The organism is Kovacikia sp. CALU 1929 (assembly GCF_056784235.1).
This window is the reverse complement of the sequence record NZ_JBXBCF010000073.1, coordinates 1-91,473: the sequence shown is the minus strand read 5'-3', so window position 1 is coordinate 91,473 and position 91,473 is coordinate 1. Positions and strand designations below refer to the sequence as shown.

78 protein-coding genes and 2 pseudogenes are annotated in these 91,473 nt (G+C 49.9%); 37 read left to right on the top strand and 43 right to left on the bottom strand.

What is annotated here, in order from left to right; translation table 11 throughout:
- Window positions 1-127: 127 nt before the first annotated feature.
- Complete coding sequence (locus AC1S52_RS18195) at window positions 128-448, bottom strand: hypothetical protein (protein WP_482030460.1); 321 nt, start codon at window positions 446-448, stop codon at window positions 128-130.
- 98 nt (window positions 449-546) lie between these two features.
- Between AC1S52_RS18195 and AC1S52_RS18190 the strand changes: the two genes are divergently transcribed.
- Entirely contained in the window at window positions 547-1,386 is an 840-nt protein-coding gene (locus AC1S52_RS18190) for a dienelactone hydrolase family protein (protein WP_482030459.1), read from the top strand.
- 158 nt (window positions 1,387-1,544) lie between these two features.
- On the opposite strand, the gene AC1S52_RS18185 is transcribed toward AC1S52_RS18190, so the two are convergent.
- From AC1S52_RS18185 to AC1S52_RS18165, 5 genes are all read right to left on the bottom strand, one after another.
- Window positions 1,545-3,011 (bottom strand): ATP-binding protein, encoded by a 1,467-nt coding sequence (locus AC1S52_RS18185; RefSeq protein WP_482030458.1) that lies wholly within the window; start codon window positions 3,009-3,011, stop codon window positions 1,545-1,547.
- A gap of 342 nt (window positions 3,012-3,353) precedes the next feature.
- Window positions 3,354-3,920, bottom strand: a complete 567-nt coding sequence (locus AC1S52_RS18180; protein WP_482030457.1) for a heme NO-binding domain-containing protein — start codon at window positions 3,918-3,920, stop codon at window positions 3,354-3,356.
- Window positions 3,921-3,962: 42 nt separating this feature from the next.
- Window positions 3,963-6,764, bottom strand: a complete 2,802-nt coding sequence (locus tag AC1S52_RS18175) for an EAL domain-containing protein (protein ID WP_482030456.1) — start codon at window positions 6,762-6,764, stop codon at window positions 3,963-3,965.
- A gap of 374 nt (window positions 6,765-7,138) precedes the next feature.
- The gene (locus AC1S52_RS18170; protein WP_482030455.1) at window positions 7,139-7,867 is read right to left on the bottom strand and encodes an iron-containing redox enzyme family protein; all 729 of its coding nucleotides are present in this window, start codon (window positions 7,865-7,867) and stop codon (window positions 7,139-7,141) included.
- Complete coding sequence (locus tag AC1S52_RS18165; RefSeq protein ID WP_482030454.1) at window positions 7,864-8,628, bottom strand: class I SAM-dependent methyltransferase; 765 nt, start codon at window positions 8,626-8,628, stop codon at window positions 7,864-7,866. The genes AC1S52_RS18170 and AC1S52_RS18165 overlap by 4 nt, the downstream gene beginning before the upstream one ends.
- Before the next feature lie 681 nt (window positions 8,629-9,309).
- Between AC1S52_RS18165 and AC1S52_RS18160 the strand changes: the two genes are divergently transcribed.
- The 4 genes from AC1S52_RS18160 to AC1S52_RS18145 all read left to right on the top strand — a co-directional run bounded on the left by AC1S52_RS18160 (window position 9,310) and on the right by AC1S52_RS18145 (window position 13,178).
- Window positions 9,310-10,305, top strand: a complete 996-nt coding sequence (locus AC1S52_RS18160) for a hypothetical protein (RefSeq protein ID WP_482030453.1) — start codon at window positions 9,310-9,312, stop codon at window positions 10,303-10,305.
- A 164-nt stretch (window positions 10,306-10,469) separates the two neighbouring features.
- Window positions 10,470-11,054, top strand: a complete 585-nt coding sequence (locus AC1S52_RS18155) for an endonuclease dU (RefSeq protein WP_482030452.1) — start codon at window positions 10,470-10,472, stop codon at window positions 11,052-11,054.
- A 96-nt stretch (window positions 11,055-11,150) separates the two neighbouring features.
- Complete coding sequence (locus tag AC1S52_RS18150) at window positions 11,151-12,182, top strand: HEAT repeat domain-containing protein (RefSeq protein ID WP_482030451.1); 1,032 nt, start codon at window positions 11,151-11,153, stop codon at window positions 12,180-12,182.
- A 294-nt stretch (window positions 12,183-12,476) separates the two neighbouring features.
- Window positions 12,477-13,178: a TVP38/TMEM64 family protein gene (locus AC1S52_RS18145; RefSeq protein WP_482030450.1), complete on the top strand. Its 702-nt coding sequence runs from the start codon at window positions 12,477-12,479 to the stop codon at window positions 13,176-13,178.
- 248 nt (window positions 13,179-13,426) lie between these two features.
- Here the strand turns inward: AC1S52_RS18145 and AC1S52_RS18140 are convergent, their stop codons facing one another.
- Entirely contained in the window at window positions 13,427-13,672 is a 246-nt protein-coding gene (locus tag AC1S52_RS18140) for a hypothetical protein (protein ID WP_482030449.1), read from the bottom strand.
- A gap of 611 nt (window positions 13,673-14,283) precedes the next feature.
- On the opposite strand from AC1S52_RS18140, the gene AC1S52_RS18135 reads away from it, so the two are divergent.
- Window positions 14,284-15,120 carry a M20/M25/M40 family metallo-hydrolase gene (locus tag AC1S52_RS18135; RefSeq protein ID WP_482030448.1) on the top strand — a complete coding sequence of 279 codons (837 nt, stop codon included), beginning with the start codon at window positions 14,284-14,286 and terminating at the stop codon, window positions 15,118-15,120.
- A gap of 57 nt (window positions 15,121-15,177) precedes the next feature.
- Here AC1S52_RS18135 and AC1S52_RS18130 read toward each other — a convergent pair whose 3' ends face one another.
- Entirely contained in the window at window positions 15,178-16,899 is a 1,722-nt protein-coding gene (locus AC1S52_RS18130) for a serine/threonine protein kinase (protein WP_482030447.1), read from the bottom strand.
- A gap of 279 nt (window positions 16,900-17,178) precedes the next feature.
- Here AC1S52_RS18130 and AC1S52_RS18125 point away from each other — a divergent pair, with 279 nt between their 5' ends.
- Both AC1S52_RS18125 and AC1S52_RS18120 read left to right on the top strand, forming a co-directional pair.
- Entirely contained in the window at window positions 17,179-18,222 is a 1,044-nt protein-coding gene (locus AC1S52_RS18125; RefSeq protein ID WP_482030446.1) for a hypothetical protein, read from the top strand.
- A 273-nt stretch (window positions 18,223-18,495) separates the two neighbouring features.
- On the top strand, window positions 18,496-19,998 hold the full coding sequence (locus AC1S52_RS18120; RefSeq protein ID WP_482030445.1) for a S10 family peptidase: 1,503 nt from the start codon (window positions 18,496-18,498) through the stop codon (window positions 19,996-19,998).
- 38 nt (window positions 19,999-20,036) lie between these two features.
- Here the strand turns inward: AC1S52_RS18120 and AC1S52_RS18115 are convergent, their stop codons facing one another.
- The 4 genes from AC1S52_RS18115 to AC1S52_RS18100 form a co-directional block, all read right to left on the bottom strand.
- Window positions 20,037-22,043: a monovalent cation:proton antiporter family protein gene (locus tag AC1S52_RS18115; protein WP_482030444.1), complete on the bottom strand. Its 2,007-nt coding sequence runs from the start codon at window positions 22,041-22,043 to the stop codon at window positions 20,037-20,039.
- Between the two features lie 21 nt (window positions 22,044-22,064).
- Window positions 22,065-24,164 (bottom strand): cation:proton antiporter domain-containing protein, encoded by a 2,100-nt coding sequence (locus tag AC1S52_RS18110; RefSeq protein ID WP_482030443.1) that lies wholly within the window; start codon window positions 24,162-24,164, stop codon window positions 22,065-22,067.
- A gap of 505 nt (window positions 24,165-24,669) precedes the next feature.
- Entirely contained in the window at window positions 24,670-25,107 is a 438-nt protein-coding gene (locus AC1S52_RS18105; protein WP_482030442.1) for a hypothetical protein, read from the bottom strand.
- Window positions 25,108-25,236: 129 nt separating this feature from the next.
- Window positions 25,237-25,530: a hypothetical protein gene (locus tag AC1S52_RS18100; protein WP_482030441.1), complete on the bottom strand. Its 294-nt coding sequence runs from the start codon at window positions 25,528-25,530 to the stop codon at window positions 25,237-25,239.
- A 352-nt stretch (window positions 25,531-25,882) separates the two neighbouring features.
- Between AC1S52_RS18100 and AC1S52_RS18095 the strand changes: the two genes are divergently transcribed.
- The 4 genes from AC1S52_RS18095 (at window position 25,883) to AC1S52_RS18080 (ending at window position 30,855) form a co-directional block, all read left to right on the top strand.
- On the top strand, window positions 25,883-26,989 hold the full coding sequence (locus AC1S52_RS18095) for a hypothetical protein (RefSeq protein ID WP_482030440.1): 1,107 nt from the start codon (window positions 25,883-25,885) through the stop codon (window positions 26,987-26,989).
- 246 nt (window positions 26,990-27,235) lie between these two features.
- Window positions 27,236-29,176, top strand: coding sequence for an ATP-dependent zinc metalloprotease FtsH (ftsH, locus tag AC1S52_RS18090; RefSeq protein ID WP_482030439.1), 1,941 nt, complete (start codon window positions 27,236-27,238; stop codon window positions 29,174-29,176).
- Between the two features lie 130 nt (window positions 29,177-29,306).
- Entirely contained in the window at window positions 29,307-29,666 is a 360-nt protein-coding gene (locus tag AC1S52_RS18085) for a hypothetical protein (RefSeq protein WP_482030438.1), read from the top strand.
- A 166-nt stretch (window positions 29,667-29,832) separates the two neighbouring features.
- Complete coding sequence (locus AC1S52_RS18080; protein WP_482030437.1) at window positions 29,833-30,855, top strand: TIGR04168 family protein; 1,023 nt, start codon at window positions 29,833-29,835, stop codon at window positions 30,853-30,855.
- Between the two features lie 102 nt (window positions 30,856-30,957).
- On the opposite strand, the gene AC1S52_RS18075 is transcribed toward AC1S52_RS18080, so the two are convergent.
- From AC1S52_RS18075 to ilvN, 4 genes are all read right to left on the bottom strand, one after another.
- Complete coding sequence (locus AC1S52_RS18075; protein WP_482030436.1) at window positions 30,958-32,574, bottom strand: ATP-binding protein; 1,617 nt, start codon at window positions 32,572-32,574, stop codon at window positions 30,958-30,960.
- Window positions 32,575-32,816: 242 nt separating this feature from the next.
- Window positions 32,817-33,908, bottom strand: a complete 1,092-nt coding sequence (locus AC1S52_RS18070) for a sensor histidine kinase (RefSeq protein ID WP_482030435.1) — start codon at window positions 33,906-33,908, stop codon at window positions 32,817-32,819.
- A gap of 3 nt (window positions 33,909-33,911) precedes the next feature.
- Window positions 33,912-34,619, bottom strand: coding sequence for a response regulator (locus AC1S52_RS18065; RefSeq protein ID WP_482030434.1), 708 nt, complete (start codon window positions 34,617-34,619; stop codon window positions 33,912-33,914).
- Between the two features lie 263 nt (window positions 34,620-34,882).
- Entirely contained in the window at window positions 34,883-35,404 is a 522-nt protein-coding gene (gene ilvN / locus AC1S52_RS18060) for an acetolactate synthase small subunit (RefSeq protein ID WP_482030433.1), read from the bottom strand.
- A gap of 288 nt (window positions 35,405-35,692) precedes the next feature.
- Between ilvN and AC1S52_RS18055 the strand changes: the two genes are divergently transcribed.
- The 7 genes from AC1S52_RS18055 (at window position 35,693) to AC1S52_RS18025 (ending at window position 42,702) form a co-directional block, all read left to right on the top strand.
- Entirely contained in the window at window positions 35,693-36,049 is a 357-nt protein-coding gene (locus AC1S52_RS18055) for a translation initiation factor (RefSeq protein ID WP_482030432.1), read from the top strand.
- A gap of 68 nt (window positions 36,050-36,117) precedes the next feature.
- Window positions 36,118-37,365 carry a glycoside hydrolase family 10-like protein gene (locus AC1S52_RS18050; RefSeq protein WP_482030431.1) on the top strand — a complete coding sequence of 416 codons (1,248 nt, stop codon included), beginning with the start codon at window positions 36,118-36,120 and terminating at the stop codon, window positions 37,363-37,365.
- Between the two features lie 191 nt (window positions 37,366-37,556).
- Window positions 37,557-39,134 carry an FAD-dependent oxidoreductase gene (locus tag AC1S52_RS18045; RefSeq protein WP_482030430.1) on the top strand — a complete coding sequence of 526 codons (1,578 nt, stop codon included), beginning with the start codon at window positions 37,557-37,559 and terminating at the stop codon, window positions 39,132-39,134.
- A 340-nt stretch (window positions 39,135-39,474) separates the two neighbouring features.
- Window positions 39,475-39,774, top strand: coding sequence for an HU family DNA-binding protein (locus tag AC1S52_RS18040; RefSeq protein WP_223046048.1), 300 nt, complete (start codon window positions 39,475-39,477; stop codon window positions 39,772-39,774).
- A 10-nt stretch (window positions 39,775-39,784) separates the two neighbouring features.
- On the top strand, window positions 39,785-40,879 hold the full coding sequence (cobD, locus tag AC1S52_RS18035) for a threonine-phosphate decarboxylase CobD (RefSeq protein ID WP_482030429.1): 1,095 nt from the start codon (window positions 39,785-39,787) through the stop codon (window positions 40,877-40,879).
- Window positions 40,880-41,128: 249 nt separating this feature from the next.
- Window positions 41,129-42,109, top strand: coding sequence for a CHAD domain-containing protein (locus tag AC1S52_RS18030; protein ID WP_482030428.1), 981 nt, complete (start codon window positions 41,129-41,131; stop codon window positions 42,107-42,109).
- A gap of 446 nt (window positions 42,110-42,555) precedes the next feature.
- The gene (locus AC1S52_RS18025) at window positions 42,556-42,702 is read left to right on the top strand and encodes a hypothetical protein (RefSeq protein WP_482030427.1); all 147 of its coding nucleotides are present in this window, start codon (window positions 42,556-42,558) and stop codon (window positions 42,700-42,702) included.
- Window positions 42,703-42,706: 4 nt separating this feature from the next.
- Here the strand turns inward: AC1S52_RS18025 and AC1S52_RS18020 are convergent, their stop codons facing one another.
- Entirely contained in the window at window positions 42,707-44,287 is a 1,581-nt protein-coding gene (locus AC1S52_RS18020) for an OmpA family protein (RefSeq protein ID WP_482030426.1), read from the bottom strand.
- A 256-nt stretch (window positions 44,288-44,543) separates the two neighbouring features.
- Between AC1S52_RS18020 and AC1S52_RS18015 the strand changes: the two genes are divergently transcribed.
- Both AC1S52_RS18015 and AC1S52_RS18010 read left to right on the top strand, forming a co-directional pair.
- Window positions 44,544-45,389 carry a FecR family protein gene (locus AC1S52_RS18015; protein ID WP_482030425.1) on the top strand — a complete coding sequence of 282 codons (846 nt, stop codon included), beginning with the start codon at window positions 44,544-44,546 and terminating at the stop codon, window positions 45,387-45,389.
- The gene (locus AC1S52_RS18010) at window positions 45,370-47,715 is read left to right on the top strand and encodes a CHASE2 domain-containing protein (RefSeq protein ID WP_482030424.1); all 2,346 of its coding nucleotides are present in this window, start codon (window positions 45,370-45,372) and stop codon (window positions 47,713-47,715) included. The genes AC1S52_RS18015 and AC1S52_RS18010 overlap by 20 nt, the downstream gene beginning before the upstream one ends.
- Here AC1S52_RS18010 and AC1S52_RS18005 read toward each other — a convergent pair.
- From AC1S52_RS18005 to AC1S52_RS17995, 3 genes are all read right to left on the bottom strand, one after another.
- Window positions 47,684-47,884 (bottom strand): hypothetical protein, encoded by a 201-nt coding sequence (locus AC1S52_RS18005; RefSeq protein WP_482030423.1) that lies wholly within the window; start codon window positions 47,882-47,884, stop codon window positions 47,684-47,686. The two genes, AC1S52_RS18010 and AC1S52_RS18005, sit on opposite strands and share 32 nt — an antisense overlap.
- Window positions 47,885-47,952: 68 nt before the next feature.
- Window positions 47,953-48,642: a Uma2 family endonuclease gene (locus tag AC1S52_RS18000; protein WP_482030422.1), complete on the bottom strand. Its 690-nt coding sequence runs from the start codon at window positions 48,640-48,642 to the stop codon at window positions 47,953-47,955.
- A 315-nt stretch (window positions 48,643-48,957) separates the two neighbouring features.
- Entirely contained in the window at window positions 48,958-49,500 is a 543-nt protein-coding gene (locus AC1S52_RS17995; RefSeq protein ID WP_482030421.1) for a hypothetical protein, read from the bottom strand.
- Window positions 49,501-49,554: 54 nt separating this feature from the next.
- Here AC1S52_RS17995 and AC1S52_RS17990 point away from each other — a divergent pair, with 54 nt between their 5' ends.
- The 3 genes from AC1S52_RS17990 to AC1S52_RS17980 all read left to right on the top strand — a co-directional run bounded on the left by AC1S52_RS17990 (window position 49,555) and on the right by AC1S52_RS17980 (window position 51,766).
- Complete coding sequence (locus AC1S52_RS17990; RefSeq protein ID WP_482030420.1) at window positions 49,555-49,791, top strand: DUF2811 domain-containing protein; 237 nt, start codon at window positions 49,555-49,557, stop codon at window positions 49,789-49,791.
- A 148-nt stretch (window positions 49,792-49,939) separates the two neighbouring features.
- On the top strand, window positions 49,940-50,731 hold the full coding sequence (locus AC1S52_RS17985) for a RecB family exonuclease (protein ID WP_482030419.1): 792 nt from the start codon (window positions 49,940-49,942) through the stop codon (window positions 50,729-50,731).
- Between the two features lie 75 nt (window positions 50,732-50,806).
- Entirely contained in the window at window positions 50,807-51,766 is a 960-nt protein-coding gene (locus AC1S52_RS17980; protein ID WP_482030418.1) for an aldo/keto reductase, read from the top strand.
- Here the strand turns inward: AC1S52_RS17980 and AC1S52_RS17975 are convergent.
- Window positions 51,730-52,317: a hypothetical protein gene (locus tag AC1S52_RS17975; protein WP_482030417.1), complete on the bottom strand. Its 588-nt coding sequence runs from the start codon at window positions 52,315-52,317 to the stop codon at window positions 51,730-51,732. The genes AC1S52_RS17980 and AC1S52_RS17975 overlap by 37 nt on opposite strands.
- Before the next feature lie 433 nt (window positions 52,318-52,750).
- Between AC1S52_RS17975 and AC1S52_RS17970 the strand changes: the two genes are divergently transcribed.
- Complete coding sequence (locus tag AC1S52_RS17970) at window positions 52,751-53,833, top strand: dipeptide epimerase (protein ID WP_482030416.1); 1,083 nt, start codon at window positions 52,751-52,753, stop codon at window positions 53,831-53,833.
- A gap of 54 nt (window positions 53,834-53,887) precedes the next feature.
- Here AC1S52_RS17970 and hetR read toward each other — a convergent pair whose 3' ends face one another.
- From hetR to AC1S52_RS17955, 3 genes are all read right to left on the bottom strand, one after another.
- Complete coding sequence (gene hetR, locus AC1S52_RS17965; RefSeq protein WP_482030415.1) at window positions 53,888-54,790, bottom strand: heterocyst differentiation master regulator HetR; 903 nt, start codon at window positions 54,788-54,790, stop codon at window positions 53,888-53,890.
- A gap of 589 nt (window positions 54,791-55,379) precedes the next feature.
- A complete protein-coding gene (locus tag AC1S52_RS17960; RefSeq protein ID WP_482030414.1) occupies window positions 55,380-56,228 on the bottom strand; it encodes an ABC transporter permease in 849 nt (282 codons plus the stop codon).
- A complete protein-coding gene (locus AC1S52_RS17955; protein ID WP_482030413.1) occupies window positions 56,229-57,272 on the bottom strand; it encodes an ABC transporter permease in 1,044 nt (347 codons plus the stop codon).
- A gap of 14 nt (window positions 57,273-57,286) precedes the next feature.
- Here AC1S52_RS17955 and AC1S52_RS17950 point away from each other — a divergent pair, with 14 nt between their 5' ends.
- The 3 genes and pseudogenes from AC1S52_RS17950 to AC1S52_RS17940 all read left to right on the top strand — a co-directional run.
- Entirely contained in the window at window positions 57,287-57,463 is a 177-nt protein-coding gene (locus AC1S52_RS17950; RefSeq protein WP_482030412.1) for a hypothetical protein, read from the top strand.
- A pseudogene (locus tag AC1S52_RS17945) lies at window positions 57,408-57,561 on the top strand (IS4 family transposase); the annotation flags it as partial. The gene AC1S52_RS17950 and the pseudogene AC1S52_RS17945, both read left to right, overlap by 56 nt.
- 95 nt (window positions 57,562-57,656) lie before the next feature.
- A pseudogene (locus AC1S52_RS17940) lies at window positions 57,657-57,756 on the top strand (IS4 family transposase); the annotation flags it as partial.
- Window positions 57,757-57,905: 149 nt separating this feature from the next.
- Here the strand turns inward: AC1S52_RS17940 and AC1S52_RS17935 are convergent.
- Window positions 57,906-59,876 (bottom strand): S9 family peptidase, encoded by a 1,971-nt coding sequence (locus AC1S52_RS17935; protein WP_482030411.1) that lies wholly within the window; start codon window positions 59,874-59,876, stop codon window positions 57,906-57,908.
- Between the two features lie 103 nt (window positions 59,877-59,979).
- Here AC1S52_RS17935 and AC1S52_RS17930 point away from each other — a divergent pair, with 103 nt between their 5' ends.
- The 3 genes from AC1S52_RS17930 to AC1S52_RS17920 are packed head-to-tail and all read left to right on the top strand — an operon-like array spanning window position 59,980 to window position 61,553.
- Complete coding sequence (locus AC1S52_RS17930) at window positions 59,980-60,276, top strand: hypothetical protein (protein WP_482030410.1); 297 nt, start codon at window positions 59,980-59,982, stop codon at window positions 60,274-60,276.
- Window positions 60,277-60,278: 2 nt separating this feature from the next.
- Complete coding sequence (locus AC1S52_RS17925) at window positions 60,279-60,905, top strand: alpha-ketoglutarate-dependent dioxygenase AlkB (protein WP_482030409.1); 627 nt, start codon at window positions 60,279-60,281, stop codon at window positions 60,903-60,905.
- A gap of 21 nt (window positions 60,906-60,926) precedes the next feature.
- Complete coding sequence (locus AC1S52_RS17920) at window positions 60,927-61,553, top strand: molybdenum cofactor guanylyltransferase (RefSeq protein WP_482030408.1); 627 nt, start codon at window positions 60,927-60,929, stop codon at window positions 61,551-61,553.
- 126 nt (window positions 61,554-61,679) lie between these two features.
- Here the strand turns inward: AC1S52_RS17920 and AC1S52_RS17915 are convergent, their stop codons facing one another.
- Entirely contained in the window at window positions 61,680-61,922 is a 243-nt protein-coding gene (locus AC1S52_RS17915; RefSeq protein ID WP_482030407.1) for a DUF6761 family protein, read from the bottom strand.
- 592 nt (window positions 61,923-62,514) lie between these two features.
- Between AC1S52_RS17915 and AC1S52_RS17910 the strand changes: the two genes are divergently transcribed.
- Complete coding sequence (locus AC1S52_RS17910; RefSeq protein ID WP_482030406.1) at window positions 62,515-63,309, top strand: response regulator transcription factor; 795 nt, start codon at window positions 62,515-62,517, stop codon at window positions 63,307-63,309.
- Here the strand turns inward: AC1S52_RS17910 and proB are convergent.
- The 9 genes from proB to mnmE all read right to left on the bottom strand — a co-directional run bounded on the left by proB (window position 63,306) and on the right by mnmE (window position 73,227).
- Window positions 63,306-64,418: a glutamate 5-kinase gene (proB, locus tag AC1S52_RS17905; RefSeq protein WP_482030405.1), complete on the bottom strand. Its 1,113-nt coding sequence runs from the start codon at window positions 64,416-64,418 to the stop codon at window positions 63,306-63,308. The two genes, AC1S52_RS17910 and proB, sit on opposite strands and share 4 nt — an antisense overlap.
- Window positions 64,419-64,841: 423 nt before the next feature.
- Window positions 64,842-65,363, bottom strand: a complete 522-nt coding sequence (locus AC1S52_RS17900; RefSeq protein WP_482030404.1) for a YqeG family HAD IIIA-type phosphatase — start codon at window positions 65,361-65,363, stop codon at window positions 64,842-64,844.
- Window positions 65,364-65,402: 39 nt separating this feature from the next.
- A complete protein-coding gene (gene mltG / locus AC1S52_RS17895) occupies window positions 65,403-66,494 on the bottom strand; it encodes an endolytic transglycosylase MltG (protein ID WP_482030403.1) in 1,092 nt (363 codons plus the stop codon).
- A gap of 201 nt (window positions 66,495-66,695) precedes the next feature.
- A complete protein-coding gene (locus AC1S52_RS17890) occupies window positions 66,696-67,256 on the bottom strand; it encodes a DUF3727 domain-containing protein (protein WP_482030402.1) in 561 nt (186 codons plus the stop codon).
- Between the two features lie 16 nt (window positions 67,257-67,272).
- Entirely contained in the window at window positions 67,273-67,755 is a 483-nt protein-coding gene (gene ruvX / locus AC1S52_RS17885; protein ID WP_482030401.1) for a Holliday junction resolvase RuvX, read from the bottom strand.
- Window positions 67,756-67,767: 12 nt separating this feature from the next.
- Window positions 67,768-69,135, bottom strand: coding sequence for an N-acetyltransferase (locus tag AC1S52_RS17880; protein ID WP_482030400.1), 1,368 nt, complete (start codon window positions 69,133-69,135; stop codon window positions 67,768-67,770).
- Window positions 69,136-69,251: 116 nt separating this feature from the next.
- Window positions 69,252-70,442: a F420-0:Gamma-glutamyl ligase gene (locus tag AC1S52_RS17875; RefSeq protein ID WP_482030399.1), complete on the bottom strand. Its 1,191-nt coding sequence runs from the start codon at window positions 70,440-70,442 to the stop codon at window positions 69,252-69,254.
- Between the two features lie 118 nt (window positions 70,443-70,560).
- Window positions 70,561-71,496, bottom strand: coding sequence for an NAD-dependent epimerase/dehydratase family protein (locus AC1S52_RS17870; protein ID WP_482030398.1), 936 nt, complete (start codon window positions 71,494-71,496; stop codon window positions 70,561-70,563).
- A gap of 279 nt (window positions 71,497-71,775) precedes the next feature.
- Window positions 71,776-73,227: a tRNA uridine-5-carboxymethylaminomethyl(34) synthesis GTPase MnmE gene (mnmE, locus tag AC1S52_RS17865; protein WP_482030397.1), complete on the bottom strand. Its 1,452-nt coding sequence runs from the start codon at window positions 73,225-73,227 to the stop codon at window positions 71,776-71,778.
- Window positions 73,228-73,388: 161 nt separating this feature from the next.
- Here mnmE and AC1S52_RS17860 point away from each other — a divergent pair, with 161 nt between their 5' ends.
- Window positions 73,389-74,111, top strand: coding sequence for an alpha-ketoglutarate-dependent dioxygenase AlkB family protein (locus AC1S52_RS17860; protein WP_482030396.1), 723 nt, complete (start codon window positions 73,389-73,391; stop codon window positions 74,109-74,111).
- Window positions 74,112-74,304: 193 nt separating this feature from the next.
- On the opposite strand, the gene AC1S52_RS17855 is transcribed toward AC1S52_RS17860, so the two are convergent.
- Together AC1S52_RS17855 and AC1S52_RS17850 are read right to left on the bottom strand one after the other, a co-directional pair.
- A complete protein-coding gene (locus tag AC1S52_RS17855) occupies window positions 74,305-75,594 on the bottom strand; it encodes a Glu/Leu/Phe/Val family dehydrogenase (RefSeq protein WP_482030395.1) in 1,290 nt (429 codons plus the stop codon).
- Window positions 75,595-75,926: 332 nt separating this feature from the next.
- Complete coding sequence (locus AC1S52_RS17850; protein WP_482030394.1) at window positions 75,927-76,259, bottom strand: hypothetical protein; 333 nt, start codon at window positions 76,257-76,259, stop codon at window positions 75,927-75,929.
- A gap of 200 nt (window positions 76,260-76,459) precedes the next feature.
- Here AC1S52_RS17850 and AC1S52_RS17845 point away from each other — a divergent pair, with 200 nt between their 5' ends.
- A complete protein-coding gene (locus AC1S52_RS17845; RefSeq protein WP_482030393.1) occupies window positions 76,460-78,685 on the top strand; it encodes a GAF domain-containing sensor histidine kinase in 2,226 nt (741 codons plus the stop codon).
- Here AC1S52_RS17845 and AC1S52_RS17840 read toward each other — a convergent pair.
- Window positions 78,618-80,120, bottom strand: a complete 1,503-nt coding sequence (locus AC1S52_RS17840; RefSeq protein ID WP_482030392.1) for a glycoside hydrolase family protein — start codon at window positions 80,118-80,120, stop codon at window positions 78,618-78,620. The genes AC1S52_RS17845 and AC1S52_RS17840 overlap by 68 nt on opposite strands.
- 682 nt (window positions 80,121-80,802) lie before the next feature.
- Here AC1S52_RS17840 and AC1S52_RS17835 point away from each other — a divergent pair.
- Entirely contained in the window at window positions 80,803-81,573 is a 771-nt protein-coding gene (locus tag AC1S52_RS17835; RefSeq protein WP_482030391.1) for a C39 family peptidase, read from the top strand.
- A 166-nt stretch (window positions 81,574-81,739) separates the two neighbouring features.
- Here the strand turns inward: AC1S52_RS17835 and AC1S52_RS17830 are convergent, their stop codons facing one another.
- The 3 genes from AC1S52_RS17830 to AC1S52_RS17820 form a co-directional block, all read right to left on the bottom strand.
- Window positions 81,740-82,594 carry a LysM peptidoglycan-binding domain-containing M23 family metallopeptidase gene (locus AC1S52_RS17830; protein WP_482030390.1) on the bottom strand — a complete coding sequence of 285 codons (855 nt, stop codon included), beginning with the start codon at window positions 82,592-82,594 and terminating at the stop codon, window positions 81,740-81,742.
- A 65-nt stretch (window positions 82,595-82,659) separates the two neighbouring features.
- Complete coding sequence (locus tag AC1S52_RS17825; protein WP_482030389.1) at window positions 82,660-82,800, bottom strand: hypothetical protein; 141 nt, start codon at window positions 82,798-82,800, stop codon at window positions 82,660-82,662.
- Window positions 82,801-82,899: 99 nt separating this feature from the next.
- Window positions 82,900-83,799, bottom strand: coding sequence for a tRNA (5-methylaminomethyl-2-thiouridine)(34)-methyltransferase MnmD (locus tag AC1S52_RS17820; protein WP_482030388.1), 900 nt, complete (start codon window positions 83,797-83,799; stop codon window positions 82,900-82,902).
- 88 nt (window positions 83,800-83,887) lie between these two features.
- On the opposite strand from AC1S52_RS17820, the gene AC1S52_RS17815 reads away from it, so the two are divergent.
- Window positions 83,888-85,393 (top strand): phenylacetate--CoA ligase family protein, encoded by a 1,506-nt coding sequence (locus AC1S52_RS17815; protein ID WP_482030387.1) that lies wholly within the window; start codon window positions 83,888-83,890, stop codon window positions 85,391-85,393.
- 229 nt (window positions 85,394-85,622) lie between these two features.
- On the opposite strand, the gene AC1S52_RS17810 is transcribed toward AC1S52_RS17815, so the two are convergent.
- Both AC1S52_RS17810 and AC1S52_RS17805 read right to left on the bottom strand, forming a co-directional pair.
- On the bottom strand, window positions 85,623-87,797 hold the full coding sequence (locus tag AC1S52_RS17810; protein WP_482030386.1) for a glutamine synthetase III family protein: 2,175 nt from the start codon (window positions 87,795-87,797) through the stop codon (window positions 85,623-85,625).
- 745 nt (window positions 87,798-88,542) lie between these two features.
- Window positions 88,543-89,502: an AraC family transcriptional regulator gene (locus tag AC1S52_RS17805; RefSeq protein ID WP_482027635.1), complete on the bottom strand. Its 960-nt coding sequence runs from the start codon at window positions 89,500-89,502 to the stop codon at window positions 88,543-88,545.
- A 525-nt stretch (window positions 89,503-90,027) separates the two neighbouring features.
- Between AC1S52_RS17805 and AC1S52_RS17800 the strand changes: the two genes are divergently transcribed.
- Window positions 90,028-91,173: an acyl-CoA dehydrogenase family protein gene (locus AC1S52_RS17800; RefSeq protein ID WP_482027634.1), complete on the top strand. Its 1,146-nt coding sequence runs from the start codon at window positions 90,028-90,030 to the stop codon at window positions 91,171-91,173.
- The last annotated feature ends 300 nt before the right edge of the window (window positions 91,174-91,473 follow it).

Genomic DNA, 91,473 nt, shown 5'->3' with positions numbered 1-91,473 from the left:
CCCGGTTGCATCCGCAAGACCTTGTGCTATTCCAAGTCCGTAGAAATGCTGAAGCACTCGATTCGCTTGCTACTACACTACCTCAAATTTGGTGATGTGCCCGTCCCGCAGTAAATCATATTTCTATTCAGCAACGCCGGAAATTGTTTACCCAGCTTTGTTGAGCTTTTCCACCCAGAAGATCATGGGATGGGATTGTGGCATCTAAAGTAAGCGAGTCTAAACTATAGATGAGCCGTCCATAGGTGCAATCCATCTGACTTAAAGCTTCTGCTATGCGCAAAAAGACGTAAGTCGTTGAAGCAGGAAGTGACTGCTCTGTACCAATCAGTGTCAGTCGGGTAGCGGGCAAAACGCTGGCTAACTGATCTGAAAGAGGAAAGTCTTTTAAGGAGATTAACCCAGCAATATTTGTTCTTAGAAATACAACCCCTTCCGCTTCCTCCAAATCTACCTTTAGAATGGTTTGTCTCTCCCAGATTTGACATAGGGTGAACCAGTATTTAAATTATGCAAATTGCTTATCGGATAGGTTTGATAGAAACAATGAAAGAGTTAACGCGCCGTCAATTTCTTGTCACTGCAACGCTGGCAACTGGCTTTGCGCTGGCGGTACGCCCTGTTTCTGCCGAAGTTGTGACTACCGATGCCACAGGATTAATAGCTGGTGCAGTCAAAATTCCAGTTCAGGATGGCGAAATTCCGGCGTACAGAGCGATGCCCGAATCAGGGAAAAACTTTCCGATTGTATTGGTGATTCAAGAAATTTTTGGCGTTCACGAACATATTCAAGATGTGTGTCGCCGTTTCGCCAAGCTGGGATATGTAGCGATCGCTCCCGAAATGTTTGCCCGTCAGGGAGATGTCTCCCAACTCAGCAACATTGACGAAATCCGCAAGATAGTAGCCCAGGTGCCCGATGCCCAGGTAATGTCAGACCTGGATGCCACCCTGAATTGGGCAGCAAAATCCTCCCTGGGAAACCTTGAGCGAGTTGGAATTACAGGTTTCTGTTGGGGTGGGCGAATTACCTGGTTGTATGCTGCTCACAATCCTCAGATTAAAGCAGGTGTCGCCTGGTATGGACGACTGGTAGGGGATGAGACTGAACAAACCCCCAAACACCCGGTTGATGTGGCATCTGAGCTAAAAGTTCCAGTGCTGGGGCTTTATGGCGGCAAGGATACGGGTATTCCCTTAGAGACTGTAGAGCAAATGCGCGAGCGCCTCCAGTCCAGCAATAGTGGCTCTGAAATAGTTGTCTATCCCGACGCACCCCATGCCTTTTTCGCCGACTACCGCCCCTCGTACCGTGAGGAAGATGCCAGAGATGGCTGGAAACGACTCCAGGCATGGTTTAACGAAAAGGGCATTGGACAAAGCTAGCACAAACCATTCGTAGTCTTATATCAATTCTCTTTGACGCTGCCTAGAAGAAAGTCTGTTAGATAAGGGGCTTAAGCCCCTTGGTAAGGGCAAACTTATATCGAATCGGTCTTAGCTATTCCCTCGGAACCAGGCAAAAAACTCAAACAGGCTGACTATTAATTTATAGAGGCAGAAATAGCTTTATCCAGGGATAGAGAGTAACTGGGTATCTGGCATTCAACAAAGATTGGAATTTCGATCCAGAACTCAGATCCATGGTCTGGCTGGGATTCGCACCAGATAGCTCCTCCATGTTTCTCCACCACAATTTGATAGCTAATCGATAGTCCCAGTCCTGTTCCCTTACCGATTGGTTTGGTGGTGAAAAACGGTTCAAACAAACGTTCTCGAACTGACTTTGGCATTCCTGGACCATTGTCCGCGATCCGGATCGTCACCCGATTCGGTTTCAAAACTTCCGTTGTAATCGTGATTTGGCTAGGGTTCGCTTTGAGAGCGGCAAGCGATCGCTGGCTGTTATAAGCGTCCAACGCATCAATCGCGTTGCTGATTAAATTCATAAACACCTGATTCATTGGACCAGCGGAACATTCAACCAGGGGCAAGTTCCCGTAGTTTTTCACTAATCTAATCTCAGGTTGTTCCCCTTTTGCCTTTAATCGGTGCTGCAAAATCAACAACGTGCTGTCAATTCCCTCATGAATATCAACCTGCTTCATTTCTGCTTCGTCTAAGCGCGAGAAATTGCGCAGAGACAGCACAATTTGACGGATTCGATCGCACCCCAACTTCATTGAAGCCAGGATTTTTGGAAAATCTTCCAAGAGAAACTCTAAATCAATTTCATTCATATGATCTTGAATTGCTGGAACTGGTTGAGCATAGTGCTGTTGATAAAGCCTCAGAAGTTTTAAAAGATCCTGAGCATACTCATCCACATGCTTCAAGTTACCGTGAATAAAGTTGACTGGATTGTTAATCTCATGGGCAATTCCCGCCACGAGTTGCCCCAGACTGGACATTTTCTCCGTTTGAATCAACTGAGTCTGAGTTTGCTGAAGTTCCTTAAGTGCTTGCTCCAGTTTTTGAGCCTGTGCTTCAGCAATATTGGCTAAGCTTTCTTTGAGTTGTAGTGCACTTCGTAGCTGCGCCCGCTGCTGAGTCAATTCGTCTGTCAATTTTTTGGCATCCGCCAGGGCTGTGTTTTTGGTTTGCAGAAGAAAAAGGAAATCGACGATGGGGTCATGAATCGCAAAATCCTTGAGCTTAATTCCATAAGTCCCCAGACTAGAAGTATCGGTGACCCAGGGAGAGCCTAGAAAGAAAATGGCATCCTGTTCTTCGACATACATCATTTGTCCTTTAAGCTGCATTCCATTGTGCAGAGACTCAAGCATAAATAGCGATCGCGTTTGTTTTTTAATCGCATCAAAATCTAAAGCAACACTTGGGCGAATGATCTGGAAATGATGCTCCAATACGCTGTGGATCAAAGTCTCAGGACTGATACGCTGCAAAGCATCACCCGCTTGAAGGATTTCCCGATCGCAATTAAACGCAAAATGAAATGGAAAAGCCTTCGCAAATAAATGGGGCGGCAGGCTAAGATTACTAGTAACCATAGTGAATACTCAAATGAAGCTCAGCAGGCAAATGCCACTAGTGTTCTGCCAATAATTTTTTTGAGGGTTTGAAAGCCCTCAAAAAATAACCCCTGCGCTCTCCTAACCATCAATTTGAAGTTGCCAGACTACTAGAAGAACATACCTGCTTTGTTAAGGGGGAATTACTAGCTCAATCAATTAATAAAGATGCGGCTACGAAACTAGATGAAGATGCCCTGGTGAATTCAAAACTTTTAAATACCAAACTCTTAAATAGACGTTGCTGATTCTGGGGATGGAAAAAGGTGCTGAACGCTTGAAAATTCGTTTCAATTCATCCCTCTTTTCAACAACGCCTTCTTAAGCAGACGTATTTCCGGTTGACTTGTATTTCACCAAAAAAGTGTCATGTTCTGCTCCCTCAGTCCGATTTTCAGTCTGAGCGATATCGACTTCCGTATTAAATCGATTCCCTAATCCTTTCACCAATCCAATCACCATCGGAGCAAGCCCTTCCCGCGTTGAGCGATAGTGTAGGCTGAGCGATTCGTCTTCCAGATCAGTACACTCAAATGAAGGTGGTTGGAGCTTAGGAAAACTCACCCCTACACGAGCATGGAGATTATCCAGGTTTTGCAGAAACTCTGGTAAGTTGTCTCCACTCATTTCCAACATCTCACCGTAACCTTCCTGAGCCGTGTATTGAACCCAGTATTCTCCAAATGCTTGCATGATTTCTGAGGAGGACAAACCTAGAACCTGGCTTGCTGCTTTAACTAGCCGATGCGTCACATCATCGGGATAGCCTTCCATGCTGATGAAAGTATCGTTTTCAATCCCAGCCAGTTCTTTGATTGTTTGCCAGGTTTTTTTACCGAAGTGGTTACAAACCATGTCTTCAATCGCCTTATTGACTAATCCGTACATAAGATCTCCTGACTCTTTAGAGGGCGTTAAAGGGCAATCGTACTAACTACTCATCAATTTGTTGACCAAAGCAGAAACGGACGTTTGAAACTCATTTAAAATCAAAACCTGGGCTGTTTTGCTATCCACTGGCTTAGAAAAGAAGAAGCCTTGAGCCGATGTACATTTCAAGTCTTTAAGTTGGGATACTTGCTCTAAGGTTTCGACTCCTTCAGCAATCACATCCATGCCCAGATTTTGAGCAAGGGATACCACTGTTTTTATAATCCCCAATTTTTTAGGATCGGCACCAATACTCTTGGTAAATGACCGATCAATTTTTAATGTATTCATAGGAAATCGATGAAGATAACTGAGGGATGAATAGCCCGTGCCAAAGTCATCCATTGATAGTTGAATACCTAAAGCTTTTAACTGTTGAAGCATCCGGATAGCTATATCTGCATTTGCCACTAATACACTTTCAGTAATCTCCAGTTTTAAGCGGCGAGCATCCAGACCTGTTTCTTGCAAGATTTGCTTGACCTGTTCAATCAAATTGGGTTGTGAAAACTGCTTGCCAGAAATATTGACGCTAATGGTAAAAGCGGCAGCCTGAGGAATTTGCATTTGCCAGCAGAGCATTTGGTTGCAGGCTTCTCGCAATACCCATAGATCGATGGGTATAATTAAGCCTGTTTCTTCGGCAATGGGAATAAAATCTGCGGGAGAAATGAGTCCTCGTTCTGGATGATGCCAGCGAATCAAGGCTTCAAAGCCTATCGTTTGATGGGTGTGCAGGCATACGATCGGTTGATAGTGCAACCGAAACTCCTGGCGCTCAATCGCACGTCGTAAATCCGTCTCTATTTGTAATAGAGTGACTGCGCGAGCGTGCATGGTTTTATCAAAAATTTGGTAACGGGATTTACCCAGGGACTTGGCGTGATACATCGCTGTATCGGCATCTCGCAAGAGATCCTGCGGGTGGTCATAGTGCAGGGTGCTGCTGGCAATGCCGATGCTAATACTGGCAAATATTTCCGTTCCATTTAAATCAAACGGCTTCACAAGTGCTTTTTGTAACCGTTCCGCAATTTGAATTGCATCCGCGTTGTCTTGCAGATTCTCAAGCAGAACTGCAAATTCGTCACCACCGAGTCGGGCTATGGTATCTTTGGGTCGCAGACAAGCTTCTAGTCTGCGGGCAATGTCAACCAGGAGTTGATCTCCGACAATATGCCCCAGGCTATCGTTAATGACCTTAAAGCGGTCCAGATCCAGAAACAAAACTGAGAATAGATAATCTGTCTGATGTTTGGTTAAGGCGATCGCCCGCTGCAACCGTTCCATAAACAGTGCCCGGTTTGCCAACCCAGTTAATCCGTCATGGTGGGCATCATGCAACAGTTGTTCTTCCACCTGTTTTCGTCCGGTAATATCCCGGCAAACAATTACCCCACCCTTTAAATTTCCATGTTGGTCTCTGAGCGGCCTACCCGTCACCGTAATCCAGAGTCCGTTTGGGGCTTTAGGGTGATGAATCAACATTTCTACGTCATTTACATCCTCTCCCCGAATCGATCGCTTAAGAGGAAAGTGATTCATATCACATGGAGTCGGACAATCTAATAAACAAAGCCCTAACTGCTGAAACCATTGCTGCAAATCGACTGCCCGACTTCCAAACATGCGTTCTGCGGCTGGATTAAAAACTAAAAACTTTTCGGTTTCATCCGCAACCAGCACCGCATCACCCATACTGTCAAGAATTGCTTTCAGTCCGGCAGAAATCTCGATTTGCTTTAGCAGTGCCTCCTCAATTTGTTTGCGCTGGACAAACTGGCCAATTTTAATCCCAATGTCAGCCATCATTTCTAACAGTCCGTTATCTGGTTGGCAAGTTTTGTGACTAAAAAACTCCAGCACTCCAATAACTTGATGACCATGCTTGATTGGTAGCCCAAACCCACCATGAATTCCATCGGCGATCGCAGAAGCACTCCGGGGTGAAGCATACTCTGTACTGAGATCTTCAACCCAAACGGCATCTCCAGATTGCCAAACCTGTCCTGGTAATCCGACTCCTGGGATGAATTGAACCCTGCGAGTTGTAAATGCAAATTCAACCGACTGCCCTGCTTGTGCCTGCCACACTTCCTGACATTTGAGCGAGTGCGTGGCTTGGTCTACCATCCACAGCACACCCACGCGCCAATCCAGAGCATGACCAATCGCCGCCAAGATTTTGACAATTGCCTGATTGAACGTTGAGGACTCTGCAAGAATATGAGTTACCGCATACTGGGCAGCTAGTTTTTGATTTGTCTTGCGTAGTTCTGCTCGTTGCTGAGTCAGTTGATCGTTCAACTTTTTGGCATCTGTTAACGCGGTGTTTTGTGCCTGAAGCAGAAACAGAAAATCAGCGATCGGATCATGAATCGCAAAATCCTTCAGGGACAATCCAAACGTCTTCAGAGATGCGATTTGAGTAATCCAGGGAGAACCTAAAAAAACGATAACCTCTGGCTCACTGATATGCACCATTTGCCCTTTCAGTTGCATCCCATTCTGCAACGATTCCAGCATAAATAACGAGCGAGTATGCTGTTGAATTAAATCAAAATCAATCTGGATTTTTGGGCGGTTAATCTGAAAATGCTGCTCCAGGTGTGTTCCTACGGATAGCTTGGGGTAAACCTGGCACAACCCATCACCCATTTGCAGGATCTCAAGCTTACGATTGAATACCATATGGAATGGAAACACCGCTGCAAATTGTTGAGGCGGCAGACTAAAGCCAGAACTGAAATTGGCTACATCTACTGGCATTAAGCCTGATTGAGAAACGGTTTTAGTAAACACCCTGGCTCCAATCGCTAATCGGCGAGCTAATCTGGCAGGTGAATGAGTTTAAACACAAAGTTTGTAGCGGTTACCATAGTAGTTAAGACATTCTTTAAGCGTTTAAACGTTTAAATTAATAAACTCAAGATGACTTAACAATAATGGTGATATAGCAATCCTATTTGGATTGAGAGAGAGAATTCCAAGGGAATCCTTTCTCTCAAAGCCTCTCAGTCTTACGACTGATCTAGGGCTGCTATAGCTATATCCTGAAATTTCTATTAACGCGATGAGGCACGATCGGATAGGCTTTAAACCCGCCCCAACATCAACGGAAGATTTTCAGCAAGACCATTCTGTGCGAACTTTTCAGCAAAAGGCCATGGTCAAGGTCATACGCTAGCAAGTAGTCGCGGCTCATTGAATGGCAAAGTTTCTGCAACCTGACGCTGGATGCCATCAAAAAACTGAACTCGGGCATCCATTGCTTCAAGAATTGCACGATTGACTTCAATCGCTTCTTCATTCGTCATGATCCGATGTTCAATAACTGCTGCTAACTTTGCTGCATGGCTATCATCGACATCAATGTGGACTTCAAAAAAGGCTAAAGCGTCTTTGGGTAAAGGTGTAGCACAAACAATCCCCTGGTAGAGTTGCCGGTAAAGTGAACTGACAATCCCTTCTGAAGCAAAACAAACAGCACCCAGGGCAGCCAGATAGCCATACTGATGGGGTAATTTCAAATACGTTTCAATCAGGGCATCTGTTTCAGGTAACGGAGGGATTGCTGCCAGCATTTCATCTTGGATCCCTAGGGAGCGGGTAAAACGGCGGAATAGCTCAGAGTGAGCACAGTTGGGGTCGCCCTGACCCATTTCATCGAACAAGTTATCCAGGATAACCAACTGGGCACTTTCATCTGGGCAACAGGATAGAATGCCTGCCAGGATACGGTTAAACTCTTTAGAGAACTTATACATCTGAACCGCAAGAACCTGAACTTCCGTTAAAGTAAGTTGCTCGGCGCGACACCGAGTCAGAAATGGATGATTCCAAAGAGGGTGAACACCTGTAAGTTCACGAAAGGACTTCATTACAGAAGAAGACAATGGGTTCATCGTGTTACCTGCATCGCTACATGAAGTGGATAATCAACCAACGGACCGAAAAAGGACTCATCCAGGGAAACATGCTCTGGTGTAACGCGGAGTTCACGTAGGCTTGGTAATGTGGCAAACCCAGCGCTGTTCAGGGCATCGAAATAGTCTTCAAACGTCTTGTGGACAAGCTGAACATCGAGCCATGACCCGTCTCGTTTCCAGATTTGACCAGCAAACTTTTGGTCACGGCTGCTGAAATAACCACCCCCCTCAACCTGAAAGTAGAACGGATACTTTGCTTCCCGCATATAGGGGAAGGATGGATGGGGAACACTAAACACGAACCGACCGCCGGGGCGGAGAATGCGGGCAACCTCTGCCATACATTCACGGGTTTGAGTTGTCGTCAGGTAATTGAAGAGAAAAACAGCAATGACCAGATCGAACTCGCGATCGCTAAATTGCTTTAGATCAGTTGCACATCCGCTTTCATAGCGAATCCCCAGCCCATCCTCTTTATCCTGTAAACAAGCTGCCTCAATCATCTTTTCAGACAGATCGATGCCAAAGACCTCTCTCGCTCCCCGCCGCCGCAATTCACGGCTGCAATAGCCTTCGCCACAACCCAAATCGAGTATCCGCAGGTCAGAAACTGGTTCACACATGCCCAGAACCACTGGACGGGCAGTGAAATCTGAGAGGGAAGTAGGCTCTCCTCGCACCCACCTGGAAGCGGTGCCATTGTACAAACTTTTTGTTGAGGTTTGGTTTTCTAACATTACCATTTCAGCTAATTGGTTGATATTGAAGTCAAAAAACAAATTTCCCAAGAATAAATGGCTAACGAATCAAGAAAATCCTAAAGAAAGGCAATCATTTGGCTAAGAGATAAATTACTTTTAGTGGCAATATGCCTGACGTAAAATCACTACTGTTTCCGTACCATTACTTGTATTGACAGGGAGATTAGCACTTACGTAACTTCTTTTTAACAGGTGTTTTTCTCCCGACGCAACTGTTGAATCCACTGATTTTACAGGCTACCCAGGGAAGTCTTAAAGTAGTATTTTATTTGCCTTAAACGACCGTGGTGCAAGGTTTTAGCCAGGTTAGGAAATGTGGGTAAATCCTCAAAGAGGTTTCCAGTGAGCTATTTCTTCAAAGAAAAACAGCCTGACTTCATTCAAAATTTACGTGTTTATCCGTAGATTACTGAAATGCATATCACCAGGATTGCTGATTCTAATTCGGCTATCTAGCCGAGTTCGTTCTGGGTAGATTTGTTAGCTTTGAACTGAGGAATCCGTTTTCTATTTTTTAATGATTCTGACTGTAAAAACTATTTTGCTTCTTTGTTGAGCAATTAGTTTTTTGAATCAACATCTATCTGAAAAAGCCAAACGTGAGTCCCTCAGTTATTAGAATTTATGATTTTGGAGCTATTGGTAGGAGGAAGAATTTTGGCAGGATTACTAACCAAACCGTTATCACCCGGTCAATTTAGCGTTGACGATGCAATGGCATTTTCCCGCTTAGGTGATCAGTTGTTTGATGAACTCGCTGAAAGAATCGCAACAGCGCACCAGTATCGGCTATTGTTTGAACACAAATTGAAGCCTGAACTATTTCAGCAGATTCAGGTCGCAGCAGCAGGCTATATCTCAGCTTGCCTGAATAGCCCAATCATTCTCTCGGAAGCTGAGATGCTGGTGCGACTGCTAGAAGCCCGACAAACTTTACCTAACTACACAGGTACTGGGCTGTTAATGCCCAAACGAGAACATGCTTTAGAATTTAATCTGTTGCAAAAAAGTGTTGCCACAGCCTTCTCCCAACTTGGTGCCAATGATCTGATTGATGCGGTTGATTTACCTGTCAACTTGCGTATGGTTTATGGCAAGACCGATCCAGACAAGTTACGTTTACCTTTTACCAGTTCAAAACTTCATAGCGATGTATGGGCAGGTGTTCCGGCAGATGCAACAGTTGTTGTGCTACCGCTGTTTGGGGATATTGACCATATCACAATTGAGGCAGGGGAAATGCCCCGTGAAATGGAACTTGGTGCCATGAGGGTGATGTCAGATTTTGATGAGGGGCGTGATATTCCGATGGTTGTTGCCTACCAGGAGGCAAAACTCCAGCACGGCACAATGTATTTTAATGATGCGCGAGGGCTTCACCAGACGGTTAGACGGAGATCTGAGGGAGTACGAATTTCGATTGACTTTCGATTTCGGAGAAAATTTAACGATCTCTACCGGGCAATGGTGCCTCCCACAATCGGTGGAGTTGAGGAAGATAACTGCATCCCTTATCAAGAGTGGCTGAAGGTAGGTTCAGAGAGATTAGTTGTGTTTGACGAAACGATGGAGGAAGCAAAGTCAAGGCGAAGTGCAGGAGGTCCGGTTCCTCTCTATACTCGTGGATATCGCGTTGTCAATATGTTTGATTGATTGTTCAAGTCCTGATGCCATAGCGGTTTTTAGTTGAGTGGCAGAAATAGCAAGCTTTAGATCCCCGGAATCTTCAAGATTTCGGGGATCTTGATTAGTGGCTGTGTGCTTAAATTATTGCCATTCTGCTATAGTTGATTCCCCAGTTAGTGCTAAATTCCAATATGGATTTAGAAACTCTTTTAGAACAACGGCGCACGATTCGGGCGATCGGTTTTGATGATGCTCCCTTTGTGCGTCGGTCAGAGCAACCTGTGAGTGTGGCAGGAGTCGTGTGTGCTGGAACACGATTTGAAGGCATGGTTTGGGGACAAGTGCAGCCCGATGGTTGGGACGCTACGGATGTTCTCTGCCAGATGCTAATTAGAAGTAAGTTTTTGCCTCAGATCCATATCATTTTGCTGGATGGCATTTCTTTGGCTGGCTTTAATGTGGTTGACCTGCCGTTACTGGCAGAAAAGGTGGAACGCCCCTGTGTTGCTGTCATGCGTCGCCATCCTGATCTAAACGCCGTTGAATTTGCTGTGCGCCGCCTGCCAGAACCAGAGCGACGCTTAGAATTATTTCGTCGGGCAGGTCCAATTTATCAATACCACCCTTTTTTCTTTCAGGTATGTGGTGTGAGTCCGGCTGTGACAGCGGGGGTGCTGGCTCGGTTGACTGATTGTGGGCATGTGCCAGAGGCACTACGTGTGGCTCATTTGATTACATCGGCAGTGGTTAAGGGTGAGAGTGGGAGGCAGGCGTAAGGTAAAAGGTAAGGGGGAGGGAATACAGGGTACGGGGTATCGAAAAGGGGGAAATCGGTAATTGGTAACTGGTAATGGGTAATCCTGGAAGAGGGTATGGCAAAGTCACGTAAATTAGAAGAAACTCTGGCATTGCTGAATCGGGTACGAGGGGAGCCAACCTCAGAGGAGGCGATCGCGACTCTGCGTCAGGTCATTAAAAGCCGTTATTCTATTGCTGTAGCCCAGGCAGCAAAGCTGGTGGGTGATACCGAAATATACCAACTCATGCCAGATTTAATAGCGGCATTTGAACGGTTTATGGTAAAACCCGTTGAGACAGATGCCAACTGTCAGGCAAAATTTAGAATTGCTGAAACCCTCTATCGCTTGAACTACAGCGAAGAAGCTCTTTTTCTTCAGGGCATTCGGCATGTGCAAATGGAGCCAGTGTGGGGTGGAAAACAGGATACAGCGGTAAGCCTGCGGGGGATTTGTGCCTTAGGGTTAGTAAGAATGCATTATTCAGAGGTTCTGGTTGAATTAGCCGATTTGCTGGCTGATCCAGAAGCACCGGCGCGGGTAGCCGCCGCAAGGGCAATCGCCTACAGCGAAAATTCCCAGGGGGTGCCCTTACTGCGCTTAAAGGTTCGCATGGGAGATCCAGAACCACAGGTTCTATCAGAATGCTTTGCAGCACTTTTAAAGCTGGCTCCAGTTCAATCCCTGTCTTTGATTTCAAGCTTTCTCAACTCACCTAAAGAGCAACTTCAGGAAATAGCAGCCTTGTCATTGGGTGAATCTCGTTTACGGGAAGCCTTTCCAATTCTGCAACGCTGGTGGAAAACAACGGTTTATGCTGAACTACGCAAAACAGGTTTGTTGGCGATCTCTCTGCTTCGTCAAGATGACGCTTTGGAATTTCTGCTGACGCTGATTGCTGAGGCAATGAGTCAGGATGCTAAAGACGCGATTGCCGCTCTCAGCATGTATCAATCGGATGAAATCTTGTGGCGGCGAGTATGTCAGACCGTCGAAATGAGGGATGATACTGGATTGCAACGGGCGCTCAAGGAAATTGCATTCGGACAGTCCTCTAGTAGCGATGGCTTTGCTTCTTCAAGCAAGAAGCGCCCAAAAGCCAATTAATGGGCTAGATCATATCTAAAGTTATCCACCGAGAGCGGCAATAGACAAAGTCGGCGGGGCAAGGGGGTGCGATCGCCCTATCAGAGCAACTATGCCATTGGAGCAGGTATCATCTCCCGGTAGATTCTTTGCTCAAAGTAGGAAGTATAGAATTAACCCTACTGGGTCTGCTTGAGCTTGGGTGTTCTTAAGCGGTTCCTGATGCTAATTTTTTGACTCACTAGAAATGCGGCTCAATTGATGACCCATTGCTAGACATTCCCAGCTATCTCTAAGCTGGTGGAGACTACAGACATGATCACGGGGTTGTTACGGGCTAAGAATTTTTGGATGTTTTTGCTGGCTGGCGTTCTACTGGCTGTAGTTGCCAGTAACCTACCCCTTAAAGACTGGATCGTTTCAGTTAAAGACTGGATTGTCACCCTTGGTTTTTGGGCAATTCCAGGTTTCGTTCTGGTTTATCTCTTAGCAACGATTCTTTGCTTGCCAAATGTACTGCTGATGCTCATTGGTGGAACGTTGTTTGGGCTGGTGAAGGGAATTATTACGGTGTCGATCGCCGATACAATGGGTGCGATTGTCTGCTTTTTTATCGGTCGAACGATCGCACGCAAGCGGGTTAAAAACTGGATGTGCAAAAATCCAAAATTTGCTCAAATTGACCACGCGGTTAATCAAAAAGGATGGAAAATTCTCCTGCTGACTCGCCTTTCCCCCCTTCTACCATCCAATCTTTTGAACTATGGATTTAGCTGTACTAAAGTCAACTTTTGGCAGTACTGCTTTTTTTCATGGCTAGGGATGCTGCCTGTGATCACCTTATATATCTACTTGGGATCCTTCGGAACATCCATATTTAGCAGTGAATTAACTCCTGAAAAGCTTGTGTGGCAGGGGATAGGACTATTGATCACGCTTGCAACCGCTGTTTACACAACTTACTTTGCGCGCAAAGCCCTTTCCCCAAATGCTTCATCTCAAAAAGCAAAGCTGTAACGCTTCTCACTCGAAGCCGCCTTGGCGACTATTCACAAAGCGTTCCCGTAGGGTAGGCGCGGCTATATAACTAAACCTGCCTCCGCAGATTACGGAAATTCCCGTTTGTCCGAGTCCGTGCAGGCAGACTTTGTTTATGTAGGCGCGATTTTAATCGCCAGATCCTTTTCAAAAACCCTTTAAGATCTAGTGATTGAGATCTGTCTCATCTGACTGAAAATTAACAGGAAGCGCTATGACTCTGACAACTAATCTGATGTGTAAGAAACAGATTTATCGTTAACTGATACAATTTTGTCCAGTCGAATTTCTGTTCCCTTTTTCAGCTTCAGAAAATCTGCTTTATTTGCGGCATAAATGTCCACAATGTAATCCCGCACTTCAACCTTTTCGTTCGCTTCATTCCGATAAATGATTTGAGCTTCTTGCTGTAAGGTAGCCAGGGACTCTAACTCATCATGAAAGTCGCAGCTTACCAGGGTGTACTCATCCATCATCGTAGCTCCTAAATGTTCAAAGTATTGACTCTGCCTTTTCTTACCATCCCCTCATCCCCCTTCCCCTCAAAAACTGATACCCTTTACCTCCCAGGATGCTCCTTGATAGGAGGACAGCCCTTAAGTTTTTGGGGAGTCAAATCAAACATTTGGGGAGTAGTATAGCGTTTCCTTTCTGGGTGAGGTACATCTCATCTGTTTGACTCAAAGGTTTTGCGGCTATCCATGTACCTCTCTGGATTCAAAAACGCTATAGCCGGATTGTTATCGTTTCATCGTTGCTCTGCGCTTCCCAAAATCAGCCTGTTGCCACACCTTAAAGAGCGCAGCAAAAAACATCCCCTATCTCAGGGCTGAAGTGCTTGGTAGATAAGAGTGGAGGAGTGGATGGTTTGTCCATTCGCCATCCCCCGATCAGGTTGATAGAATTAAGTTATAGCGATTCTCAGACGAGTGCGATACAAACGAATGCCCAAAACCCTGACTGAATCAGCCCTTTGACCGCACACACAAACGGGAATTGCTATAAATGGGTGTGGAAAGGATCTCATGCAAGTCAGAGCTGGAATTTGACGGAAATTTAATTCATGGTTAGCTGAGGGAAAACTTTGAAAGAAACGCTGCGATCGCACCTGACCCAAATTGTTCGGGAACGGGATCCGTATCTGGCAACAGAAGGGCATTTCTATGTGCAGCAGTATATTCGTCAGCAGTTGGAGCAATGGGGAACGGTTGAAACCCATGAGTTTGTGATCAAGACTCGTACTCACACCAACCTGGTGCTGAACTTACCTGCCCAGCCCGGACGAGAACAACAACCTCCCATTTTAATTGGTGCTCACTACGATGCTGTACCCGGAACGCCGGGGGCAGATGACAATGCGACTGGCGTAGCCGTATTACTGGAACTGGCGCGATCGCTGGCTGCCCAACCGGCTCGTTATCCGGTGCGCCTGATTGCCTTTGACCTGGAGGAATATGGTTTGCTGGGCAGTGCCGCCTATGCTGAAGCACTGTGGCAAGAACAACAACCAGTCCGGCTGATGCTTTCGCTGGAAATGTTGGGGTATTGCACCCACGAACCTAACTCCCAAAAATACCCACCCGGACTCCAATACCTGTATCCCAACCAGGGAAATTTCATAGGGTTGATTGGCAATTTAGGCACCATTCCTGACCTGATCTGCCTTTGCCGTGCTGTTGACCGGGCAGGAATTCGCAGCCGCTGGTTACCCGCTGGAAAGCGCGGAATGATCGTTCAAGCAACCCGCTTAAGTGACCACGCCCCCTTCTGGGACCGGGGCTACCGGGCAATTATGGTGACTGACACTGCCTTTATGCGAAACCCAAACTATCATAAGCCGAGCGATCGCCTCGAAACCCTTGACCTCGACTTTCTCACAGGCGTTTGCCAGGGGCTAATCTATGGCATACGCCACTTGTAGAGTATGCTGCCAGGATTTCAAGGTTCAGCAAAAAACCTCTTAGAGAAATTCTTCTGGTTATCTCTTCTTGCCTGCCTTCCGGGCTTTGGCAGGTTCAACCATTTCATCGGCGATCGCATACCAAATCTGTCCCATCGTGTTGGGAGCCAGCTTTCTTCCTTTCCATTCAGGAAATAGTTTATAAAACCGCCCATCTGTCAGGGCATCGAGGGTGGGGCTATTTTTCCGTTTCGATTCTCCCAGTTCCTTAAGCCATGCATTGTAGTTGCCCAACTTGTAAGAACCCAGTCTTTTGCGAGTTTCAGGGCTAAGGGTCTCTAGTCGATCTGCCAGAGCGCCAGCAATCTCATTCCAATCTTCTTTTTGTTTTCCTTGGATGGCGCTGGTGCCCGCCTGTTGACCTTTTAGCTTGGGGTATTTGGCGTAGAACGTTTCATCCGCCACGTTGTTAAAGTACTGAGGGCTGATGCCAAGCTGCTGAATGCGATCGCGCAGGTTGCTGTCGGAAGCAGGGGGAGAGGGCTTTGCAGGAACGGCAGGAGTTCCTGTCCCTGCTTGACTACCTTCTGGTTGGGCTTGGGAAGGGGAAGTCTGATCAGCCGGACTGCCCGACACATCGGTTGGCTGAGATTCGGGGGATTGGCGATCGCCCCGGAAAAGGGGTAATGCCTTCCAGGCACCCACCCCCAGCAAGAGTGCCAATCCTATTACCAAAGCGGCTGAAGCGCGAGGATCCCCTTCCCGTTTAGGGCGAGGCGATTGCGGCTTCGGAGTCGCTGTCACAGGTGCCAGAGTCTCGGCGGGAAGGGCGGCGGCAACTACAGGAGGAGGGGGAGAAACTGGAGCCGAAGGGGGCGCAGAGGATTGCATGGCAACCGGTTGAGCAGATGCATCCATCAGGGGTTCTAGCACCTGAATCACCTGAACCGCAGAAGCAAACCTCTTTTGTGGACGAGGCTCCACCATTTGCTTGAGGATGCGGGCAAATTTGGGGTTAATGCTTGCCGAAGATTCCCACTCTAAGCTTTTGGTTTTGGGGTTGTAGAGTTCTTCCGGTGCTTTACCCGTCAGAAGGGAGATCGCGACGACTCCCAGCGAATAGATATCACTACAGGGGTAAAGTTGCCCATCACTGATCTTCTCTGGCGGCACATAGCCCGGTGTTCCCAGTGCATCCTCGGGCTGAACGGGATGGAGTTGTAGCCGCACGACCAGATCCCTGACCAGCCCGTAGTTAATCAAAACCGGCAACTGGTCTTGCTGCCGCAGAATGAGCGTATCCAGTGTCAGGTTGCCATGCACAACCCCCTTGCTGTGCAAGTAGCTGAGTACAGGTAAGACCTTCATCATCAGGTGCAGCACATCTGCTTCTGAAAAGACCTGCCCCTGCGCCTTACGGCTGTCTAGAATAACGTTGTAGCTTTTACCTTCAACGTATTCCCGAATCCAGTAAAGGCGCTCATCCTGAACCAGCATCGCCCGTGGACGGGGAAGCTGGGGATGACGCAGTTCATAAAGGGCGGACGCTTCCTGATGAAAAAGCTGAAGCAGCGTCTCGATTACCGCCGGGTCCTGCTGGTTGGGAATGAATTCCTTCAGCACACATAGGGCATTGAGCTGCTTTTGATCCCGCACCAGATAGGTTTGACCGAGGGAACCTCGTTTTGCCATCCCAACAATACGGTAGCGGCTATCGAGGAGAGTTCCAGATGTGAGGGGAGCATACATGGCAATTGGCGGTAATTCGGTGGATGAAAGCCGGACTCCAGAACTTGACAAAATTATAGAACAAATGTACTGAGTTTACACTTGCTTCCTCAAAAATGTTGACGATCGCACCTGCATTTAAGCAGAAAATCTCCGAACCTCCCCATTTTTTTCAGATTAAGAATTGTCTGTGGAAAAAGGAGCAGACTCGTATGCAGTACAGATATACTCTTTTGTTTCCTGAAGTGCGCCTGCTTCTACTTCAGGCGTTATCCTGATAAAGAAGTATGTTCTTGTTTAATCATTCCCTTTCCACGGTCGATCGCCAACATTCAATTGCCAACATTGCCCATGACTTCCTCTCGAACAGTGGGGCAAAGCCCATCCATCCGGCGTTACGTCAATCGGTCGGTTACGCGCAAACGCCACGCTTCCATGCTTGAGACGGAGCGACTGATTTTGTTGATGCAACTTGGCTGGGTTGCGGTTGGGCTGATTGCCGTAGCCTCTTTCCCTGATTTGAACTTGCCAGCTTCCAAGCCCTTGACCGACTCACCCTTTGCAGCCTCAGAGGTATCGGCTGATCGGGCAGTCGCATTTTCCTTGAAGCCGACCGCGATTGTCCCAGACCCGGTGATTTTGTTTGCGGATGGAGCAGAGTCGCTGGTTGCCCGCACCGTAGGTCACGCTGAGGGCACCCGTGCCCCTGATGGTACTCGCACTCCTGCTTATTTTGGGCATACCGATCCCGGTAATGGGGTTTGGAATTTGGGTAGCTTCTCTTTTCAGCACTGCCGGGAACTCCGCTATAGCTGCTCAAATCCCGAACAAGCGGATGGTTTCCAGATTCAGCGGTTAATATCCCAGACCAATGATTTGCGTCAGCGATCGCTCACCCTGGGGTTGCAGGTGAACTTAGAAGAAGAACTGAACGCGATCGACCTGGCTAACCAGGCACCCCTGGCAGCCCTCGGCACACCAGGCTATCCTGAGCATTTGCTGAAGGCAAAAGAGCAGGGCTTAGAAGGACAGGATGCGGTTCTAGAGGCACGGATAAAAAGCTTCTGGAATCCCCAAACCAACCGCTGGGATGCCCCCGGTCTGGGCAACACCGAAGCCAGTATTCGCCATGACCAGCAGCGCCGAATGCTGGCGATCGCTCGCGTACTGGCAAGCCATCAACAGCCCGTAATTGCCCAATTACCCTCCCAGCAAAGCAATCAGCTTAACTCTCGCTCCACCCCAGAAAATCCCTACTCCTTCGAGAACCAGCGTACTCAGCACCTCTGGTGGGATGCAGGCTACTGGGATGCCAGTCTAAATCGAGGTCGCCAGCTACCCGCAGGAATGGATCCGGCTTATGACCAGGGGTTTAAGCAGGGCACGGCGTTGTGAGAGTTGAAAGTTAAGCAGTAATGGGTAATGGTTCGTTGTTTGTCATTCGTCCTTTGTCATCTGTAATTTGGTGTGCGACAATTTTCAGATCCCCGGCATCTGTGAAATTTACTTTAGCCAAATACATAAAAATCAACGAGATGTCGGGAATCTTGGCTACCAAGTTGCACATCGCGACTGTAAGTACCAATGACCAATGACCAATGACTACTGACTACTGAGTACTGAACTGCACCCCCTCCGTCCGCTCTGCACGCCCACCCCGCCCTTCTCATGTCTGACACTCCTCAAAAAACTCCTGTAACGCGCCAAGGCAACACAACGGAACATACCCTATCGTTGCCTGAGGGTTCTATTCACTACACGGTTTCGGCTGAGTGGCAAACCCTGTTTGAGCGGGAGAAGCCAGTGGCGGAAATGTTTCATGTGGCTTATCTGGCTAAGTCCGATCAGGCAGCCCAACGACCCCTGACCTTTGTGTTTAATGGTGGACCGGGAGCGGCTTCTGCCTATCTGCATATGGGTGCGTTGGGTCCACGGCGGGTTGCTTTTGGAGACCGGGGGAGTTTGCCTAAACCGCCCTTGAAGGTGGTAGACAATCTGGAAAGCTGGTTAAGCTTTACCGACCTGGTATTTATCGACCCGATTGGGACGGGATTTAGCCGTAGTCTGACGGAAGAGGAGGACAAAAAAGACAAGTCCGGAGAGTCAGGGAATCCGACGGAAAAGGAGAAACCCAAAGAGGTGGAGTTTTGGGAGGTTGAGCGGGATTTAATCTCCCTGGCTGAATTCATTCAGCGGTTTCTTTCGCGGCGGAATCGCTGGCTGTCACCCATTTTTATTGCGGGAGAAAGTTATGGGGGCTTTCGGGTGGCTAAATTAGCCCGTAAGCTCCAGCAGGAGTTTGGAGTGGGTTTGTCGGGTGCAATTTTGATCTCTCCAGCGTTGGAGTTCAGCCTGTTATGGGGCAGTGATTACAATCTGACTTCCTGGGCAACGTTGCTGCCTTCCTTTTCGGCGGCGGCGGCTCACCACGATCGCGCCCGCTGGGTGGGAGAACCAGGGGATTTACAGACCCATATCACTGCTGCGGAACAGTTTGCCCGCAAGACGCTGATCCCCTTACTGGCAATGGGGGGGGCACTTTCAGCGGAGGAGCGCCAAACGGCTTATCAACAACTGGCGGATTTGATTGGTTTGCCGTTGTCCCTGGTGGAGCGTCAGGGTGGACGGATTGATATAGAAGTGTTTGCCAGGGAATTGCTGCGCGATCAGCAGCGAATTGTGGGGCTGTATGACGCTTCAATTACGGCGATCGATCCGTTCCCCGATCGCCAGGTTTACCAGGGTATTGATCCTACCTTAGATGGACTGGATCGGCTGTTTACGGGAGCAATCAACAGCCATCTGCGGGATACCTTGGGGGTTGAAACCGACCTGTCCTACCACCTGCTTAACTTAGAAACTTTCAAAGCCTGGAAATTTGACATGAAGGGCGAGTTGAAGCAGGGGTTCATCGGGGCAGTAGATGATTTGCGTATCGGTATGACCCTCAACTCCTACATGCAGGTCTACATTACCCACGGCTTTTTTGATCTGGTCACGCCCTATTTTGCCTCCAATCACCTGGTAGACCTGATGCGGCTTGACCCTGAGATTCGCCCCAATCTGACCTTGAAACATTACCGGGGTGGGCATATGTTCTATGCCTGGGATGAGTCCCGGCAGCAATGGTTTGGGGACATGAAAGGGTTTTATCAGAAGGCGGTTGGATAAGGTGGTAGGCAAGTATGCTACCTTTCAACCCCTGACCCCTATTCGCCCATTTCCCCCCTCAACAACTTCTCAAACACAGTATGTTCTTCCGGGTTGCCGACGACCAGAAGGCGATCGCCCACTTGCATGACCATTTCTCCCGTGGGGTAGCGGTGCAGACGTTTGTTGCGATCAATTGCCATGATGGTGGCTCCTGTGATGCGGCGGACGTTTGCCTGGGCAAGGCTTAAACCTGACAGAGGACAGTCTGATGGGAGCGTGTACCAGCGTCTTTGTAAACCTTCGATCGCTGACTCCAGATCTGCCGCGCCCCAGTACTCCGCCCGTTCTGGCGCAATGTCTCGATAGCGTCCAGTCCGGTAACGGTTGACCACCTGCTGCACTTCAAAGGTCGAGTCACCCAGTTTCAACAGCATGTGGGCACCCATCTCCAGGGAAGCCTCAAACTCTGGCTGCACCACTTCCTGGGCACCTAACTGGTAAAGCACGTCAATTTCATCATTCACATGCGCCCGGACTGTAATGTCCAGTTCAGGGGCAAGGCTCAACGCCCGGTTCAGGGTGAGGCGGGTTGCCATTGGATCTGGGAGGGCGATCGCCATTGCCATTGCCTGGGGCAGATTGGCTTTTTCTAAAACCAGCGCACTGGAAGCATCCCCAAACAGGAAGGGGATTTTCCGTTCCCGCAAGGTTTGCAGCGCGGCTTCATTGTTATCAATCACCAAAATTTTATAGCCCTGGAAATACAGCATTCGGACCAGGGTTTGCCCGACTCTGCCATAGCCAACCACCACCACATGGCTCACCAGTTCCTCCTCTAGCCCAAACAGTTGAGGCGCATGGTTCAACCGCAGCAGGTCGTTGAGCCATGGCAACCCTTCTAGCCGGGTCAGCAGATGGGGAGTTGCTCGCAGTAAAAAGGGGGTAATCAGTAGCGTGACAGCGGTGGTTCCGACCGTCAAACCATAAAGTCGGGGGGAAAAAAGCCCTTCATTTTGAGCAACCCCCGCCAGCACAAAGGAAAATTCTCCAATTTGATTAATGCCAATACCAACAGTCAAAGCTGTTTTGAGGGAATAGCCAAACAGCTTGACAACACTGGTTGCAATCACGGCTTTGCCAATCATTGTGACGGCAACCAGCCCAAGTAAGACCCAACTATTTGCCAACAAAAATGCTGGATCAATCAAAATCCCAATGGATGCAAAAAATAGGGTCGCGAACACATCCCGCATGGGCAACATCCGATCCAGGGCATGATCGGCATACTCCACGTTAGAAATCATTAACCCGGCAACAAACGCTCCCATTTCAATTCCTAAACCCAGGGCAGAGGTCAGGAGCGCAATTCCCAGACACAAAACCAGAATTCCCAGCAAAAATAGTTCCTGGGAACCACTGCGGGCAATCAACCGAACCAATAATGGAATCAGCCATTTGCCAGCAAGGATGGCTCCCCCCAGGAAAAGAAAGGCTTTGAGCAAAGCTGTGAACAGGGCAACACCAATCACATTAGGAGGCTGAGTGAGGGCGGGAAGAACAGCCAGCATAAGTCCCAAACCCAAGTCCTGCACAATCAAAATTGCCAGCATGATCTGACCGTGGTTTGTTTGCACCTCATTGCGTTCGATCAGACTTTTCAGGACAACAGCGGTGGAAGATAGGGAAAGCACCGCTCCCAGAAAAATGGCTTTGGGGATGGTTGTCACCCAACCCGTCAGGTAGGCTAATCCACCGCCCAACAGGATCGTCAAAATAATTTGGAGGGAACCGCCACCCAGCGCGATCGCCCGCATCCGCAACAGGTCTTTGAGGGAAAACTCCACCCCCAGGGCAAACAACAGCAGGGCGACCCCAATTTCTGATAGAACCTGAATATCCCCTTCCAGCGTGATTAGCTTTAACCCAGCGGGTCCAATTAACATTCCACCCAGCAGGTAGCCAAGCAGCACAGGTTGACCCAGACGACTTGCCAGGTACCCCCCCGTGGTGGCGGCTCCCAGTACCGTCACCATTTCTACAATCAGGGTCAACTCTCCAGCCATTTAGGTTTCAGGTAATTGGTGTCAGGTAATAGGTTTTTTCAGGAGTTCGCGTTGGCGCGGAAAGTGGGCAATGATGATGGATACATCCGGGTGCTGACGGGCGATCGCATCGGGGGCAACTCCGAGGGTTGGCACCCCCAAAAACTCTGGATGGGCGTTGTGAGTCAAAACCAGTAAGTCATCGGTTTGCAAAATTTGTGAGACACGACTGACCAGATTACCCCGTACCCGCTGGATTGGGACATCCTCAGCTAGTCCGGGAACTTGCGATGAGGCATCCGACCGGCGGGAACCGGATACCACCTGGATTACTTCCAATGATGCCTTTAACTCGGCAGCCAGGGTGCGCGTCAGCGCCAGTGTTTGCTGAAAACTAGAGGCAGTCATTTCAATATCTGAGATTGCCAGAAATACCCGTCGGGTTGATGCGATCGGCTGAACAAAGCGGGCAATCATCACAGGCACCGTGGTTCGGCGCACCACGTTATCGATCACATTCCCAAAAAAATTATCCCGGTAGCTAGAATATCCCTTCCAACCGCAAATAATCAGGGTGGCATTGCGCTCCTGAGCTGTTCGCAAAATGCCCCGGTCGATGGAACCATCGACACGACCAATGGGTTCAACGTCCGTTACAGCCGCATGGGCAATGGTTTCAGCAGCGGCAAGTAATCGTTCCTGTTGCAACTTCGCCTCCGTTGAAATGGGACCCTGGGCATCGGAGAGAACGTGGAGCGGTAGAAGGGTTCCTTGAGTGGTCTTTGCCAAAATTAGTGCCAGTTGCAGCAGGTTATCTTCTGTACTGGGGTTGGCAACGGGAACCAGAATCCGATACTTGGGAAGGGTTTGCGAGTCTTCCATCCCCCTTGCCTGTGGTTGAGCGCCCGTTCCCTGATCTTTAGTATTCTGTCCCCATTGGGCGGTGACCCAGGGAGAGGCAATGCAAGTGACCAGGATCATGGCGATCGTACCGTTGACGGTCAGTTGATCGACCAGTTTGATGTTGTAGGCGACGGTAATGGCTGCCAGGGTGGAAGCTGCCTGTGCGACTGATAGCCCAAACATGACCATAATGTTGGGGAAGTCAAACCCAAAAAATTTACCTGAACCCCAGGCGGGTAGAAATTTTGCCACGATCGCCACAATCACCATGACCACGGCTACCAGCATGGATTTTGGCTCTTGAAACAGAATAAAGGGATTGACCAGCATCCCTACCGAAATCAGAAAAAATGGCACAAACAGCGTATTGCCAATAAACTGAATCCGGTTCATCAGCGGGCTAAGCTGTGGGATGAGTTGGGTAATCGCGATTCCCGCTAAGAATGCGCCAATAATTGGCTCAATCTCAATCACTCGCGCCAGGTAAGAGACTACAAACAGCGTCGCCACTACAAAGGTAAATTCGGCACTTTCGTCATGCCCGAATCGGCGAAAAAACCAGCGCCCAATTCTGGGCACACCCCACAGGGTGCCAAAGGTGTAGAGTGCAAGAGATGGAATTAAAAATAACCAGAAACCCAGGTTTAAATCGCCCTGGTGAGACTTGACCACAATTGCCAATACCAGCAACGCCAGGACATTAGTAATTAAGGTGCCCCCCAGGGTCGTGGTGACCGACTGCGATCGCATAATGCCCAATTTACTCACCACGGGCAGAGCCAGCAAGGTGTGAGAGGCAAAACAGGATGCCACCAGAACCGCTGCCAGAACCGTGTAACCCAGCATCATCATGGCGATCGTGCCTATCACCATTGGCACGGCAAAGGTTGACACGCCAAAAATGATCGCTTTATCAGCGTTGTATTTCAAATCATCCAGGCTGGTTTCCAGTCCTGCCATAAACATGAGGAACAGTAGTCCCACCGTTCCCAACAAAATGATGGTGCTATCCCGCTCCAGGATGCCTAGCACGTGAGGACCCACCACCACCCCTGCCAGAATTAAGCCAACGATACCAGGCAACCGGATCCGCTCAAACAGCAGCGGTGCAACCAGCATAATCGCCATAATGACCAGAAAAATGGCGACTGGATCGGTAATGGGTCCAGGTAATAAGGCTGAAAGCAGATCTCTCAAGGGTGAGGAACTGATGGCAAAAAAGGTGCAAAAGCTGTGCATGGTACTAGTCAGGCTACAGCGGTAATCATACCCGTGAATTGTCTGGGCTACTATCACACGTAAAGTAGATCTAACCGGGTAGTAGACGCTTTTGAATTCAACTCCCTTCGTAGCAATTTCCCACTCAACAGATCAAACCTCAGGCGAGGGAGTCAGGGAGTCGAAGGAATATAGATGTAGGTGGAAAGCGCTATAGGGCGGTGGTTTCAGGTTTAAGTTTGAAGCATAGGAGGCTGGTAGTGTTTCAAATGTGTGGTTGACATCTGGTAGGAGCATTGCACTGCAATGCTCCTACGGAATACAAACAACAGGTCTAGAACACTACCCTTGATCACAAACCATCTGTAGCATCCCCATTTGATCTCTGACAGCGAGTCGGTGAAGTGACCACCAAAGTGCGGGGATAACAGGGGGCAGGCTTGCCGTGAGCATCAACCGGACGGTGTTAAAGGGCAAGGATGATGAAATAACGTTTTGAGCTTTCTATTTGTCCTAGCAATTTCTCTTAACTGTGATGGCTACCGCTATAGTTAAACAAATCCAAAGCTTGCCTGAGAAAGCTCTTCAGCCTGTTGCCCATTTCTGGGGTGGGACAGCTTGTGCCTTCAAATACCCAATTTTCAACCGTGGAGAGCCACCACTGTTTACCCCGATGGTCAAAGCCCGCCAGTTCAATTCCAATGGCACGGCGATCGCCCGTCTCCACATCCTCATGAAACCGAATCTGGACCAAAATACTACGGCTCTGAAGTGATTTTGAGACACCAGGAAAATGGAACCCGATATCGATCGAATCAGGGTCAATCAGTTCCTGGGTATCCGGGTCGTTTGCCCACGGTTTCAGGTCAGACCTTGCATCTGGAAACTCAGCTTTGAACAGGTTGACTACAGCAGCAATTTTGCTAGCGGTTTCCAAACTCTTTGCCTGTTCGGCTGCATTCACTCGTGGCTCCTTTCTTTTATTGAGACAGGAATCTATTAAGACAGGGAATCAGTCAAGATTAACTCAAACATTATTCACAAAACTGTAATCTTTGCAAGATTCTGCGGCGAGTCCGTGATTTTTGAACCTCTATTTCGTTTGAATGGGTTGTTGCACTCCACCCCCATGCATCCCCAACAGCATACTGCCCAAGAAAGTATCAAACCGGGTCTCCAGTTGAGTCAAGCGGTTTACCCGCTCCTCTAGCCTGACCAGAGCTAATCGCATATCCGTATCTACCGCAGCATTTCCCAGACTTTCCCCAGGACTGGTATGTAATCCTTGCTGAGAGAAACGACAAATCAGCTCTGTGACCGATACGCCTTCTGTCTGCGCCTTTGCCTTGAGTTCTGAAATCAAACTTTCGGGAAGGCGAAAGCTCACCAGTTTTTTCTCCATTGCAAATCAGATATAGTACAGGAAAACTATACGAATTATAGATGATAGTAGTACAAGTGTACGAAATATTCCATCGGAAATCTGACGGTTTTCTTCTACTTGATGTATATTTATTGTATATTGGTTCGTATGTACTATATTGGGTCATTGGTCATTGGTTATGGGTCTAGCCTGTAGCCATTATCTGGTGACACGATAAGCAACTTTGTAGCCAAGATCCCTGGCATCTCGTTGATCTTCATGTAGTTGGTTGAAGTAAATTTCACAGATGCCGGAGATCTGGGAATGGTCGCACACCGAGTTAGTGGTCAGTAAGTAAAACCAGGTGTCCCTGTCTATGAATACCTCAATCGATACTGGAGACTACGAAAAGCGGCTGGTTAACTACGCTGTAGAGTTTATGCGGCGAGTATTACAGGAAAATCCCTTAAGTGGGGAATCGCAGCAGTCTTTGCAGCAGTTTTGGCAGATGCTCAGGCTAAATCAAGAGCATGTGACTGCGGTTGAGGCACAGATTTTTCAGTATCGTGATTGTCTGAGCCAGTTTCTCCGGGACGATGAGCAACGGCAACTCATGGTGCAGGTAATCGTTCAAAGTAGTTTGCAGTCAGGTGAACCAGAGACTATCAGGGATGGAAAGTCTACCGTTGACTGGCGCAAGTGGAGACAGGTAGCCCTAGTTGGTGGTGTTTTGTGTATGACAACTGTATTGATCGCGGTGATTGCCTGGTCCCACTTAGCTCATCCTGCTGACGATCGCCCTCCCACCATTGTCTCTCAAGACTCAAATCAACCATCCTCTAAAGTACCCTCTGTACAACAACCCTCCGAACCCGACACAATACAGACACTAGAATCAGAGCAACCAGAGCCAGGACAACTGGAAACTCAAGCTGAGAAGGAAGCGCAACAATGGCGCGATCGCCTGCTTGAATCGGGAATTAGCCAGCGGTTTTTCCAGAATTTGTTAAGCGATCAGGATGCGATCGCCAGCCTGTCTGCATCAGCAGCGAATTCTTCCCAATCCCCCTATGCCCAAGCCCTACACGACAGGCTAGAGCAACTTGCCCCGGAAACCCGCTCCAGGTTGGGCACCTACACCAGACAGGACTATGACCAGTGGTTACGAGAACTGGAAGTGCAGGGGCGTTTTAGTCCCGTTTCTAGAGACTACGATACTTTGACGGATGAGCGGTTCTTCCAGCTTTTTCCTGAACTGAGGGGCAGAAAGCTCAATCCTCAAACATTTGGGCAAATTTGGTTTGCGATCGCGGAAGAACAACTGCCGATTGCCAGAGCACAACAACCCTATACCCGTCCTAATTACCCTAATTATGAGAAACCCTTCCATCGGCAAGCGCCCTATCGTCCTGGAAGAAAGATACCCATGTCATCCCTCCTGGTTCATTCCGATCAGGCAACCCCAACCGCCTCAGCTAGGTAGTTACACCGGATAACACAATCAGCCATTTGTGTGAAGGTAAGACTCAGGTAGGGAAAAAACCACTGCGAATGGGTGAATACCGAATCTGAGCGATCGCACAAGATTCTTTACAATCTCAATAGAAAGAAGCGCTTAATGTTCGGTTTTTTGGTTGTTAGTTGTTGGTTGTTAGCAATAGAGCCAATCCCTCTAGCACCTCACACCTTACACCTAACCGCTAATGCCTTAAGTAAAGGAGCTATCGGCATGCCCGTCAAAACCAATGGAGGACCTTCCCTGAAAACGCCAAGACCGCGGCAGTTTGGGGGTGGTTTGTTAGTTCTAATCACGTTGCTCCTGCTTTTGAACTTCGTGGTTCCCAGTTTTGGTTCACGTCCTCCCCAGATTGCTTACAGTGACTTTATTGCCCAGGTGCAGGCGGGCAAAGTCGATCAAGCATTGGTGGCAGATAATCGGATTGAGTTCACCTTGAAACCAGATGCCGATGCTCCTGCGGCAGAGGCTCAGCGCCAGGTGTTTACAACCACCCCTGTGACCATTGACCTCGATTTACCCAAGATTCTGCGGGAAAATAATGTCGAGTTTGGTGCTCCGCCCCCGAATAACAATGCCTGGATTGGTACCCTTTTGAGTTGGGTCGCGCCACCGCTGATCTTTTTTGGCATCTGGGGTTGGTTGTTGAACCGCCAGGGGGGTGGTCCAGCGGCATTGACCGTTGGTAAGAGCAAAGCCCGCATCTATTCAGAAGGCAGTACAGGGGTTAAGTTTACCGATGTGGCTGGCGTGGATGAGGCAAAGGTTGAGCTACAGGAGATTGTGGACTTCCTTAAGAATGCGGATAAGTACACTCGTCTGGGTGCCAAGATTCCCAAGGGGGTACTGCTGGTGGGTCCTCCGGGGACAGGTAAAACCCTGCTGGCAAAGGCGATCGCCGGAGAAGCAGGAGTCCCTTTTTTCAGCATTTCTGGTTCAGAGTTCATTGAGCTATTTGTTGGAGTGGGGGCTTCCCGTGTCCGTGACCTGTTTGAACAGGCAAAACAACAGGCTCCCTGTATTGTCTTTATTGACGAACTGGATGCGCTCGGTAAATCCCGTGCTGGCAACAATGTGATGGGTGGTAACGATGAGCGGGAACAAACCCTCAACCAGTTGCTAACTGAGATGGATGGATTTGATGCTAATACTGGCGTGATTATCATCGCGGCAACCAACCGTCCTGAAGTGCTCGATCCTGCTCTGCGCCGTCCCGGTCGGTTTGACCGCCAGGTGTTGGTCGATCGCCCGGATAAAATTGGGCGAGAGGCAATTCTTAAGGTTCATGCCCGCACTGTGAAACTGGCAGAGGATGTAGATCTGGCTACGATCGCCATTCGGACTCCCGGTTTTGCCGGTGCTGACCTGGCAAACCTGGTCAACGAAGCGGCTCTTTTAGCGGCTCGTTATAATCGGCAGGCGGTGATGATGGCAGACTTTAATGAAGCGATCGAGCGAGTGATCGCCGGTCTGGAGAAGAAGTCACGGGTGCTCAACGAACAGGAGAAGAAACGGGTGGCTTACCATGAGGTCGGTCATGCCATTGTGGGAGCGCTGATGCCCGGTGCTGGCAAAGTTGAAAAAATTTCGATTGTGCCGCGTGGGGTCGGTGCCCTGGGTTATACGCTGCAACTCCCCGAAGAAGACCGCTTTCTGATGTCAGAAGACGAAATTCGGGGTCGAATTTCAACCCTCCTGGGTGGGCGATCGGCGGAAGAACTGATCTTCAACAACATTGTTTCTACCGGAGCCAGCGACGATATCCAGAAGGCGACGGATCTGGCAGAGCGGATGATTACCCTCTATGGCATGAGTGACTACCTTGGTCCGGTGGCATTTGAGAAACCCCAGGGACAATTCCTGGAAGGCTACGGCTCTCCTCGGCGGGCAGTTAGCCCCAAGGTAACGGAGGAAATTGACTATGAGGTGAAGGAAACCGTGGAACGGGCACATCACATTGCCCTCGCCATCCTGGATAAGAATCGAGATCTGCTGGAAGACATTGCCCAGGAGTTGCTGAACAAAGAAGTTTTGGAAGGAAACTCCCTGCGCGATCGCCTGAGCCAAGCCGTAGCTCCTAGCGATGTCAACACCTGGCTTTTGACTGGCAATCTGCCAGCAGATACCGCCCTGATGCAATCTACGCTGGTTTAGATTTGCGTTGCTGAATACAAGAATGGTGACTTTGTCGGGGTAGTGCCGGGGTGCCTACCCCGTTTGCTATGGCTGCAATGGAGCAACGTTATAGTCAGAATATCTTCTTTGCTAAATGCTGAAATTTACTATGACAACCAATCAAGAGCGCGTGATTAAACTTTCAGATCTAACGGACGATGCTTTGCTAGAAATCTGTAAAGCGGCGGAAGTCATTGCCTGCGAGTGCCCTGGCTATCTGGCTCGCATTTTGCGCCAGGTCAGAACCTTCCGACAATACACCCTCGGTTGTATTGATCAGTTTCCCCAAGATGCAGAAACCCATCTGTGGTTGGCAGAGCGGGCAGAACAGCTTGAGAAAATTCTTTGGGAAACGACGGTTGAATTGATGTATAAAGAGCAACTAATTGACGATTCTCAACACGTGCTGTTGGATAAGCTCTCTGAAAGAGCACGGGAAACTGCCCTAAAGCAGCTTGGGCAAGTTTAGGTAAGGTGTCTCAGGTGTTAGGTGTTAGAAAAATTTCTTGAGCCTTTAGCCTTCAACCTTTAGCCTTCAACCTCCGGTTTTTAGCCATTCCTCAAAGCGGTTGTTTTTTGCCTTTAAGCACGGCGATCGTCTTTTATGCTGGAGGGGTTAATCGAAGACTTTGGGCATGACTGAGCGGCTACAGGATATTTCCAAAAAAAATACGAACGACATCGTGACTTCTACCAATCGGGTGTCTAAGGCACCATTTCCCCGTTCACGGGTAATAAAAATTGCGGTTGTGGGGGATGTCCACAATCAGTGGGATGCCAATGATGAAATTTCTCTGAGCCATCTGGGCGTGGATCTTGTGCTGTTGGTAGGAGACTTTGGTAATGAGTCGATTGAGATTGTGAAACAAATCGCTGCCCTTTCCCTGCCAAAAGCGGTTGTGCTGGGAAATCATGATGCCTGGTATACGGCAACTCCCTGGGGGATAAAGCATTGCCCCTACGATCGCCGCCAGGAAGACCGGGTACAACAACAACTGGATCTACTGGGGGATGCCCATGTCGGTTATGGCAAGCGAGAATTTCCGGAATTGGGATTGACGGTAGTGGGGGGGCGACCCTTTAGCTGGGGTGGTTCTGATTGGAAAAATCCGGAGTTTTACCAGTCGCGGTTTGGGGTTGGCAGCTTTGCTGAGTCTGCCGCCCGAATTGCTGAAACCGCCAGTCAGGGTGCATCTGACACTATCCTTTTCTTGGGGCACTGTGGTCCTTTAGGTTTGGGCGATCGCCCGGAAGACCCCTGTGGACGAGATTGGCAACCCCTGGGTGGCGACCACGGCGACCCCGACCTGGCAGCGGCGATCGCCCAGACCCGCACCACTGGTAAACAGGTGCCTCTGGTTGCCTTTGGGCACATGCATCACCAGCTTCGCCATACCAAACAGTGCCTGCGTACACCCATCGTTGCCAGCCCAGAGGGTACGGTTTACGTTAATGCTGCCAGTGTGCCCCGGATTGTGCATCAGGGGAATGTCTGCCTGCGTAACTTTACCCTGGTCACGCTCCAGAATAGCCTGGTGTCCCAGGTTTCTCTGGTTTGGACGGATCAGGATTTCAATCTCCATTCAGAGGACGTGTGGTATCGCCCTTCGGAGCAGCCTTTCAGCCGGGGTAGCCTTAAGCAGCCCTTGTCGAAATAGCCTGCGAAGGAGCCAACCTTTGAACGGTTGAACCAGCCGCCTCCAACGTTCTGAGCAGACTGCCTGCTGACCATGCCAACAAGGTGCTGACAGAGGGTTCATTTACTCCGCTGATGGGTCTAAAGCAGATTTGTGAACGGGTAGCAGCACATTGAAGGTCGATCCTTCGCCCAGTTTGCTGCGGACAGAAATAGAACCACCACAGTGGATCAGGAGTTGCTGCACAATGGTTAATCCCAGCCCTGCGCCACTGGCAGATTCTTCTGAAGCCTGCCGGATCCGGTAAAACCGCTCAAAGATTTTAGGCACTTCGCTGGCCGTAATTCCAATCCCGGTGTCCCGAAATTCTAGCTGGACGTAGTCTCCCTGACGCTTGGCACGAACCCAAACCTGCCCTCCCGTCGGTGTGTACTTGATGCCATTGTTGAGGAGATTGATCACAATTTGCTTCAGCCAATTGTTCATACAGGAAATGGGGGGCAGATCTTCCGGTACGGTGTATGCCAGCCTCACCCCTTTTTCCTCTGCCACTGGTTGATAGGTGCTGACGACTCCGGGCACCACCTCAGCAAGGCGAATGGCTTGCAGAGAGGACTGATCCACCACCTGTTCCAACTGCACCAGATCTAGCAGGCTGGTAATCAGGGAACTCTGGCGATCGCATTCCTTGGCAATCAAATCCATGTACCGCTGACGCTGGGGCGGCTTAAGATTAGGCGAATTGAGCAGGGTGAGTGCCGTTTTAATCGTTGTTAGAGGGGTGCGTAGTTCCTGTCCCACATTATTGAGAAAGTCGTCTTTGAGGCGGATGGCGTTGCTCAGTTCAACATTTTGAATCTGCAACACTTCTGCTATTTCTGCCTGTTTGCGGTAAGTCGCGCTGCGTTGCCAGAATTCTTCCTGTTGTTGCAGTTGTCGGGTCAGCAGTTGCCCTAACAGGCGAGGATTGGCTCCTACGACAGGCATCGTTGCCTTTAACGCTTGCCAGTGGCGGATGAAATCATGGGAGCCAGCAGGCTGAGTGGTTCCAGTTTCAGTCGTCAGTCTTGCCTGACTGAAGGCAGTGGCAGATTCAAGTCCTGTCAAAATGCGAGAAATCAGCTCAGGATCAAAGGAAAAGATTGCCAGCAGGTTTTGCCGTTTTTCCTGCCCGTCTTCAGCCCGTGGTTCGGCTCCAGGTCGAGCCGCAGTGGAGTCTGGAATGCCTGAAGCTGTCTTCGAGACCTGAGCAGAGCGGGGGCGATGGGCAAGCAGCATCCCCTGAAACTCTGTAGACCAGACCACTAAACAGTATTCCCGGCGCAGATGACTATCCGGTGCCAGGGAAATGGAGGCGATCGCTCCCTGGTTACTTCCGATTTCTGGGGCTGCGTTATCTGAAGGGGCTGGCAGATCGCTGGAGCCAGAACTGGTGGGTGAAATTGCTATACTCACCATCCCGGCATCATCCCCACTCTCATCCCGGTAATTTTTGAACTGATAGATCGCCCTGGCAACTCCAGGCAACTCGTGATAACGCTCCAATTCATCCTGCCAGATATCGCCCCGTGGTAGCTTTGCCCAGATGATTGCTGGGATTTTTTGCTCCACTAGCAAATCGATAAACGAGCCAACCACCGATTTAAGGGTGGCTGGGCTGATTTGCAGAACAAGCGAGGGCTGGTCAGAACTGAGCGCTATTTCATACAAAGAAGCATCTGAAGCCGGAGTTGAATTCATGGATAAATAGGGAGAAAAGAGACTACTTCTTAAACTTGAAATTGAAACTCGAAATTGATCAGGCAAGGATTGTGAATCTAATCACATCCAACTTTAATCTGCTGGGGCAGGTTTCAAAAGAGACAAACTAACGGAAACCACCCCAGAGAGTAAGGCTTGTTAAAAAATAATCTCATGGTGATGCCTTACTACAGCTCAACCAAACCGTGAATTTGTTTCTTCACAGACCTGTAAGTCAATTTTTACGCTAATGGCAGTGAAAATCGAAACGTGCTGCCTTTTTCAAGTTTACTTTCAACTTGAATGGTGCCGCCCTGAAGCTCGACTAGTCGCCGCGAGATTGCCAGCCCAATCCCAGTGCCACCCGACAGGCGATCGCGCGATCGATCCGCCCGCCAGAACCGCTCAAACACATGGGGCAAATCCTTCGCCGCAATGCCCTGACCAGTATCTTTGACTGCGATCCATAATTTACCCGGTTCATTCCAGGCGCGAACCGTGATAGAGCCTGCATCGGTATAGCGCAGGGCATTCCCCAACAGATTGACCATCACCTGCTCCACTCGCTCCGGATCTGCCAGGGCAGGCGACAGGTCAGTGGGGCACTCCAGGCTCAGAGTTGGTCCTTCCTCCAACAACTGGTCAGAAAACCGCTCGACCAGGGATTTCAGGAGCGGACGCACATCAAATTTTTGAGGGCGAACGGGCAGGTAACCTGCCTCTGCCTGGGAAAGTTCCTGTAAATCATTCACCAAGCGGCGTAACCGGGTTGTTTCCCGCGCCAGCCGTTGATAAATGTCTACGGAAGGGGCGATCGTGCCATCTGCCAATCCCTCCAGGTAACCTTCCACCACCGTCAGCGGTGTTCTTAGCTCATGGGTTAGATCACTAATTAGCTCCCGACGGCGCTGCTCCACCCCTTCCAGATTCGCCGCCATGTGGTTAAAACTCAACGCCAACCGGTTCAGCTCTGGAATTTCACTACTCGGCAAACGTTCTTCTAACCGTCCTGCTGCCACCTTCTGAATCACGTCCTCGATTTGAATCAGGGGCTTCATAATCCGCTTTGCCACCAGATAACTCAGCCCACCGGCTGCGGTTCCTCCCACTACCACTGACCAAAATGCGCCCCGGCTCCAGGTAAACTCAAACACTTCTACCAACCGTTGACGCACCCGAAACAGTCTAAATTCGCTCCCTTCCAACCGTTCTAATTGCAGGACAAACAAGCGCGGCGAAAACAGCTTGTTGACCAGTAGTAAAGTACTCAGCCCCACAATCATGACAGCCAGATGGGAGAGGAAAAGGCGGTATCGGAGTCCGAGTTTTGCCATTAATTACGCTACCGAATCTTCAAATTTGTAGCCCACTCCAATTACGGTTTTAACAAACGTGGGATTGGCAGGGTCTGGTTCAATTTTTTTGCGCAGGCGGGCAACGTGAGTGTCAACCACCCGCTCATCCCCAAAAAAGTTACTGCCCCAGAGTTTATCGATCAGTTGCGCCCGATTCCAGACACGTCCAGGGTAACTCATGAAGGTTGCCAGCAGGTCAAACTCCAAAGTCGTTAGATCCATCGGTTCCATCTCGCCAGAACCAAGATTGCGCTGGGCAAGCCGCTGATCAATATCGATAAAAAAGTGTTGAGTCCGATAGGTCTGACTTTGTCCTCCCTGGCGTAGGGTGCGTCGCAAAAGGGCGCGTACTCGTGCGACCAGTTCCTTCGGGCTGAAAGGCTTGACCATATAATCATCTGCCCCGGTTGACAACCCAATGATGCGATCGATTTCTTCTCCTTTTGCCGTCAGCATCAAGATATAGGGATCTTTAGTCCCCGATTTCTGCCGAATTCGGGCGCACACTTCCAGCCCATCTAACCCTGGAATCATCAGATCCAGAATGATCAGATCGGGCTTCTGTTCCTGGAACATTTGCAAGGCATTGATGCCGTCTCGACAGACATGGCAAGAGAACCCTTCCTTCTCCAGATAAAGCTGAATGAGTTGGGCAATTTCAGCTTCATCTTCAACAATTAGGATTTCCATGATGGTGGAAGATATCAGGGAGTGAGGTGCTAGGTGTTGAAAGTTAGGGGTTGAGAGGTGAAAGTTTTGGGTTCTGATACCAGTTCAATATGAGTTCAGACTCAACAGGGGGCTTAAGCCTCTTGTCTGCCAGACTTCATTGTGTCGAAGTGCTGGCTGAACCCGCCCCCTACCTTGCCCCTTTATTTATCTATGCTCCTTAAAACTCTCAACTCTCAACTCTCAATTCTCAACTCTTAACCCCCTATACCCTACACTACATCTCAAGAAATCTTTGCTTCCAGGGACTTGAGGTACTCAGTGTTCACACCCGACTCGCGCATGAGGGCAATCTTGCCTGTGCGGGCGATTTCACGAATGCCGAATTTATTTAGTACTTGAACGATCGCCACCATTTTGCCAGGATCTCCTACCACTTCCAGCGTCAGGGAGTCTTCGGCTACGTCCACGACTCGCGCCCGGAAGATATTCGCCAATTCCACAATTTCAGAACGATTGGTGCTACCGGCATTCACCTTCAACAACATCAATTCCCGTTCAACACAGGGGACTTCAGTAATGTCCTGCACCTTGAGGACATTGATCAGCTTGTAAAGCTGTTTAGTCAACTGCTCAATACTGCGATCATCACCGGGAACTACCATCGTAATCCGGGAAATGCCCATCTGCTCGGCGGGTCCAACTGCTAGACTTTCAATGTTGAACCCACGACGGGCAAACAAACCAGCAATCCGGGTCAAAACTCCGGCTTCGTCTTCAACCAGAACAGATAGGGTGTGCTTCATGGCAGGGAGTAATCGCAGATGAACAGTAGCAGATGAAATCGGAAAAACTTGCTTGGGCGGAAACTCTTGCCCACGTGAAGTCTAGTTCCCTATCTTATCGCGAGGACGGAAGGGGTGTGAATCCAATTTAGAGGATGCTTTAAAAGCCTATTCCCCCTGTCGCCTTAGCAACTATTCGCAAAGCGTTCTCGCAGGCTAAGCGTTCTCAACTTAAAACTCTCAACTCAAAACTCTGAACTTTCAACTTTCAACTCCCCACACCCCTTACTCCCTCCCCTCCCCCTAACCATGTCATCCTCAAAATCAAACTCTTCCAGCGGAAAAGACCGGGCTGTTTACTCAGAATTTGGCAATCATGACAACCCGGAAGCCTTCAAACGGGCGGTTCCAGATTTGCCACCCAATCAGCAAAATTTGCGTGTAGAAGCGACCCGTAGCGGACGCAAAGGGAAAACGGTAACGATTATTCGTGGGTTTCAGGCAAAGCCAGAGACGCTGACCGACCTACTCAAGAAACTGAAGACCCAGTGCGGGGCAGGGGGCACGGTCAAAGAAAACGAAATTGAAATTCAGGGGGATCACAAGCAAAAGATTGTCCAGTTTCTGGTGCAGTTGGGCTATAAGGCAAAAGCCAGTGGCGGTTGAGAATTTCTTGATGAAATTAGACAGGTTAATGCGTAAATGGAGAGCGTTCGCCTGATCCGCTGCACTCTATGCAAGATTCTCGCCCATACCAGCGATCGCTCCGCCTTTCTCTGCCTAAATTCACTGTCCTGGTAATTTTCCTGGTCGGTTTTCTCCTGGTTCTAATTTCAGGCATCTCTGGATTAGAAAGTCATCCGCTGCCAGGGGTGCCGAGCCAGCGTAGCGAGATCCGGGGGGTGTGGATGACCAATGTGGATAGTGATGTGCTGTATAGCCGCGATCGCCTCAGCCATGCCATCCAAGATCTGGCAAAAATCCACATCAACACGCTCTACCCGGTGGTCTGGAACTGGGGTTATACCTCCTATCCCAGCCCCACCGCCCAGGCAATGATTGGAACTGCCGTTGATCCGCGTCCATTTGGGCTACAAGGGCGCGACGTACTGGCAGAACTGGTGCAGCAGGGACACCAGCAGAGAATGGCAGTGATTCCCTGGTTTGAGTTTGGCTTCATGGCACCGGAAGACTCCGCCCTGGCAATTCGCCACCCCGATTGGCTAACTCAGCGTCAAGACGGAACCATTACCTGGCAAGAGGGCATCTATCCCCGCGTCTGGCTGAATCCCTTCAAACCCGAAGTTCAGAAATTCATTCTGGATCTCATCCTCGAAATCGTTACCCAGTACCCGGTTGATGGCATCCAGTTTGATGATCATTTTGGCTTGCCCCACGAATTTGGCTACGATCCCTTTACCGTTCAGCTTTATCGCCAGGAACATCGGGGTAAGGCACCCCCCTCAAATCCTAAAGACCCTGAATGGACCCGCTGGCGGGCAACCAAAATCACTGATTTTCAAGAACGACTGTTTCGCCAAATCAAAACTCACAGACCGAACGTACTGGTCAGCCTTGCCCCCAACAATTACGAGTTTGCCTATCACCATTCCCTCCAGGACTGGCACACCTGGCAACAGCGAGGTTTGATCGAAGAATTGGTATTGCAAGTGTACCGGGACAACCTGAATTCCTTCATGGCGGAACTGAACGCCCCAGAAGTTCAAGAAGCTCGTCGCCGCATTCCCACGGCGATCGGTATTTTGGCTGGCTTAAAAAGACGCACCGTACCCATACAGCAGATTCAGGAACAGGTTCAAACCGTTCGTCAACAAAAATTTGCGGGCGTTTCCTTCTTTTTCTATGAAACGATGTGGAACCTGGTCGCTGAACCAGCCAACGAACCACCACAGGAACGAAAACGGCAGCGTCAAGCAGGTTTTAGAGCCTTGTTCCCTGCACCGGCAATTAGAGTTGAGTGAGGGATGAGGAGTGAAGGGGTGAAGGGGTGAAGGGGTGAGGAGTTGAAAGTTTTACTAAATCATTAATTACTAGTTGATATTGACTAACACCTAACACCTAACACCTCCCACCTCCTCTCCCAATTTCCCTTCCTCTGCCTCATTTTCTCTCGGCTGGTCTAGAATCATCCTGCACTGCTTATGCTTTTACTATGACCGCAGCCACACCCTCTGTCCGCACCTATGATGTGATCGCTTTTGGGGATGAAGTTCCCGGCATTATGGCACTGGTTGCTGCATCCAGAGAGTTCAACCGGCGCACAGGTAGAAAAATGCGTGGGTTGTTGATGTTTAAGGGCTACTCGCCGGATGGAGTAGGGGGGCATTTGGTGCGGGGTGGGCTTGCCTACCTGGATCGGAGTAATGTACCACTGGAAGTGCGGCGATCGCTCAATCTCCCTACGTTTGGTGATCCCTCTTCCCTATATAAAGAGTTCTTGCAGCGATCGGGGGTTTCCCAGATTGCCCTTGATCGGATTAAAGCCGATGCCGCTCTGCGCAAAATGCTGAGTGAAGCGGGTGTGGATATTCTGAGCCGGATCGAGATTGAGGCGGTCTTTAAGGAAGGGGCAAACCTAACTGGCATCCTTACCTCAAGGGGAGAGACTTACCTTGCCAGACAGTTTATCGATGCTACTGTGAATGCGGAACTGGCACAAACAGCGGGAATTGACAAACTCCAGGGGTTTGGCACCTTTGGTCTGCCGGATTCAGAATTGCCAGTCACGCTTGTTTTTGAGTCAGAAGGACTCAGTGTTCAGCGGTTGAAAGAACTGGAACTCGCTTACCTGCGCCGGTTAACGAACCCCAATGACTCCGAAGCACAACGCTATATCAACATCGCGGCTGGCTCTAATCCAGAGCTGGCCCAATTCTTTAGAAAAGACCTGGTGGATGCCCAGGGCAACTTAAAAACGATGTACGTGGGGCAGGACCACATCGATATCCGCTGTCGGGCACTCTCGATTGTTTACCATGCCTTTCGTGGCAAACGGCTGGTACTCGCAGACAGCGGTGCCATTCTAGACCAGGCAAACATTGCCTATTTCCCAGGCAACCGACTTTCCTGGAATGCTCTCCTCTGCTATACCACAGGTGCCCAGGCAGAAGCGCTGGCACGCAACTCTGCCAAACCCACGGCTGCCATGTTGGAAGAAGTGATGTTTATTGAACGATGGCTCAAAAGTTGTGGCGCGATCAGAGTCAGACCTATGTTGGAACTCTACATTCGCCATGCGGGCAATGTGACGGAAGCAGTGGAACCATTAAGCGGTGCCCGCATGATGGAGGGTGGTGTGGCTGCCAGTGAAGCATTGGGTACCTTTGGCTACCATCTGGATGTACGCGGCGGTATCACGGGCTTGGGAACCAAAGCCTCCGCGCAAGGAATAAATAGTATTACGTTTCATACTCCCCCTTTGTTTAACATCGGCATCCGCCATGCTCTGATGCGGAGTGTCCCCAATCTAGCAGTGGTCAGTCCAGGTTCCGGGTTTGATGGCTATGCCTGCTCCGCTGGCAGAATTGTCGAGTTCAATGTCGCTGTCGGGCAGGGGGTAGGCATTGCTGCCGCGATCGCCCTTAACAGCAACCGCAACCTGGCAGATATCCTCAACCGCGAGGTCCGGCAGGTGTTAGTCCAAACTGGACAACTCCCCAAAATTTATGGCAGAAGCAATGTTCTGGAAGCCTCCCGGCTTCAGGCATTTGAGAATATGATGATTGCGTGAGCAGGGAGCGATGGAAGTTAAGAATTGAAAGTTAGGAATTGAAAGTTAAACGCTTTCCCGACTGCTGATACCGGGCACCCAAAATTCCTGAAACGCCCTATTTATAGGGGTTGCTTATGGCTTTACAACTTTAAAATCAGGAAAAAAGTCCCAAAAGCTATATATCTTAAAGGTTTCACCGATCCAGATTGAAATAGACCTTCTAGAATAGGACATTGGAAGAACCTGTCTGAGGGAGTTTCAGCCATTTCATCAAAATCACCTCAGATAATTGCACCAAAATCTCAGTTAGAGAGCAAAATGTACGGTGTTTTTTGTCCCATAGCAACAAGGAGACCCTATGAATAAAGGCGAATTAGTTGATGCAGTGGCTGATAAAGCCAGCGTTACCAAGAAGCAGGCAGATGCGGTGTTGACGGCTGCTCTTGAAGCGATTGTTGAGGCGGTCAGTGGGGGCGATAAAGTGACTCTGGTTGGGTTTGGTTCTTTTGAATCCCGAGAACGGAAGGCACGGGAGGGACGTAACCCCAAAACTGGCGCTAAGATGAACATTCCAGCAACGAAGGTGCCTGCATTTTCGGCTGGGAAATTGTTTAGGGAAAAGGTTGCTCCGGTGGCTAGCAGCAGTAAGAAAAAGTAACCATCGCTCTGTGAATCGACTGATTGATCGTCTTGATCGTCCTATGCATGGGGGGAATTTAGTTTGGGCAGCATCGCTGGCAAACTGTTCCCCCTCTGCTATTTTGGATTTTTCTGCCAGTATCAATCCGCTGGGACCTCCGCCATCGGCGATCGCCGCGATCCAGGAGCATTTGCAAGACCTGAGCGCTTACCCCGATCCTCAATACCACCGGCTCCGTTCTGCCCTTGGTGCATTTCACCAGATTTCCCCAGACTGGATTTTGCCCGGTAATGGAGCCGCCGAGTTGCTGACCTGGGCAGGACGGGATTTGTCAACACTCACCTGCACCTACCTCCTGACCCCTGCCTTCAGTGATTACCTGAGAGCGTTAAAGGCTTTTGGGGCAAAGGTCGTAAATTGTCCTCTGGCAGATTTGCGATCGCCCAATCTTGATCAACCCCTCAGAATTGACCTCGCCGATCTGCAACTCAAAAAAGACAGCGGTTTGCTCCTCAACAATCCCCATAACCCGACTGGGATCCTGTTCCCCAGGGAAGCTATCCTGCCCTATCTGGAACAGTTTGCTCTGGTGGTGGTGGATGAAGCCTTTATGGACTTTCTGCCCCCCGATCAGCAGCAGAGTGTTGTAGAGGTGGTGCAGGACTATCCCAACCTGGTGGTGCTGCGATCGCTGACCAAGTTTTATAGCCTGCCGGGGCTACGGTTGGGCTATGCGATCGCCCATCCCGACTGCCTGCAACGCTGGCAAGCGTGGCGCGATCCGTGGTCTGTCAATGGGCTGGCAGCAGCCGTGGGCGAGGTGCTGGTTCAGGACACTCAGTTTCAGCAACAAACCTGGGACTGGCTGGCAACCGCGAGAACCCAAATGTATCAAGGGGTAGCCCAACTTGCCGGATTGAAACCTCACCCCAGTTCGGCTAACTTTTTGCTGGTAGAGTCCGAGCGTTCTGTGATCGAGCTTCAAACAGAACTCTTAAAGCAGCATCGAATTTTGATTCGTGACTGCCTCAGTTTTCCCGAACTAGGCGATCGCTATTTCCGCGTAGCTGTTCGTTCAGAGTCCGAAAATCAAAGGCTTCTGGCGGGATTAGATCTGAGCTAATCAGATATAGCGTTTTTGAATCCAGTGAGGTACATGGATAGCCGTAGAATCCTTGAGTCAAACAGATGAGATGTACCTCACCCAGAAAGGAAACGCTATACGCAATCGTCGAAGCATTTAGCTTTGAGTTGAGTTTTCGGTAAGCTAAGAATAGACAGGATTACCCATCCTGTGGGATTAGGATGACAATGGTTCCTCAACGGTGTTGCCATCCAGAACGGGTATGGGTTACAAATTTGGTGAAATAGAATGGTAACTAAAACTGAGAAAAAAAATAAACAGAAATCGACTATTAGTAACCGTCAATCCTTGACATTGGGTGATTTTGCCTATGACACCATCGAGGAACAATATCAGTCATTCACTAAGTTAGAAAAGAAAGTTCTGGCAGATAAAGACCCTGAGCATCTCCACCACATGCGCGTAGGTACTCGCAGGTTGCGCACGGCTTTACAGGTGTTTAGTGGAGTCGTGGAACTACCGAAAGCGGCTCAGGCAAAGCGGATTGGCGCGTTAGCAAGAATACTGGGCGATCTGCGTGATTTGGATGTCCAAATTGCTGATTTACAAGAAGTTTACCGCCCTCGCTTAAGTAAAACTGAACAAGCACTGCTGGATGATGCGATCGCTTCCCTGCACCGCGATCGCCGTCGTGCCTTTGCCGCGGTTGAAGATACCCTGACGCGATCGCGCTATCAAGCACTGAAAACTGCCTATGATGTCTGGCTCAGCGACCCTCGATACACCATCCTGGCACAACTGCCCCTCCAATCATTGCTGCCAGATCTGCTCAGTCCATTGCTTTCAACCCTATTGCTGCATCCCGGTTGGCTAATCCCAGCAACCGATATTTCCGATGAGGCGGACGAAACCCTCCACGACCTGCGCAAAGCTTGTAAACATGCTCGCTACCAGGCAGAGTTTTTCCTACCTTTTTACGGCAAGTCTTTTAAGGAATGGATTGGAGACGTAAAAGCAATTCAAGATTCCCTGGGCAAAGTCCATGACGGTCAGGTTTTGCTTGAACTCCTGGCACATCATCTCCCAAACCGGGCAAAACTAGCCAAACTGGAAGAGTCGATCCGCAAGACCCAGGCGGAAGTCATGGAGAACTGGGAAACAATCCGGCAGAAGTATCTCGACTCCACATTTCGCTGGCACCTCCACAAGATGCTGTTAGAACCATCTCAGATGAATGAGCCATCTGACGAATCAATAGCACTGAAATAAACGGAAACATTACGAGTACCTGCCCATACCCATCATCCCTCTCCCTCGTTCCCAGGCTTTGTCTGGGAATGGCAAACCTGGAGGCTCTGCCTCTATCAACACTAGAGGCAGAGCCTCTGAATCAGTGTTCCCAGGCTGAGTCTGGAGAACAAGGTAAACCAGGGCTTTCAGTCTCAAGCTAATGCCATTGATCTGACGAGTGAGTCATCTAGAGAATCAAACCCCTAAGTTTATCCAACCTTTATCAGGGCTTAACCCACAGCCCAGTTGAAGTTGTTTAGATTGGGCATGAAAACTCTCAGGGACGATCGCGAACCATCTCCATGCTTGGGTTGCATTTGCTGAATGCGATCGCTGCATTCAGCGAAACCAGTCTCTATCTCCCGGTATAAGTGTGCAACCAGGAAATACTTCAGAGTTTGAATTGTGAATAAATAGGGATTGTCATGAAAACGAAGATGGAAAACGCTCACACACCAGCCAATCAATCAACTGCCAGTGACGGGACAGAATTTAACTTTGAACTATGGGCAAAACAGGTTAGACCCTTACTGCTGGCATCACTGAACAAACGTGGCAATCAGCGCTATTGACCCTTTAATTGACTCTGACCAACCGAATTTCAGTGCGTTGATTGCGGGGGTTGGTTGGCGAAATCCCAGAAATTGGCTCATTAAATCCTTTGCCCTCAGCCGTAATATTATGCTGGATTCCTTTTCCACGCAGATAGTTCACCACCACCTGTGCCCGTTGCTGGCTGAGTGTCTGATTAATGCTGGCGGTCCCCGTGCGCGAGGTGTGCCCAATTACACGGACGGCAACCGTCTGGGTATTGAATTCATTAATTTCCTGCACCAGTTGATTGAGTGTTTTTTCACCCGCAGGCGTTAAGTCGGCTGAACCAACCCCAAAGCTGACCTCCCCCCGCACTTGTAAATTACCAATGGCAGGCGCTGCTTTGACCTGGCTGACACTCAATTTTTGAATCGGAGCGATCGCCCTCCCCTTCCCAGAAAGCCGGTCTGCCAGGGTGGGGTTGTCTGCCCGCACCAGATCAATCAGTGTTTTGGTGTTGTTGGCGGCTTTAGTAATGAACTGGTTAGTAAATAAGGCGTCTGGTTTCTGAGGCACCTGGTTCAAGCGCCCGGTTAAGGCTAACACAGCAGCGGTTGAGTTAATCCGTCGGGTCAACGTGCCGCTGGTCATCCATGCCTGTGCCTCAGCCGCCGTAAAAAAGTCAATTCCCTGCAAGATGGCGGCGGCATCACCGGAAGATAATTTACCATCCTCAGCAATTTGGGTCTGGAGTTGGGAGCCATCCCGGACATTGCTATCGATGCGGCGGTAGTAGGCTTCCAGAAATTCAGAAATCACCTGGGGCTGGGATTGCAGCAGGCGATCGGACGCAATCACCACATCCACGATCGCCTCCGGTGCATCCTTACTCGACAACACCACCGTATATCCCTTTTGGCGTGCTTGGGTCACAAACGGTTCCCAGATCACCGCAATTGCGACATTTTGGTTGGAGTCTTGTAGTTGCTTCCAGGCTGCCGACGCTTCTTCCACTTTGTTGACCTGAAAATCTTGCAGATTAAATGCCTCAAACTTGGTATCCAATACCAGTGCCAGATATTCACTGGGGGTATCTCCGGCAAAGGTCATGCTCAGCGATTGTCCTTTTGCCCGTGACTGATTGACCAACTGGTTCAGATCCAGCAAAGACTTGAGGGTGGGGTATTTCCGTGTATTCAACACGACCGCATCGGCTCCCACTGTGCGATCAATCAGCCCAACAATCTTGCCCGCAGGTTTCTGCTTCAGGAACTGATCGAGGGTTGTTACCAGCAGGTCTGCCTGCCCCTGGTTGAGCCGCTCGACCCGCTTTTTCTGGTCAAACTCATCCTCGTAGCGGAGGCTGATTCCAGATTCTTTCAATGCATCTTGAAAGGCGGCATTGCGAAAGGTGCTATAGCCACTAAACGTATCCCCCAAAATCGTGAGTTGGACTTTTTGCTGGGAGTTGGTTGAGTTGCCGTCTGTTTGAGACGCTGTGGGGCTGGACAAACCGGGAATCAACCCAGGCGACACCTTGTTCAGTAGCCAGAGACCGCCAACACTCAAACTGGCGGTAATCACAAATGCCAGAATTAGGGCTGGCTCGGTACGCTTACTCATTAAAAACTCGGTGATTTGTGTAGAGATTTATAGGGCACAGTTAGGATAGAGCGCATTCAAATCATGCCCTTTTCTGCTTTCAAAATTGACTACAATTCTGGCTTAAATAATTCCATGGGTTCAGAAGGCTTTTAGCCACAATTTTTGGTGTGGCTGAAGTAGGTATGAATGTAACAGACGGTATCCAGCAAATATTGAACGATGGAAAAAGATAGGATAATTTTGCAGATTACTGGAAAGCATTTGGAAAAATCTGATGAGTCATCCAACTCGGACAGTTGGGGTTGCGATCGCTGTCTTGCTTTCATTGGGAGGTTCCCAGGGAATTGCGCAACAATCTCTCCAGGTGAGGGTTGAGCGCTGGTTAGGCATCCAACGAATTGCAGGCAGCGTCAACCGTTATCAAAGGGGCAATTCCCAACCTGCCCGGGTGGGCGATCGGCTACAAGTGCCAGGAGATGGTCTTGCAACTGGCAAAAACTCAGCCGCAACCCTGGTTGTAGATACGGGCATTGGAACGATCAGCCTGTCTGAAAATACGCGCCTGCGAATTCAGGAGATGTCATTTGCCCCCGATAATGGTCGCATCACCCGCTTAGAGGTGATGAATGGGCAGGCGCGGTTGCAGGTGCGCCGGTTTAGCCATCGCGGTTCTAAGCTTGAGATTCGGACACCGTCTGGTCTAAGTGGGGTGCGCGGCACAGATTTTGGGGTCAACATTCAGCCCAGTGGCAAAACTGGACTGGCAGTCCCGGAAGGAGAAGTCGTCAGTTTTGCTCAAGGGAAAGCAGTCTCAGTACCCCAGGGGTTCCAAAATTTCACGATTCCGGGAGAACCACCCTCGACACCAACCCCGATCAAAGAAGATACTGGTATTCAGTATTACTTCCGAGAAGTCATTGAAGGTAGGGTGCGCAAGATTCGGCTGGTTGGTAAGGTTGATCCGGTGAACAGCATTGTTGTGGAAGGTAACCCACAAGATACAGACCGTGAAGGGCAGTTCACCACGGATTTGAGGCTGCTACCCAATGCTTTCAAAATTCAGGTTGAAGTGATTACGCCATTAGGAAAAAGAGAGGTTCATGTTCTGGCGTATCGGTGAGTTGGGCTGGCGGCTGCTTCCAGGTGGTTTGGTAAGTCTAGCGTTTGCCATTCTGCTCAACGTGGGTGTTTTACAACCGCTAGAACAGATTGCTTATACGGCTCTTTTTCGAGTGCGGGGTGAGCGTTCCTGGGACAGCCGCCTGGTTGTGGTTGCCATTGATGATAAGAGCATTAAACGGTTAGGACGATTTCCCTGGACGCGCCAGCGATACGTGCAGTTGCTGGATGTATTGACAGAGGCAAACCCCAGTGTGATTGCGTTTAATCTGATCTGGTCAGAACCTAGCCCGGATGACTCAGCATTGGCAGAAGCCATGATTCGGAGTGGTCGGGTTGTCCTGGCGCAGGGGGTAGATAATACCGGGTTGCCTCTGTTGCCTGTTCCCAATCTTGAGGCTGAAGCGATCGCCGCTGGGCACATTTTGAAGCAACAGGACACCGATGGTTTAACCCGAAAAATTGAGTTGTATGCCCAGGGCGAACCCTCCCTGGGTTTTTCTGTTATCAGAGCCTACGCTCTGGTACAGGCATCCGTGCCGTTGCCTAAACTCAATCAACCCCTATGGCTGAACTGGGTGGGGCGAAGCCAAAATCTGCCTCGCTATTCCTTTGTTGATGTGATTGAAGGAAAGGTCCCCTCCCAAGCGCTAGAGAACAAAATTGTTTTAGTGGGTGTGACCGCCGCAGGCATTGACCCGCTATCCACTCCCTTCGATCGCAATCCCCCTGCCAGTGGAATCTATCTTCAGGCAACCGTGATTCATAACCTGTTGCAGCAAAATGCGTTGCATCCGCTGACACTGGTTGGGTATTTGCTCATCCTGTTAGTCGCAGGTCCAGGGTTAAGCCTGCTACTCAGCTATCAGCGTGAAGAGAGTCAAGTTGTCATTTGGATTTCCCTTTGTGTGGGGTGGTGTATCCTGGTTGCCAGTCTATTTCAGGCAAGTTACTGGCTACCAATTGCTTTTCCGCTGTGCCTGATGACGACTACAGCGGGAGCCACTTTTGTCAGTGCGCGGCTGAGAATGAGCACCCTCTTACGGCAGCAAGTGCAACAACTCTGGCAACTGTACCGCCAAGATCTGGTGGTTCACCAGCCCGATCCGGAGTTAAGTGCCCATAAACTGCAACAGCCGACCAGTTCAGTTCAAAGTGCGACGCAACTGGCGGCATTGGCGGAGCAGTTGGGGCGATCGCAGGCAACCCAGGCAGCGATCGCCCGCAGTCTCTCCATTGGGCTGGTGGCTGCCGATTGGGATGGCATGGTCTGGTTCTGTAACCCGGTTGCTTCTGATTGGTTGCCCATTCAGGTGGGGGAAGACCTGATGCCCCGCTTGGTGCCCCTATGGCTGACCGAAGAGGAGTGGCAGACTGACATCCAAACCCTTAGATGGCAGGGCTCGGTCCCGCCCCATGAGTTACAGCGAGGCGATCGCTGGTACGCCCTCAAGCTAGAACCCTTAACCTATTATCCCCATCAAGCCTCAGCAGATACGAATGATGCGCCTCTGGATGGGTTACTCATCGTGCTGGAGGACATCACCACTCAGAAACAAGCAGAGGCGGCGCTTGAAAGGCAGGTCGAAGAACTTCAACGGGTTGCCCAACTCAAGGATGACTTTCTGAGTACTGTGTCCCATGAGTTGCGATCGCCCATGGCAAACATGAAAATGGCGATCGAGCTTTTGAAAATAGCGAAAACTACCGAGACAACCAAACGCTACCTCGCCATTTTGCAAAACGAATGCGCCCGTGAGATTGAATTGATTGATGACCTGCTTGATCTGCAACGGCTAGAAGTGGGTGCCCAGGGGTATAACCTATCCGAAATTGAACTACCAACCTGGCTGCCTCCCATTCTTGCTCCCTTCTATGAAAGGGCTGAAAAACAGCAACAAATCCTAGAGGTTCATCTTTCCCCCCCGCTACCCCTATTGGTGTCAGATCAGGCAAGCCTGGAACGGGTGGTCGTTGAACTACTCAACAATGCCTGTAAATACACTCCACCTGGAGAGCGCATTCAGCTTGTTGTCAAAGCCCTGACCACCCCCGCAGAAATGGGGCAGGCAACAGATGCACACGCCCTGCCATTGCTTCAGTTCAGCATTACCAACACCGGTACAGACATCCCAGCAGAGGAACTGCCCCGAATTTTTGAAAAGTTTTATCGAGTGCCTAAAGCAGATCCGTGGAAACGAGGGGGGACTGGTTTGGGACTGGCACTGGTCAAAAAACTGGTTGAATCCCTGGGAGGTACCATCCAGGTGAGCAGTAGCTCAGGGCAAACCTGTTTTACTGTCCAGTTGCCCCTGAGAAATAGTTGAGAGTTGAGAGTTGAGAGCTTTGGATGAGTAAACCCCAACTTGGGGTGGATGGATGGGTGGATGGGTGTGCCTGTGGCGTATATAAGGGAAACGGCAGCAAGTCGAGATCATCCAGGGAAGGAGGAAGGCTGAAGGTTCCTGACACCACTCCAACTTTATTAGCAAGCATTAGAAATTAGAAATAGGTCAGCAGGCAACGTGATAGTAGATCCAACATTGGCATCGGCTACTCATCGGTCACTGTGATAATTGCTGCACAAAAGCTGCCTGCTTTGGTGCAGCCAGTCCTTGCTGTAACACGGTCAAGACTTGCGCCATATTCCCTGCTAACAACTCTTCCACCGCTAACCATAAGCCCGGAAAGACTCGACTCCGAATTACGCCATCCTCATCAACTGGCAGCGGCACATACTCCCCTTCTTGCAAATAAAACCAGTCCAGCTTTTGTTCAAACACTTGCCAGACTATGTACTCTTGAATGCCATTGCGACGATAAACACGTTTCTTGTCCCCCAAGTCGATCGCCGCACTACTCGCCGCAATCTCCGCCACTAATTCCGGTGCCCCTTCGACATAATCATCCTCACTCAGTCGTGCCTGCCCACCACACTGCTCCTGAATCAGCAGTATGGCATCAGGCTGAGGTTCATTGTCCAGGTCTAGCCGAACCGTCGGTTCGACCCCTAACTCCACACCCAATGTGGAACTTTCGTAAACGCCTAGCCAGGTGATTAAACGTCCGTGGGGCTGCCCATGACTTCTAAAACGTAGGGCAGCCGCCATATACACTACTCCTTCAATCAGTTCAGCTTTTCTCAAATGAGGCATGGCAGTAAAACGCCGCTCAAATTCATACCGGTTCAGGCGGTCTCCACTTTCCAACTGAGGAATTGGTAACGGCTTCTGTTCAGAAGGTGTTTTGCTCATTCGTTGCACCATGAATTTGGGTTTCAAGTGGGCATTCTCTAATTTTACCGTTGCTGAGTTTGAAGCCTATTCACCAAGTCATTTAAGGCGAAGGATTATGGATTTACTAACCTCAAAAACTGTACAGGCGAGTTTAGCAGCCGAATCATCAACTGGGTGACGCTATCGGTAAACTTGCCCTTTGTATTTGACAAACTACTTGACAAACCTGCCAAATTCCTAATCCGTTAAATTCCTAACTTGTCAAAATCGCTTGATATGCAGCCCCTTTCCCTTTCTATAGCAATCCCAGGAGCAACCGTAGGGGCAAAATCATCAAATCAATACAGGCGAACTGTTTTCGATAAACAAACCCTGACTTTTGAACATTTTGCAATTCTTATCAAAGTGCCCGGTTTTCCCCACAGTTTCCACACTGTTTCCACAGCATTGTGGAATCTTCTCCACACTTTCTCCACAGGTTTTCCACAGTTCGGCATCACTTTTCCACAGGCAGAACGAAGCAATCGGGCTTTGACGCTTTCCCTTTAAACCTTGCTTCAGTGACAGAACGACCTCATCCAAAAATGGTTTTCGTAAAGAAATGTAACAAAAAATGGCGTGAAATGCCCATTCTCTCGTAGACGTTTTGCGGGATTCAAAATGTCTGTAACATTTCTCAGCATTGACAATCACCCTTAGGCGGCTGCACAATGATGCGACCAACCTAAAGAGCGCACTGACCCCGCCTGGTTCAAATCTGCACCCCAACCATGTTTTGGCAGCAGAGATAGCAAAGGCAGGTCTGGTTTGCGCTAATTTTGGCTGCGTTAGAGCGATCGCCATAGCACCCGCTTGCCGCTTAGGAACCCTTAGCATCGCGCTAAAGCTCATCCATCGACTCCATTCACCAGTATGAGATTTGAGGCTTCTATGAACAGTACGGTTAGTCTCCTTGTTGAAGTTCCTGAAGTTTTACACGAATCCCTCAGAGCCTATTTGGAAATGCGTCCTGATTGGGACCAGGACCGGGTGTTTACGGCTGCATTGTCTCTGTTTTTGTTGCAAAACCGGGGGACAGATTCTGCTCCAGAACCCCTATATCAACGTCAGGCATCCCGTATTTACCTGGACACCATGTTTAAACGCCCGGTAGGACAGAACAACTAAAAGTGGAGCAGAAGGATGAAGTTAAGAGTTGAAAAAACAGTGACCACTGACCAATGACCAGTGACCAATCACTGCTTCCCTCCCACCCCTTACCCCATCACCTCCCCTAACCCAGCGGGTTCCGGACATTGCAATTTATTCAAGCAGTATGGCTTACCAGATCTCAGCAACCAAACTTCAGGCATATAACCGCTGCCCCTATGCCTACTATCTGCGGTACGAGCGGAGGCTAACTACAAATGAGTTTTTTGGCTCAGCATCTCTGGGGATTTCTCTCCATCAGGCGCTGGCTCAATGCCATCGGGATTGGCACTACCGCGAACCCCTACCCGATCTGCGCTGGGTGCATCACTGCTGGCAACAGCATTCCACCGGGTTGACCTCTAGCCAGGTTTCAGAAGGGTTAGAAATTCTGGAGAATTACTACCATAACTTCATTGCTAACGAAGTCGCTCTGACTCCACCCCTGGCAGTGGAAGGTCGGATTCAGGGCTACTTACAGGTCGAAAATCTGGAGTTTTTGATTGGAGGACGCTATGACCGACTCGATTTTCTGCCCGATGGACTGGAACTGATCGATTACAAGTCTGGTCGGGAAGCAAAACTGCCTGATGACTCCGAAATGGACATCCAGATTGGACTTTATTACCTGGCACTGGAGCAAACCTACCATCAGAGTTTGAAATACTTGAGTCTATTGTTTCTTCGCACAGGAGAAAAGATCCGCTTTGAGGCAACGGAACAGCACAAGGAACGAGTGCAGAAGATGATTGGCAATCTGGCAGTGCGGTTACGCTATGACCGGGGGTGGGAACCTGCGCCGGGGGCACAGTGCGATCGCTGCACTTTTTCACGCTATTGTTCGGCGGTCACTGCCAGCCCCGTTCCTCTACCAGAAACCCATGCTAAATCTCAGCTTCAGCTCGTTCTGAACCTTTAGAAGGAGTTGTGAGTTCTAAGTTTTGAGGTATGAGTTAAAGGACTCTTCACTCATTACTTCTTCAAGGATGCAGGTATGGAAACACGAGAACTCGGTCAATCAGGCATCCGCATCACTCCTATCATCACGGGCACGTGGCAGGCGGGCAAAGCCATGTGGGTAGGGGTTGAGGATGCAGAGACAATTAAGGCAATTCGATCAGCCTTTGATGCCGGAATTACAACCGTCGATACGGCTGAGGTCTATGGGCAGGGACACTCCGAGGAAGTGGTGGCAGAAGCATTGTCTGATGTCCGGGATCAGGTGGTTTATGCCACCAAAGTCTTTTCCAACCATCTCAAGTATCCACAGGTGATCGATGCCTGTGAAAACTCCCTTAAACGATTGAAGACCGACTACATTGACCTCTACCAGATTCACTGGCCTTCGGGGTCTAACGGTAGCGAGGTCGTGCCGATAGAGGAGACCATGCGCGCGCTAAATGACCTGAAACAGCAGGGCAAAATTCGGGCGGTCGGGGTCTCCAACTTTTCTCGCGCTCAAGTAGAGGAAGCGGCTCAATACGGGCGTGTCGATAGTTTGCAACCCCCTTACTCCCTGTTTTGGCGATATGTTGAAAAAGAAATTGTCCCCTACTGTGTTGAAAACCAAATCTCCATCCTTGCCTATTCACCAATGGCACAGGGACTACTCACAGGTAAATTTGGTCCCAATCACCAGTTTGACGAGGGGGATCACCGGGCGAAAAACAAACTCTTTCAGGGTGAAAACTATGTCCGTGCCCAGCAAGCGCTGGAAAAGCTGCGTCCAATTGCAAATTGCTACGAGACTAGCCTGGGTAACCTGGCACTGGCATGGTTAGTCGCCCAACCTCAGACGAGTGCGATCGCCGGGGTGCGGAATGCTGAGCAGGCAGTTCAAAACGCCAGAGCAGCGGCAATTCACCTTTCCGAGGCAGATCTGGCAGAAATCGACAAAATTGGGCGCATCGTTACCGATCACCTGGATGAGAACCCGGTCATGTGGAACTGGTAAATTGTTTTCCAGGCATTCACCGTGCCCCTGCCAATTTCCATATCCCTGGTTCTGCCATCGCTCCAAACCACCCGGATGGGCATATTTCCCGCAGGGGCACTCGCTAAAGCGGCTGCCAGTTCAGGCGACACTGCCCCTCCCTCATAGGTAAAAACCTGTCCAGCGATCGCAAACTGAAGGGAACTTGGAATGCTGTTAATTGAGTAGCGGCGATAAATTGGCTCCTGGTCTGCATACCGGCTGTATCGCTTTCTGCCGCGCTTGTCGTGGTAGGTGCTGGTGCGCCAGATGGTTCGATAACCAACAAATTCTGAGCGATATTCGGTGTAAGTCGCCCGAATGCCACTCTGGGACCAACTGGTGACAAACGCGAAGTCGTTGGTAAAGTGCTTGTCGTAAACGATTTTGCCGTCAAATGGATTTTCGACCACCCTGGACCATTCAACATTGGCATTTGCGCCAACGGGAGCTGGTTGAACCGCAAAGACAGCAGGGATGGGGCTAAAAAAGACTCCCAGACTAATCCCTAAACTGAGTAGTTTTTGTTTCACTTGGGCACCTCCGAACCGGGAGATCCTTCTACTGTGGAATCTATTCTGGAATCTAAAGACGAATGCACTAAATTAAGCAACGAACCCTGATCAGAATCTCCAAAAGCTCAAGGATTTCGGAGGTCTAAACTCGTTCGGTCAGGGCTATTCATCTCAAAACCATTCATTAACCTGATCTTCAGAGCAGAACTCGGATATTTCGCAAAGTTATCCTGGATTGCCTTGCGATTCCGATCGCCTGATGGCATTACTGATCCCAGCAATAGATTTAATGATGATACAAACTCACTATAGCTATCCTACCTGGTAGTCTGCCAAGCAAATTTTGAAGGGTTGCAAACTCTTCAAAACCCCGTAAATTGGTTTTTCTGGGTTTAGCTTACCAGGCAAAATTCCTTTGGCGAATACTGGATTGTGAGAAAGGATACAGACTATGCAAATTCGGATTGCCACCTTTACGGTGCATAAACGGTTTGCCCTCACGATTAGTCGGGGTACGACCGCTCAGACAACCAATGTGTGGGTTGAGGTTGAGGATGAAGGCATTCGGGGCTGGGGGGAAGCCTCCCCCTTTTCCGTTGGGGAACAGCCCCAGACCACCGAAGCGATCGCCCGCTCTCTGCAAAAAATTGTCCCGTTACTGAAAGCACTCAGTCCCCTGGAGCGCCAGCGCGTCGAGCAACTGACCCTGGATGCTCGCCTCCCGTCAGCAGCCCGCGCCGCCCTGGATCTTGCCTTACACGATTGGGCAGGCAAACGAGCAAATCTTCCCCTATGGCAAATGTGGGGGTTGGATCGCGATCGCATCGTCCCCACCTCAATCACGATTGGTATCAGTTCCCCAGAGATTGCCCAACAGCGTGTGCTGGCATGGCTGGGGAAAGGCACCATTACCATGCCGCGGCAAGGGATTCAGGCATTAAAGCTGAAACTGGGTAGCTCAGGGGGCGTAGATGCCGATAAAGCCATGGTGCTGGCAGTCAAAGAAGTTGCCCAGGGAATCTCTAAAATCAGCGTTGATGCCAATGGCGGTTGGAACCTGACGACGGCTTTAATGATGGGCGACTGGTTAGCAGAGCAGGGGGTTACCTACATTGAACAACCCTTAGCAAAAGGGCAGGAAGGCGATTTACCAGAACTCTATCAGCGATCGCCCCTGCCAATTTTTGTCGATGAAAGCTGTTTCACCAGCTACGATATCCTGCCCCTGGCAGACCGGGTACATGGCATCAACATCAAGCTGATGAAGTGTGGTGGCTTAACCGAAGCCATCCGCATGATCCAGACAGCTAAAGCCTGCGGTCTCAAAATCATGTTTGGCTGCTACTCCGACAGTGCCTTACTCAACACTGCCCTTGCACACCTTTCCCCCCTGGCAGACCATCTCGACCTCGACAGCCATCTAAACTTGCTAGACGATCCCTTTACCGGCGCAGTTTTTCAGAGTGGACGAGTGTTGCCAACGGAACTACCGGGGTTGGGGGTAGGGAAGAGGGAACGGGTGAAGGAAGGGTGAAGGATGAAGGCAGAGGAGCAGCTAACCACTGACTAATGACCACTGACTGACCACCTACTTCTCCCCCGGTCCCAGCACCATTTGCAGCACAAACGGATCACCCCCTGATTTGTGATACTTGTCTGCCCAGGCGCGGATGACTTCGTCGAGTTCTTCCATTGCCTGATCCAGGCGATCGCGGGGAATGTCTAGCTCTTCTAAGATGCGCATCACTTTGGAAAGCCGTGATGCCCAGGCGTTCATCAAGCGAAAGTAACGGGCAGTATCCTCCACCATGATGTAAGTTCGTTCTTCCTCATCGGCGGGCGAGTAGGAAGCGCGGGTGAGGGCATAGAAAGGCATCCCCCAGGGAGAATCTATTCGGGTGACGGTGCCAGAGTAGATTAAACGCCGCTTGATGTGTTCTGCCAGAGCTTCGCTGAGCGGCATCTGGCGGTCTTCTGGCAGATCTTCCTGGGAACGGGTATGGAGAAACTCAATCAGGTCGAGGAACTGGAAGGAGTTGACTAACTGAGCATCGGGCAAACCTATCTGAGGTAGCTTTGCCTCAATTTGTCGTTTTTCTTCAGTGGTGAGGCTGGTACCGGGAACCCGCGATCGCCCCGGTTGCCAGGGATATTGTTCTAACCACACATAGGGAAGCTGGATCAGATAGCGTGGTTCCTGAGAACCCAGCATTTTCAGCAATTTGCCCTCGGTTAGTGCCTGCCGGACCTCCTCAACAATTGCTTTCACCCGCTTCGGCTCAATGTGGTGCAGGTGCCCCGTCATCCGGAGGTTTTGATCCTGCTCCAGATAGGTCATATAGATGGCGCACTTAGCCGCAGTGGCAGCCGCATCCAAAAAAGCTCCGTGGCGATGCCCACTCGTCCGCATCGCGCTAAACGCTAGATAAAGCATGATCTGATCCATTGCACTGGGGCTAAGACGTTTGATCAGATCGAGGTCATTGGTCATGTCAGACAAACAGAAAGTTAGAAAAAACGCTCAGAAAGAAAACTTAAAGTCAGTGATTTCTACTAGAAATAAGTGCCTTCTCAGCTCAATTACTATACCGCTGGAGCGGAAAGATTGAACTATTTCTGGTACCGAGATCACTAAAACTTGATTCTCAAACCCTACCTACTTATTTAGCCTAATAATTCCCCGATTTGCAAAGATTTGGGCATGTTGCCACAAATTTCTATTCAAACTTGAGCCAATGAGCTTAAAAACTGAGTGATCGATCACACCATCGCAAAGGAACCGACTGCTTCTGGAAATGATAGGGGTAATTAGGCAACGATGGAGTACCGGTTTTCGCGTTGTTCAAGCCGACCACTGCCTCGGTGAAACAGGCGATCGCGGCTGATAGAATCTTTAGGAGTAGAGGACATGGGGGACTGTTTGCTTCTCTGGACGGTCTCATAAGAGGTTTCAGAAATTAGCCCGACCAGTAGAGCGCACAACAAGAAATGAAGCCACATAAAAAAAGCCATCCGTCTCAAGGGTTTCTATTCCCTGATTACGGAGCTTTTATGGGCAGATCAGGATAAAACTGAAAAGTTCAGATGGAGGAGCGTGGGTCAAGTCCATCCCGCAAGCCGTCCCCTAAAAGGTTGAACGCCAGAACCATCAGGGTAATCAATAGCCCAGGAAATAGCGTTGTCCAGGGCGAAGTTAGAGAATATCCTCCTTTGAAAGCATCCGATAGCATGGTGCCAAGTTCAGGGGTTGGGGGTTGGGCACCTAAGCCCAAAAATCCCAATCCTGCTGCCTCTAGTGTGGCAGTCCCCACAGATAGACTTGCCTGCACAATCACTGGCGGCAAACAGGCAGGCAGAATGTGGCGCAATAGCAATCGCACGGGTGCTGCTCCCAGTGCCCGAACTGCCTGCACAAATTCCTGTTCTCTCAGAGAAAGTACCATAGCGCGAGTCAGGCGGGTGAAGATAGGAACCTGTACTACTCCCACCGCAACCATTACGCTGGGTAGACTGGGAGCCGTGACTGTAACGATCGCGATCGCTAGTAGAATCGACGGAAACGCCAGCAGAATATCTGTCACCCAGCCAATCACCGTTTCCAACCGTCCTCGAAAATACCCGGCAATCAGCCCTAGGGTCATCCCTATCGCTAACCCTAACGCGACGGAAACGACGCTCACCAACAGCGATGTGCGAATACCATACCATACCAGAGTCAACACATCCCGCCCCAGAGCATCGGTGCCAAACCAGTGAACTGTACTGGGAGGAGATAATCGCGCCAGGTAATCCCGGTCTGTTGCCGGGTCATAGGGGCGCAGCATGGGAGCAATCAGCGCCAGAAAAAATAGGGCGATCGTCAGTACCAGCCCAATCTTTCCAGAGGGAGACTGCCAGAAGCGGCGAACAGCACGTTGGGTGAGAGACATTTACTTATATTGAATTCTTGGATCAAAAAAAGCATAGGAAATATCGACTAGCAAATTGATTAGGACAAAGGCGATCGCGACAAATATGACACCACCCTGCACTACGGGATAGTCGCGATCGAGGATGCCGCCATAGATCCAGGAGCCGATGCCGGGCCACGAGAAAATGGTTTCAGTCAAAATGGCTCCCCCAAGCAGGGTGCCAAATTGAAGCCCGACAATGGTGCTGATAGGCAGGAAGGCATTTTTCAAGGCATGGCGCAGGATGACCCCACGCTCTGGTAGTCCCTTTGCTCTGGCGGTGCGAATGTAATCCTGGGATAGTGATTCCAGCATGGCGCTGCGGGTAATACGAGCCAAAATTGCCAGGGGAATTGTGCCTAGTGCGAGAGCAGGCAATACCAGGTGAGCCAGCAGGTCTTTTAATGCTGCCCAGTCGAGCCGGAGCAAAGCATCTAATAAATAAATGCCTGTTAGTGGCTGGAAGTTAAACCCAACCTCGACACTAATCCGTCCGCTTGGAGGTAGCCATTGCAGATTGACTGAAAACAGATAAATTAGCAAAAGCCCCAACCAGTAAACCGGCAAAGAAACTCCCAGCAATGAACCACTCATTAGCAGGTTATCCAGCCAGCTATTTTTGCGCATGGCTGCTAGAATACCCGCTGGAATGCCTGCTACCAGGGCAACCAGCATTGCTGCCAGGGATAATTCTAATGTGGCAGGAAACCGGCTTCTCAATTCATCCGCAATCGGAATGCCACTGATAATGCTGTTACCCAGGTCAAACCGAAGGAAATTACCTAAAAAAATAAGGTACTGAACGGGAAGGGGTTGGTTCAGCCCTAACTGTTCTCTGAGCGCAGCAATTTGTTCCGGGGTTGCCCGCTCTCCCAATAGCACGACAGCGGGATCGCCAGGAATGAGATGGAGAAAGCAGAAGACCAGAAGGGTAATTCCCAACAGAACAGGTAGTAAACTCAACAGACGTTTAAGGATGTAGAGCCACACAGAGAAATATTGGTTGAATAGTAGACGATCCACCTAAGCATGACCAAATGGCTAAAATCAAGCACTGCTTCACCCACTCACCCATCATCCATCTATCCACGGCGTTGCTGAATCAAGATATGAACCGAAAAATTTGCCTTCATCCCCACCCTTCTCCTTTGGGCTATCCTGTGGTGGTTAATCGAGCGATTTCATTTCACCCTCAAAAGTGGCTGTCGGATTGAAGCCTTGCAATTGGAAACGGCAGGACGTTTGCTCAATGCCCTTGGCACCTACTCCATTGTGGTTTGGCGGTTGATATGGCTCACCTATACGGCAAGGCTCTCGCCCGATGAATCGTGTGTCACCGTCTTACACCCGGCTGAATGGAAATTACTGCGACGCAAGTTTGAACCGAAAAACCGCTCTCAAAAGCCACCCACCATTCGTCAAGCGGTGCGATGGATTGCCCAACTGGGAGGTTTTTTTAGCGCGTGCAGGTGATGGAGAACCAGGATTGAAAACCCTGTGGCGAGGGCTTGGAGTGCTACATCATTGACTCGAAGGGGCGCAACGAGCTGCCAAAACCTAAGCCCTGTCACGGCTCGCTGACTTCTGCGTAATGGATAGCCCCAAGGAGAAGAGCTTTCAGAGACTTCCTGTTCCCTCTTCCGAAGGGTGAGGGCACTAAATGATGGGACGAGTGCGATCGCTTTGAAGATTCTCAATCATTACAGGTTCTATCTCATCTGCGATCGCAAACCCAAACACCTTGGAGTAAAAGTAAAATTCCCCATCGATTGTGCGTTGAATATTTTCAGCTTTGCGGAAGCCGTGTTGTTCGCCTTCGTAAAGCACGTAAGCGACGGGTAACCCTTTATCTCGTAAAGCATTGACCATCATTTCTGTCTGTCCGGGGGGCACAATTTTATCTTCGTCGCCCTGGAAGAAGATAACGGGACAGTTGAGGCGATGGGTGAAATGGATGGGCGATCGCTCCACATACAAATCCTTTTGTTCCGGGTAAGGACCAATTAGACTATCCAGATAGCGTGACTCAAACTTATGGGTGTCGGTTGCCAGCGCTTCCAGATCGCTGACTCCGTAAAAACTGGCACCCGCCTTAAAGATGTCGCGGTAGGTGAGTGCCGCCAAGGTGGTATAGCCGCCTGCACTGCCACCATCAATGACCAGACGGTTGCCGTCTACCTCACCCTTGTCTGCCAGGTAACGGGCACCGTTGGCACAGTCATCCACATCCACAACACCCCAGTTGCCCTTCAACCGTTCGCGGTATGCCCGCCCATAGCCAGTACTGCCCCCATAGTTGACATCCAGTACGGCGATGCCTCGGCTCGTCCAGTACTGAATCCGCAGATTAAAGGCAGTCGAGGTAGCAGCCGTCGGTCCACCATGAATTTTCACCAGTAGAGGTGGACGTTCTTTTTCAGGAGCAGTGTAATCCTTGTTCCGAGGCGGATAGAAAATGCCATAAGCCGTTAATCCATGTTCGGTTGGAAAGGCGATCGCCCTCGGTTCCGACAAATAGCCCGGATCAATTTTTAAATCGCTGGAGCGGCGCAGCACTTCTATTTGCTGACTAGCCAGGTCCAGTTTCAGGATTGCTGCCGGTTCTGTAGCCGAGCCTGCACTAAGCACCACCTTACCCGGTACAACATGAATTCCACCCAGATTGGTATAAGGCGTTTCAATGGGTTCTAGCTGTTTGGTTTCGGTGTTGAGCATTGCCAGGTAAGAAATCCCTTCCTGGCTGTAGGTGCAGATGAGCCGTTCTGCCGATTCAAAGGCATAGTTGGACATACCAAAAATCCAGTGGGGAAACCCAAATTCGGCTTCCATCGGGCACAGCGGCTCAATTTCTCCGCCCTCTGGGCTTCCCTGCCAGCGGTACAGATTCCACCAGTTGGTGCGCTCACCAATAAAATACAGCACCCCATCAGGGGACCATTCTGGTTGCACAACGGACTCTTCTACCCCCCCCGCAATCTTCCAATTTTTTCCAATCGAACCATCAGCCGTAATCTCACCGACCCACAGTTCTGTGCCATCCCAGGGCATATTGGGATGGTTCCAGCACAGCCATGCCAGAAGCGAACCATCCGGGCTAAGTCGGGGTGAGGAGTAGAAGTCACTCCCCGCAACTAGAACTGCCTGCTCCGGGTCACTACCATCCAGACGCAAACTGGCGATCGTGTTCACGGCTTCCCCAGAGCCAGTATGATCTTCCCGAACACAAATCATTCGTTGCCGCCTCGCATCAATCACCCCATCGGCATAACGCCAATCCTTTTCGGGCGTAATGGGCACGGGTTCTTCGCCCAACTGCTGACGGTACAACCGTTGGTCTGCAAAGTTAGAGAAATAAACCGTTCCCTGATAAACCGTATAGGAACCCCCTCCATACTCATGCACACGAGTTCTAACATTGAAAGGAGGTGGTGTCACATCGGTCATCTGCCCATCTGGAGTGAGCCGCAGTATCACATTGCGTCCTGCTTCTTGAGGGCGCTGTTCATTCCAGTACACATCGTCCCCATCCAACCGCACCTGCCCCAATCCAATGCTCCCGGCAACAATCAACTCCGATGTAATCGGAGACTTCCAGGATCCGTAGGGGGATACTTTGGGTTCAGCCATCACCTTTCTCCAACCGCTAATATGAGGGATGAGCGATTACACTCAAACACGTCTCATCATTCATACCTCATAACCATTCCTCATTACTCTTACCTTAGTTGCAATGAGAGCCAGAATCGACGACCAGATTGTTTTCATTCACCATGAAGATGTGCCGGAGTACAAAAAAGGTGGCTCTATAGTACGGAACAACTACTTTTGGGCACTCCGGTCGATCGCCGCTCAAGCTTATCGGCAACGCGATTGGGAATATGAAGCAGAAGTCTGGCTGGCACTCCAGCGAATGCTGCTCTCCTTTAGCGAGTCTGGTTATCTGGGATTGAGTGAAACCCTGCTGGAGTTTTCACCTGATCAGGCTGAAATTCCGATTGTGCTGAAGCCCGTTGCTACCTGGCTATAGCTATGGCTGAGACGCTCGCTGCAACTACACACCAACTATCGTTGTTTGACCCAGTACCACAAACGCTGGCGATTCCAGGACTGCGGTACATGCCGGACTACATTACGGTGGCAGAAGAAGCCATGCTGGTGGCAGAGATTGAACAAGCCGGATGGCATCAGGTGGGAATGCAGCGATTGGTGCGCCAGTTTGGAGTTCCGTATTCCTTTTCACGCCGTACCGTAGTGTCTGGAGAAGTGAAGGAACCTTTACCAGCATTGGCTCAGGCGATCGCCCTGCGGCTTTACCACGAAAAGCTCTTGCCCGGTATTCCGGTTCAGGTGTTGGCAAACCGCTACCTGCCGGGAGAAGGCATCAGTTTTCATGTGGATGCGCCGGAATTTGCCGAGATTGCCGATCTTAGTTTGCTCTCTGCCTGTGTCATGGAGTTCCGTCATCTCAAAACCGGAGAAAAGCAAAAACTCTGGCTCGATCCACGCAGTCTGCTGATTCTCACAGGCGAAGCTCGATGGGACTGGTCCCACAGTATTCCCTACCGCAAACGCGATCGCCATGCAGACAGAACACAAGTCCGAGAACGGCGAATTTCCCTAACCTTTCGACCACTGATTGCCTCGAACAACGAATAATGCCTTACCCCTCACTTCCCGATGCAAAACTCCTACTCTCTTAGCGCGATCGTCTTAGCTGGAGGACAAAGCGCTCGTATGGGACGGGACAAAGCCCTGATTCCAATTGCGGGCGTTCCCTTACTACAGAACGTATGCGAAGCAGCGTTGCAATGTACAACCGAGGTCTATGTGGTTACACCCTGGGCTGAGCGTTACCAGGACATCATTCCATCAGGCTGTCGGTTTATTCAGGAGCAACCTTTACCCGATGAACCCAAACCTCATGGTCCCCTGGTTGGCTTTGCTCAGGCGCTTGCCCATGTAAAAACAGAATGGGTTCTATTGCTTGCCTGTGATTTGCCTTGCTTAGAAGGTGAAATTTTACAAAAGTGGTGTAGCGAACTGGAGCACAGTGGAGCAGCGATCGCGCTCCTGCCACTTAGTGAAAAAGGCTGGGAACCCCTCTGTGGTTTCTACCGAACAAACTGTTTGCCAGGTTTGAACGCTGCTATTGATCGGGGTGAGCGTTCCTTCCAGCGCTGGTTAGCTCAGGAGGTCGTTAAAGCGATTTCAGTGAACGACTCAACCCTCCTATTAAACTGCAATACCCCAGAAGACCTGGCATTTTTGAAGGGAAAGGTTTCACCGCCACCGTCCAGTGGTTAGGCATAGGGAACATAGGTCTGGGAGGAAAGCATCCCGGAAAAATTAAGCAACTTAACATCCTGGATACGCTGGGTTTGGTCACCTCAAACCACTCTACCAATCCTGGATGTAGTTTAATTTCGATTCTTAGTAATAATCCAACTCTGACTCTGGCTTTTGGAAGTTAGAGGGGTCATACAAATATTTAGTGATTTCTTCCTCTAAACGATGAACCAGGTAAGGCTCAAGACTATTAGTTTGTTTAAGAGCGGCGATGTAGCCATCCACGTACAGGCGCAATTCGTCGAAGCGGTAACCCCGATTCCAAAGGTCTCCCAAAGCATCGGATAGCTTCTGGTAGTAGCGGATGGTGAGAGTATCCTGCAACATGGTTAGTATGAAATGATGGAAACAAAGACAGCAACGGATAAAACAAGTCAGACAAGAGAACGAGATTTATACAGGTTCTCGTGAGTTAACTTCAAATGAGGAGTCTGTGATTCCAGACTGCCATCCTATCAAAATTAGAGCTGTATAACTTAATTTTAACTTTATTGAATTCACTTATCTCTCTATCTCAAGGTTGTTATGAAACAATGGCAACCATTCCCCTGTAGCAGAATCGATTGATTCACTGACATTTGAGTACGGGAAACTACCAGCGGAAATAAAGTCATTGCATTTCTTCATCTCGTTTAAACCTCCCCAACTTAGAAACCTGTAGTTTTTCCTGGGAAAGATCTCCAGTTCTCAAGTTGGATGAGGTTTATCAATGATTCAATGCCAGGATGAAGAGAGGCAAATAGCTGTCAGCTTTTCTCTGTTTGTATAATTCCCATAGTCCCCTCCTTTGCTAACTGCCAGCGCAAGAATGGTTTCCAAATTAATCCAGTTCGATGGGAATACTGGGGCGATTGGAGTAACAGTGATTACAAACCCTAATAAAAGCCTCTGCTAGGTTTAAACTCACAAACTTAAAGGAATGCATGTCTCCGTGGGAGCTTTTTGTATCCAAATCGTTGAGAGCAACCCCCATTTGCGATCGCTTCTAGGTTGGCACCTCCAGCAAGCGGGGCATTGGGTTCATCAATCGGCAGACATCCACCAGGCTCGAGAAGTCTTTCTACATCGCCAGCCAACCCTGGTTATCCTGGATTCTGAATTGCCCGATGGAGATGCGCTGGAGTTTTGCCGCTGGCTGCAACAACAACAACAGGCGATGATCTTAATGCTATCTGCTCGCAGTTCAGAAGCCGACATTGTGGAAGGGTTGAGATCGGGAGCAGACGACTACCTGACCAAACCATTTGGGATGCAAGAGTTTCTTGCCCGGGTTGAAGCACTCACTCGGCGTAGTAAGTCTACCGCCCCTCCTGCCTCTCTAGATTACGGCGACCTCAAAATTGACCTGGTTCATCGCCGGGTTCGGTTTAAGGGAGATTTGGTTGACCTCACTCCCCAGGAGTTTAGTCTGCTTTATGTCCTGGCTCAGGCAAGCGGAATGCCCCTGAGTCGCTCCGAATTATTACGACGGGCGTGGCCCGATGCCATTGATAACCCCCGGACAGTTGATACTCATGTGCTGTCTCTACGAAAGAAGATTGAACTCGATCCCCGCCAACCCAGCTTGATTCAAACGGTTCGGAATGTCGGTTATCGGTTCAACCTGGAATCTCTTACTTCCAACTCAGCCAATTCAAACGGCTATTCCAATCACAACAAGCCTCTGACTCGTTCTTCACCCAAGATGGTCGCTGGAGAAAGGGGAAGGAGTTAGGCACTTAGTACCAGATTATCCCGGTGAACCACCGTCTCCGCACCAGGGTAGCCCAGGATTGATTCGATCGCCTCTGATTGGGATCCTTTAATCTTGTGCAGTTCGTGGCTGCTGTAATTGACCAAGCCACGGGCGATTTCCTGTCCGGTGCGATCGCAGATCAACACAGCATCCTGAGGCTCAAACTCCCCTTCTACATGGATGATTCCGGCAGCCAGAAGGGAGCGACCCGCATTACGGATGGCTCGGACTGCGCCTTCGTCCAGGTGCAGCTTGCCAGTCGGGACAAGCCCATGAGCAATCCAGCGTTTACGGGCATTGGTGGGTCTAAACTGAGGCTCAAACTGGGTGCCAATCGGTTCACCATTCAGAACTTTTTCAATGTTTTGGGGATAGCGTCCCTGGGTGATCACCGTTCGCACCCCGGCTCCTGTCGCAATCTGGGCAGCCGCAATTTTGGTGACCATGCCACCTGTCCCCCAGCGGGAGCCGCGATCGCCCATCTTAACCTGGAGTTCTTTAAGTTGATCGATATGTTCGACCCGGATGATGGGTTGGGCATCAGGGTTGCTGCGTGGATCGGCAGAGTAAAGCCGATCCACATCTGTTAGCAGAAACAGCCAATCTGCCCCTACCAGGCTGGCAACCAGCGCTGAGAGGGTGTCATTGTCACCAAACTTGAGTTCATCGACAGCAACGGTGTCATTCTCGTTGACAATCGGGATCACGCCCAGTTCCAGCAGTTCCTTGAAGGTACGCTCCACATTGATGTAGCTGTTGCGCTGCACCAAATCGCTGCGGGTCAGCAGAACCTGGGCAATTGGTTGCTGAAGGGAGGTAAACAGATCGTCGTAAACCCGAATTAACCGCCCCTGCCCCACGGCAGCAACGGCTTGCTTGAGGGCGATCGCCCGTGGTCGTTCGGTCAATCCCAACCGAGCGCAGCCCACTCCCACAGCCCCCGATGATACCAAAACCACTCGACATCCCTGCCGTTTTAGCCCACTTAGCGTTTCTACCAGACCTGCGATCGTAGACAGTGCCAGAAGCCCGGTTTCTGGCTGGGTCAGACTGGAAGTGCCAATTTTTACAACGAGGGTTTGGGACATAGAAGAAAGGATGAAGGATGAAGGGTGAGGGATGAAGGATGAGGGATGTTTCAGCTTTTAGCCTTCAGTCTGATTGCCTGGTACTCACAGGCGGAAATGGGGATATGCTGACCGACTTTGCACTCCGAACTCCGCCCTGCGCTACGCTAACGCTTTAGTGCAGCTATACCCAAGGACTATTCAGTACATTTGGCCTTTATCCTTCATCCCTTTAAAATGGCAAAGCGCCAGTTCCTTTATGAATAAGGGCTAGCGCTTTGCTCAAGTATTTACGGGATTTATCTTTAGGGTCTTTATGGTGGCTGACCCCATTTCAACTGTAATTAGGATGACAGAAATAAATAAAGTTAAAGGAATTCATAATGTTTTCTTTATGTTTTCCTTTCTCAGGTTTTGTAGGGTTTTGTATCGGATTCGTTACGTCTACTTGTCGGGTAGGAGGGATGCCCCTAGAGCCTGGGAAACCCAAACCTCAAAACTGTGGAGCGGTGAGCGCTTCATGGTTTCGTTCAGGTGAACCATTGGTTCTACCAGAATAGTGAACATGCCCAGGCGATTGCCTGCTAAGACATCGGTAAATAAGCGATCGCCCACCATACCGACCTGTTCAACAGGCAAATCCATTGCCTCAACCGCTTTTCTGACTTTTCGCCGGGAGGGCTTGGCTGCCCCCGATATATAAGGCAGACTAAGACTTTTGGCAATCCGGCGAATTCGGGCTTCGCTGATGTTATTACTCACAAGCCATAAATCCGCAACCTGCCGAATTTCTTCTACCCAGGGTAACAATTCTGCGGAGGCTTCCGCTGCTCGGATAGGTACCAGTGTTTCGTCTACGTCCAGCACCAGTCCCTTGAGATGGTGCTGTTGCAACATTGAGGGAGTTAGTTGAAGCACCGATCCGTGCAGAATCAGGTCCGGTTGTAAGAGTTCGACCCAGGGCATAGTGGCAGAAGGTTTGGTTAATGGTGTGTAGGCAAATACTTAAGGCTTAGGCTGAACCGCTTCCCGCTGGTTATGAATGGTTTCCTGGGCAGCTTGATGCTCTTTCAGGGTACGACTGAACACATGGGTACCATCGTACCTTGCGACGAAATACAGGTAATCGGTATTTTCTGGGTAAAGGGTCGCTTTGAGGCTGGCAAGTCCTGGGCTGGAGATCGGGGTAGGGGGAAGTCCGGCATTAAGATAAGTGTTGTAGGGAGAGGGCGTTCTGACCTGCTCCAGGGTCAGCGTTTTATCGGGAGTTTGCTGAATCCCTAGGCCGTATTCCACGGTGGGGTCTGCCCCCAGGGGAATTTCCTGCTCCAATCGGTTGAAAAACACTCCTGCAATGCGGGGACGCTCCTGGGGAATAACGGCTTCTTTTTCAACAATGCTTGCCAGAGTTACCCATTCCGCAAAACTGAGGGAAGTTTTGCCTTTTGCCTCCTGATAGAGGGGCAAGGCGACCTGCTCAAAGCGATCGAGCATCTGACTCAAAATGTCATTGGGGGTAGGGGTGCCGACAAACTCATAGGTATCTGGATATAAGTAACCCTCTAGCCGAAGCTGATTTGGCTGAAGGGTAGCAGCCAGCCAGGGGTAGTCCGCGGCAGAAAACTGCTGGGCGGCAGTCATGAAGTCCTGGGCAGGGAAAAAACCTCGTTCTTCGAAATAGGCTGCCATTTTGCTCAACGACCAGCCTTCAGGAATGGTGAAATTATTACGCACGACACTGCCGTTCCAGATCTTGGAGGCGATCGCCTCCAAGGGTTCAGCGGGAGATAGCTCATAGGTACCCGCTTGAAACCCCCCTTCTGGGCTTTTTAGAGTCAACCAGCGGGTCCAGAGGTTCCAGGCAGTTGCCGAGCGAATGATTCCCAGGGTTTCCAGATCCTCTCCAATTTCCTGGGCTGAAGTTCCTTCAGCAATCTTTAGCTTTACGCCTTTCAGGGTTTGTTCAGTTCCAGATGGAACGGGTGCCGCTTTGACCCATGTCCACCACTGCCAACTTTGCCAGATGCCAGCACCTAACAAAACAAGCAACAGGACTGGGAAAATCGACCACTTTCGAGTTTTCTTTTTAGCGCTCATGATAAATTCTGGATTTTGGATCGTATGGAGATTGTTCAAATCACAATCCGCATCGGAGGGCGCATGGGGCTGCCCTCTTTCCTATTTCCAAGGTTTAACTGTCTGGCAGGTGAAACAAAAAAGTTTGACAGAGAACATCTGCCTCGCTGGATGCACCCGAATTCACATTTCCAGTACGTATACCCGCCTATTCAACCTGCTTTAATCAGGTTGGTCAAGTATTTGATCTTCAATCAGGGGTAACATCGGTTCAATTTTTTCCAGTTCTTCGGGTGAAAGCAACTGAGGCTGGTTGTTTTCGTCTATCCTTGCCAAAAAGATGAACGGATCCAGCGGTGCATAAATGCCAAACTCCTGTTCTTCGTAGTAGAAGCTTGCTAAAAATTGCAGTTCTTCCTCGTCTTCACTAACCTCAATGTCTTCAAGTCCTTCATCTTCATCCAGGTTATAGTCGGGGAGATCACCTTCGACTGTGAGAGTCACGGCTGAACGTTTCAAAATCAAATTCTGCTCTTCCAGGACAACTTTAGCGATGGGAAAGAGAAGGTCTATTTCACTTTCATCTTCGACGGTGATGGCTTCTTCTTCTTCTCCATTTTCTTGCCACGCCACAATTTCTACCGGCGAATCGACCGGGAGCAGTACGACATATTCCTGCCCTTCCAACTCCAGGGAATGTTCAACCGTGCAGGTGAGCGATCGCCCAGCATCATCTTTAATAGTGACCTTCTCTATTTCCATCTCGATGTCGTCTTCATGCATTCTCAAACTCTCCAAGTTATGAATGGTAGGTGGTAAGGGGGGAATCGGAAGGGTGATCTCCTTTCTCCCCACTGCGTTTCTTAAAACGGCGTTCATCCAACCATTGTTGCAGAATCAGGGACGCGGCTTTGCGATCGATGAGTTCTTTATTTCGTGAGGGTGAGATGTTTTCTGCCTGGAGTAGTTGTTCTGCCTGAAAAGAGGTGAGGCGTTCGTCTACATATTCCAGGGGAAGTTGTAGCGCAAGGGCGATCGCCTGGGCAAACTTCTGGACATGGCGAGCCTGGGTTCCCAAGCTTCCATTCATGCAGTAGGGCAAACCCACCACTAAAACGTTTACCTGGCGCTGGTCTACCAACTGTTGAAGCTGTCCGAGAACCTGATCGAACGATTTGCGCTGAATCGTCATCAGCCCCGTGGCAATCAGCCCTGTCCCATCACAGCCTGCTACCCCGATCCGCTTCCTACCAACATCTAAGCCCAAAGCAGAGATTCGCATGCCTGCATCCATTTAGCAGCAGGGTCCTTCCTGGGGTGGGTCAGAAAACTCAGTGGAGACTGGCAGGTTCAGGAGACGTTTGGAAGCCTGACCAGGATTGGAGGCTGGCTTGGAATTATTAGGATACGGCTGGGATGGCGTTTCAACCTCTCCATCAACCTGAGCGGCTTGGTTCATGGAGCGCAACAACGTGATTCGACTAGGAACGGGCTTACGAGCAGGCTTAAGCCCTTGTAAAACCTCGGTCAGTTGTAAACTCTCCAGGGCAGTTGGCTTCGTTTCCTTCACCTTATGCCAAACAGAACGCGACATCATCAGCGTATGGGCAATTCGCTTGGCTCCCAGACGTGTCAGGCACTCTTCCCGCTCTGGCTGATAGTCAGAGGAGGCAAGGTGAAGGGACTGGGCTGGAAGCTCTTGAGTAATCCGCGCCATCTGAGCCAGCAGTTCAGGGTAGAGCCAAGTGTAAGCAGGGTGAACTGTCAGATGGGCATGGTGAGGTTTAGAGCCATCACGGCAGAGACGTACCTGAAAGTAGCCAATGGCAGCTTTTCGCTGAGACTCAAACACGTAACCGCTGACTGCCTCAGTATGACTCAACCAGTGTTTCAGTCCATCCATCAGAGAGCGGAGCAGGCTAGTTTTGAAATCCAAAATATGACGGTCAAATACTTGCCGTAACAGGGGTGGCATCGAAGCCGTATCTAGCTGGTAGAGCAACTGAGCATCCGCATTGCTAACAGGTAACAAGTTTGGCAAATCAGGCTCTCGTTCAGCGACTTCCCTGAGTGATTCCGGTGTGATTTCCCAGTAGGTCATTTGTGCCAGAGGTTGAAACCCATTTTCCCGATAAAGGGCAAGGGAATCTTTGTCATTGACATTTACTTCTAACAACCAGGTGCGGGCTTCCCAAATCGTATGCAAACAATGACGCACTAGCTGAGAGCCAATTTCCGAAAAGTAGAGGCGCGGAGTCGCCGATGACTTTTCTACAACCGCTTCTGCTTCTGACGAGACGGTTTCAGAGTCTGCCACAGTTGCCACGGGCGTGCTATCAACGGCAACTCGATCCACCCGCCAGGTACTACGGGAGCGGTTGAAAGGAGATACCCGAATCACACCCAAAATCTTATTGTCCTGGGCGGGCGCATAGGCGCAAAACATGTATTGCAGTGGATTCAATAGCAACGCCAGGATCCGCTGTAGCCCATACCAGGAGCGTAAATGAAAGTATCTCAGGGGTCTGTCGGCATCAATGGAGCAGTCGATAATATCTGCCTCAATCCCCTCTGAGTAGAGGCGCTCAACTGCCTCCAGATCCCGATACTGAACGGGACGAAGAATGGTTGTTTGTACAGTTTTTGGGGAAGTTTGAGTCATTTTATCAATGCAGCTATCTAGCCGAGCGATGAATAAATTTAGCAATTTATCTTCTATTTTAATCGGTTTGCCCGATAAACCCTATCTCCGACTGATAGATATAGATTTTTGCAAGATTAGCCGGACTTAGGAACCACTGGGCGAATCAAAACGATGGGGGTTTGTTCGTCAGCATTACCAGCAGGATTTCGAATCAAGGCTTGCTTGAGGAAAGGGACTGTGACATCACTGGACGCGGCCAGAATTTTGACGGCTTTCAAATCGTTGACATCTACGATCGCCGCCGCCAGTCCCGTTTCTGCCTGGATCTGGTCTACCACCTGTTGGGGATTTTTTGGTCCCAGCACAATGAATTGGTCGTAGGGGGGGAGGGTGCCGGTGACATCATCAATCAGCCGTGCCTGTTCTCCAGCCAGTTGATAAAAGACGCCGGGTTTTCCAAACACTTTGGCGATCGCGCCCAGCAAAAACGCCACCAATACCCGCCCAGGTCCTACCACATCAACTAAAGATTGCATGCCGCAGGCTGTTGCCAGACTGGAAGTGGGCAGGAACAGGTAACACAGACGTTTGGCAACCCATCCGGGCTTAACATCGGTGGGATGGTGAAACCGCCCCTGCATAATGGCAACTGGGGTTTCCCCAATGGCGACCACATCTCCCGGTTGGGCATGGGGCAACACGTAGCGCCGCACGACTTCAACGGTGCTATCCAGATGGGTGAGCAGATGGGTGCGGATGGGCAGTACATCGGCATTGGTCGCCGGTCGCCAGTTTTTTGAATCCTTTGGGTCGGGAAACACCAACGGCACAATCACATGGCGGACTTTGGGAATCCGCCCTTGAGGACCGTAAGTTATGTAATGAATCTGGATCCAGGCAACCCGTAACTGGCTCAGATTCGGGCCCTCAATTTCAACGGCAATCTCAATCGGGTCAACCTTCCCAATCTTGACGATATGTGCCCCCCAGTAACCATCCTGCCTGGGTTTGGCATCCTGATATTTAGGAATGATCTGGGTTGAGGTTGTGACACCCTCCAGGCTACCAGAAGAGAGTAGCTTAACCTCAACACTGACTTCCGGCACCATCACCTCAAGCCGACGGGTAAGGTTACGAAACTCCAGGTCTCCATTCAATAAATAGCGTCGAGGCTCGTAGACTTCCAGTTGCCAGTTACCCGCTGTCAGTTCCAGCTTATTGCCAGGGCGACGACGGTACTGAATTTCCAGTACGACCAGCAGCAGTGCCAAGATCAGCACGACTGCAATCACAATACCGATCGCAAAACTCCCAATTGTCCCCACAGTAAATCACTCAGTTTTAGTGGTCTGTCAAAAGTCTAGTGGAGAGTGACGGTTTTGGAGAATGAATTGGACATGATTTGGTCAGGGGTTAGGGGTTAGGGCAGGGGTTAGGGTGACTTTACCCAGTTGCCAAAATCTCGTTGTCTACTGAAAAATCAATTTCGGTTTTGTCCCTGGTGGAAGCCAGATAATCGGCTTGGAAAGAGTCTTTTAGCCCGGAGATTAAGTCATAGTCTGGATTCCAGTTAAGGTCTGTGATTGCTTTCTGGATTGAGGCGAAGAAGTGCTGAGGACGAAGGGGGAAGGCTTTGCGCTTACCGAAGTCAAACTGCTTGGGGTCGTAGTGAACCAGTTGCAGGGCATCGGGGGATTTGCCAGCAGCGATCGCACATGCCCGTGCCAAGCCGTCAAAAGTGACGTAACGTTCTCCAGAAATGTTATAAATTTGCCCGATGGCTTGGGAGTTGCCCAAGACCTGAGCCATTGCTTGTGCCAAATCTTTGACATGCCCGAACTGGGTGAAGTGCTGCCCATGACCCGGAATGGGGATGGGGCGATCGCGCACAATCCGGTCAAAGAACCAGGCTTCCAGATCGTTATAGTTCTGGGGACCATAGATGTAGGTGGGACGAATGGAGGTGAAAGGTAGACCCTGCTGTGCCAGGTAAGTTTCCGTCTCATGCTTGCCTTTGTGGCGGCTCTTGGGATCAACCGGGTCGCCTTCTATGTGGGGCATCTGGTCTGATTTGAGGTAAACCCCTGCCGAACTCATGTAAACAAAGTGTTGTACCCGATCTTTGAAGATTTCTACCAGGGGTTGGGTGTCACTCAGTTCTCGTCCGTTATTGTCGAAAATGGCATCAAAGGATTCGCCAGTCAGCTTTTGTTTCAGTTCGGCAGGATTGGTGCGATCGCCATGAATCTGCTGCACCCCTTCCTCAGGAGCCGGTTTGTTACCCCGATTAAACAGCACCACCTCATGACCCTGCTCAACCAGAATTCTGGTCAGGTAAACCCCAATGAACCGGGTTCCCCCCATGATTAAAATCCGCATGGCTCTCACCAACCCAACTGCATTCTTTATCTTACAGGGGATGGGGAGAGGTGCTAGTGTCTGAGTCTGGATACTCAATGGCTGTAGAGGTGCAGCCGTTGGTTATGCCGATTTGATTTGAAGGAGAGGGGAGGGGTCCGGGTGTTAGACAATTTTGAAAGGTTAAGGATTTAGCAGATTTGTAAATACAAAACACCCTGTTGACCCAGGCTCAAAGCCTCCCAGACCTCCGAGGTTTCAAAACTTCGGAGGTCTAAGCAATCTTATTTCGAGCGTAAATTATTTTCCAATGCAAAAGCGGCTGAAGATTTTGTCCAGAACGGATTCGGTCACATCCTCACCCAGAATTTCGCCCAGGGCTTGAATGGCAGTTCGCAAGTCAATTGTCCAGAAGTCCAGTGGGAGTTGGTCGGCAATGGTGCTTTGAACCTGTTGGAGGGAAGTTTTAGTGCGAGTCAGTGCTTCTGCTTGCCGCTGGTTAATCGCCCAATCGAGGTTGGCTGCTTGCAGGTTCCCGGCTTGAACCGTTTTTAGAATTGCCTGTTCCAAAGTGTCTATTCCCTGGTTTAAAGCAGCGGCAGTTTTGACGGTTAGGAGAGGGGAGGAAGGGGTTGTTCGTTGTTGGTTGTTCGTTGTTAGAGGCGAAGGTGGGGAAGAAGAGAGAGGGGGATAAAGTGCATGATTGGACGGCTGTTCCGGTAGATCAATTTTGTTGATGACCAGGATTAAGGGGCGGTGTTTAACCTGGTCGTAGATTGCTTGATCGCCGTTAGTCCAGCCTGTCGTGGCATCGATGGTCAGGAGTACCAGGTCGGCGTTTTGGGCAGCGGTGCGCGATCGCTCTACGCCAATTTTCTCCACCTGATCCACCGTTTCCCGAATTCCGGCAGTATCCAGCACTTGAATGGGAATTCCTCCCACCACTAGCTGGGATTCCACAACATCACGGGTGGTGCCAGGAAGGTCGGTGACAATCGCGCGATCGCTGCGGCTCCAGGCGTTCAATAAACTGGACTTGCCGACATTCGGACGACCAACAATGGCAACCTTCAGCCCGACTCGTAGTAACTCTCCCCGATCGGCGGTTGCTAATATTTGCTCGACCTCTAACAGAACTTGATCAATCCGTGCTTTGATCGTGTCTTCGTTGAGCGGGGGTAAATCCTCTTCAAAGTCAATTCTGGCTTCCACTTCTGCCAGAATATCCAGGCAAGTGGCACGGAGCAGACGAATTGGGTGGGCAAGTTTTCCCTGAAGTCCAGCCAGGGCAAATTGGGCTGCTTGAGGCGATCGCGCACCAACCAGATCGGAAATGCTCTCTGCCTGGGTTAAGTCTAGCCGTCCATTTAAGAATGCCCTTAACGTGAATTCACCCGGTTGTGCCAGTCTGGCTCCCTGCTCCAGGCAAAGCTGCAAAACCTGTTGCACAACGATGATTCCACCATGACAGTGAAATTCCACCACATCCTCACGGGTGTAAGAACGGGGAGCTGCCATGATCAGCAATAGAGCCTCATCAATGGATGCCTGGGTTTCAGGATGGCGAATGTAACCGTAGAGGATACGATGGCTTTCCCACACCTGCTGACCAGGGGCATAGAAAAGTTGGTGGGCGATCGCCAATGCCTCTGCCCCCGAAACCCGCACAATTCCCACACTACCCTGTTGGGGAACGATGGCAGTGGCAATGGCAGCAATGGTAGTTCCCTGGTTTGGTGTCGCTTTGATCATTAAAAATAGGGTTAGGGCAGGTGTTAGGTGTCAGGGAATGAAGGACGATGGGATAAAGTTTTGCGTGTTCTAATTTGTCCCAACTTTAATGACTACTGTGACAGAAGAAGATGCTGTTCAGATATCAGGTTACCGCTCACAGGAAAGGAATCCCAGACCCGATGGATTATCAATTGCCTTTATGGGAACCGTCCGATGCAGGGAAGTTTGAGGCAGCCCAATCTGAACCGGGTCAGGTGTTGGAACTGCCTGATGCGGAGGTGATTTTGTATCCCCATGCCTTTTCCTTTCAGGAAAGCTGCCAGTTATTTGACGCATTGCAGCAGGGGATTGCATGGAGACAAGAAACTACGATTCTGTTCAATCGATCGGTACTTCTGCCGCGCCTGACTGCCTGGTATGGGGATACGGGTAAGTCCTATACTTACTCTCACATCACCATGCAACCAGAACCGTGGATTTGCCCACTGCTCCACATTAAATCGCGAATTGAAGCGATCGCCCGCACCTCCTTTAAACCCTATCCAAAAAGCACTGGTGAGCAAAACCCAGCACTTAGTTCAGAAAGTTTTCAGATGAGGTTTAATAGCGTTTTATTAAATTTGTACCGTACTGGTAGGGACAGCATATCCTGGCACAGTGACGACGAGCCAGAGTTGGGACCAAACCCTGTGATTGGCTCCGTTAGTTTTGGGGCAACCCGCCGATTTATGCTTCGCCATCGGCAGCAAAAACATCTGAAAGCCGCGATCGATCTGACCCACGGCAGTTTCTTACTCATGCAGGGACCAACCCAGCACTTTTGGCAACATCAAGTTCCCAAAACCAGTCGAACTGTAGAACCCAGGATTAATCTAACCTTTCGGCAAATTGGGGGAGAGTGAGGAGTTGAGAGTTAAAAGTTGAGAGTTGGAGACATGCAACTCGGCGGGTTTAGACCTCGGAGGTTTTGAAAACCTCCGAGGTCTGGCGGCTCTGCCCCTCTAACAAACAACAACTAACAACTAACAACTAACAACTAACAACTAACAACTAACAACTAACAACTAACAACCCCTCCTCCCCTACTCTTCACCTCTACCTTCCATTCAAGTAATAGTCCCTCGTTCCTTTGGCGCTGATGGCATCCCCTAAACGGCAGAGGGCATGGACGTAGGCAGCGGTACGCATGGGAATCGCAAGATCACGGGCGATCGCCCAGATCTGCTCTGCCTCCTGCACGATTCGTTGTTTCAGATGTTGATCGACTTCCTCTAAACTCCAGTACAAACCGCTCCGGTTTTGCACCCATTCAAAGTAGCTGACTGTAACCCCGCCTGCGTTGACCAGGATATCGGGAAAGACATAAACTCCTTTCTCTTCCAAAATTTGGTCGGCGGCTGACGTAATGGGACCATTGGCGACCTCAAAGATCATCTTTGCCCGGATGTTGGCAGCATTGGCTTCCGTAATTTGATTTTCTAAAGCAGCCGGTACCAGCACATCCACATCCAGGGTCAGCAGATCCTCGTTGGTCAGCACTTCTTCAGCCGTTGTATGGCAGACGGTATCTATACAGTACATTGCCTGAATGCGGCGGCTAGACTCCTTGAAATGACGGATGCTGGGAATATCCAATCCCCCTTTTGAGTAAATACCGCCCTGGGAATCGCTCACTGCTACCACTTTGAAGCCTGCTCTAAACAGCAGTTCTGCCAAAATCGCACCCGCATTTCCAAACCCCTGGATGGCAACCGTAGTGTTTTCTGGGGGCTGATCAAACTTGGGCAGCATCGACTGAATTACAAAGAACGCCCCCATTGCAGTGGCAGACTCGCGCCCCAGACTTCCACCCATACTGATTGGCTTACCCGTTACCACAGCAGGGCTAATTTGGCGTTTGATGATGCTGTACTGATCCATCATCCAGCCCATGACCATTGCATTGGTATAAACATCGGGTGCCAGAATGTCAACATCTGGTCCAATGAAGTCAGCGATCGCGTCAATATAGCCCCGGCTTAACCGCTCCAACTCCATCCGGGAAAGCTCCTTCGGGTTCACAGTGATACCACCCTTGGCACCTCCAAAAGGCAGACTCAGGGCGGCACACTTAAACGTCATCCAAAATGCCAGCGACTGAACCTCATCCAGAGTGACATTGGGATGGTAACGAACACCACCCTTACCGGGTCCTCTGGTGTCGTCATAGCGCACCCGATAGCCCTGGAACACCTTCAGAGAGCCGTCATCCATCCGAACTGGGATTGAAACTGTCAGACTGGTCTGGGGAAATTTCAGGGTTTCGATCGCATCCTCTGAAATCGTGGTGTATTTCAACGCCTGCTCCAACCGTTGACCAGCATCAGACAATAAAGAACCTGCCATACTCCGTACCTCTCAGTAAGTCGCTGGTGTCAAAGAATGGCTTCCAGCCGTTAGTGGGATAATCACTAACAGCCAAATTGCAATCCGGTATAAATCCTTACTTAAACAACCCGAATGACTTTGACAGAAGCGATTGAATTATCTTTCTCTATCGTGCCCGATTAATTAGAGGTTTGAGGCAGGCTGATCCCCGTCAACGTGAAAAGAAATGTGTACCTTGCTACAAAATTACCTTTTACTGAAAAGCCGGATCGCTTGTAACAAAGATGCCAGCAGCAAGCCCCTGTTTCTGTGATCCCTGTTTCTGTGATCAAAGTCGGCAATGCGCAAAATCACTTGATGGGGATGAACGGAAAAAAAGTTCTAATAAATCTACGCAGGCGTAGCAATCTGATGTTTCTGGTAATGATGGGAGAAAGCTGAATTTCCTCTGGCGGGGCTGTCGCCAGTTCTGCTCGAAGCTGGGCATATTCTGCGGCTGTGAGGGGTTTGCCGTCAATGGGCGATCTCGCCCCGGTAATGATTTCTGCCCGTAACACCTCTTCTGGAATATCCTCTGGAGGAGGTAACGCTCGTCCCGCTTCCGTGCCCATCAAGAGCAGACCCAGGGTGAGGGATAGGGATTTTAGATAAAAACGGTTGGAGAGAGGATTTGATCTGGTCATTTTGAGGGATCCGGTAGGCAGCGAGTTTTATAGAAAATTCACATCTAAAATCATCCGTCTATCCCGATACAACATCAGCAATTAAACTTTTTTACGATATTCTACTAAAGCATGACGGGGCATCTCCCAGTGCAGTTGCAGGTTCCAAGTTCAACCGCTCTTCTCTAAAGTGTTTAGAGGGCTACATCACTCTGGATTTCATGCTGCCTTTCTTGCGATCGTTGTTTCCAGTCTTTTCAAAATCTCGCCATTTGAGTAGCCGCTCACTCCGCTGGCTCCCCGACTCGGAAAAACAAAATTTTCTTCTTCAAAAAATTGTTGACCGGGTCCGCAACTCCCTTGAACTGAGGGTTGTCTTGCAAACGGCAGTTGATGAAGTTGCCAGTATCCTGGATCTTGATCGGTGTGTATTTTTCTGGTATTTCCATGACACCCAACGGGTTCAGGTTGTCTGTGAAAATACGCTTCCGTTGTCTGATTCGCAGCAGTCTGATTCCCATCAAGTTAATTTGCACCCGTCTGATTTGCACCCGTCGGAATCGCCCAAAAAACATCCCAGGCTGGGGTACTACCCGCTGGAAATGTTTGGGGCGGCAGCGACGGCGATCGCCCGTGGAGAAATCTCAGGTAACACGGGGGGAACTGCCCACTTCCCATTTTTCCAATGGCTGCGCTGGGATAAGCCATCCCAGCATAATCCTGCTGAGTCAGATTTAGGTTGGATGGGTGGCACTGCCAATCTACTGGTTCCGGTCAGAATTCAGGAAAACTCGATTGGGTTTATTGGCTGCTTCTTTGAACAGCCCCATCGCTGGTCTGACCGGGAGATTGATTTGATTCAATCCATTGCTCATCAGCTTGAAGTCGCGATTGGACAGGCGCAACTTTATGAGCAGACCCAGAAACAGGCACAGCGAGAGCGTTTGGTGAATCAAATCACGGCTCAAACTCGCCAGAGCTTTGAGTTAGAAAAGATTTTGCAGGGGGCGATCGCCCAACTGTTAGAGGCTCTACAGGTTGATCGCTGTCTGGTTCATCTGGTTGAAGAAATGACTGAACCTTTAGATTTAGAGAGTTCTGAAGCTTCTAACCATGAATCTGCCTGTCCTGCAAAGACGCGCTACCAGCATCTCTATGAAGTCTGCCGTCCTCCGTTTCCAGCGACGATTGATACATTTGATACGCATGGACCGATTACACGATGGGTGATCGAAAATCGGCGGCGGGTTGTGATTACCGATGTCGCTCAAGACGAGCGGATTGGACCCAGTAATCTGGAGTATCAGCAGGCGCAGATCAAATCTTCCCTGGTGGTACCCGTGCAAACGAAGGAGAACCTGTACGCGATTCTCTACCTGAACCAGTGCTCTGAACTGCGTTATTGGTCCAGAAATGATCAAAAGCTGGCTCAGGCAGTTGCCGATCAACTGGCAATCTCAATTCAACAGGCGTATCTCTATGCCCAGACGCAGCAGCAGGCAGCAGACAGCGCAGCCCAGGCAAACCATTTGGCTAAGACCCTGGATGAACTGCGCCTGACCCAGGCTCAACTAATTCAAAGTGAAAAGATGTCGAGTCTGGGGCGTATGGTGGCTGGGGTGGCACACGAAATCAACAACCCGATCAACTTTATCTATGGCAATGTTCCTTACATTGAGGCATACGTTAAGGATCTGATTTGTTTACTCAACGCTTATCAAGCTCGCAATCCCCTGCCAGATGCCGAATTACAAAAGATGGTGGATGATCTGGAGCTAGATTTTCTGGTGGCAGATCTGCCCCAAATTCTCACGTCAATGCGCTCTGGAGCCGATCGCATCCGGCAGATTGTGCTGTCTCTCCGCAACTTTTCTCGTCTGGATGAATCTCATCGCAAGGTCGTCGATATTCATGACGGCATCGAAAGCACCCTGCTGGTTTTGCAGACTTGCCATCAAGACAGCATTCAAATTATTCGGGAGTATGGTGAATTGCCGCCAGTCGAGTGCTATCCGGGTGACCTGAACCAAGTATTCATGAATCTTCTGATGAATGCCGTCGATGCTCTAAAAGATTGGCATGGGCGCAACAAAGCGATCGCCGTTTGCACCGACTGTATCCCTGCGCCCCCAGGGCAGGAAGAAATGGTCCGCATCGTCATTACTGACAATGGTCCTGGCATTCCCCATGAGGTTCAACCCAAGATTTTTGACCCATTCTTTTCAACCAAAGAGGTTGGACAGGGAACGGGATTAGGTCTCACTGTCAGCTACCAAACCATTGTCAATCAGCATCACGGGCGGCTCAAGTTTTACTCAGAACCGGGTTTAGGGGCAGAGTTTATGATTGAAATCCCGGTCAGCCATTCTGCTGGTCATCTCAGGGGCGGCAAAATTTACGATCACGATCGCTTGCCGGTTCCTGCCACGAGTAGGCAAAGTGACTGATGGACTTAAGATTAGGCGCAACTCGGTAAATTGCCTGCATCTGCTGTTCCAGGGGGGGGCGGTTGCTGACGGACTCCTGCCAAATACCTGCCAGTATGGGCTTAACCTGGGTATTAGAAGCAGCCCAATTTAGAACCCGTTGCACCTGGGACACAATACAGCTTGTATTGCCACAAACGGCATAAGCCATCGGATGCCATTCCAGGCTACCAGGAAAGCGATCCCAGGGCTGCATGCGGGAGTCAAACCCACTTTTGCCAACCGTGGCGTTGCCATCCGGGAAGAAAACGACCCCAACGGGAATGCGTTGTTCCTGTGCCGGTGCCGCGGCTGCCAGCAGAAAGTCAATCACCCCCTGGTAAGCGTGGGCAACCGTTAAATTCCACAGTTCAGATTGTAGAGCCGACACCTGATTAGTAAGGGAAAGATTGGCTTTGACGCGATCGCCATTCAACCCCTGCCAGGCTGGTTCTTTCTCAGTCGGGTAGAGCGCATTAACTTCTTTCAAGTCATCGCCTTTGATATACCCCTTTTTGAGATAGCGGTGAATCAATTCCATGCCTTTATAGTTAAGCGCCCGTTGCAGCAGAGTTTTCCAAGACGAATCCCCATAGATCCACAGATCCTGCACCTTGGCGGCAACCGAAGCCGGACCAAGTCCCCGGGGATAGCGAATGTAGTCAAGCAGAATGCCATCCGGCTTGCGACGGGCAATGGCTCTGACCATCTGGGCATAGTCTTGCCGTGCCTGGGGGCTATAGGGATCAATGAAAGCTTCCTCTGGATTGCCTAAGCCCAGGTCAGTGCTGAGTCCTGCGACCGTACTGGCGTTCAAGCTAGTTTGCCCCAATCCATTGCGGGCGATCGCCTGCTGCTTGTCTGGACGCCGCACGTAGTTTGCCCCAAAGTTCATACTGAACAACCAGGCGTGCACCTTCAGCCCCCGCTGGCGACCTTTTTGAATTGCCTGTGCCAACAGATCCACTTTGTCTTGCCCGCTTCCTGCCATCACTGGGAGCCAGGGAGTGGGATTGTCTGTGACCGGCAATAACACCCGCCCGTTATAAAACGCTTCAACGTAGATCTCGGTATAACCACGATTCACAATTTGGTCGAGAACGGCTTCCAGCGATCCTGACTTAGCATCACAGGGGTAAAGCCGAATCCAAAGCCCCTGATTTTGTGTCCAGGCTTTTTCACGGCATTTGCGCAAACCTTCAGCGTGTTTAGCAATCAAGCTGGCATAGGCTTTTTGTGCCTTTTTATCCCCTTTGAGGGCTGCCTTACGCAGTTTTTCCTTCTGGGCGATCGCCTCCGGTGACTGCTGGCAGTAGGGCGGAGTCTGTGCCTGAACCGGCATCGCTTTAAATTCCAGCCCCACTAAACTGGCTGCCAGGGCAACAGCAACCAAACGACCATAAAAAAACAACTTCATTCGTCTCATGAAGAATTTCCAGCGTTTCAGACTAACCATCAGACATTATCGACGCGATCGCCCAGAATGTAACAGGCAACCAGAATGAGCTTTAGAAACCTGCTGAAAAGCTAGTGAATAGCTATCCCAGAAGCACTTAATCCTATGTATCAATTGTTGAACAACTTCTATCTCAGCTTTTTTTCTGGCTAGAATAATCACAACTTAGATATCACAGCGGGTTCTCATCCTAATTTTCCAGGTGCGTTTGTAAAAGCTAGAAACTCTATAAGCAGGCAGATGGAATCAGATGTAGAAATGTAGGATGGGTAGAGCCTCCGGCATGGCACACTGGAGCAATGCTATAACCTATGCGGTTGCTGACGGGAAAGCAAGCTAGGTGCCTCAACCCAACCTGTATGGGTTTCATACAGGTCTTATATTTCGTTAGTCCCACCTACTTAGTACCTCTTAGAAGTCGAGATGACGACAGCAGTGATCGGACAAGCAAAGTAGGTATGATCATCTGTTGCCTACCCCTGATTGCAGGGAATCCTGATATAGAGTTTTTGAATCCAGTGAGGTACATGGATAGCTGTAAAACCCTTGAGTCAAACAGATGAGATGACCTCACTCAGAAAGGAAACGCTATAACAACGCTTGTCAATCCTTAAGAAAACACTGGAAGTCATAGGATGCAACTATGCCAATCGTTCTCAAAATTCTCAACCCTACTACCCTTAAAAGAAAGCCCATTCAGTCATCCCAATTGCTGGAAGAAGAGAAACAGCCCCTTGAGCTAGACAAACAGCTAGAGGTTCACTCCTTCACAATTGAGCGAGATCACGTCAGAATTGCGCTTGCCAAAGATTCCTTTAAGGGGTTTAACACCTGGTATGCCTTCGCTGGGCACATTCAGATTATCAAAGATGATGTGGTTGTATTTCCTAAACCCAAGCCTAGAACTGTAAAACTGGCAATTCCCTACAAAACCCAGCTAGATAACGAGGAAAATCCCTCAGGCTCCTGTAATGTCACCTCCCTTGCAATGTGTCTGGAGTTCTTAGGGGCGAAGCGTAAGGTAAACTCTGGTCAATTTGAGGACGAACTCTATCGATATGCCATCAACCGAGGTTTAAGTCGGCACGATCCCCATGACCTGGCAATTATTGTGGAAGATTACGGTTGTCGGGATGACTTTCGGAGCAATGCCACCATTGAGCAAGTGCAAGGTTGGTTGGCTGATGGCAAACCGATTGTAATCCACGGATACTTCACCTCTTTTGGTCATATCGTGGTGCTTGCTGGCTTTGACGAAAAGGGCTTTCTAGTTCACGATCCCTATGGTGAATGGACTTCCAGAGGCTACCGCACGGATCTGAGTGGTAAGTATGTGAATTACTCGTACAACATGATCAGAAATATTTGCATTCCTGACGGCAGCTTTTGGGTGCACTTTATCTCTAAGAAATGACAAGTAATACCAGTTCAATATGAGTTTGCACTGAACAAGGGGCTTAAGCCCCTTGTCTATCAGGCTTTCCTCTGTGCAGCTTCAAAGAGAATTGGTATAAGAGGTTAATACCGTTAGAGGATGGTTGAAAAGTATCAACGGCTGTAAAACTCGAAACTCCTACCACCTACTGCTTGGCCTGATTCGGTCTTTGCACCCTCTGCAACAAATAGGTCTCCGGATTCTCGGCAACCCATCCCAGAGACGATCGCGATCGGACCTCAAAGTGTAGATGGGGCTGGGCAAAACTGGGCCGACCACTGCTGCCAGTCGTGCCAATCACCTGTCCCCGCTTCACCCCCTGTCCAACCTTGACCCGGATGCTGCCAAGCTGGGCAAAACGGGTCTGCAAACCCTCCTGATGGTTGATCACAATTAGTTGCCCAGAGGCTCCCTGGTTTCCGGCAAAAGCAACGGTGCCATCCCCTACTGCCAGAACATTGGTGCCAACTGGAGCCACTAAATCGACACCACTATGAAACCCAATTTCGCCCGTGGTTGGCTGTACACCCCAGCCGTAGCTGAGCAGGATTGCCGACTGAGCGGGCTGAGCCGGTAAAGGATAGCCAGACAAAATTCGAGTCGATTGTACCGACGAACTTTGACCAGCGATGGGCGACCAGTTTACCCCCGGTACAAAAACGACTTTAGGGGCAGGCTGGCAACCATTCACTTCAAACAGCGCATCGGGGCGCACCCCATATTGTCTGGCAACCTCTCGCCAACTCTGGTTGGACTTGAGTTCTACCCGGATGCCATTGTACGGCGGCACCAGAATTTCGGCACCGACTGGAGCTTTGCCACTGCGCAATGCTGGGTTTAGCCCCATCAATGTTGCCGGGATCAGGTTATACTTCTGGGCAATACTCTGGAGGGTTTCGCCCGCCGCAATCCGGTGGCGCACCAGGCGAGAAAGCACAGGTTGGGGGCAAGCAGAAGCCGCATTTTCCTGGGCGCGAACTCTTGGGGGTTTAGCGCCCAAGCTTAAGCAGAGAAGTATCGTAACCAGTATTGAACTGCGAACTACATTCATCGTTGAAAGACGGGTTATAGGGCATGGGCGATCGCAAAACTTGCGAACCCAGTCAGGACATGGCTGATTGCAGGGATGAATTTAGATTGGATGCATTGAAATTCCTTAGCAACACTGACCAGGTTTATTAGTGCCAGCGTAACGTACCAAACCATCTTCCTTCCTCATGCGTTGCTGATTTTGGGGGTGAGTTGAGAGTTGTATAAATTGGAACCAAATTTCAATTCATACTGCTATTCAGCACCACTTCTTTCTCACCGAATTCCCCAGCGCCGCCGCCAGCTAGAGGTTGATTCCAGAGGGGAGTGTTGCTGTTCCTGCCAGTGGCGCTCAAGAATAGCGGTCGCTGAATCAGCCAGGGTGGGGTCTCGGTAGGGAACGGCGGCACGAGTCTGGAGGTGTTCTTGCTCCATTTGGCTAAGGGGATGGAGGAGTAAAGCATTTGAAGCGGCAACCGTTCCCTGAGACCATTCATGGGGAAGATGGGTATCCCCGAAGGGAATGGTGCCAATGGATAGCCCCGCTTCAACCATTGCCGATCGCGCCGCCGCCGATCGCGAATAGGTTGCCAGCTTGCCAGTCGGTGCCAGACAGCGGGCGACCTGAGCTAAAAATTCCACCGTCCAAAGCTGAGGGCAACGACGAGGCGAAAAAGGGTCAAAGAAAATGGAATCTGCCTGAAATCGCTGCTGGCAAAGCACCTGAATCATCTGACGGGCATCCCCAATTAACAATCTGGCGTTTAGATAGGGCGTTGCACAGGTGTGTTCAATGGCAAGGTTCTGTAAAATCTCCTGAATTTGGGGCGACCAGGCATTGACGAGGGGAGGGGCGATCGCTGCCTTGGGCACAGACTGATCCAGTTCCAGCCCATACACCTCCACCCGGCACTCTGGATTGACTGCCCAGATGCTTTCCAGAGCCGCCGCCGTATTGTATCCCAGCCCATAGCAGACATCCAGCAGACGCAGATTGCTTTGCTCCGATCGCGACACCAGATCCGTTGCTTTGGCAAACTTGAGAAAAGCTTCCTCCCTTGCCCCATAACGACTATGGAACGACTCGCCAAACTCCTCCGAAAAAAAAGTATAGGAGCCATCTTCAGTTAACTGGGGCACCCAGGCAGTCGAACTGGTTGGAGCGGAAAACGGCATAAGGAACATCCTGAAGATTTGGTTGGTTGGCGTGATGGTGTATCTCCCCCCATTCCCTCCTAAAATAATTCAAAACCCAGACAAACCCATGTCCAACCAGTCGCCCCAACAAACATTAACTGCCCTCAAAACCTTTCTAGAAACCCCTCTGGAAGCCTTACTCAACCATCCTGGTAGTGCAGAAACCACGGTTTTGGAACTGTTCCAGCGAGTGGTTGACCAGGTGCCTGCCTACCAGTCCTTCCTGACCGAGCAGGGAATTGATCCGGCTTCTGTGCAAACTCTGGCAGACTTTCAAACCCTGCCACTGACCACCAAGCAAAACTATCTTCAGCGCTATTCGCTGACACAGCTTTGTCGCTCTGGTCAACTGGAAACCTGTGACATGATCGCGGTTTCCTCTGGCTCTACGGGGCAACCGACCTTCTGGTTTCGTTCGATAACCGATGAATTTCAAATTGCCGCCCGGTTTGAGCAGGTGTTTCATGATAGCTTTGGGGCAGATCAGCGGCGAACTCTGGCAGTGGTGTGTTTTGCCCTGGGAACCTGGGTAGGGGGGATGTTTACAGCCAACTGCTGTCGCCATTTAGCCAGCAAGGGCTATCCGATTACGGTGATTACACCTGGCAACCAGAAAACTGAAATTTTACGGGTGGTTGAGGCACTGGCTCCCCTGTTTGAACAAACAGTACTGCTGGGTTATCCGCCCTTTCTCAAAGATGTGATCGATAGTGGCATTGCGCAAGGGATTCCCTGGCAGGACTACGGGATTAAACTGGTGATGGCGGGGGAGGTGTTCAGTGAGGAGTGGCGATCGCTGGTTGGTTCTCGTATCGGCTCTACCAACCCCTGTTATGATTCCGCCTCTCTCTATGGCACCGCTGATGCCGGGGTGTTGGGCAATGAAACTCCGCTCAGTATTTGTATCCGTCGCTGGCTGGCAGACCATCCAATCGTTGCCCGCAAACTGTTTGGCGAGTCGCGCCTGCCAACCCTGGTACAGTATGACCCCAGTTCCCGCTTTTTTGAAGTACAGGATGGCACGTTACTATTCTCTGGCGATAACGGAATTCCGCTGGTGCGCTATCACATTTCCGATCAGGGCGGCATCATTTCCTATACCGAGATGCTAAAGTTCCTGTCAGACCAGGGGTTTGACCCAATAGAGAGATTACGAACTACCGATTCTGAGATAGATGGGGTGCGATCGCTCCCCTTTGTTTACGTCTTTGGGCGATCGCACTTCACCGTTTCCTACTTTGGCGCAAATGTTTATCCAGAGAATGTGACGGTGGGGCTGGAGCAATCGCCAATTTGTGAGTGGGTGACGGGCAAGTTTGTGATGCAAGTGATGGAGGACAGCGATCGCAACCAGTTCCTGTCAATTGTGGTGGAACTAGCACCAGACGTTGAGGCAGATGGGCAGAAGCAAGCGGCGATCGCCCGCTCTATCACTTACCATTTGAAACGCTTGAATAGTGAATTTGCCAACTACGTCCCCGAACCCTACCAGGTTCCCACAATTACCCTCAAACCAACTGGCGATCTCGAATACTTTCCAATCGGTGTAAAGCATCGATATACACGGGCATGAGTAAGGAAGTGATTTAATCCTCAATCCTAAGCGAACAAAAAGCGTTGGGGGCAGTGAAACCCTCCAACGCTACAGAATCCAGTTGTCCTAAGAAATGAGGATTGAATTAAACCAAAATCTTTTGTACGGGCGGGTTTAGCTCAAAGCTTGAAGTCCAAAGGCTGAACTCCTGCCAAAACCCGCCCCTACCATTACACCTTATTTAATCCATAATCCTAAGGAATTCTGGCTATTTGATGAACAGCATTTCTTGATAGGTTGGCAGTGGCCAGAAACTATCCGCTATGTTGCTTTCAAGTGCGTCCGCATACTTGCGAACCTCATCCATCAAAGGACGAATGGTTTTTGCACAATACTGCATCTTTTCTTCAGTCGTTGAGAAGTCATGCTTGTCCAGGACGGTACTAAGCTGAGTCGTCGCCGCGACCATAGAGTTCGTCAGGTCTGCGATTTTCTTAGCACTCTCCGTTTCAAAATTGACACCCAGGCTACTCAAGTTCGCAATCGTAGAAGCCAACTTTGACAAATACTCGACGGCTGCCGGGTAAATCATGGTTTTTGCCATACTAATCACGAGCTTGGCTTCCACTTCAATGGAAAGAATATATTGCTCTGCATACACTTCAAAGCGGCTTTCCAATTCAACCGGGGTCAGGACTCCCGTTTTTTCAAACAGGTCTTCGATATATTCCTCTTTGAGCGTTGGCAAGGCATCCGCTGTGGTGCGCAAATTGGCTAAACCGCGCTCTTCAACTGCCATTTTGTGCCATTCTTCCGAATAGCCATTGCCCCCAAAGACGACTACCCCATGTTCTTCCATGACTTCTTTGAGGATCGTGATGATCGCTGTACTGAGTTCCAATCCTTTGGATAGTTCAGTTTCCAGACGATTGCCGATCCAATCTAGAGAGTCCGCCAGCATTGTATTCAGCACAATCAACGGACCAGACACAGACTGGTTTGATCCAACGGCTCGAAATTCAAACCGATTCCCTGTAAATGCAAAGGGGGAGGTGCGGTTGCGATCGCCCGCATCTTTCGTCAGAAAAGGCAATACATCAACACCCAGATCCATCACGCCTTTCTGTTTAGACTCTGTCACCGTTCCGGTTTTAATCTGCTCAAAGACTTCTTCTAATTGCGAGCCTAAATAAACCGACATGATGGCAGGCGGTGCTTCATTGGCACCCAGCCGATGATCATTGCTGGCAGTAGCAATGGCAGCACGCATAAGCGAACCATATTTATGCACCCCTCGAATCACGGCTCCGCAAAACACTAAAAACTGAGCATTATCGTGGGGGGAATCACCGGGATCGAGCAGGTTGCCTTGGGTCGCATTCCCTACAGACCAGTTGACGTGTTTACCAGACCCGTTAATTCCGGCAAAGGGTTTTTCATGGAGCAGGCACATGAAGCCATGCTTTTTAGCGGTGTGCTTTAGAACGGTCATGATCAACTGCTGGTGATCGCTTGCCACATTCGCGGCTTCAAAGTAGGGAGCAATTTCAAACTGACCCGGAGCCACTTCATTATGTCGGGTCTTGGCAGGAATCCCCAGCTTATAGAGGGTTTCTTCCACGTCTTGCATAAAGACTTGCACCCGTTCTGGAATGGCACCGAAGTAGTGATCGTCAAATTCCTGCCCCTTAGCGGGGGCTTTACCGAACAAGGTGCGCCCTGCCAGCAGCAGATCGGGGCGCTGGCTGGCAAAGTTGGCATCAACCAGGAAATATTCCTGCTCAGCCCCACAGCTAGAGTTCACATGGGCAACCTCTGTATTGCCCAACAGGGTCAAAACCTTGCGAGCCGCTTTGTCCATCGCGGCGATCGATCGCAAGAGGGGGACTTTTTTGTCCAGGGCTTCCCCCGTCCAGGATACGAATACCGTCGGGATACACAAGGTTGAACCGTTATCGGTCTCCATAATGTAGGCTGGGCTAGTCACATCCCAACCGGTATATCCCCGTGCTTCAAAGGTGTCCCGAATGCCGCCGTTGGGAAACGAAGACCCATCTGGCTCACCTTGAACGAGAACTTTGCCAGAGAATTCTGAAATGACGTTGCCGTCTCCCTGAACGGAAATGAAACCATCGTGTTTCTCGGCGGTCAAGTTTGTCATGGGGTAAAACACGTGGGCATAGTAAAGTGCCCCTTTTGACATTGCCCAGTCTCTCATTGCGGTCGCAACAGCATCAGCAACGGAGGGGTCAAGCTTCTCACCGGTGACAATCGTTTTTTTGATCGATTTGAAGACGGTCTTGGGGAGACTCGCCTGCATTTTGCTGAGGTTGAAGACATTCTCTGCCCACATTTTTTCCAGGGGTTCTGGAGTTTTTGGGGGCAAACATTCCCGATTGGTGATCTGATGAATGGCTTGAACCCGGGCTGCATTTCCACTCATGACTTATTCCTTAAAGGCTAATCGCTTGATAGTACTAAAAGTAGACCTTTGAAATAGCTAGTAGAGATACAAAAGCAGGCTCAAAAGCCAAGCCGAGAAAAAATTGGGCAATGTTGGAAAGCGCAGAATGCTCCACAGCATAGCCTTGAGAGCCTAAAAAAAAGGGCTACCCAATGTGAGAATGAGCAGGTTGCTCAAAAAACGGGTTAATTTTTCTAGAAGTAAACATTAGGTGTTACTAAAATCGAGAAACTTAGCCTTAGATCTGAGATTTAAAGGTTTCATTCTATAGGGCGATGTGACTTGAATTAGGAGGAGAAAACTTGTTCCCCCTTCCCAATTTGTTCAGAGATCAAATCGAATTTCTATAGAAACCTTTAATTAATGTGGCAGTGTAAACCTGACCAACTTAGAAACTCGTCGTTTTTCCTGATGAAAAATCTCCAGTTCTCAACTTGGATGGGGTTTAGCTTGAGACTGCGAATCAGTAACACCTAACGAATTGGAGTAATTCAAGCTTTCAACTTGATCATACGGATAATATCCACTAACTTCATCCATTTGTTGTACTGGCAACTACAAAATGGACGTGATAACATGCCTGGGCATCGAGTAATAGCGGTTTTCAGACAAGTGCCCCACAGGTGCCACCTTTAGATTCATGCGAAACAATGGATCGGTGTGGTGTACACAAATGAAAATGGAGTGATGTTTCAAATGTGTGGTCGGTGTCTGGTAGGGGCAGTCAGCGTAAGCTGTCGCGCCAGGTTGCAGGAGGCATGCCTAAATGCCGCTTGAATGCTCGGTTAAATGCAGCTTCTGACTCGTACCCCACCTGGGTTGCAATCTTTGCCATGGCTGCATCTGAACTTCTTAGCAGGTTCACCGCTAGCTGTAGCCGCCACTGGGTTAAATATTGCATGGGTGGCTGGCCCAGTAGTTGAGTAAAGCGAGTCGCCAGCGTCGATCGCGAAACTCCTACCTGCCCAGCCAACTCTGTCACCGTCCAGTTATGCTCAGGGCGAGCATGGAGCAAATCCAGTACCTGACCCACAATTGAGTCATTCAGTGCAGCCAGCCAGCCAAGCGGCTGTTCGGACATCTGCTGCATGTGGTTGCGAAGAATTTCCACAAACATCAACTCGGTTAACCGTGCCAGCAGACAACTACTGCCCGGGCGATCGCTGAGCGTTTCTTGAATGATGTAGCGAACTCCCGTTTCTAATAGCGGAGAAATTGGCTCTGTGGAGACTGAAATATGCATCAGGAGCGGTAGGGTTCGCAGGAATGGATTGAATAACGGTTCATCACACAGCAAAAAGCCACAGACAAGCTGTGTCAGCGCTCCATTTCCGCCATATTTCAAGACTGGCATATCTGTCCAGGGCTGATCAGGAAGAATATCTCCGACTGGAATCGGCAGTTTGCCGGGCTGGTTGCTCAACGTATGAGAACTGCCATAGGGAAAAACAATGATATCGTCCTTAGCAAGCGGTTGGGCTTCAGAGTATCCCTCCATTTCGACCCAACAGGTACCCTCAGCAACGATGTGAAACGCAACAATTCGCTGAGAGGCGGCTTGCAGCAGTGCTGCCAACTGAGGCGGTGGTGGCGTTTCAATACTCCAGGGGGCAGAGTATTCGGTACGAAATCGGACACCACCCGAAAGGCGAATGACTCGAAGCACATCAGAGAGAACATCCATAGCGCTCTTAAGAATTCTGAAAACCGATTCTAAAACTGTTCATCCAGCACAGCCACATTAATAGGTTTGGCGTTTCAGTCAAAAACTCTAGCGTTTCAGTCATTGCACATCCCATCCTCATAGTCAAGTATAGAGTTAAGCGTGTGTGGCTCTTGCATACAAAAGTATACATATTCCGTTTACCCTTTCTAGATCGGTTTTGGGGCAGACATTTTGAGCGTCGCCCGATCGCAGTCGTTCCCTTAGCACTGTGGTGCAATTGTTGAAAATCCTTGTTCTTCTCTAGTTTCTCTCGATTGGCAGGTACTTTATGGAAGCCACTCCTGATGCGGATTAGAGCATAGAGGTTTAGACCGTGGGCGATCGCTTGGGGATTTTCTGCCAAATGGATTTGCCAAGCGCTAAACCCGTACAAAATTTCAAGAATTGCACATTGAATTAACACGCCCAAAGCTCTGTTTTTAATCGATCAAACTGATCATCAATCACTTTAGAAATCAATTCCTCTTGACCTGGAGAAGACACATGTTGGAATTACAAACCCCCATAGCCCATCAATTTGTTAAGACCTGGATAGAACGTGCTAAAGACTTAGGTTCTCAATTTGCAGAACGTCGCACCGATGCCAACGAAAACGATCGCTTTGTAGCTGAAAACTTTGCAGATTTGAGGCAGCATGGATTTGTTGCGGCTGGCGTGCCTACCGAATTAGGCGGTGGAGGCGCAAGCTACGTCGAGATGTGTGAAGTCCTGCGTGAGCTTGCCCATCATTGCAGTTCAACAGCACTTGCCTTTGCCATGCATACCCATCAAGTGATGATCCCTGTCTGGCGTTGGCATCATCAAAACGCTCCGGTTGAGGGGTTGCTGCGACGAGTGGCAATGGAACAAATTATTCTGCTCAGCAGTGGTGGCTCGGATTGGTTGCAAGGTTCCGGTACGGCAACTCGTGTGGAAGGGGGTTTTCGGATTAACGGCTGTAAAGTCTTTGCCAGCGGTGCCCCCGCTGGTGATTTGCTCATGACCAGTGCCGTATACGATGATCCAGAGGCTGGCGCTACCGTTTTGCATTTTGCCATTCCTGTCCATGCTGAGGGAGTCAAAATCGATCCCATTTGGTACGCAATGGGAATGCAGGGCACCGGTTCCCATAACATTCTGTTGGCAGGCGTGTTTGTGCCTGATGCAGGCATCGCGCTGAGGCGACCCCAGGGTGAGTGGCATCCTCTGTTCCACACGATCAGCATGGTGGCATTTCCCTTGATCTATTCCGTCTATGTGGGCGTGGCAGAAGCCGCACGAAACTTAACGGTGCAATTGATTCAGCAACGCCCGGAAAATGACCACATTTGCTACCTGGTCGGTGGCATTGAGAATGAACTTATGGCTTCGAGATTGGCATTGCAACATATGATTACAGTGGCAAATACCAGTCAGCCTGGATTTGATACCACCAATCAAATCATGATCGGGCGCACGTTAGCAGCGCGTGCTGTGCTAAGCGTTGTTGATCTGGCAATGGAAGCGACGGGTGGCACTGCTTTCTATCGTTCGTTGGGTTTAGAACAGTTGTTCCGCGATGCTCAAGCCGCTCGTTATCATCCTTTACGAGAAGGTGAACAGCGCCGATTTGCAGGACAAATTGCCCTCAATAGACAATCTCAAAAGTAGGCGTTGCTGCTTTTGGGTATGATCTGAATCATTGGGAACAATGGGCAAAACCAGTTCAACCTGCTGATCTGATAGGTGATACTCCACTGCTAAGTAGGTGGGACTAATTAAATATTAAGGACTGGGTAGGTTGTCCCTATGATGAAAAAGTAAAGTGCGGTGAGACAAGACACCCCATAAGCTTGAAGTATACAAACCCAACAAGCGAGGAAGACTTGTATGAAACCCACCGCACAAAGAAGATCATATACCGGTGAAACAGTGTATGTCGGCATTGATGTTCACAAACGAACCTATTCG

Excerpts from the sequence above, each read along its gene's own strand:
- AC1S52_RS18190 (WP_482030459.1), top strand. The coding sequence starts at position 547 with ATGAAAGAGTTAACGCGCCGTCAATTTCTTGTCACTGCAACGCTGGCA.
- AC1S52_RS18185 (WP_482030458.1), bottom strand. The coding sequence starts at position 3,011 with ATGGTTACTAGTAATCTTAGCCTGCCGCCCCATTTATTTGCGAAGGCT.
- AC1S52_RS18180 (WP_482030457.1), bottom strand. The coding sequence starts at position 3,920 with ATGTACGGATTAGTCAATAAGGCGATTGAAGACATGGTTTGTAACCAC.
- AC1S52_RS18170 (WP_482030455.1), bottom strand. The coding sequence starts at position 7,867 with ATGAACCCATTGTCTTCTTCTGTAATGAAGTCCTTTCGTGAACTTACA.
- AC1S52_RS18165 (WP_482030454.1), bottom strand. The coding sequence starts at position 8,628 with ATGTTAGAAAACCAAACCTCAACAAAAAGTTTGTACAATGGCACCGCT.
- AC1S52_RS18155 (WP_482030452.1), top strand. The coding sequence starts at position 10,470 with ATGGATTTAGAAACTCTTTTAGAACAACGGCGCACGATTCGGGCGATC.
- AC1S52_RS18150 (WP_482030451.1), top strand. The coding sequence starts at position 11,151 with ATGGCAAAGTCACGTAAATTAGAAGAAACTCTGGCATTGCTGAATCGG.
- AC1S52_RS18145 (WP_482030450.1), top strand. The coding sequence starts at position 12,477 with ATGATCACGGGGTTGTTACGGGCTAAGAATTTTTGGATGTTTTTGCTG.
- AC1S52_RS18140 (WP_482030449.1), bottom strand. The coding sequence starts at position 13,672 with ATGGATGAGTACACCCTGGTAAGCTGCGACTTTCATGATGAGTTAGAG.
- AC1S52_RS18125 (WP_482030446.1), top strand. The coding sequence starts at position 17,179 with ATGACTTCCTCTCGAACAGTGGGGCAAAGCCCATCCATCCGGCGTTAC.
- AC1S52_RS18120 (WP_482030445.1), top strand. The coding sequence starts at position 18,496 with ATGTCTGACACTCCTCAAAAAACTCCTGTAACGCGCCAAGGCAACACA.
- AC1S52_RS18115 (WP_482030444.1), bottom strand. The coding sequence starts at position 22,043 with ATGGCTGGAGAGTTGACCCTGATTGTAGAAATGGTGACGGTACTGGGA.
- AC1S52_RS18110 (WP_482030443.1), bottom strand. The coding sequence starts at position 24,164 with ATGCACAGCTTTTGCACCTTTTTTGCCATCAGTTCCTCACCCTTGAGA.
- AC1S52_RS18095 (WP_482030440.1), top strand. The coding sequence starts at position 25,883 with ATGAATACCTCAATCGATACTGGAGACTACGAAAAGCGGCTGGTTAAC.
- ftsH (WP_482030439.1), top strand. The coding sequence starts at position 27,236 with ATGCCCGTCAAAACCAATGGAGGACCTTCCCTGAAAACGCCAAGACCG.
- AC1S52_RS18085 (WP_482030438.1), top strand. The coding sequence starts at position 29,307 with ATGACAACCAATCAAGAGCGCGTGATTAAACTTTCAGATCTAACGGAC.
- AC1S52_RS18080 (WP_482030437.1), top strand. The coding sequence starts at position 29,833 with ATGACTGAGCGGCTACAGGATATTTCCAAAAAAAATACGAACGACATC.
- AC1S52_RS18075 (WP_482030436.1), bottom strand. The coding sequence starts at position 32,574 with ATGAATTCAACTCCGGCTTCAGATGCTTCTTTGTATGAAATAGCGCTC.
- AC1S52_RS18070 (WP_482030435.1), bottom strand. The coding sequence starts at position 33,908 with ATGGCAAAACTCGGACTCCGATACCGCCTTTTCCTCTCCCATCTGGCT.
- AC1S52_RS18065 (WP_482030434.1), bottom strand. The coding sequence starts at position 34,619 with ATGGAAATCCTAATTGTTGAAGATGAAGCTGAAATTGCCCAACTCATT.
- ilvN (WP_482030433.1), bottom strand. The coding sequence starts at position 35,404 with ATGAAGCACACCCTATCTGTTCTGGTTGAAGACGAAGCCGGAGTTTTG.
- AC1S52_RS18055 (WP_482030432.1), top strand. The coding sequence starts at position 35,693 with ATGTCATCCTCAAAATCAAACTCTTCCAGCGGAAAAGACCGGGCTGTT.
- AC1S52_RS18050 (WP_482030431.1), top strand. The coding sequence starts at position 36,118 with ATGCAAGATTCTCGCCCATACCAGCGATCGCTCCGCCTTTCTCTGCCT.
- AC1S52_RS18045 (WP_482030430.1), top strand. The coding sequence starts at position 37,557 with ATGACCGCAGCCACACCCTCTGTCCGCACCTATGATGTGATCGCTTTT.
- AC1S52_RS18040 (WP_223046048.1), top strand. The coding sequence starts at position 39,475 with ATGAATAAAGGCGAATTAGTTGATGCAGTGGCTGATAAAGCCAGCGTT.
- AC1S52_RS18030 (WP_482030428.1), top strand. The coding sequence starts at position 41,129 with ATGGTAACTAAAACTGAGAAAAAAAATAAACAGAAATCGACTATTAGT.
- AC1S52_RS18025 (WP_482030427.1), top strand. The coding sequence starts at position 42,556 with ATGAAAACGAAGATGGAAAACGCTCACACACCAGCCAATCAATCAACT.
- AC1S52_RS18020 (WP_482030426.1), bottom strand. The coding sequence starts at position 44,287 with ATGAGTAAGCGTACCGAGCCAGCCCTAATTCTGGCATTTGTGATTACC.
- AC1S52_RS18015 (WP_482030425.1), top strand. The coding sequence starts at position 44,544 with ATGAGTCATCCAACTCGGACAGTTGGGGTTGCGATCGCTGTCTTGCTT.
- AC1S52_RS18010 (WP_482030424.1), top strand. The coding sequence starts at position 45,370 with ATGTTCTGGCGTATCGGTGAGTTGGGCTGGCGGCTGCTTCCAGGTGGT.
- AC1S52_RS18005 (WP_482030423.1), bottom strand. The coding sequence starts at position 47,884 with ATGCTTGCTAATAAAGTTGGAGTGGTGTCAGGAACCTTCAGCCTTCCT.
- AC1S52_RS18000 (WP_482030422.1), bottom strand. The coding sequence starts at position 48,642 with ATGAGCAAAACACCTTCTGAACAGAAGCCGTTACCAATTCCTCAGTTG.
- AC1S52_RS17995 (WP_482030421.1), bottom strand. The coding sequence starts at position 49,500 with ATGCTAAGGGTTCCTAAGCGGCAAGCGGGTGCTATGGCGATCGCTCTA.
- AC1S52_RS17990 (WP_482030420.1), top strand. The coding sequence starts at position 49,555 with ATGAACAGTACGGTTAGTCTCCTTGTTGAAGTTCCTGAAGTTTTACAC.
- AC1S52_RS17985 (WP_482030419.1), top strand. The coding sequence starts at position 49,940 with ATGGCTTACCAGATCTCAGCAACCAAACTTCAGGCATATAACCGCTGC.
- AC1S52_RS17980 (WP_482030418.1), top strand. The coding sequence starts at position 50,807 with ATGGAAACACGAGAACTCGGTCAATCAGGCATCCGCATCACTCCTATC.
- AC1S52_RS17970 (WP_482030416.1), top strand. The coding sequence starts at position 52,751 with ATGCAAATTCGGATTGCCACCTTTACGGTGCATAAACGGTTTGCCCTC.
- hetR (WP_482030415.1), bottom strand. The coding sequence starts at position 54,790 with ATGACCAATGACCTCGATCTGATCAAACGTCTTAGCCCCAGTGCAATG.
- AC1S52_RS17960 (WP_482030414.1), bottom strand. The coding sequence starts at position 56,228 with ATGTCTCTCACCCAACGTGCTGTTCGCCGCTTCTGGCAGTCTCCCTCT.
- AC1S52_RS17950 (WP_482030412.1), top strand. The coding sequence starts at position 57,287 with ATGGCTAAAATCAAGCACTGCTTCACCCACTCACCCATCATCCATCTA.
- AC1S52_RS17935 (WP_482030411.1), bottom strand. The coding sequence starts at position 59,876 with ATGGCTGAACCCAAAGTATCCCCCTACGGATCCTGGAAGTCTCCGATT.
- AC1S52_RS17930 (WP_482030410.1), top strand. The coding sequence starts at position 59,980 with ATGAGAGCCAGAATCGACGACCAGATTGTTTTCATTCACCATGAAGAT.
- AC1S52_RS17925 (WP_482030409.1), top strand. The coding sequence starts at position 60,279 with ATGGCTGAGACGCTCGCTGCAACTACACACCAACTATCGTTGTTTGAC.
- AC1S52_RS17920 (WP_482030408.1), top strand. The coding sequence starts at position 60,927 with ATGCAAAACTCCTACTCTCTTAGCGCGATCGTCTTAGCTGGAGGACAA.
- AC1S52_RS17915 (WP_482030407.1), bottom strand. The coding sequence starts at position 61,922 with ATGTTGCAGGATACTCTCACCATCCGCTACTACCAGAAGCTATCCGAT.
- AC1S52_RS17910 (WP_482030406.1), top strand. The coding sequence starts at position 62,515 with ATGCATGTCTCCGTGGGAGCTTTTTGTATCCAAATCGTTGAGAGCAAC.
- proB (WP_482030405.1), bottom strand. The coding sequence starts at position 64,418 with ATGTCCCAAACCCTCGTTGTAAAAATTGGCACTTCCAGTCTGACCCAG.
- AC1S52_RS17900 (WP_482030404.1), bottom strand. The coding sequence starts at position 65,363 with ATGCCCTGGGTCGAACTCTTACAACCGGACCTGATTCTGCACGGATCG.
- mltG (WP_482030403.1), bottom strand. The coding sequence starts at position 66,494 with ATGAGCGCTAAAAAGAAAACTCGAAAGTGGTCGATTTTCCCAGTCCTG.
- AC1S52_RS17890 (WP_482030402.1), bottom strand. The coding sequence starts at position 67,256 with ATGCATGAAGACGACATCGAGATGGAAATAGAGAAGGTCACTATTAAA.
- ruvX (WP_482030401.1), bottom strand. The coding sequence starts at position 67,755 with ATGCGAATCTCTGCTTTGGGCTTAGATGTTGGTAGGAAGCGGATCGGG.
- AC1S52_RS17880 (WP_482030400.1), bottom strand. The coding sequence starts at position 69,135 with ATGACTCAAACTTCCCCAAAAACTGTACAAACAACCATTCTTCGTCCC.
- AC1S52_RS17870 (WP_482030398.1), bottom strand. The coding sequence starts at position 71,496 with ATGCGGATTTTAATCATGGGGGGAACCCGGTTCATTGGGGTTTACCTG.
- mnmE (WP_482030397.1), bottom strand. The coding sequence starts at position 73,227 with ATGATCAAAGCGACACCAAACCAGGGAACTACCATTGCTGCCATTGCC.
- AC1S52_RS17860 (WP_482030396.1), top strand. The coding sequence starts at position 73,389 with ATGGATTATCAATTGCCTTTATGGGAACCGTCCGATGCAGGGAAGTTT.
- AC1S52_RS17855 (WP_482030395.1), bottom strand. The coding sequence starts at position 75,594 with ATGGCAGGTTCTTTATTGTCTGATGCTGGTCAACGGTTGGAGCAGGCG.
- AC1S52_RS17850 (WP_482030394.1), bottom strand. The coding sequence starts at position 76,259 with ATGACCAGATCAAATCCTCTCTCCAACCGTTTTTATCTAAAATCCCTA.
- AC1S52_RS17845 (WP_482030393.1), top strand. The coding sequence starts at position 76,460 with ATGCTGCCTTTCTTGCGATCGTTGTTTCCAGTCTTTTCAAAATCTCGC.
- AC1S52_RS17840 (WP_482030392.1), bottom strand. The coding sequence starts at position 80,120 with ATGAAGTTGTTTTTTTATGGTCGTTTGGTTGCTGTTGCCCTGGCAGCC.
- AC1S52_RS17835 (WP_482030391.1), top strand. The coding sequence starts at position 80,803 with ATGCCAATCGTTCTCAAAATTCTCAACCCTACTACCCTTAAAAGAAAG.
- AC1S52_RS17825 (WP_482030389.1), bottom strand. The coding sequence starts at position 82,800 with ATGGTTTGGTACGTTACGCTGGCACTAATAAACCTGGTCAGTGTTGCT.
- AC1S52_RS17820 (WP_482030388.1), bottom strand. The coding sequence starts at position 83,799 with ATGCCGTTTTCCGCTCCAACCAGTTCGACTGCCTGGGTGCCCCAGTTA.
- AC1S52_RS17815 (WP_482030387.1), top strand. The coding sequence starts at position 83,888 with ATGTCCAACCAGTCGCCCCAACAAACATTAACTGCCCTCAAAACCTTT.
- AC1S52_RS17810 (WP_482030386.1), bottom strand. The coding sequence starts at position 87,797 with ATGAGTGGAAATGCAGCCCGGGTTCAAGCCATTCATCAGATCACCAAT.
- AC1S52_RS17805 (WP_482027635.1), bottom strand. The coding sequence starts at position 89,502 with ATGGATGTTCTCTCTGATGTGCTTCGAGTCATTCGCCTTTCGGGTGGT.
- AC1S52_RS17800 (WP_482027634.1), top strand. The coding sequence starts at position 90,028 with ATGTTGGAATTACAAACCCCCATAGCCCATCAATTTGTTAAGACCTGG.